This is a genomic window from Streptomyces sp. NPDC058653 (assembly GCF_042716895.1).
Lineage (GTDB): Bacteria > Actinomycetota > Actinomycetes > Streptomycetales > Streptomycetaceae > Streptomyces.
Genome location: NZ_JBHXRM010000018.1, coordinates 1 through 111769 on the forward strand (window position 1 = coordinate 1; position 111769 = coordinate 111769).

Annotated in this window: 113 protein-coding genes and 8 pseudogenes (1 of these 121 cut by a window edge); 31 read left to right on the top strand and 90 right to left on the bottom strand. The window is 69.4% G+C overall.

Annotated elements, in window-relative coordinates; genetic code table 11:
- Positions 1-32: 32 nt before the first annotated feature.
- A complete protein-coding gene (gene kdpF, locus ACFWU9_RS17135) occupies positions 33-122 on the bottom strand; it encodes a K(+)-transporting ATPase subunit F (RefSeq protein ID WP_384319052.1) in 90 nt (29 codons plus the stop codon).
- A gap of 291 nt (positions 123-413) precedes the next feature.
- Between kdpF and ACFWU9_RS17140 the strand changes: the two genes are divergently transcribed.
- Together ACFWU9_RS17140 and ACFWU9_RS17145 are read left to right on the top strand one after the other, a co-directional pair.
- A complete protein-coding gene (locus ACFWU9_RS17140; RefSeq protein WP_384319054.1) occupies positions 414-956 on the top strand; it encodes a DUF1707 domain-containing protein in 543 nt (180 codons plus the stop codon).
- Between the two features lie 142 nt (positions 957-1098).
- Entirely contained in the window at positions 1099-1536 is a 438-nt protein-coding gene (locus tag ACFWU9_RS17145; RefSeq protein ID WP_384319056.1) for an Asp23/Gls24 family envelope stress response protein, read from the top strand.
- Between the two features lie 45 nt (positions 1537-1581).
- Here the strand turns inward: ACFWU9_RS17145 and ACFWU9_RS17150 are convergent, their stop codons facing one another.
- The 10 genes from ACFWU9_RS17150 to ACFWU9_RS17195 form a co-directional block, all read right to left on the bottom strand.
- The gene (locus tag ACFWU9_RS17150; RefSeq protein WP_384319058.1) at positions 1582-1965 is read right to left on the bottom strand and encodes a gas vesicle protein K; all 384 of its coding nucleotides are present in this window, start codon (positions 1963-1965) and stop codon (positions 1582-1584) included.
- An 89-nt stretch (positions 1966-2054) separates the two neighbouring features.
- On the bottom strand, positions 2055-2273 hold the full coding sequence (locus tag ACFWU9_RS17155; protein WP_384319060.1) for a gas vesicle protein: 219 nt from the start codon (positions 2271-2273) through the stop codon (positions 2055-2057).
- On the bottom strand, positions 2270-3100 hold the full coding sequence (locus ACFWU9_RS17160) for a GvpL/GvpF family gas vesicle protein (RefSeq protein ID WP_384319062.1): 831 nt from the start codon (positions 3098-3100) through the stop codon (positions 2270-2272). The genes ACFWU9_RS17155 and ACFWU9_RS17160 overlap by 4 nt, the downstream gene beginning before the upstream one ends.
- A complete protein-coding gene (locus ACFWU9_RS17165; RefSeq protein WP_384319064.1) occupies positions 3097-3516 on the bottom strand; it encodes a gas vesicle protein in 420 nt (139 codons plus the stop codon). The genes ACFWU9_RS17160 and ACFWU9_RS17165 overlap by 4 nt, the downstream gene beginning before the upstream one ends.
- A gap of 61 nt (positions 3517-3577) precedes the next feature.
- Entirely contained in the window at positions 3578-4756 is a 1179-nt protein-coding gene (locus ACFWU9_RS17170) for an SRPBCC family protein (RefSeq protein ID WP_384319066.1), read from the bottom strand.
- Positions 4749-5306: a hypothetical protein gene (locus ACFWU9_RS17175; RefSeq protein WP_384319068.1), complete on the bottom strand. Its 558-nt coding sequence runs from the start codon at positions 5304-5306 to the stop codon at positions 4749-4751. Before ACFWU9_RS17175 ends, ACFWU9_RS17170 begins: the two co-directional genes overlap by 8 nt.
- Positions 5307-5332: 26 nt before the next feature.
- Positions 5333-5590 (bottom strand): gas vesicle protein GvpG, encoded by a 258-nt coding sequence (locus ACFWU9_RS17180; RefSeq protein WP_384319071.1) that lies wholly within the window; start codon positions 5588-5590, stop codon positions 5333-5335.
- A 91-nt stretch (positions 5591-5681) separates the two neighbouring features.
- On the bottom strand, positions 5682-6395 hold the full coding sequence (locus tag ACFWU9_RS17185) for a GvpL/GvpF family gas vesicle protein (RefSeq protein WP_384319073.1): 714 nt from the start codon (positions 6393-6395) through the stop codon (positions 5682-5684).
- A gap of 3 nt (positions 6396-6398) precedes the next feature.
- A complete protein-coding gene (locus tag ACFWU9_RS17190; RefSeq protein WP_384319075.1) occupies positions 6399-6869 on the bottom strand; it encodes a gas vesicle structural protein GvpA in 471 nt (156 codons plus the stop codon).
- Between the two features lie 64 nt (positions 6870-6933).
- A complete protein-coding gene (locus tag ACFWU9_RS17195) occupies positions 6934-7248 on the bottom strand; it encodes a gas vesicle protein (protein ID WP_384319077.1) in 315 nt (104 codons plus the stop codon).
- 337 nt (positions 7249-7585) lie between these two features.
- Between ACFWU9_RS17195 and ACFWU9_RS17200 the strand changes: the two genes are divergently transcribed.
- From ACFWU9_RS17200 to ACFWU9_RS17245, 10 genes are all read left to right on the top strand, one after another.
- Entirely contained in the window at positions 7586-8272 is a 687-nt protein-coding gene (locus ACFWU9_RS17200) for an SDR family NAD(P)-dependent oxidoreductase (RefSeq protein WP_384319079.1), read from the top strand.
- Between the two features lie 580 nt (positions 8273-8852).
- On the top strand, positions 8853-10226 hold the full coding sequence (locus tag ACFWU9_RS17205; protein ID WP_384319081.1) for a sensor histidine kinase: 1374 nt from the start codon (positions 8853-8855) through the stop codon (positions 10224-10226).
- Between the two features lie 2 nt (positions 10227-10228).
- Complete coding sequence (locus ACFWU9_RS17210) at positions 10229-10642, top strand: roadblock/LC7 domain-containing protein (RefSeq protein WP_384319342.1); 414 nt, start codon at positions 10229-10231, stop codon at positions 10640-10642.
- Positions 10639-11016, top strand: coding sequence for a DUF742 domain-containing protein (locus tag ACFWU9_RS17215; protein ID WP_384319083.1), 378 nt, complete (start codon positions 10639-10641; stop codon positions 11014-11016). The genes ACFWU9_RS17210 and ACFWU9_RS17215 overlap by 4 nt, the downstream gene beginning before the upstream one ends.
- Positions 11017-11026: 10 nt before the next feature.
- On the top strand, positions 11027-11608 hold the full coding sequence (locus ACFWU9_RS17220) for an ATP/GTP-binding protein (protein ID WP_384319085.1): 582 nt from the start codon (positions 11027-11029) through the stop codon (positions 11606-11608).
- Between the two features lie 26 nt (positions 11609-11634).
- Positions 11635-12912, top strand: a complete 1278-nt coding sequence (locus ACFWU9_RS17225) for a cytochrome P450 (RefSeq protein ID WP_384319087.1) — start codon at positions 11635-11637, stop codon at positions 12910-12912.
- 148 nt (positions 12913-13060) lie between these two features.
- The gene (locus ACFWU9_RS17230; RefSeq protein ID WP_384319089.1) at positions 13061-14143 is read left to right on the top strand and encodes a polyprenyl synthetase family protein; all 1083 of its coding nucleotides are present in this window, start codon (positions 13061-13063) and stop codon (positions 14141-14143) included.
- An 80-nt stretch (positions 14144-14223) separates the two neighbouring features.
- Entirely contained in the window at positions 14224-15855 is a 1632-nt protein-coding gene (locus ACFWU9_RS17235) for a prenyltransferase/squalene oxidase repeat-containing protein (protein WP_384319091.1), read from the top strand.
- A gap of 9 nt (positions 15856-15864) precedes the next feature.
- Positions 15865-17223, top strand: a complete 1359-nt coding sequence (locus tag ACFWU9_RS17240; protein WP_384319093.1) for a cytochrome P450 — start codon at positions 15865-15867, stop codon at positions 17221-17223.
- Complete coding sequence (locus ACFWU9_RS17245) at positions 17220-18203, top strand: terpene synthase family protein (RefSeq protein WP_384319095.1); 984 nt, start codon at positions 17220-17222, stop codon at positions 18201-18203. The genes ACFWU9_RS17240 and ACFWU9_RS17245 overlap by 4 nt, the downstream gene beginning before the upstream one ends.
- Before the next feature lie 26 nt (positions 18204-18229).
- Here ACFWU9_RS17245 and ACFWU9_RS17250 read toward each other — a convergent pair whose 3' ends face one another.
- Positions 18230-18712 carry a nitroreductase family deazaflavin-dependent oxidoreductase gene (locus ACFWU9_RS17250; protein WP_384319097.1) on the bottom strand — a complete coding sequence of 161 codons (483 nt, stop codon included), beginning with the start codon at positions 18710-18712 and terminating at the stop codon, positions 18230-18232.
- 171 nt (positions 18713-18883) lie between these two features.
- Here ACFWU9_RS17250 and ACFWU9_RS17255 point away from each other — a divergent pair, with 171 nt between their 5' ends.
- The gene (locus ACFWU9_RS17255; RefSeq protein ID WP_384319099.1) at positions 18884-19858 is read left to right on the top strand and encodes an NAD(P)-dependent alcohol dehydrogenase; all 975 of its coding nucleotides are present in this window, start codon (positions 18884-18886) and stop codon (positions 19856-19858) included.
- Between the two features lie 108 nt (positions 19859-19966).
- On the opposite strand, the gene ACFWU9_RS17260 is transcribed toward ACFWU9_RS17255, so the two are convergent.
- Entirely contained in the window at positions 19967-20896 is a 930-nt protein-coding gene (locus ACFWU9_RS17260; protein ID WP_384319101.1) for a S1 family peptidase, read from the bottom strand.
- 445 nt (positions 20897-21341) lie between these two features.
- On the opposite strand from ACFWU9_RS17260, the gene ACFWU9_RS17265 reads away from it, so the two are divergent.
- Positions 21342-21695 carry a PRC-barrel domain-containing protein gene (locus tag ACFWU9_RS17265; RefSeq protein WP_384319103.1) on the top strand — a complete coding sequence of 118 codons (354 nt, stop codon included), beginning with the start codon at positions 21342-21344 and terminating at the stop codon, positions 21693-21695.
- A gap of 220 nt (positions 21696-21915) precedes the next feature.
- Here ACFWU9_RS17265 and ACFWU9_RS17270 read toward each other — a convergent pair whose 3' ends face one another.
- From ACFWU9_RS17270 to ACFWU9_RS17340, 15 genes are all read right to left on the bottom strand, one after another.
- Positions 21916-22803: an SDR family NAD(P)-dependent oxidoreductase gene (locus tag ACFWU9_RS17270; protein WP_384319105.1), complete on the bottom strand. Its 888-nt coding sequence runs from the start codon at positions 22801-22803 to the stop codon at positions 21916-21918.
- A gap of 184 nt (positions 22804-22987) precedes the next feature.
- Positions 22988-24382, bottom strand: coding sequence for a hypothetical protein (locus ACFWU9_RS17275; RefSeq protein WP_384319107.1), 1395 nt, complete (start codon positions 24380-24382; stop codon positions 22988-22990).
- 204 nt (positions 24383-24586) lie between these two features.
- The gene (locus ACFWU9_RS17280; RefSeq protein WP_384319109.1) at positions 24587-25768 is read right to left on the bottom strand and encodes an acyl-CoA dehydrogenase family protein; all 1182 of its coding nucleotides are present in this window, start codon (positions 25766-25768) and stop codon (positions 24587-24589) included.
- Positions 25768-26016 (bottom strand): acyl carrier protein, encoded by a 249-nt coding sequence (locus ACFWU9_RS17285; protein ID WP_384319111.1) that lies wholly within the window; start codon positions 26014-26016, stop codon positions 25768-25770. The genes ACFWU9_RS17280 and ACFWU9_RS17285 overlap by 1 nt, the downstream gene beginning before the upstream one ends.
- Positions 26013-27086, bottom strand: coding sequence for a beta-ketoacyl-ACP synthase III (locus ACFWU9_RS17290; protein WP_384319113.1), 1074 nt, complete (start codon positions 27084-27086; stop codon positions 26013-26015). Before ACFWU9_RS17290 ends, ACFWU9_RS17285 begins: the two co-directional genes overlap by 4 nt.
- 9 nt (positions 27087-27095) lie before the next feature.
- A complete protein-coding gene (locus ACFWU9_RS17295) occupies positions 27096-28199 on the bottom strand; it encodes a beta-ketoacyl-ACP synthase III (protein WP_384319115.1) in 1104 nt (367 codons plus the stop codon).
- Positions 28196-28348, bottom strand: a complete 153-nt coding sequence (locus ACFWU9_RS17300; RefSeq protein WP_384319117.1) for a hypothetical protein — start codon at positions 28346-28348, stop codon at positions 28196-28198. Before ACFWU9_RS17300 ends, ACFWU9_RS17295 begins: the two co-directional genes overlap by 4 nt.
- Positions 28349-28460: 112 nt before the next feature.
- Positions 28461-30296 (bottom strand): carbamoyltransferase, encoded by a 1836-nt coding sequence (locus ACFWU9_RS17305; protein WP_384319119.1) that lies wholly within the window; start codon positions 30294-30296, stop codon positions 28461-28463.
- Positions 30293-32497 carry an iron-containing redox enzyme family protein gene (locus tag ACFWU9_RS17310; RefSeq protein WP_384319121.1) on the bottom strand — a complete coding sequence of 735 codons (2205 nt, stop codon included), beginning with the start codon at positions 32495-32497 and terminating at the stop codon, positions 30293-30295. Before ACFWU9_RS17310 ends, ACFWU9_RS17305 begins: the two co-directional genes overlap by 4 nt.
- Positions 32498-32671: 174 nt before the next feature.
- A complete protein-coding gene (locus ACFWU9_RS17315) occupies positions 32672-33715 on the bottom strand; it encodes an Inducer of phenazine A (protein ID WP_384319123.1) in 1044 nt (347 codons plus the stop codon).
- The gene (locus tag ACFWU9_RS17320; RefSeq protein WP_384319125.1) at positions 33712-33987 is read right to left on the bottom strand and encodes an acyl carrier protein; all 276 of its coding nucleotides are present in this window, start codon (positions 33985-33987) and stop codon (positions 33712-33714) included. Before ACFWU9_RS17320 ends, ACFWU9_RS17315 begins: the two co-directional genes overlap by 4 nt.
- A complete protein-coding gene (locus ACFWU9_RS17325; RefSeq protein WP_384319127.1) occupies positions 33977-34846 on the bottom strand; it encodes a class I SAM-dependent methyltransferase in 870 nt (289 codons plus the stop codon). Before ACFWU9_RS17325 ends, ACFWU9_RS17320 begins: the two co-directional genes overlap by 11 nt.
- 499 nt (positions 34847-35345) lie before the next feature.
- Positions 35346-37157 carry an acyl-CoA dehydrogenase gene (locus ACFWU9_RS17330; protein ID WP_384319129.1) on the bottom strand — a complete coding sequence of 604 codons (1812 nt, stop codon included), beginning with the start codon at positions 37155-37157 and terminating at the stop codon, positions 35346-35348.
- Positions 37158-38485: 1328 nt separating this feature from the next.
- Complete coding sequence (locus ACFWU9_RS17335; protein WP_384319131.1) at positions 38486-38974, bottom strand: hypothetical protein; 489 nt, start codon at positions 38972-38974, stop codon at positions 38486-38488.
- Between the two features lie 122 nt (positions 38975-39096).
- Positions 39097-39567 (bottom strand): hypothetical protein, encoded by a 471-nt coding sequence (locus ACFWU9_RS17340; RefSeq protein ID WP_384319133.1) that lies wholly within the window; start codon positions 39565-39567, stop codon positions 39097-39099.
- A gap of 634 nt (positions 39568-40201) precedes the next feature.
- Between ACFWU9_RS17340 and ACFWU9_RS17345 the strand changes: the two genes are divergently transcribed.
- Positions 40202-41092 carry a DUF5655 domain-containing protein gene (locus tag ACFWU9_RS17345; RefSeq protein ID WP_384319135.1) on the top strand — a complete coding sequence of 297 codons (891 nt, stop codon included), beginning with the start codon at positions 40202-40204 and terminating at the stop codon, positions 41090-41092.
- A 95-nt stretch (positions 41093-41187) separates the two neighbouring features.
- Here ACFWU9_RS17345 and ACFWU9_RS17350 read toward each other — a convergent pair whose 3' ends face one another.
- From ACFWU9_RS17350 to ACFWU9_RS17370, 5 genes are all read right to left on the bottom strand, one after another.
- Positions 41188-41955, bottom strand: coding sequence for a hypothetical protein (locus ACFWU9_RS17350; RefSeq protein ID WP_384319137.1), 768 nt, complete (start codon positions 41953-41955; stop codon positions 41188-41190).
- Positions 41956-41977: 22 nt separating this feature from the next.
- Complete coding sequence (locus ACFWU9_RS17355; RefSeq protein WP_384319139.1) at positions 41978-43804, bottom strand: hypothetical protein; 1827 nt, start codon at positions 43802-43804, stop codon at positions 41978-41980.
- A 173-nt stretch (positions 43805-43977) separates the two neighbouring features.
- Positions 43978-44706, bottom strand: coding sequence for a hypothetical protein (locus ACFWU9_RS17360; protein ID WP_384319141.1), 729 nt, complete (start codon positions 44704-44706; stop codon positions 43978-43980).
- Between the two features lie 12 nt (positions 44707-44718).
- Positions 44719-46524 carry an Hsp70 family protein gene (locus tag ACFWU9_RS17365; protein ID WP_384319143.1) on the bottom strand — a complete coding sequence of 602 codons (1806 nt, stop codon included), beginning with the start codon at positions 46522-46524 and terminating at the stop codon, positions 44719-44721.
- Positions 46525-48095: 1571 nt separating this feature from the next.
- Positions 48096-48368 carry a helix-turn-helix domain-containing protein gene (locus ACFWU9_RS17370; RefSeq protein ID WP_384319145.1) on the bottom strand — a complete coding sequence of 91 codons (273 nt, stop codon included), beginning with the start codon at positions 48366-48368 and terminating at the stop codon, positions 48096-48098.
- Positions 48369-48933: 565 nt separating this feature from the next.
- On the opposite strand from ACFWU9_RS17370, the gene ACFWU9_RS17375 reads away from it, so the two are divergent.
- Both ACFWU9_RS17375 and ACFWU9_RS17380 read left to right on the top strand, forming a co-directional pair.
- The gene (locus tag ACFWU9_RS17375) at positions 48934-49542 is read left to right on the top strand and encodes a DUF397 domain-containing protein (RefSeq protein ID WP_384319147.1); all 609 of its coding nucleotides are present in this window, start codon (positions 48934-48936) and stop codon (positions 49540-49542) included.
- 276 nt (positions 49543-49818) lie between these two features.
- Positions 49819-50658 carry an SAM-dependent methyltransferase gene (locus ACFWU9_RS17380; protein WP_384319149.1) on the top strand — a complete coding sequence of 280 codons (840 nt, stop codon included), beginning with the start codon at positions 49819-49821 and terminating at the stop codon, positions 50656-50658.
- Between the two features lie 43 nt (positions 50659-50701).
- On the opposite strand, the gene ACFWU9_RS17385 is transcribed toward ACFWU9_RS17380, so the two are convergent.
- Both ACFWU9_RS17385 and ACFWU9_RS17390 read right to left on the bottom strand, forming a co-directional pair.
- Positions 50702-51607: a helix-turn-helix domain-containing protein gene (locus ACFWU9_RS17385; RefSeq protein ID WP_384319151.1), complete on the bottom strand. Its 906-nt coding sequence runs from the start codon at positions 51605-51607 to the stop codon at positions 50702-50704.
- 648 nt (positions 51608-52255) lie between these two features.
- Positions 52256-52612, bottom strand: coding sequence for a hypothetical protein (locus ACFWU9_RS17390; RefSeq protein WP_384319153.1), 357 nt, complete (start codon positions 52610-52612; stop codon positions 52256-52258).
- 73 nt (positions 52613-52685) lie between these two features.
- Here ACFWU9_RS17390 and ACFWU9_RS17395 point away from each other — a divergent pair, with 73 nt between their 5' ends.
- The 3 genes and pseudogenes from ACFWU9_RS17395 to ACFWU9_RS17405 all read left to right on the top strand — a co-directional run.
- On the top strand, positions 52686-53561 hold the full coding sequence (locus tag ACFWU9_RS17395; RefSeq protein WP_384319155.1) for a helix-turn-helix domain-containing protein: 876 nt from the start codon (positions 52686-52688) through the stop codon (positions 53559-53561).
- A gap of 169 nt (positions 53562-53730) precedes the next feature.
- Positions 53731-54349 (top strand): annotated as a pseudogene (locus tag ACFWU9_RS17400) (ABC transporter ATP-binding protein).
- 135 nt (positions 54350-54484) lie between these two features.
- Positions 54485-54685, top strand: a pseudogene (locus tag ACFWU9_RS17405) (Fe3+-hydroxamate ABC transporter); the annotation flags it as partial.
- An 8-nt stretch (positions 54686-54693) separates the two neighbouring features.
- Here ACFWU9_RS17405 and ACFWU9_RS17410 read toward each other — a convergent pair.
- A pseudogene (locus ACFWU9_RS17410) lies at positions 54694-54927 on the bottom strand (ATP-binding cassette domain-containing protein); the annotation flags it as partial.
- Between the two features lies 1 nt (position 54928).
- Here ACFWU9_RS17410 and ACFWU9_RS17415 point away from each other — a divergent pair.
- The 3 genes and pseudogenes from ACFWU9_RS17415 to ACFWU9_RS17425 all read left to right on the top strand — a co-directional run.
- Positions 54929-55798 (top strand): annotated as a pseudogene (locus ACFWU9_RS17415) (ABC transporter substrate-binding protein); the annotation flags it as partial.
- Positions 55795-57810, top strand: a pseudogene (locus tag ACFWU9_RS17420) (iron ABC transporter permease). The pseudogenes ACFWU9_RS17415 and ACFWU9_RS17420, both read left to right, overlap by 4 nt.
- A 53-nt stretch (positions 57811-57863) precedes the next feature.
- The gene (locus tag ACFWU9_RS17425) at positions 57864-58970 is read left to right on the top strand and encodes a peptidase C39 family protein (RefSeq protein WP_384319157.1); all 1107 of its coding nucleotides are present in this window, start codon (positions 57864-57866) and stop codon (positions 58968-58970) included.
- A gap of 234 nt (positions 58971-59204) precedes the next feature.
- Here ACFWU9_RS17425 and ACFWU9_RS17430 read toward each other — a convergent pair whose 3' ends face one another.
- The 9 genes and pseudogenes from ACFWU9_RS17430 to ACFWU9_RS17470 form a co-directional block, all read right to left on the bottom strand.
- Complete coding sequence (locus tag ACFWU9_RS17430) at positions 59205-59561, bottom strand: WhiB family transcriptional regulator (protein ID WP_384319159.1); 357 nt, start codon at positions 59559-59561, stop codon at positions 59205-59207.
- A 179-nt stretch (positions 59562-59740) separates the two neighbouring features.
- Positions 59741-60892, bottom strand: coding sequence for a DUF317 domain-containing protein (locus ACFWU9_RS17435; RefSeq protein ID WP_384319161.1), 1152 nt, complete (start codon positions 60890-60892; stop codon positions 59741-59743).
- 66 nt (positions 60893-60958) lie between these two features.
- The gene (locus ACFWU9_RS17440) at positions 60959-62080 is read right to left on the bottom strand and encodes a DnaB-like helicase N-terminal domain-containing protein (protein WP_384319163.1); all 1122 of its coding nucleotides are present in this window, start codon (positions 62078-62080) and stop codon (positions 60959-60961) included.
- The gene (locus ACFWU9_RS17445; RefSeq protein ID WP_384319165.1) at positions 62080-63342 is read right to left on the bottom strand and encodes a DNA cytosine methyltransferase; all 1263 of its coding nucleotides are present in this window, start codon (positions 63340-63342) and stop codon (positions 62080-62082) included. The genes ACFWU9_RS17440 and ACFWU9_RS17445 overlap by 1 nt, the downstream gene beginning before the upstream one ends.
- The gene (locus ACFWU9_RS17450) at positions 63339-64217 is read right to left on the bottom strand and encodes a hypothetical protein (RefSeq protein WP_384319167.1); all 879 of its coding nucleotides are present in this window, start codon (positions 64215-64217) and stop codon (positions 63339-63341) included. The genes ACFWU9_RS17445 and ACFWU9_RS17450 overlap by 4 nt, the downstream gene beginning before the upstream one ends.
- A gap of 1106 nt (positions 64218-65323) precedes the next feature.
- On the bottom strand, positions 65324-65464 hold the full coding sequence (locus ACFWU9_RS17455; protein ID WP_384319169.1) for a hypothetical protein: 141 nt from the start codon (positions 65462-65464) through the stop codon (positions 65324-65326).
- Between the two features lie 9 nt (positions 65465-65473).
- A pseudogene (locus ACFWU9_RS17460) lies at positions 65474-65836 on the bottom strand (DUF317 domain-containing protein); the annotation flags it as partial.
- Between the two features lie 3 nt (positions 65837-65839).
- Complete coding sequence (locus tag ACFWU9_RS17465; protein ID WP_384319171.1) at positions 65840-66055, bottom strand: hypothetical protein; 216 nt, start codon at positions 66053-66055, stop codon at positions 65840-65842.
- On the bottom strand, positions 66052-66903 hold the full coding sequence (locus tag ACFWU9_RS17470) for a hypothetical protein (protein WP_384319172.1): 852 nt from the start codon (positions 66901-66903) through the stop codon (positions 66052-66054). Before ACFWU9_RS17470 ends, ACFWU9_RS17465 begins: the two co-directional genes overlap by 4 nt.
- Before the next feature lie 330 nt (positions 66904-67233).
- Between ACFWU9_RS17470 and mihF the strand changes: the two genes are divergently transcribed.
- Entirely contained in the window at positions 67234-67548 is a 315-nt protein-coding gene (gene mihF / locus ACFWU9_RS17475; RefSeq protein WP_381977054.1) for an integration host factor, actinobacterial type, read from the top strand.
- 298 nt (positions 67549-67846) lie between these two features.
- Here mihF and ACFWU9_RS17480 read toward each other — a convergent pair whose 3' ends face one another.
- The 16 genes and pseudogenes from ACFWU9_RS17480 to ACFWU9_RS17555 form a co-directional block, all read right to left on the bottom strand.
- The gene (locus ACFWU9_RS17480) at positions 67847-68659 is read right to left on the bottom strand and encodes a hypothetical protein (protein ID WP_384319174.1); all 813 of its coding nucleotides are present in this window, start codon (positions 68657-68659) and stop codon (positions 67847-67849) included.
- 67 nt (positions 68660-68726) lie between these two features.
- Positions 68727-69284, bottom strand: coding sequence for an XF1762 family protein (locus ACFWU9_RS17485; RefSeq protein WP_384319176.1), 558 nt, complete (start codon positions 69282-69284; stop codon positions 68727-68729).
- Positions 69281-71064: pseudogene (locus ACFWU9_RS17490) on the bottom strand (type IV secretory system conjugative DNA transfer family protein). The gene ACFWU9_RS17485 and the pseudogene ACFWU9_RS17490 overlap by 4 nt, the downstream one beginning before the upstream one ends.
- 266 nt (positions 71065-71330) lie before the next feature.
- Positions 71331-71855 carry a DUF317 domain-containing protein gene (locus ACFWU9_RS17495; protein WP_384319178.1) on the bottom strand — a complete coding sequence of 175 codons (525 nt, stop codon included), beginning with the start codon at positions 71853-71855 and terminating at the stop codon, positions 71331-71333.
- Positions 71852-72469: a hypothetical protein gene (locus ACFWU9_RS17500; protein WP_384319180.1), complete on the bottom strand. Its 618-nt coding sequence runs from the start codon at positions 72467-72469 to the stop codon at positions 71852-71854. The genes ACFWU9_RS17495 and ACFWU9_RS17500 overlap by 4 nt, the downstream gene beginning before the upstream one ends.
- 119 nt (positions 72470-72588) lie before the next feature.
- On the bottom strand, positions 72589-73410 hold the full coding sequence (locus tag ACFWU9_RS17505; protein ID WP_384319182.1) for a DUF317 domain-containing protein: 822 nt from the start codon (positions 73408-73410) through the stop codon (positions 72589-72591).
- Positions 73411-73613: 203 nt separating this feature from the next.
- Positions 73614-74438: a DUF317 domain-containing protein gene (locus ACFWU9_RS17510; protein WP_384319184.1), complete on the bottom strand. Its 825-nt coding sequence runs from the start codon at positions 74436-74438 to the stop codon at positions 73614-73616.
- Between the two features lie 103 nt (positions 74439-74541).
- Complete coding sequence (locus tag ACFWU9_RS17515; RefSeq protein WP_384319186.1) at positions 74542-75396, bottom strand: DUF317 domain-containing protein; 855 nt, start codon at positions 75394-75396, stop codon at positions 74542-74544.
- Positions 75393-75782: a hypothetical protein gene (locus ACFWU9_RS17520; protein ID WP_384319188.1), complete on the bottom strand. Its 390-nt coding sequence runs from the start codon at positions 75780-75782 to the stop codon at positions 75393-75395. The genes ACFWU9_RS17515 and ACFWU9_RS17520 overlap by 4 nt, the downstream gene beginning before the upstream one ends.
- A gap of 231 nt (positions 75783-76013) precedes the next feature.
- On the bottom strand, positions 76014-76409 hold the full coding sequence (locus tag ACFWU9_RS17525; protein WP_384319190.1) for a hypothetical protein: 396 nt from the start codon (positions 76407-76409) through the stop codon (positions 76014-76016).
- A gap of 9 nt (positions 76410-76418) precedes the next feature.
- The gene (locus tag ACFWU9_RS17530; protein ID WP_384319192.1) at positions 76419-77078 is read right to left on the bottom strand and encodes a hypothetical protein; all 660 of its coding nucleotides are present in this window, start codon (positions 77076-77078) and stop codon (positions 76419-76421) included.
- Complete coding sequence (locus ACFWU9_RS17535; protein ID WP_384319194.1) at positions 77075-77821, bottom strand: hypothetical protein; 747 nt, start codon at positions 77819-77821, stop codon at positions 77075-77077. Before ACFWU9_RS17535 ends, ACFWU9_RS17530 begins: the two co-directional genes overlap by 4 nt.
- A 23-nt stretch (positions 77822-77844) precedes the next feature.
- On the bottom strand, positions 77845-78582 hold the full coding sequence (locus ACFWU9_RS17540) for a hypothetical protein (protein WP_384319196.1): 738 nt from the start codon (positions 78580-78582) through the stop codon (positions 77845-77847).
- Entirely contained in the window at positions 78572-79438 is an 867-nt protein-coding gene (locus tag ACFWU9_RS17545; RefSeq protein ID WP_384319198.1) for a relaxase/mobilization nuclease, read from the bottom strand. The genes ACFWU9_RS17540 and ACFWU9_RS17545 overlap by 11 nt, the downstream gene beginning before the upstream one ends.
- On the bottom strand, positions 79435-80220 hold the full coding sequence (locus ACFWU9_RS17550; protein WP_384319200.1) for a hypothetical protein: 786 nt from the start codon (positions 80218-80220) through the stop codon (positions 79435-79437). The genes ACFWU9_RS17545 and ACFWU9_RS17550 overlap by 4 nt, the downstream gene beginning before the upstream one ends.
- Positions 80217-80654: a hypothetical protein gene (locus ACFWU9_RS17555; RefSeq protein ID WP_384319202.1), complete on the bottom strand. Its 438-nt coding sequence runs from the start codon at positions 80652-80654 to the stop codon at positions 80217-80219. The genes ACFWU9_RS17550 and ACFWU9_RS17555 overlap by 4 nt, the downstream gene beginning before the upstream one ends.
- A gap of 220 nt (positions 80655-80874) precedes the next feature.
- Here ACFWU9_RS17555 and ACFWU9_RS17560 point away from each other — a divergent pair, with 220 nt between their 5' ends.
- The gene (locus ACFWU9_RS17560) at positions 80875-81753 is read left to right on the top strand and encodes a hypothetical protein (RefSeq protein ID WP_384319204.1); all 879 of its coding nucleotides are present in this window, start codon (positions 80875-80877) and stop codon (positions 81751-81753) included.
- 101 nt (positions 81754-81854) lie between these two features.
- Here ACFWU9_RS17560 and ACFWU9_RS17565 read toward each other — a convergent pair.
- From ACFWU9_RS17565 to ACFWU9_RS17615, 11 genes and pseudogenes are all read right to left on the bottom strand, one after another.
- Positions 81855-83517 (bottom strand): annotated as a pseudogene (locus ACFWU9_RS17565) (serine/threonine-protein kinase).
- Positions 83518-83906: 389 nt separating this feature from the next.
- Positions 83907-84419 carry a hypothetical protein gene (locus tag ACFWU9_RS17570; protein ID WP_384319344.1) on the bottom strand — a complete coding sequence of 171 codons (513 nt, stop codon included), beginning with the start codon at positions 84417-84419 and terminating at the stop codon, positions 83907-83909.
- Between the two features lie 85 nt (positions 84420-84504).
- On the bottom strand, positions 84505-86304 hold the full coding sequence (locus ACFWU9_RS17575; RefSeq protein ID WP_384319206.1) for a hypothetical protein: 1800 nt from the start codon (positions 86302-86304) through the stop codon (positions 84505-84507).
- The gene (locus ACFWU9_RS17580; RefSeq protein WP_384319346.1) at positions 86301-87443 is read right to left on the bottom strand and encodes an AAA family ATPase; all 1143 of its coding nucleotides are present in this window, start codon (positions 87441-87443) and stop codon (positions 86301-86303) included. The genes ACFWU9_RS17575 and ACFWU9_RS17580 overlap by 4 nt, the downstream gene beginning before the upstream one ends.
- Positions 87444-87502: 59 nt before the next feature.
- A complete protein-coding gene (locus ACFWU9_RS17585) occupies positions 87503-87754 on the bottom strand; it encodes a hypothetical protein (protein ID WP_384319348.1) in 252 nt (83 codons plus the stop codon).
- Positions 87755-87791: 37 nt separating this feature from the next.
- Positions 87792-89015, bottom strand: a complete 1224-nt coding sequence (locus ACFWU9_RS17590) for an MFS transporter (protein WP_384319208.1) — start codon at positions 89013-89015, stop codon at positions 87792-87794.
- Between the two features lie 28 nt (positions 89016-89043).
- Positions 89044-90597, bottom strand: a complete 1554-nt coding sequence (locus tag ACFWU9_RS17595; protein WP_384319210.1) for a hypothetical protein — start codon at positions 90595-90597, stop codon at positions 89044-89046.
- Positions 90594-91055 (bottom strand): hypothetical protein, encoded by a 462-nt coding sequence (locus ACFWU9_RS17600; protein WP_384319212.1) that lies wholly within the window; start codon positions 91053-91055, stop codon positions 90594-90596. The genes ACFWU9_RS17595 and ACFWU9_RS17600 overlap by 4 nt, the downstream gene beginning before the upstream one ends.
- A 71-nt stretch (positions 91056-91126) precedes the next feature.
- The gene (locus tag ACFWU9_RS17605) at positions 91127-91714 is read right to left on the bottom strand and encodes a hypothetical protein (protein WP_384319214.1); all 588 of its coding nucleotides are present in this window, start codon (positions 91712-91714) and stop codon (positions 91127-91129) included.
- A 217-nt stretch (positions 91715-91931) separates the two neighbouring features.
- The gene (locus ACFWU9_RS17610; RefSeq protein ID WP_384319216.1) at positions 91932-93113 is read right to left on the bottom strand and encodes a hypothetical protein; all 1182 of its coding nucleotides are present in this window, start codon (positions 93111-93113) and stop codon (positions 91932-91934) included.
- Complete coding sequence (locus ACFWU9_RS17615) at positions 93110-93892, bottom strand: glycosyltransferase family 2 protein (RefSeq protein WP_384319350.1); 783 nt, start codon at positions 93890-93892, stop codon at positions 93110-93112. The genes ACFWU9_RS17610 and ACFWU9_RS17615 overlap by 4 nt, the downstream gene beginning before the upstream one ends.
- A gap of 281 nt (positions 93893-94173) precedes the next feature.
- Here ACFWU9_RS17615 and ACFWU9_RS17620 point away from each other — a divergent pair, with 281 nt between their 5' ends.
- A complete protein-coding gene (locus ACFWU9_RS17620; RefSeq protein WP_384319218.1) occupies positions 94174-94524 on the top strand; it encodes a hypothetical protein in 351 nt (116 codons plus the stop codon).
- Here ACFWU9_RS17620 and ACFWU9_RS17625 read toward each other — a convergent pair.
- The 9 genes from ACFWU9_RS17625 to ACFWU9_RS17665 form a co-directional block, all read right to left on the bottom strand.
- Positions 94495-95019 (bottom strand): hypothetical protein, encoded by a 525-nt coding sequence (locus ACFWU9_RS17625; RefSeq protein ID WP_384319220.1) that lies wholly within the window; start codon positions 95017-95019, stop codon positions 94495-94497. The genes ACFWU9_RS17620 and ACFWU9_RS17625 overlap by 30 nt on opposite strands.
- A 5-nt stretch (positions 95020-95024) precedes the next feature.
- On the bottom strand, positions 95025-95573 hold the full coding sequence (locus tag ACFWU9_RS17630) for an OmpA family protein (RefSeq protein WP_384319222.1): 549 nt from the start codon (positions 95571-95573) through the stop codon (positions 95025-95027).
- Complete coding sequence (locus ACFWU9_RS17635) at positions 95570-96172, bottom strand: hypothetical protein (protein WP_384319224.1); 603 nt, start codon at positions 96170-96172, stop codon at positions 95570-95572. The genes ACFWU9_RS17630 and ACFWU9_RS17635 overlap by 4 nt, the downstream gene beginning before the upstream one ends.
- A 26-nt stretch (positions 96173-96198) precedes the next feature.
- On the bottom strand, positions 96199-96768 hold the full coding sequence (locus ACFWU9_RS17640) for a hypothetical protein (protein ID WP_384319226.1): 570 nt from the start codon (positions 96766-96768) through the stop codon (positions 96199-96201).
- Between the two features lie 28 nt (positions 96769-96796).
- Entirely contained in the window at positions 96797-97318 is a 522-nt protein-coding gene (locus tag ACFWU9_RS17645) for a hypothetical protein (RefSeq protein ID WP_384319228.1), read from the bottom strand.
- 103 nt (positions 97319-97421) lie between these two features.
- Positions 97422-97799: a hypothetical protein gene (locus tag ACFWU9_RS17650; protein ID WP_384319230.1), complete on the bottom strand. Its 378-nt coding sequence runs from the start codon at positions 97797-97799 to the stop codon at positions 97422-97424.
- Positions 97796-98014: a hypothetical protein gene (locus ACFWU9_RS17655; protein ID WP_384319232.1), complete on the bottom strand. Its 219-nt coding sequence runs from the start codon at positions 98012-98014 to the stop codon at positions 97796-97798. The genes ACFWU9_RS17650 and ACFWU9_RS17655 overlap by 4 nt, the downstream gene beginning before the upstream one ends.
- A complete protein-coding gene (locus ACFWU9_RS17660) occupies positions 98015-98299 on the bottom strand; it encodes a hypothetical protein (protein WP_384319234.1) in 285 nt (94 codons plus the stop codon).
- A complete protein-coding gene (locus tag ACFWU9_RS17665; RefSeq protein WP_384319236.1) occupies positions 98296-98694 on the bottom strand; it encodes a hypothetical protein in 399 nt (132 codons plus the stop codon). Before ACFWU9_RS17665 ends, ACFWU9_RS17660 begins: the two co-directional genes overlap by 4 nt.
- Before the next feature lie 257 nt (positions 98695-98951).
- Here ACFWU9_RS17665 and ACFWU9_RS17670 point away from each other — a divergent pair, with 257 nt between their 5' ends.
- The 3 genes from ACFWU9_RS17670 to ACFWU9_RS17680 all read left to right on the top strand — a co-directional run bounded on the left by ACFWU9_RS17670 (position 98952) and on the right by ACFWU9_RS17680 (position 101254).
- A complete protein-coding gene (locus ACFWU9_RS17670; protein WP_384319238.1) occupies positions 98952-100016 on the top strand; it encodes a hypothetical protein in 1065 nt (354 codons plus the stop codon).
- 285 nt (positions 100017-100301) lie between these two features.
- Positions 100302-100553 (top strand): transposase domain-containing protein, encoded by a 252-nt coding sequence (locus ACFWU9_RS17675; RefSeq protein ID WP_384319240.1) that lies wholly within the window; start codon positions 100302-100304, stop codon positions 100551-100553.
- The gene (locus ACFWU9_RS17680) at positions 100514-101254 is read left to right on the top strand and encodes a transposase (protein WP_384319242.1); all 741 of its coding nucleotides are present in this window, start codon (positions 100514-100516) and stop codon (positions 101252-101254) included. Before ACFWU9_RS17675 ends, ACFWU9_RS17680 begins: the two co-directional genes overlap by 40 nt.
- A gap of 706 nt (positions 101255-101960) precedes the next feature.
- Here the strand turns inward: ACFWU9_RS17680 and ACFWU9_RS17685 are convergent.
- The 9 genes from ACFWU9_RS17685 to ACFWU9_RS17725 all read right to left on the bottom strand — a co-directional run bounded on the left by ACFWU9_RS17685 (position 101961) and on the right by ACFWU9_RS17725 (position 110181).
- On the bottom strand, positions 101961-102290 hold the full coding sequence (locus tag ACFWU9_RS17685; protein ID WP_384319352.1) for a ParB N-terminal domain-containing protein: 330 nt from the start codon (positions 102288-102290) through the stop codon (positions 101961-101963).
- 75 nt (positions 102291-102365) lie between these two features.
- Positions 102366-102935 (bottom strand): hypothetical protein, encoded by a 570-nt coding sequence (locus ACFWU9_RS17690; protein WP_384319244.1) that lies wholly within the window; start codon positions 102933-102935, stop codon positions 102366-102368.
- 92 nt (positions 102936-103027) lie between these two features.
- Entirely contained in the window at positions 103028-104533 is a 1506-nt protein-coding gene (locus tag ACFWU9_RS17695; RefSeq protein ID WP_384319246.1) for a VirB4 family type IV secretion system protein, read from the bottom strand.
- A complete protein-coding gene (locus ACFWU9_RS17700) occupies positions 104530-104976 on the bottom strand; it encodes a DUF6238 family protein (protein WP_384319248.1) in 447 nt (148 codons plus the stop codon). The genes ACFWU9_RS17695 and ACFWU9_RS17700 overlap by 4 nt, the downstream gene beginning before the upstream one ends.
- A 59-nt stretch (positions 104977-105035) precedes the next feature.
- A complete protein-coding gene (locus ACFWU9_RS17705; protein ID WP_384319250.1) occupies positions 105036-106508 on the bottom strand; it encodes an SCO6880 family protein in 1473 nt (490 codons plus the stop codon).
- Between the two features lie 77 nt (positions 106509-106585).
- Positions 106586-107926 carry an ATP-binding protein gene (locus tag ACFWU9_RS17710; RefSeq protein WP_384319252.1) on the bottom strand — a complete coding sequence of 447 codons (1341 nt, stop codon included), beginning with the start codon at positions 107924-107926 and terminating at the stop codon, positions 106586-106588.
- Positions 107927-107965: 39 nt separating this feature from the next.
- Entirely contained in the window at positions 107966-108658 is a 693-nt protein-coding gene (locus ACFWU9_RS17715; protein WP_384319254.1) for a hypothetical protein, read from the bottom strand.
- On the bottom strand, positions 108655-108969 hold the full coding sequence (locus tag ACFWU9_RS17720) for a DUF6112 family protein (RefSeq protein WP_364955827.1): 315 nt from the start codon (positions 108967-108969) through the stop codon (positions 108655-108657). The genes ACFWU9_RS17715 and ACFWU9_RS17720 overlap by 4 nt, the downstream gene beginning before the upstream one ends.
- Before the next feature lie 117 nt (positions 108970-109086).
- The gene (locus ACFWU9_RS17725; protein ID WP_384319256.1) at positions 109087-110181 is read right to left on the bottom strand and encodes a C40 family peptidase; all 1095 of its coding nucleotides are present in this window, start codon (positions 110179-110181) and stop codon (positions 109087-109089) included.
- A 403-nt stretch (positions 110182-110584) separates the two neighbouring features.
- Between ACFWU9_RS17725 and ACFWU9_RS17730 the strand changes: the two genes are divergently transcribed.
- On the top strand, positions 110585-111340 hold the full coding sequence (locus tag ACFWU9_RS17730; RefSeq protein WP_384319258.1) for a DNA-methyltransferase: 756 nt from the start codon (positions 110585-110587) through the stop codon (positions 111338-111340).
- A gap of 185 nt (positions 111341-111525) precedes the next feature.
- On the top strand, positions 111526-111769 hold the 5' portion of the coding sequence (locus tag ACFWU9_RS17735; protein ID WP_384319260.1) for a DUF4913 domain-containing protein. Its footprint extends 314 nt past the window's final position; 244 of the gene's 558 nt are visible here — the first part of the coding sequence; its start codon is at positions 111526-111528; the stop codon falls past the right edge of the window.

Here is a 111769-nt window from a genome sequence, read left to right on the forward strand (position 1 = left end):
AGCACACCGGCAAGAACGGGGCTCATCAGGACTCAGAACCTCTCCGGGAACAGAAGGGCGAGAACCAGATAGCCCAGCAGAACAACAGCGATGACGAGACCGACAATGTTCTCCACGGTCACAGCCTCGTCACCCCCCTGGCAACGAAAGCCACCAACGCGAACACCGCGATCGTGGTGACGACGAAGGCCAGATCGGCCATCGTGAGCTCCTGAAAGAGGTCGGGAAATCATGGACCTCTAGAGGAAAGCCCGGGTTTTCGCGGAAACGCCTCTCACTGACGCTTCTCTTACGGCCGTGGGCTCCGCCTTGACGCCTTCCTTACAGTTCCTGGCCGTCTTCAAGGTCCCGGGCCTGGTCCGACCTCGTCGCGGGGCCTCCGACCGGCGTGGCACCGGCATTAGAGTGAACCGGTGACTTCCCTCCCGGAGAACCGGCGGCAACGGATCAGTGAAGCCGACCGCGACACGGCCGTACGGCGCCTGCAGGAGGCCTACGCGGACGGCCACCTCTCGCACGAGGAGATGGACGGACTCCTCAGCCAGGCACTCACCGCGCAGACGCACGGCGCGCTGGAGGAGGCCCTGGTCTCGCTCCCGGCGGAGGAGCCGCCCACCACGTCCACGATCGGCGTCCATACCGGACGGATCCAGCGGGGCGGCGCGTGGCGGGTGCCCCGGACCCTCAAGGTGGAGTCCTCCTTCGGCAACGTCCATCTGGATCTCTCCCGGGCGGTCATCGAGCACCCGGTGATCGACATCGAACTCCAGCTCGGCACCGGCAGGGCCCGGATCACGGTGCCCCGCGACGCGATCGTCGAGTTCGAGAACATGGCCACGGGCTGGAAGGACACCCGCTACAAGCCCCCGCGCCGCTCGGGCACCGGCGGGCCGACCATCCGGATCTCCGGAACCATGGGCTTCGGCCGTCTCAAGATCCGCCACGCGCGCCGCTGAGCGTCCCGCCGCGGCTCACCCGAATGGCGTGACGGGGATGTGCGGAGCACAGTGGATAGGGGGTACGGCCGACCCGGGAAAGCTCCGGCGGCTGTGCAATCACTCGCGACATCGCTCCCTACACCAGGAAGATGAGTCGGTCATGGCAGTCAAAGAAGCCACGTCAACAGCAATGTCGAACGGCCACCACCACGGGGCCGTCAAGGGAACGACGACGATCGCGGACTCGGTCGTCGCCTCCATAGCCGGTATCGCCACCCGTGACGCGACGGGCGTCTACGCGATGGGCGGCGCGATGAGCAGGACCCTGGGGGCCGCGCGGGACAAGATGGGCCGTTCCGACGACGTGACCCGCGGGGTACAGGTCGAGGTCGGTGAGAAGCAGGCCGCGGTGGATGTCGACGTCGTGGTCGAGTACGGCTATCCGATCACCCGGACCACCGAGGACATCCGGTCGGGAATCGCCGACGCCGTCGAGACCATGACCGGCCTCGAGGTCGCCGAGGTGAACATCGACGTCCTCGACGTACACCTGCCGGACTCGGACGACCAGGGCAACGAAGAACCCCGCGCACGCTGACCCTCCCACGGACCCGCTAGCCGCGGAGTCGCAGGCCGCGGAGTCTCAACCGGGATCGCGGGGCAGCAGCGAGCCGAGGGGGCCGAGGTCCAGGTTCAGGTCCTCCATCGTGAGGTCGTAGCGCTCGCAGAGTTCCGCCATGCGGTCCCGGAGGATCATCAGCGTCATACCGATGCGTTCCTCCTGGTCCTCGCGGAGATCGCCCTCGTCCACGCGGTGCAGTGCCGTGCGCTCCATCAGCTGGCGGAGCAGTTCGACGATGGTGAGGACGAGTTTGATCAAGTCACGTTCCACCGTGTCCGGATCCGTCTCCAGGCGCTGGGCGATTCCGCGTCCGGGGGCCGGGTCGTCGGGGCCCGTCGGTACGAGATCGAAGGCGCGGGCCGCGGCCCGCGCGACCTCCCCGAACCTCGCGTCGTCGTCAGCCATGGTGTGCTCCTCGTACGGCGTGGTGCGGGATGTCCCGGCTGCCGTCGGCCGGTTCACGGGCGCGCTCGCCGTTCCATCCACCGGTCCGTTCACCACGGCCCCGGTTCGTCGGCCGTGACGGAGCGGATGACGGCCCTGAGATTGATGTGCACCAGATCCACATCGGCGACGGACAGCACCAGATCGCCGGTGAGGACGGCGCCTCCGGAGAGAAGACGGTCGAGAAGGTCTACGAGCGCCACCTGGCGCCCCGCGAGCGATTCGACGGACCCCTCGTCGGTCGGCGCGATGCCCGGTCCGTCGCTCACCGGGGCACACCGTCCGTACCGTCGCCGCCCGCCGACCGCGGCGGTGTCGCGAAGGAGTACGGCGCCCAGGGGCCGGTGATCTCGACCCGTACGCCCGGCGTCTCCTCGCCGAGCCCCGCCAGCGCCGCGCGGAAGTCGGCGACGCGCGCGGCCGGGACCAGATACGCCTCGTTGGCGATGTTCTCCCCGGCGCCCTGCCCCTGGGCGAGATCGCCCTGCTGGGGCCGGTGCGCCACCCGGCCGCCGACGAGGCCCGCCACACGCGCCGGGATCTCCGCGGCGACCGCTCCCGCCGCGGCGTAGGAGTCGCGGTGGCCCCGCCGCTGTGTCTGGCGCCGGCGCAGATACACGCGCCCCGGGCTCATCTCGGGCTCCTGCTCCGGCTCGGCCGGTACGACGGCCGCGCGCGGGTCCGCGTAGACCTTCACACCGAGTTCGACATGGTCCTCCAGCCGGGACAGGAGCGCGTGGAACTCCTCGCCCCGCTCGTTGAGCATCGCCGTCACCCGCGCGTCGTCCAGATAGACCGTCGCGAGCCGCATGGGCAGGACTGTCGCCTGCTCGTAGGCGGCCTCGACCACGGAGTGGTGCGTGCGGGCCAGCACTTCGAGCTCGGCCAGATCCTCCATCCGCGCCTTGAGGGCGTCCGCGCCGAAGGAGTCGTACGGGACCGACGAGACCAGCGCGACGAGTTCACCGGCACGCACCGTCCGCAGCGGCCCGTCCCCGATACCGCCCCGGCCGGCGAACCCGGTGTCGAGCGGTGTTCCCGCGCGGCCGACCGCGTAGAGGTACACCATCGGGGACGCCTCCGTGACCGGGTTCACCGTCCGTCCCCGTTCTCCCGCTCGCTCTCCGTACGCGAGGCGCCCGCCCCGACACCGGCCCGCAACTCCGCTATCTCGGCCCGCAGCCGCTCGTTCTCCAGCGCCAGCCGATCCGCCGACGGATCGAGGGAGTCGTCGCCGGAGCCGCCCTGGGCGCCGTTCAGCTGCCGCTTGGGGCGGGCCATGGAGGAGAGCGAGGGGTCGTGCTCCCACCAGTCGATGCCCATCTCCTTGGCCTTGTCCACGGAAGCGACCAGCAGCCGGAGTTTGATCGTCAGCAGCTCGATGTCCAGCAGATTGATCTGGATGTCGCCCGCGATGACAACTCCCTTGTCCAGGACGCGCTCAAGGATGTCGGCGAGATTGGCGGAGGAGCCTTGCTGGCTGTACGGGGACGCTCCCGATGAGGTCCCCATACGGCCGGCCAGTGAATCGGACACGTGGAATCAGCCCTGTCTGTGCTGTCGGCGACGCGGGTCAGCGACCCGCCGGGACGGTACGGCGCCGGGTACGCCGGGCCGGCTCCTCTTCCTCTTCTTCCTCGACCTCTTCCTCGACCTCGTCGAGGGGCTCCTCGTCGTCACCGTCGTCCGCGCGGGGCTCGTCCTCGGCGGGAGCCTCGTCGTCGTACTCCTCCCGCTCGTCCTCGGGGAGGTCCTCCTCGTCCACGTACTCGGCGTCGGGATCGATGTCCTCCTCGGCGTCCGCCTCGGGGTCTTCGTCCAGGGAGCCGTCGTCCTCGGCGTTCTCCGCCTCCGCGGGCTCCTCCGACTCCTCCGGCTCCTCGGAATCCGCGGCGTCCTCCGCGCGCGCCTCTTCCTGCTCGACCGCCTCGTCGTGCTCCAGCACGACCTCGCCGTCGCGGATCTCGCCGCGCCAGCCGTCGGTGGCCTCGCCCCGCATCATGATGAACTTCCGGTAGAGCTTGAGGTCGAGCCGGGCCCGGCGGCCCTGGGCGCGCCAGATGTTGCCCGTCTTCTCGAACAGCCCCTTCGGGAAGTATTCGAGGACCAGCAGCACACGCGTCAGGTTGTCCGTGAGGGCGTGGAACGTCACCACACCCTTCACCGTGCCCTTGGCGCCCTCGGTGGTCCAGGTGATCCGCTCGTCCGGCACCTGCTCGGTGACGTTCGCCTTCCAGCTGCGTGTGGACTTGGCGACCTTCACCTTCCAGTTGCTGGTGGTGTCGTCCGCCTTCTCGACGCTGACGACACCCTTGGCGAAGGTGCTGAACTCCTGGAACTGGGTCCACTGGTCGTACGCCTCGCGTACGGGCACGCCGACGTCGATGTCCTCGGTGATGGTGACGCTCTTCGACTTGCCGCCACCGCCCTTGCGCCCCTTGCCGAACAGACCCTTCACCTTGTCCTTGACGGTGTCCTTCAGATGCGAGGTCCCGGCGGCCAGGGCGGCCTGCGCGGGGGACTTGCCCTCGCCGAGTGCCTGACCGCCCTTGGCGAGGCTCTTGACGGCCCCGCCCGGTCCGTCCTTGCCGTCGGCCAGCTTGCCGACACCCTCGCCGAGCCGGTGCCCGAGGTTGGTGACGGCGTGCTGGGCGCGCGCCCGGAGGTACTCCCGGAGTTCTTCCTTGAGGCGGTCGGTGGCCGGGTTCTTCGCCACGTCGTCCTTGAGCCTGCCGAACGCGGTGTCAGCCATTGTCGCCACCCCGCTCACTCCGGCCGGCGGACGAGGCGGTCTTACGCGCCCGGGTTGCCGTCTTCTTGCGCGCGCCGCCGGAGGCGGTCCGGCGGGCGCCGGAGGTGGCCTTGGCCGCGGACCGGCCGGCCGAGCCGGCCGACTTGGCGGGCGCCTTCGCCGCGGACTTACGCCGGGGAGCCGGCTTGTCGTCCGCCTTCTGGTCACGGTCCGCGTCGCGCTCGTCGTCCTCGCGCTCCTCGGCGGGCTCTTCCTTGCCGTCGAGTTCGAGGGTGCGCCGGTGCAGCGAGTCGGCGAGGCCGGACGCCCGGTGGGTCAGGGCGTTGGTGGCCGCGCTCTTCGTGGCGTCCACCAACTCCTTGCGGACCTGGTCGTTCAGCGAGCCGAGCACGGGGGAGTTGGCCACGAGCTTGCCGAGCTGCCTCGGGTCGAAGTTCATCTTCCGGCCGGCCAGGAACATGCCGAAACCGATCGCGAGCTTTGCCTTCTTCGTACGTCCCAACAGATATCCGCCCACCAGGGCGATACCCGTCTTCGCATTGCCTGTCATCTGCGGTACACCTCAATCTCCCGTGGTCAGGAGTTGTTTTCCAGTCGTTTCTGGTAGGACTCGCACTCTTCGAGCCGGTCCAGCAGTTCGTCCTCGCGCCGGTCGAATTCCTCTTCGTCGATGGAACCGCTCAGCAGTTCCCTCTCCAGCGCGGCCAGTTGCCCACGTACGGGCTCCGGGTCGTAAAGCTCACGCTCGGCGGCGAGAACGACCTGATCGATCACCCATGCCGTGCCCCGGACGGGGGCGAGCGGAAAGGTGAGAATGCCGGTGATCAGCCCCATCACGTTCCTCCGATCAGCTTCGGCGCCGGCGTGGAAAGCCGTACCGGCACGGAAAGCCGTAACGGCGTCGAAAGCCGCTTCCGCGGTGACGTCAGACGAAGCTGTACGGCGGCAGCGGCCCGTTGAGCGTGAACTCGTAGTCGTCGCCGAGCCGTTCGGACTCCTCGTACACCGCCTGCGAGAATTTCGCGGCCTCGTCGCGCTTCACCAGGAAGGAGACGTTGAGGAAGTGCGCCTTGGTGGGCTCGGCAGCCGACACACGCTCCGCCTCGGCGGTCAGCGTGGCGGTGATCTCGTTTCCCGCCGTGCCCTGTCGCGCCTGGATCTCCTGCGAGACGAGTTCGCCGAGAGCCATCTTCTCTTTCTGTGCCCCGGGATTCTGCCGCGTGAATTCGCTGAGCCGCCGTACCTCCTGCGACGCGGCGAGTATCTCCCGCAGCAGGCTCTCCTCGGCCCGCGAGACCTTCAGGTTGTACTCCAGCCGGCCGTCGAGCTCGCCGAGGCGGGCGGTGTAGTTCTCCCGCTCCTGCTCCAGGGCGGCGATCACCTGGTCGTCGTCGGGACCGACGAGGCCGAACCGCATCGGCAGCGCGGCCCCCTCGGCCATCAGCCGCTCCAGCACGCTCTGGTGGGCGACCAGATCGCGGCGCTTGGCCCGCAGGTCCGCCGGTGTGTCGCTGACGACGGCCCCGAGATGCCTGGTCCTGACGGTCCGCAGGTCCGACGGCGGATCGCCGACGCCCCTGAGGCCGTCCAGCCGCAACGGGTGATCGGCCCCGGTGATCGCGTAGATGTAGGTGGGCATCGGCTACTCCTCCCGGCGCTGCGAGGTACGGCGAGCGCCACTGGACGCGGTGGACTTGCGGGCGGGGCGGCGCTCCTTCTCCTTCTCGTCCGAGTCGTCGTCGTCCGAACTGTCGCGTCCGCTCTTGAAGGAGTCGCTGAAGGCTTCCACCGCGCCCGACAGGGCGCCCTTCGACTTGCCCTTGGCGCCGCTCTCGACCGTGTCCCCGACGATGTCGGTGAGTTGGGCGGGGGCCTTGCGGCCCGATTCGAGGTCCAGCCTGTTACAGGCTTCGGCGAAACGGAGATAGGTGTCGACACTGGCGACGACGATGCGCACATCGATCTTGAGTATCTCGATACCGACGAGGGAGACACGGACGAAGGCATCGATGACGAGCCCCCTGTCGAGAATGAGTTCAAGAACGTCGTAGAGGTTCCCGGATCCACTTCCGCCCGAGCTGTTGTTGGCATTGCTCTGCTGTACGAGACTCATGGTCGGCCTTCCTTCCAATGAGTTGTTTCCCACGGTCCGGCAATGAACGCGGAGGCGGTCCGACTCAGCGGTCGACCTGCCCACGCGAGTACCGGCGAATTCGTTCGTAGCCCATGAGCTGGCCCTGACCGTCGAGGGAGACACGATAGGAAGCCATCACACTCGTGGTGTCCGGGATCTTCTCGATCTCGACGACCTCCACGTCGGCGGTCCAGCCGTCGTCCGTGGCTTTCAGCGCGGAAACGGAACTGGGCTCGCACCCGAGCAACTCCGCGAGCTGGCCGCCCGCCTTTCGCATGGCCGTGGCGACGTCGATACGCCCCTGGCCGCGTTCGGCGCTCTTGCCGGTCTCGCTGTCGGTGCTCTTGGTCGTCGCCATGTTCTCCGCCCGTCGTGGGTCGTCGGACTTCCTGTCGGAGTCGTCGGTCGGCCATTCATTCGCGGCCTCAACTGCGAGTGCCCGTGGAGTCCGAACGTATGCATGACCCCCGAATGGGAACCAACCGCCCTCTCGCGGCCACGGAGTCCGGGGTCCTCGGACCTCCGGTGCGGCCACACTCGTTCTGGATTCTGAAATACAGAACGTGGTAGCGTCTCGCGCGTGGACGGGTCCGCACGGCCGAGTTTTGGACTTTTGGATACAGAAAACGGTCTGAGCCGGGTCCGCCACGTCCACCACCGCGCCCGCCCGGGCCACAGGTACGGAGAGGAAACGCATGACCGTCACACTGATCACCGGAGCCAACAAGGGCATCGGCTTCGAAACGGCCCGACAGCTCATGGAGTTGGGCCACGACGTCTACATCGGCGCACGTGACGCCGAGCGGGGCGAGAAGGCCGCGGCCACGCTCGGCGCGCGATTCGTGCAACTCGATGTGACCGACGACGCGTCGGTGAGCGACGCGCTGGCGACGATCGACTCGGCCGAGGGGCGGCTCGACGTCCTGGTGCACAACGCGGGCGTCCTCGGGAGCGAAGCCACCGACGGCCCCACGGCTCTGCGGGTCTTCGACACCAACGCGGTGGGAATCGTGCGCGTCACCGAGGCCGCGCTTCCGCTGCTGCGCAGATCCCCGAATCCCGTCGTGGTCACCGTGTCCAGCAGCGCCGGGTCGTTCTGGGCGGTGACCGACCCCGAGCGGCCGGAGTTCCATCTGCCGCTCGCGCTCTACTCCGCGTCCAAGGCGGCGGCCACCATGCTGACGATCCAGTACGCCAAGTCCCAGCCGGGCATCAAGTTCAACGCCCTGGAGCCCGGCACCACCGCCACCGACATGACCGCGGCCTTCGGGGTCGGACGGTCACCGGAGGAGAGCGCAAGAACCGTCGTCCGTCTGGCGACCCTCGGCGTGGACGGTCCGACGGGGACCTTCCAGGACGAGGCCGGGGAGCTGCGTTGGTGAAGGCCTTCCGGCGGTCGTGAGGACAAACGGTGGGGGTTCCAGGGGGTGGTGGCTGTTCTTGGTCCGGCGGTTGCTCCCCACCTGGCCCAGTTTCTTCCGGCAAGATCATTACGGCCTGGCCGCTCGCGCTGAAGTTTGAAGTCAACTCCCTTAAGCTGGCGACGCTTTGGCGTGATCCCTACCCGAGGTGCGGCTGCACTTGTTGGCGCGGGCAAACTGTGTCGACCTCTGTCCGCCGTGGAGTCTCACTGATGAATCTGGGCAATCACGGCCGGTCCGGGCGTTGCATGACGAAGGCCGGCATCTGTGACGCACGGAAAGGGACGTTTGCTGTGTACCGGACGGATGATCTCCCTCGCACGGTCTCGCGAGGAGCCGCCAGGGGTGAGCAGACACACGTCCCTCCCTCGTGGTCCGGGCAGCCCGGTGACTCCGTTTCCCCGGCTCCCCCGAATCGTCGGTCCCTCGGCACGCCAGGCCCCCGGCACCGCCCGATGTAACCCCCGCCAGGGGCGGGGGAGCGTCGGCAGCGTCGCCACCCCCGCCCATTCCCCCCTCGAACCCCTAGGACCTTTTTTCCGTGACCTCTCCCTCAGAACCCGCCGTCGTGCTCGGCGCCGTGACGCTCGTCATGGCCGTCGTCGCACTGCTGCTGGCTCTCTCACGTCGCAAGCAGGTGCGACGGTGCAGAGAAATGGACGCAGCCCTGAAGAGCGCCGAGGCGCGCACGCGTTCCGCCGAATCCCGCACGGACGACCTGGAGGCCCGTGAGGAGCGGTTCCGCGCCGAGGTGGGTCATCTCGTCTCCACCCGGCTCCCCGCTCTCAAGCTCAATCTGATCAGCTCCCACCACCCCGTCCCCGGGCTGCTCCACGAGACCACGACGGGGCCCGAGGAGGCGGAACTCCTCGACTCCGTACTCGCCAAGGTCTCGGAGATCGTCCTGACCGAGCGTCGCCGCGTCGACGCCGCCGCGAGGGCCGCCCTGCGCGGCGCGAGCCAGGACTCGCAGGCGCTCTCGTACCGGCTCCAGTCGGAACTCGACGCCCTCCAGCGGGAGTTCACGGGATCGCGGCAGCTGACGCACCGTATGCTCGCCGCCGACCACCTCAACGAGCAGAATCTGCGGCTCGTCCAGCGGACCGCGATCGTGTGCGGGGCCTGGCCGGGACACGTCCGCAAGGACACCTACGTGGCCGAGATCGTCACGGGAGCCTCCTCCCGGCTGCGCGGCTTCGACCGGATCAAGATCAACTCGCGAATAGCCACCAACGTCGGGATCGTCGGACGTGCCGCCGAGCCCGTCGCCGTGGCCTGCGCGGAGCTGATGGCGAACGCGCTGGAGCACTCCCGCGACGACCTCGCGGTGGATGTCAGCCTGATCCAGACCGGAAACGGCAACGTCAGCATCACCGTTGACGACGCCGGCAAGGGCATGACCGCGGAAGCGGCGGCCCGGGGTGTGCGGCTGGTGTCGGCCGCCGACCAAGATGTGATGCTCACCGAGTTGGGCGACCCGCCCTCCCAGGGCTTCGTCGCCATCGGCCGGCTCGTCGCCGACTACGGCTTTCACGTCTCCATCGACAATCCCTCTCCCTATGGCGGGGTGCGCGCTGTGGTGACCATTCCCCCGAACCTGCTGGCCTCCATCGACGAGGAGGCCGAGCCGCCGTCCGCGATGGCCCCCCAGCCGACCGTGGCACCGAAGGCGGAGCGGCGGCCCGCCCCGCCCGTCGAAACCGCCCCGAGCGACGAGACGTCGCGCGCCTCCGCGCCCGAGGGCGCGGACGGTCTGCCGCAGCGTCGCCGCCGCGGGCCCGCGGCATCCACGGGCGGTCTCGCCGTCCCCTCGTACCGTGCTCCGGACCCGGAGCGGTCTCGCAAGGCCTGGAGCGAGTTCCAGGACGGCCTCGAAGGCAGCCGAACCGGTTCTGATTCGGAGGAAACCAAGTGACCATGCCCAACGGCGAGAACGAGACCTGGTACCTGGACCCCATCACCGAGATCCCAGGAGTCCACCACGCCCTGCTCATGACCCTCGACGGGATGGTCCAGGCCCGGTCCGAGAACCTGTCGAAGGACGACGCGGACGGTGTGGCCGCCATGACCTCCGCCCTGCACGCCGCCTCCCGCGCCGCGGTCATCCCGGCGCTCGGCGCCGCACCGGACACCCCCATCGAGACCGTCACGGTGAAGATCGCCGAGGGCACCTACATGGTCATGCCGGCCGGTGCCAACACGCTCATCGCGGCCGCGGGCGACGACTCGATGCACATGGGCGTGGTCGTCCACATGATGGCGCGGCAGGCGAAGAAGCTCGGCGAGCAGCACATGTCCGTCTCCGCGCGTAGTCACGACGGCGCGTCATGAGCCGCGGTCATCAGCGGCGCCTGCTTCCGGCGTACCTGGCGACCGGAGCGGGCGGTGCCGCGTTGCCCACCACCCTCGACACGCTGACCGCGCTGCGTGCCAGCGGCGCGCCGCTCGCCGCGTACCACACGCCGGTGCACCGGCGCGTCGTCGAGCTGGTGACCGACGGCTCCCTCACGGCGGTCGAGATCGCCGCCTATCTCGGGCTGCCGGCCAGCGTCGGCCTGATGCTCGCCGAACAACTCGTCAGTGACGGCCTGTTAAAAGCCAGCGTGCCGGTGCCGGACGCGCTGGCACCCTCGCGCGCCGGCCGGCCCTCGATGCAACTCATGGAAGAGGTGCTGAGTGGACTCCAGTCCCTCCGTGTCGCCTAGCCCGCGTCCCGTGTACCTCCCCGAGGAGGACCACCAGAGAGCCAAGATCCTTGTCGCGGGTCCTCTCGGCGTCGGCAAGACGACCGCGATCAAGACGCTGTCCCAGATCCCCACGCTGCACACCGACGAGGTCATGACGGACGCGGCGGCCGGCTCCGACGACCTCAGCTTCGTCGGCCTGCGGGACAAGACGACCACCACGGTCGCCATCGACTTCGGCCGACTGACCCTGCCGGGCGGCCGAGTTGTCCTGTATCTGTACGGAACTCCCGGGCAGCGACGCTTCCTTCCGCTGTGGGAGGGCATCGCCTTCGGAGCGCTCGGCGCGCTGGTCCTGGTCGACACCCGGCGCCTGGACGAATCGTTCGAGGTGATGGATCTCATCGAGGAGCGCGGTTTGCCGTACGCCGTGGCAGTCAATACCTTTCCTGACTCACCTGACTACGACCTGGAGATCGTGCGCAGGAAGCTCGACCTCGCACCAGCCACCCCACTCGTCACCTGTGATGCCCGCGAGATGGACAGCACTCTCAGCGCACTCATCGCACTGACCGCCCATTCCATATCCTCGGCCGGAGTCGGAGCCTCGTGAGCATCACACCACCAGCCCCAACAGTCGTGCCCCTTCACGGGCCCGAGCACGCCGCCGATCCCCAGCGCAGCTATGAACTCCTGCGCCGCCAGGGGCCGGTCGGCGTCGCGGAGATCGACACCGATCTCGTCGTCCATCTCGTCACCGACTACCAGGCCGCGCTCGAACTTCTCCAGGACACGGCCACCTGGACCAAGGACACGCGCAGTTGGCTGTCGAAGGTTCCGGAGAACAGTCCGATCAGGCCCCTGGTGGAGTGGCGGCCCAGCCTCTTCTTCGCCGACGGCGACGAGCACGCGCACCTGCGCAAGGTGATCACCGACAGCTTCCGGCTCCTCGATCCCAACGACGTCCGGACACTGACGTTCCGTTACGCCGACAGGCTGCTCCAGGACTTCGCGGACACCGGGAAGGTCGACCTCGTCAGCCAGTACGCACAGCAGCTGCCGCTGATGATCTTCAACGCCCTGTTCGGAATGGAGGACGAGCACGGTCCCAAGCTGGTGGACGCCCTCGCCGCCATGGTGGACACCGATCCGGAGCGGAAGGCGGCCGGCGCCCAGGCGTTCGGCGCCTACCTGGGGGCCCTCTACCAGACCAAGGCCGCACAGCGCGGCCACGATCTGACCTCCTGGTTCATGGACCACCCCAACGGGCTGAACCAGGAAGAGGTGATGAACCAGGTCATCATCGTCTTCGGCGCCGGGAACGAGACGACGGCCAACCTCATAGCGAACACATGCGTCCGGATGCTCAGCGACGACCGGTACTTCGGCACGCTCACCACCGGAAGTCTGCCCGTCCAGCACGCCATCGACGACGCGCTGTGGCACGACTCGCCGGTGGCCAACTACAGTTTCCACTTCCCCAGGAAGGACGTCACCTTCCACGGCACGCACATCCCCGCCGGCTCCCCGGTGATGGTGTCGTACGCCGCCGCCAACACCTGCCCGCACGCGGGCATACCGGCCGACGGCTACCGCTCGGGCACCAAGGCCCACCTGGCGTTCGCCGCCGGGCCGCACGCCTGCCCGGCCCGTGACCTTGCCCTGCTGATCGCCACCGCCGCGATCGAAAGGCTCGCCAGCTATCTGCCGGACATCGAACTGGCCGTGAAAGCCGATCAGTTGACCTACCGCGACGGGCCCGTCCACCGGACGCTCACGTCGCTGCCCGCCAGGTTCACCCCGCTGACCCCCGACGCCGAAGGCGTCACCCCCTGGAGCCGAGGCTCCTCCGGTCCGAAGACGGACACCGGGTCGCCCTCGACGGCAGGCGACCGCGCGTCGGTGACAACTCCCTAACCTGCCCTCCCATGCCGTGTCGCGGTGGTGCCGTCGGCGAAGGACCCGCACCACCGTGGCACTCCCGGGACGAGCACTGTCCTGGCCCTGTCCTCTGCCCGAACGGAACCGCCCAGACCGGTTCTCGACCGAAAGGGGATCAACCACCATGACTCACACCCGTCCCGGCACCAGCCCGCCGAGCCTCTCGTCCGTACGGCACAAGGTGAGCGCGGCCCTGACCGGATTCCTCGACGCGAAGGACCAGGCCGCGCCGGGAGCCGAGCTGCTCTATCTGACCACCACCCTGCGTACGTTCCTCACCAGCGGGAAACGGCTGAGATCCGTGCTGTGCGTCTACGGATGGCAGGCCGCCAGCGGGGACGGTGAGATGACGGCCGCCCTGCGCGCCGCCGCGAGCCTCGAACTCTTCCAGGTGTTCGCCCTGGTGCACGACGACGTGATGGACAACAGCGACGTCCGGCGCGGGCAGCCGTCCGCGCACCGGGCGCTGGCCGCCGCGTACACCGACAGCGGCGGTCCCCTCGGCCGTGCCGAGGCACACGGCCTGGGCGCGGCCGTCCTCCTCGGCGACCTGGCCCTCGTCTGGTCCGACGAGCTCCTCCACACGGCGGGTCTGGACCCGGACACGCTCGCCCAGGTGCTGCCGCTGGTGGCCGACATGCGCAGCGAGGTCATGTACGGCCAGCTCCTGGACCTCCAGACCACCGGGCGGCTGACCGGCGACCTCGAAACGGCGCTGCACGTCATCCGCTACAAGACCGCCAAGTACACCGTCGAACGCCCCCTGCACATCGGGGCGGCGGTGGCCGGAGCCGCTCCGGCCGTGCTCGACGCCTGCACCGAGTTCGGTATCCCGCTGGGAGAAGCGTTTCAGCTCCGCGACGACCTGCTCGGTGTGTTCGGCGATCCCGCCGAGACCGGCAAACCCGTCCTGGACGACCTGCGCGAGGGCAAGGCCACCGTACTGATGGCCCTCGCCGTCCAACGGGCCTCTCCCGCCGAGCGCGAGACGCTGCGCGGCCTCGTCGGCCGGAGCGACCTCGACGACGACCGGGCCGCCGAGGTCCGGGCCATCCTGGAGTCCACCGACGCCCGGTGGACCGTGGAGGAAATGATCAGCGAACGCCGTGACGAGGCCCTCGCCGCCCTGGACGAGGCGCCCTTCCCGGAAGCCGTCTCCGCCCAGCTGCGCCAGATCGCGCTGGCCGCCACGGACCGGCAGACATGACCGCCGTCCGTGGCCGCCACGGACCGGCACCCGACCACCGTCCCCATGCCGTCACCGCAACCGTGAGGTGGAAACAGCCCATGAGCGACACGGTCGTGCACGCGACCTACTCCGAACAGGCAGCGGATCTGGTGGCGAGGGTCGACCAGGACAGGTGGGGCAGCGTCCGCCCCTCCCTGTACGAGACCGCCCGGGTCGTCTCGGCGGCCCCCTGGCTGCCCGGCGAACCACGCAGGATCGCGTACCTGCTGAACGAGCAGGCCCCCGACGGCAGTTGGGGAGAAGGCCCGGCGCGCTACCGGCTGCTGCCCACGCTCAGCGCCGTGGAGGCCGCCCTGGCCGTCCTGCGACGGGGCGGCGCGTCCACGGAGACGGCCCGCCGGCTCGCCTCGGCGGTGGACGGGGGCCTCGCCGCCCTGCGCGCGCTGCCCACGGCAGGACCCTGGCCCGACACCGCCGCCGCTGAGATCCTCGTCCCGAGCCTGGTCGCGAAGATCAACGAGCAGCTCTCCCTCATCGCCGACGCGAGAACACCCGTCATCGACGGATGGCGTCCCGGGCCCGCGCTCGCGCTGCCCCGGGGTTACGACCAGAGCGTGCCCGAGTACGCGGCGAAGCGTTACGCCTCCACCGGGAGCCTCCCCGTCAAGCTGCATCACACCTTCGAGGGCATAGCCGGGTACATATCGCGGGGCCTCATACCCGACCGACCGGATCTGCTGGGCAGTTCACCGGCCGCGACCGCCGCCCGCGCCACCACGGCCTCGGCGCCACCCGCGCCGGGAACCGTCGCCGTCCTCGAATCCGTCGCACAGCGCTACGCGGGTAGCTTCCCCGAGGCGGCCCCGATCGTCGTCTTCGAGCGCCTGTGGGTCGCCGCCGCACTGGCCCGTGCCAGCCTGCCGGCCGCCAGCCTCCCCACCGTCCGGAGATGGGCCGCCGACATCTACGACCCCCGGGGAGTACGGGGCGCGCCCGGGCTCATGACCGACGCCGACGACACCGCCATGGCCGTGCTGGTGTCCTCACTGGTCGGCCTGCCGCACAGCCCCCAGCCGCTCGACCTGTTCCACAACGGCAGCCACTACGACTGCTACGTCGGCGAGGACACCGGTTCCATCACCGCCAACGCCCACGCCCTCCAGGCGCTCGGCCGCTACCAGCGCCGCCACCCCGCGACAGAGCGGCTCTACGGCCCCCGGACCCAGACGCTGCTCGACTGGCTCGTCGGCCAGCAGAGACCCGACGGAACCTGGCCCGACAAATGGCACGCCTCCCCCTACTACGCCACCGCACGGTGCGTGGCCGCGCTCAAGGAGGCCGCCGTACAGCACGGCGCGGAGCACGCCGCCGCGGCCGTCGAGACCGCCGTGGCCTGGGCACTCGACACCCAGCGCGACGACGGCTCCTGGGGGGTGTGGGGCGGTACCGCCGAGGAGACCGCGTACGGCGCCCAGATCCTCCTGTCCACCGCCCGGCACGGGCCGCGGCACGCCCGCGCGCTGGACCGCGCCGAGACCTACCTCGACGCGGTCGCGGGGACCGGCGACCACCCCGCGCTCTGGCACGACAAGACCCTCTACGCCCCCGGCGCCATGATCGAGGCCGAAGTCCTCGCCGTACGCGAGCTGCTGAGGACCCGTCACGGACGGCCGGGCGGGGAGTCGACCGCGGCCGAAGGCACCGACACGTCCACAGACGCGGAAAGGTAGGACGGACACATGACGAACGGCATCACCCTGCCACCGATCGCGCCCGGGAAACTGCCGCTCATCGGGCACGCCGTACCTCTGATCAAGGACCGTCTCGCCTTCGTCCAGAGCGTGCGCGCGCACGGCCCCGTCGTCCGCGTCACCGTCGGCCCGAAGACGCTGACGGTGGTCAACTCGCCCGAGCTGATCCACACCATGCTCACCAGCAAGGCCGACGAGTTCACCAAAGGGCTGCTCTTCGAGAAGCTCAAACTCTTCGGGAAGGACGCCCTGCCCGTCGCGGAGGGCAAGCCGCACATGCGCCGGCGCCGGCTGATGCAGCCCGCGTTCCACCGCGAGCAGATCGCCTGCTACGTCAAGACGATGCGGGAGACCGTCCACCCGTACATCGCGGCCTGGGACGGCGGAAGCCCCCTGGACCTGAAGACCGAGATGCAGCTCATGACGCAGGGCGTCGTCATGTCGGCCCTCTTCTCGGCGACGCCCCCGCGCGAGCCCGCCCACACGATCCTCGACAGCGTCGACACCGTCTTTCGGACCGCCCTGCAACGGGCCCTGCTGCCCATATCGGCCCTGGAGCGACTGCCCACCCGGCGCAACCGCAGGGTCGAGGCCGCCGGCACCGCGCTCCGCTCCGCGGTCACCGACATCATCGCGGAGCACCGGGCGGACCCCGACGCCTACGACGACGTCGTGTCGCTGCTCCTGACCGCGCGGGACGAGACCGGCGCGACACTGCCCGACGACGAGATCCTCTCGGAGGTCACCGGACTGCTCGCCGCGGGCTCCGAGACCACCGCGGTCGTCCTCGCCTGGCTCTTCCACGAACTGGGCCGGGACCCGGACCTGGAGCGCCGGCTCCACGAGGAGGTCGACGCGGTGCTCGCGGAAGGCCCGCTCACCGCCGACCGCGTGCCCCGCCTCGTCCTCACCCGCAGGCTCGTCAGCGAGACCCTGCGGCTGTACAGCCCGGCGTGGCTGGTGACCCGACAGGCCGTCTCGGACGTCAGACTCGGCGAGTTCACCCTGCCCGCCGGCTCGGACGTGATCTGGAGCGCCTACGCGCTGCACCGCGATCCCGGCCTCTTCCCCGACCCCCTGCGCTTCGACCCCGACCGCTGGCTCCCCGACCGCCCCCAGCCGCCGAAGGGCGCGTTCATCCCCTTCGGTTCCGGCAAACGCATGTGCATGGGGGACGCGTTCGCCTGGACCGAGGCGATCATCATCACCGCGCTGGTGGCGCACCGCTGGCGGCTGCGGCCGACACCCGGACGCGTGCGCCCGGTCGGAGCGATCACCACACACCCCTCGTCCCTGCGCATGGTGCCCGAACTCAGACACCACACCCTCGCGGGGCAGGCCCGATGAGCGACACGGCCCGTGCGGACCCGCGGGTCCTGCCGATGCCCGACCTGAGCGGCTCCTTCCCCGGTCCCTTCCCGGCCAGCGCGTACGCCGACGACATCGAGCGGCACGCCGCCGAGTGGCTGGGGACGTACGCGCTCGTCGGCCCGGAGCGCAGACGGAGCGCCCTGGCCGACATCACCGGCCAAGGGGTGGCCCGTACGTTCCCGACGGCCGACCGGGAGGGCCTCTTCCTCTGCGCCGAACTCTTCGTGTGGCTCGCCGCGTTCGACGACGCGCACGGCGAGGCCGCGGGGGCGCGCGATCCGGCGCGCCTGGCCCGCACGATCGCCGGCTGCGTCCGTCTCATCGCCGGCCACGACGAACCACCGGGCGCCCCGGGCCCCTTCGGCGCCGCGCTCCGTGACCTCCTGGCCCGATTCGGAGCACGGGCCACCCCTCTTCAGTACCTGCGGCTCACCGGGCACCTGCGGGACACCCTCTTCGGCATCCTGTGGGAGGCGCACCACATCGACAGTGCCGAGCACATCACCCTGTCCGACTACCGCGCGATGCGTCCGCACACCGTCTTCGTACGGACCCTCGTCGCGACGGCGGAGGCCGCACTCGGCTACGAACTGCCGGAATCGGACCGGTCGTCGGAGCCGGTCCGAGAACTGGAGTCGGCCGTCGCGGACCTCGCCGGCTGGATCAACGACCTCGCCTCGTACGCGAAGGAGACCGCCCGGGGCGGGCCGAGCGCACTCACTCTGCCCGCGCTGCTGATGCGGGAGCACGGCTGCGACCTCGACGAAGCGTTCCGACGGGCCTCCCGGATGTGCGAACGGCGATCCGCGGTGGCCGCCGCCCGGATCGCCGAACTGTCCGCCGCCGAGGGCCCGCTCTCCGACCACGCGCGGGCCCTCAAGTCCATCGCCTGCTCCTACCTCTGGCACACCGGCCACCCCCGCTACCAGGTGGCGGACGCCTCGTCCGGCCCGTAGGCGCGGCGAGCGGGCGGGTCCGGGGCTCAGTCCGCCGTCGGCGCCAGGGTGTTCGGCGGTCCGGTCAGGTGCGCGGGTTCGAGCACGAAGACGGGGATCACGCGGCTGGTCTTCTCCTGGTACTCGGCGTACGGCGGATACGCGGCGACCGCGCGCCGCCACCACTGGGCCTTCTCGTCCCCGGCGAGCTCACGGGCCGTCATGCCCCGGCGTTCGGGGCCGTCCTGGAGATCCACGCGCGGGTCGGCCCTGAGGTTGAAGCACCAGACCGGGTGGTGCGGGAAGCCGCCCTTCGAGGCCACCGCCGCGTACCGCCCCTCGTGCTCCACGCGCATCAGCGGAATCTTGCGGATCCTGCCGCTCTTGGCACCCCGCATCGTGACGATGACGACCGGCAGGCCGGTGTCCCGGAGCGTGGTGCCCTGGGTGCCGCCCGAACTCTCGTACAGCTCGACCTGTTCGCGTACCCACTGCGCCGGACTCGGCCCGTACTCGCCCTCAAGTGGCATCGCGTTCTCCCGTCGCCGTGGTGCGGACCGCTCCGTCACCTGGACCGCTCCGTCACCTAAGGGTCTGCCCCGATACCCGCGCCGAAGTCGCTCGCCTACTCTCGTGGGAGTACTGAACTACCGGTCAGCCCACCCCTATCGCACCGAACTCATGTGTCACAGGAGGGTCCGATGAAGGCGATCGTCCAGGACCGGTACGGCTCACCCGACGTCCTGGAGCTCAGGGACGTCGAGAAACCGGCCGTCGGGGACCATGACGTGCTGGTGCGGGTCCACGCGGCCTCGCTGAACGCCCGTGACTGGCACGTCATGCGGGGCGACCCGTACGTGGCGCGTCTGGCGTTCGGACTCGGCGGGCCGAAGACGAAGATCCGCGGCACGGACTTCGCGGGCCGGGTGGAAGCCGTGGGCAAGGACGTGAAGCGGTTCCGTCCCGGGGACGACGTGTTCGGGGAGGCCGAGGGGGCGTTCGCCGAATACGTCCGCGCACCGGACCGTGTGGTGGAGGCGAAACCGGACGGCCTGTCGTACGAGCAGGCCGCCGCGCTGCCCCTGGCGGGAAACACCGCCCTGATGGGCCTGCGCGACGCGGGGGAGGTCCGGCCGGGAGAGCACGTACTGGTCAACGGCGCGTCGGGTGGGGTGGGCACCTTCGCCGTACAGATCGCCAAGTCGCTCGGCGCGGAGGTGACCGGTGTCTGCAGTACGCGGAACCTGGAACTGGTCCGGTCGCTGGGCGCGGACCACCTCGTCGACTACACCGTGGAGGACTTCACCCGGAGCGGACGGCACTACGACGTGGTCTTCGACCTGGTGGGGAACCGTTCGCTGGCCGAGTGCCGACGGGCGCTGACACCGGCGGGGAGGCTTGTCCTCTCCGGTGGAGGCGTGTCCGGCGGCGGGAGCCTCTTCGGGCCGATGGGTCTGATCATCAAGGGCCATCTGATGTCGCGCTTCGTCCGCCACCGGCTGCTCGTCCTCACGGCCACGCAGAGCGACGAGAACCTGGCGGCGCTGGGGAGGCTCGCCGAGTCGGGGAAGCTCACCCCGGTCATCGACCGGACCTACCCGTTGAGTGGGACACCCGAAGCCATCGGATACCTCGAAGTGGAGCACGCGCGCGCGAAGGTCGTCATCACCGTGTGACGAACGGCTGATTGTGCCCCGCGCGGGTCGGCGCTCGCCCGGCCCGCCGGATGCCGGGCGGGCCGGGCGAGGTGGGATCAGATGACCGGTCGGACCGGTCGGACCGGGTCAGGTGAGGACGGCGCCGTAGGCGGTGAGGATCTCGTTGATGGGCTGGACGAAGGAAGTGCCGCCCGAGGTGCAGTTGCCGGAGCCGCCCGAGAGGATTCCGACGGCCAGTGCCGTGGTGCCGTCCCCGGTCAGGGTGAACACCGGGGCGCCGCTGTCGCCGGGCTCGCAGCAGAGGGTGGTGCGGATGAGTCCGCTGACGATGTCCCTCCCGCCGTAGTTGACGGTGACGTTGAGGCCGGTGACGCCGCCGCCGTGGCAGCCGGTGGTGCTGCCGGCCACCGAGACGCTTTGGCCGACAACGGGGTTCGCCGGGCCGGTGATGTCGATGATCGTGCCGCCGCAGTTGACCGTGCCGGGCCGGGGCAGCGCGGCATTGGCGTACCGGACGATGCCGTAGTCGTTGCCCGGGAAGCTGGTCCCCGCGGTCGGGCCGACAAGCGTGGTGCGTGTCGAGTTCGCGTACCAGGTGGGGACGATCGCGGTGCAGTGGCCCGCGGTCACGAAGTAATCGGCGCTGCCGGCCCGTACGTTGAAACCGGCGGTGCAGCGGCTGGAACTGCCCCAGACCGGCTCGCCGCCCTGGAGATGCGGCCGGAAGGTGCCGGCGGTGCGCTCGAAGGTGAGGGCGCCGGCGTGCGGGCCCGCGCTCCTGCGCAGCTCGGCGATCTCGTCGGCCGATACGCGCTTGTCGACCGTGACCAGGACGGTGCCGGTCGCCCGGTCGACGCCCCAGGCCGTTCCGGCGATGTCGGCGGCGAGGACGGCGTCGCCCGCGGCTGCGAGCTCGGTGGCGCTGAACGTCCGCGGCTGGGCCTGCGCCGCCTGGGGGCCGGCCAGCCCCAGCGAAGCCGGCAGGACGAGCACGGCGAGGGCGGTCACGGACCGCCGGAAGAGCCGGGCGGTGCGTCTGAGGGGGTTGGTGCTCACGTCTTCCTCCTACGAGGAGTCGGGAACAGGGAGGGACCTACCACTCAATAACGGCATGTCCCTGACAAGCGGTCATTCTCTCATCGCACCGGGCGCCGCCAAGGCCTGCTTCAGGCCACCCGTGGGCCGCCCCAGGTGCTCGCGCGATCTTCTCCGTCCGGACCGGTGGATCCCTCCGATCCGCATCCGGTCCGACAGTTGCCGCAGGGAAATATTTTTCGGCATGCCGCCCGCGCGGACGTGCGCAGGTGGGGATGGGTGCGGGCCGCCTGTCGCGGCCGAGTTCGGAATTCATCGGGGGCGGCCGGGTGTGTGAGGCCCGAATAGCCGGGCACGCGATGAGTCAGGGAAAGCATTCGCCGTTGAACGGACAGGGCGCGAATTCCGCCCGGCCGTCAGCTTTTCAACGCTGGGAAAGCATTTCTATGTGTGAGGGAGACGTTTCATGAGTGACAGCATCTGGGGTTACCAGCCGACCGCCGGCCACACCGCGGGCACCGACCTGATCGGTTACAAGGTCGAGGCGAGCGACGGCGGCATCGGCAAGGTCGACAAGCACTCCGACGACGTCAGCTCCTCGTACCTCGTGGTCGACACGGGCGTCTGGATCTTCGGCAAGCACGTTCTGCTGCCGGCCGGCGTCGTGAGCGCGGTGGACCAGGCCACGCGCACGGTTTTCGTCGATCTCACCAAGGACCAGATCAAGGGCTCCCCGGAGTTCGACAAGGACAAGCACGTCGGCGACGCGGGATATCACGAGCAGGTCGGTGGCTACTACGAGGGTCACCGCCCCCGCTGACGCGGAGCGCACACGCCGCGTGGGGCGGACCGGATATTTTCCGGTCCGCCCCACGCGCATGCCGCAGAAAGAAAGCGCGCGTTTTCGTATCGGCGCCGAAACGGGGATTCGGTCATTCTCTTGAATTCGACCGGAAATGCTCTCCGGTTGGCCGGAATCGAAGGGGAACGAGGCTCTCCAAGTCGGCCGTGACTCTGTCCGCCGAGGGGGAGACGGTCGTCTAGGAACCGGCGCGGGCCCTCAGCGTTTCGTGGTACGTCCCTCCGCGGCCCAACCCAAGTACGCGCACGACGGGGCGGCGGGCGAGAGCCGAGGCGATCAGATCGCCTACGCGGGGCGAGAGGGCCTCACCGAGCAGAAGCATGTTGGCCATGCGCGGCAGGACGACCCGGCGTTTTCCGTACCGGACCGCGTCCACCACCTCGCGCGCGACGCCCTCCGCCGAGAGGGGAGTCATGTACCGGAACGGCGGGGGCATCTCGGCCTCCTCGGCGTCCTTCAGCAGGTCGGTGGCGGTGAGGGCGGGGTACATCACGGTGACCCGGATGTTCCTGCCGGCCACCTCCTGGCGGAGGCTGTCCGAGAAGGCGGAGACGGAGTGCATCACGATCGCGTACGAGCCGAACCGGGCGAACGCCTTGCGCCCCATCACCGACGACATGTTCACGATGGCTCCCCCTCGCTGCCGGCTCATGACGGGAACGACCCGCTGCGTCACGCTGATGGTCCCGAAGAGGCTTGCCTGAAGGGTGTGCCGGACGTCGTCCGCGAACGCGGGCGACTCGACCTCACCGACCCTTCCGACACCGGCGTTGTTGACCAGCACGTCGATCCGCCCGAACCGGTCCGTGGCGGCCTCCACCAGCGCGGCGACGGCACTCGGGGAGGTCACGTCCGTCGGTACCGTCAGCACCTGCGAGCCGAGGGCGCGGACCTCGTCCGCCACCTGGGCGAGCCCGTCGGCGGAGCGGGCCGCCAGGACGAGTCGCGCGCCCTGCCGGGCGAAGGCGAGCGCCACAGCGCGGCCGATTCCTCGGGACGCTCCGGTGACCAGTACGACTCGGCCGGAGAAGACCGCTTTCATGGTGCTGCCCCCTTCGTTGCGCATACGACGTCCGCCCCGGCATGAGGTACGGCCGCCCGCCCGACCACTCACGTTTTCGGCGGGTACCTCATACTTCCGGCAATCCCCCTGCCCGCGCCGACGCCACTCGGGCACGACGGTCCCGACCTTCGCCCGGCCCGCCGCGGGCAGTGCGAGCCCTCGTCGCGGGGCTCACCCGCGCGGAGTGTCAGCGAGGGGGCCCGGTACGGCGGCCCTTCGAGGAGGCCGGCGCCGTACGGGTGAGGGAGCGCGCGCGGTGGAGGACCGCCGCGGCGTGGGGCTGGTCGCGGTACCGGTACAGCGATCTGCGCAGATATGTCAGGGCATCGTCCGCGAGGACCAGGCGCAGACTCAGGTACTGGTCCAGGAAGGCGTTCCAGTGGACGCACGACTCTTCGAGACGGCCCAGCGACAGCAGCGTGGCGGCGAGCCGGGCATGGGTCAGGGCACCGGATCTTCGTTGGTGGTCGCCCCGCGCCGCCGCGGAGGTCGCGAGGGACCGTGCGGCCTGTTCGGCGTCCCCGAGAGCCAGCAGGGTCCTGCCGCTCTGGTAGTCGAGACCTGCCCGGGGGTACGCGTCGAACGGCCCGGCCTTCCGCGTCGCGCGGTCGAACTGGCTTTCCGCGGCGGCGAGGTCGGCGACCGCTCTGCGGCGTTGCCCTGCGTGGGCGTGGGTGACGGCACTCTGGCTCAGCAGGAAGGCGCGGGTGGCGGGGTCGGCGTGCCGTCCCGCGTCGATCGCGGTGTCGGCGAGTTGCGAGGCCTTCTCGTGGAATCCCAGCTGGAGCGCCTGGAGGCTCATGGCCCGCAGGGTGATGGCGTACATCCGGCGGTCGTCGGCCTCCGACGCGAGGCCGAGCGCGGTGGTGAAGTAGCCCTGCGCCAGGCCGGGATGCCCGGCGTCCATGGTCATCCTCGCCAGTACATGGGTGAGTTGAGCGGCGAGGGTGAACAACTCGCGCCGGAGGGCGGATTCCGCCGGGGCGGCCAGCAGCCGTGCCGTGTCGTCGGTGAGGTAGCTGGCCAGGGCCGCGCGGGCGTGCGCGCCGCCGTGCCGTTCCATGAGGTCCGCGAAGATCTGGCACATCTCCCGCAGCGCCCCCACCTCCTCGGCGGAGACGCGGCTGTGGGAGGAGCGCGGCCGGCGTGGAGCGGGCCGCTCGGAGTCCCAGGCCGGTGATTCGACGGCGCGCAGGCTGTAGACGCCCCTGGTGAGCTGTGACCGCCGGGCGGGGTCGGCGTCGGTGCGGGCCAGGATGGTCAGTCTGTGCGCGGCGTCGTCGTCCCCGGCCCCGGACGCCAGGGGCAGGTCGTCGGCCGCCTGCCCGGGACGGCTGAGGCCGGTCTCCTGGGCGGTGACCAGGCGCTCGGTGCGGCGGCTGAAGGCCGCGGCGACCAGGTCGGGGACGGGCGGCCGGGGACGGGAGCCGGTCAGCCAGTGGGCGACCGACGTGCGGTCGTACCGCAGGCGCAGACCCTGCGCCTTGCCCAGCGCGTTGACCGCTCTGGCCAGTTCGGCGGGATTCCACTCGGCCTCGTCGAGCAGCAGGGCGAGTTGGCGGTTCGGCTGATGACGTGCCACGGCCGGGTCTCCTCGAAGTGGTGTGCACGTCGCGGCGCGTGGGCGTGGAGCGGGTGCGCGTGACGGGCGAGGAGAGCGCGTTCGAGGCTGTACCGGCGGATACCGAACGGACCTGCCCCTGTATCCCCCTCTCTCATTGTCGCGGTGTCGTCGTCGACCGAAAAGGCCTCGTCCGGACAGAACGGCCGGGAATCGGCGAAGTTGTCAGGTCGCGATCCAGTTCTCGTAGAGCCCGTGGTCCGGGCGGAAGCCGGCCGCCACCAGTTCCCACATCATCTCGTCGCTGCCACCGCCGAGACGGCCCACCTTGAAGTCCCGCCAGAGACGCGCCAGGGGGGTCTGGTCCTCGACGTAGCCGCGCCCGCCGAAGATGTGCGCGCACTCGCTCGTCACCCGCTCGCCGAGGCGTGCGACGGTCACCTTCAGGGCGGCCGTGTCGGACACGGATGCCGCGCCCCCGGCGGAGACCTCGACGACCGTGGCGTACAGCCCCCGGCGTGCGACGAGTATCTGGGAGCAGAGGTCCGCCATGCGCAGACGGAGCGCCTGGTGCCGGTAGAGAGGGGAGCCGAACTGCTTCCTGCGCTTGAGATGGGTGATGGCCAGGACCGAGGCGAGGTCCAGTGCGCCGAGCACCTGGGCCGCGAGGGCGAGCCGTTCGTACATGAGCCCCTGGCCCACCGCGGCGAGCCCCGCACCCGGCCGGGCGAGCACCGCGTCGTCGGTGACGCGCGCGTCGACGCGCAGGCGCACGGTCTCCAGACTCCGCATGCCGGTGGTCTCCCATCGCTGGACGGGTGTCAGGCCGCTACGGGGCACCAGCACGAGGGCCGGCCCCTGGTCTCCCCGGCAGAGCACGATCGCGTGGTCCGCGGCGGCGCCGGGGGAGACGAACCACTTCTCGCCCCGTACCCGCCAGTGGTCGCCCTCCCTGGTGAGCGCGGTCGCCACGGCGGACAGGTCCGAGCCGACGTGCTGTTCGGACGTGGCCACGCAGCAGACGCTCTCGCCGGCCAGTGCCTGTTCGAGGACCTCCTTCGTGTACGCGGTGGTGCCGAAGCCGCGCAGGAGGGATGTCGCGGCCTCCAGGTGGAGGCCCACCCCGATGCCGATGCCGCCGAGTCCGGCCCGTCCCATCTCCTCGGACAGCAGGACAGACCGTCCGAGATCGCCGTGCGGGCCGCCGGACCACCGTTCGTGGAACAGTCCGGCGGCGCCGAAGGCGGTGACGGCCTCGCGGGGAAAGCGCCTCTCCCGCTCGCAGGCCGGAAGCAGCGGGGATATCCGGTCCCCGACGAGCGCGCGCACGCGCTCCCTGAAATCGGTGACGGGGCGGCTCGCCGTTCCGAGGGCCAGCTGTGTCCCGAGATCCGTGTGCCCGCCCATCACGGGTTCAGCGGGGGTGCCTCGCCCGCGATGGCCAGGAGTTGGGACAGGGTTGTCTCGGGGGGCGTCTCGGCGTCGTCGAGACTGATGCCCCAGTCGTCCTGGAGGGTCATGGTCAGCTCGACGACGGCCAGCGAGTCCATCTCCAGGGCGGCGAGAGTCGCCCCGGGATGAATCTCGGCCGGGTCGATCAGGAACTTGTGGACGAGCCGGTGGGACAGCTGCTCGTAGCGTGTGGTGGTGGTCATCGAAGTGCCTCGCCGTTGTCGTGGTGGGTGTGCGGGGGATACGAGTGTGGGCGGGCCTCGGGGAAGCGCAGGGTCTGAGCACCCCAGGCGAGTCCTCCGCCGAAGCCGGTGATCAGGGTGCGCGCGCCCGGGTCGACGCGCCGTCGCAGTGCCGTGTCGGCGAGCGCCAGGGGGATGGACGCGGCGGCGGTGTTGCCCAGCTGCCGCAGATTGCCGTGCCGGCAGGAGGGAGCGATTCCGAGGCGGTCGCCGACGGCGTCGATGATGCGCTGGTTCGCCTGGTGGCTGATGAAGGCGTCGACGTCGTCCGGGCTCCAGCCGGTGTTCTTCAGCGCGTGCCGGGCCGAGTCGGTCATGCGGCGCACGGCATGGGCGTACACCGCACGGCCGTTCATCCGGAAGTAGTGGTCGCGGGGTTCGGTGCCCGGGGTACCCCGGGGCAGCCGCGAGCCGCCCGCCGGCACCTGGATGAGCCCGGCGCGGGAGCCGTCGCTGCCCAGGTGCTGGGCGATCAGCGCACCGGGCTCGTCGGGCGTTCCGGCACGGACGAGCACCGCCCCCGCCCCGTCGCCGAACAGGATCGCGGTGTCGCGGTCCCGGGGGTCGATCAGGGTGGTGCTGTACGTCTCCGCGCCGACGACCAGGGGGCGTTCGTAGAGCCCGGACGTGACAAGGCCCTGCGCGAACGCCGTCGCGTAGACGAATCCGGCGCACGCGGCGGACAGGTCGAGGGCGGGTACGCCGTCGAGGCCGAGGCGGTGGGCGACCTGGGGGGCTGTCGCCGGGCAGTGGTGGTCGGGGGTGGTGGTGGCGAGCAGGACCAGGTCGGGCCGGACGGGGGCTCCGGCCAGCTCGGCGGCCGAGTCGAGTGCCGCCTGTCCCGCGGCCCGGGCGAGGTCGCCGGTGCTGGTGCGGGAGTCGGCGAGGCGGCGGGCGGCGATTCCCGTACGTTCCAGGATCCACCGCTCGTCGGAGTCGAGGTCGCGCTCCTCGATGAGGCGGGCGTTGGAGACGGATCGTTCGGGGAGGCTGGTGCCCAGTCCGCACAGGACGGCGGCGGGGGTGCGCATGACGGCTCCTCACGGCCGGACGGGTTCGGGGACGGTCGGCAGCCGCGGCCAGACGAAGGTGGTGGCCGCCCAGGTGAGTCCCGCGCCGAACGCGGTGGCCAGGACCCGGTCGCCGGGCTTGATCCCGCCGTCGGCCGCCTCCTGCGCCAGCAGGATGGGGACGGACGCGGCGGACGTGTTCCCCACGGTGGCGATGTTGGTCGCCATCCGGCCGGGGGGAACGGCGAGTTTGCGGGCGACGGCGGCCAGGATGTGCGCGTTGGCCTGATGGGCCACCACCCGGTCCACGTCCTCGATCTCCCAGCCCCTGGCTTCGGCGGCCTCGCGCGACACGGCCGCCATGCGTGTCACCGCCTTGCGGAAGACGTCGGGACCCGACACCGAGAGGAAGCGTTCACCTCCGCCGCATTCCGCCGGTGTCTGAGAGGGGCACAGGGATCCGCCCGCGGGCACCTCGATCAGGTTGGCCCGGGAGCCGTCGCTGCCGAGGATCACGGGCCCGACGGCGCCCGGTTCGCCGGGTTCTCCGGCTCGTAGCACCACGGCTCCCGCGCCGTCCGCGAAGATGGCGGAGGTGGCCGGGTCCGAGGGGTCGACGAGGGAGGTCATCGTCTCGGAGCCGATCAGCAGGACCCGCCGGGCGGTGCCCGTCGCGATCAGACCTCCCGCGACCGCGAGCCCGTAGAGGAAGCCGCTGCAGGCCGCGCCCACGTCGAACGCGGCGATCCCCGGCTGTGCCAGCCTGGCGGCGACCTCGGGGGCGGAGGGCGGACAGAGCCGGTCCGGGGTCACCGTGGCGACGAGCAGCGCGTCGACCTGTTCGACACCCGCGCAGTCCATCGCCCGCCGCCCCGCCTCCACCGCGAGGGCCACGGTCGCCGTGCCCGGAGCGACGACATGCCGGCTCCTGATGCCCGTACGGCTGCTCAGCCAGTCGGCCGGGGTGCCGAGGCGGTCTCCGAGTACGTCGTTGGTGAGGACCGTCGGCGGGAGCCAGTGGCCGATGCCGGCGATCACGGGTACGGGAGAGCGGGCGGCGCCGTCGCGATCGGGGTCGCGGTCCCTCCACGCCGTGGCGGGCGCTCGCCTCCGCTCCGACGGGTCCCTGTTCATCGCTCGCCTCCCGGAGGCCGGTGGTAGTGCCAGTAGTGGGCCGCCGAGGGGTCCCATCGACGGCGCAGCGGGTCGTGGAAGAGCCGGACCAGCAGGCTCAGCGGTGAGAAGACCAGGAAGTAGAGGAGCCACAGCGACGAATTGCGCATGTGTGTGTCGACCTCGCCCATTCGGTTCGGAAGAAATCAGAAGAAAACTGACGAAAGCTGATGAAAACTGAGGCAATCGGAGGGAAGACGCTCGTACAGCGGTGCGCGCGCGTCAGTCCAGGGGGATCCCCTCGCGCCAGTCGGCCGCTTCCCGCCACTCCGGCTGCTGTTCCTTGCTCAGGAGGTGGCCTCCGAGCGCGAGCACGTCGATGTCGGTGCGCATGAAGCACGCGTACGCCTCCCGCGGTGTGCGCACGATCGGTTCACCGCGCACGTTGAAGGAGGTGTTGACCAGCACCGGACAGCCGGTTCGCCGCCGGAAGGCCGTGAGCAGATCGTGGAAGAGCGGATGGGAGTGCGCGTGCACGGTCTGCACGCGTGCGGAGGAGTCGACATGGGTGACGGCGGGGACCGTGGACCGGGGCACCTTGAGGAGGTCCAGACCCTTCAGCCCCGTGGTGCCCGGGTCCGGCACCCGCTGACCGTCGGCGATCTCGGCCACCATGAGCATGTACGGGCTGTCCTGCCGCAGGTCGAAGTAGTCCCCGGCGTCCTGGGCGAGCACGGCGGGGGCGAACGGGCGGAACGACTCCCGGAACTTGATCTTGAGGTTCATGGTGGACCGCATGCGCGGGTCTCTCGGGTCACCGAGGATCGAGCGTGAGCCCAGCGCGCGCGGACCGAATTCCATCCGGCCCTGGAACCAGCCCACCACCTTGCCCTCCGCCAGAGCGGCGGCCACCTCCTCCACCAGCCCGTCCCGGCCGGGACGGCTGTGCGGTATCGCCTGGCCATCGAGGTACGCGCCGATCTCGTCGTCGTCGAAACCCGGCCCGAGCAGGGCACCTGACATGGCGTCACCTCCCCCGGCCAGGTGGGAGCGTTCCGCGCCGCGCCGTGCGGCGGCCGACAGGGCGGCGCCCAGCGCGCCGCCGGCGTCCCCCGCGGCCGGCTGGACCCACAGGCTGTCGAAGATCCCCGCACGCGAGATCCTGCCGTTGGAGACGCAGTTGAGGGCGACACCGCCGGCGAGGCAGAGGTTCCTCTCACCCGTGAGGTCCCGGGCGGTCCCGGCCAGCAGGAGGAGTACCTCCTCCACGACTTCCTGCACGGACGCCGCGAGGTCGAACTCGCGCTGGGTCAGCGGCTGTTCGGGCAGTCGGCGCGCTCCGTCGAACAGCTTCTCGAAGCCGGGGCCCGTCATCGTCCGGCCGCGCAGATACGCGAAGTGCCGCAGGTTCAGCCGGAAGGAGCCGTCCGGCTTGATGTCGATCAGCTCGCGCCGGATGAGATCGGCCCAGCGCGGTGTCCCGTACGGCGCCAGGCCCATCAGTTTGTACTCCCCCGAGTCCACCTTGAAGCCGCAGAAATAGGTGAAGGCGGAGTAGAGGAGGCCGAGCGAGTGCGGGAAGCGGATCTCCGCGCGCTTGCTCAGGGTGGTGCCGCGCCCGTGCCAGATCGTGGTGGTGGCCCAGTCACCGACGCCGTCCACCGACAGCACCGCCGCCGACTCGTAGGGGCCCGGCAGGAACGCGGACGCCGCGTGGGACTCGTGATGCTCCTGGCACTCGACCTCCGGCACCGGGCCCGGGCCGATCCGCTCCAGCTGCTCGCGCACGGTGTCGGCGGCCCGCAGCCTCCAGGTGGACCACTCGGGGAGCCGGTCCCGGAAGACCTGGTACCCGCGCGGGGCCGTGCTCATGAACGTGGCCATGACGCGCCGGAACTTCCTTACCGGGTCCTCGTAGTAGGCGACCGTCGAGATGTCGCCCAGTCCGGCGCCCGCCTCGCCCAGGCAGTAGCGGATCGCCTGAGCGGGGAAGGACGGATCGTGGCGTCGGCGGCTGAAACGTTCCTCCTGTGCGGCGGCCACCGGGACACCGTCGGCCACCAGGGCCGCCGCGCTGTCGTGGTAGAAGGCCGAGACTCCCAGGATCAGATCGGTCATGTCCCATTCACCCCGTCGGGGCGGAAGGCCTCCGTGTGACGTCGCGAGGCCGCCTTCCGCGCGCGCCGGGCGGCCCTCCGGGCCCCCCACCCGTCCGGCGGGTCCAGCGACCGGAACCCCACCCGCACCCGCCCCCAGGCGGCGGACTGCGCGTCGGTCCCGTGGGTCTTCAGGACGGAGGACATGTAGGCGTCGACCGCGTCGGCCGCCCACGCGGAGTGGCCGGTGGCGACGTTGTCGATGGTGTTGTGGATGTCGACGAACCGGGTGCTGAAGCCGTACGTCCGCAGCGCCGTGTGCGCCCGCCGGTAGCCGCCTCCCACGCCGGAGAGCTCCATGGCCAGATTGAGCCCGAGCACCTCCGGCAGATACGTCTGCGGATACCGTCCGACGCAGAGCCAGTACACCGGCAGGGCGAAGGAGCGTTCGTCGAACCCCGGCCACCTCGCGAACTCCTCCGAGGCCGTCGGGGGCAGCTCGACACCCATGCCGTCGAGGACCTGACGGTAGATCAGGGGGTGGTTCAGACCGGGCACCCCGTTGCCGAGCTCGTCCCAGTACGTCTCGAACAGGAAGTAGCCGTGCTCGGAGGAGGCCAACTCGTAGTCGGTGAAACCCTGGAGCCAGGCGCCGTCGATCAGCGTCAGCGGCGCGAGCTGCACGGTCGAGTCGATCAGCTCCTCACGGGAGGGCGGCGGAGCGTCCAGGTTCGACTCGAATTCGCCGTGGTGGCGGTCGTGCTGGTCCAGGAGCCAGGGCCGCAGCCCGTCCGCCGGCCACACCTCCGGCATCGCGCGGGGATCCCGGTCGATGCCGTGGCGCGCGCGACCGAGCCAGCCGGCGACGTACTCGTCCGTGTAGCGCCGCAGCGCGGGCGTCTGCGGGCGGCGCTGCAACAGGTGGTAGGCGGACCTGAGATCCGTGGGGACGGTGCCCCCGGCGGCGCGCCTCCTCCCGCCGGGCAGCAGGGTGGACGGCACCGGGCAGGACGGGGCCGGAGCCGCTCCCGGCGCCCCGGCGGCCGGAGCGCCCCCCGCCGGAAGGGAGTCGATCCAGCGCCGTATCACCGCCAGGTCGTCGGGCGAGAAGACCCGGAACATCGGCCCCCGCTGGAGCACGAGCGCGTTGACGAGACGGCTCCTCTCCGAGTGCCCGGGCCGTACCAGATCACTGGCGGCGAGCACCTTCAGGAAGGCCGAGGGATCGTGGCGGCACTCCGTCAGCCAGGAGGACAGGGAGCGCCCGGCGAGAACGTAGCGGTGGTGGTAGACGGCGCCTTCCCTCGCGCGTGCCCGCAGCAGTTCGGCCATGGTGTGGGCGGGGTCCCGGGCCAGCCCGAGATCCTCGTACAGGTCACGGCTCCAGCGGCGCAGCGCGCTCCACGCCCAGGTGAAACCGTCGGCCACCCGGCGGCTGTCCAGCTCGTACGAGTCGAGACAGGACCGCACCGTGTTCCAGCGGTGGTCGGCGTCCGAGGTCTCCCTCCCGCCCTTCCCGCCGGGGGCCGGCGGCTCCGTTGCCGGGCCGCCTTCCCCGGACGGCGTCACCGCCGCCAGCGGCGGCAGGGTGCCCACCGCCCGCAGGCAGAGGTCGGCGCCGAGGATCTCCGGAAGGAAGTCGCCGGGCATACGGCTCATCGCCAGCAGCAGGGCGGGAAGGTAGAAGTCCCGGTCGGCGATCCTGCGGTCGAGGGCGAGGCGCGAGGCGGGCACCGCGTACTCGGCGAGTCCCGCCTCCCGCAGCAGGGAGACGTAACCACTGCCGCGGGAGGCCCGCGGCCGGCCCACTCCGACATCGGACGCGAACAGTGCCAGGAGGGCGAGGGCGGACGGGTCGTCGGCGCTGCCCGGTGAGATCAGCCACTGCAACCACGCCCCGTCCTGCGTGGCGAGCGGGGCGCAGGCCAGCGAGGCCCGCGCGGACAGGACGGCGTCCGTCCCGTCGTCCCCGCCCAACAGGGCCGCATACCGGGGCCGTTCACCGTCGGCCCAGGCGGTGACGCGGGAGCGCAGCGCGTCCAGATCCGCGGGTGCGGAGCCCGGCTCGCGCAGCCGGCGTATCTCGGCCCGGACCCCCTGGGCCCAGGACTCGTCCGGGAAGACCCCTTCGGGATCGGTGGCCAGCCGGTAGAGCGACCGGTACGCCGAGTCGTCCGTCACCGCCTCCTTCTCCTGGGGCGTCTGCACCACATGGGCGGACATGTGTTTCCTCTCCTTCGCTGGATTCAGAACATCGGATAGATGGAACCGTCCTGCTGCTTCTTCTTCCTGCGGCCGAACAACCGGGCGATGATGTCGCGGAACAGGCGCACGGGAGACTCACCTCCTTTCGAAAGAGTTCGCGGAGGGGCTTTTTTGGGGGCTTCGCGCGTGATCTCAGGAGAGCGAGAACTGGTCCGCCAGAATTCTGGCGAAGAGGTCGCTGCCCTGGTCGGTGAAGTGGCCCCGGTCGACGAAGAGCCAGTCCTTGGGGCCGGCCGCCTCCGCGATGAGCGGAGCGATCTCCAGGAATCGCACGTCCTGCTTGTGGCAGACCTCGCGCAGTGCCCGCGCGTACTGCCGGCCGGCGTCGATGGTGGCGATCTCCCCGAACATCTCGTCCAGGGGGACCCCGAACCCCGACAGCCTGTCCAACTCCTCGAAGAGGGTGGCCTCTTCCTCCGCCGGCTCCTGCCGGACCCACGGTGCCAGGGGCGTCAGTACGTAGGAGACACGGGCACCGGTCGCGGCGGCGAGTGCGCGCCATCCGTCCAGATGATGTTCCGTGAGCGAGGTGGCGTGGGAGATCAGCTCGGAGAGTTCGGGCACCGGGGCCTTCGCCCCGGTTTCCGGCGCCGGGCCCTGGGTGCGGGCCGCACGGCCCCACAGCTTCCGGTTCGGCCTGCGGTGGTGCGCCCGGAGCTGCTCCATGTGCTCGAAGTACTCGTTGCAGTAGAAGAACGCCCCGTGATCGCCGTGCTGCCAGTCGGGGAGCCTGCTGAGCAGGAGGTTGTTCACCCCGGAGAGGATGACGATCTCCTCGATCCCCGGCAGCAGATGCCGGTACAGCAGCATCAGGATCAGCTCCTGGACGGAGTTGTAGCTCCGGCCGCTGAAGTTGAGCCAGGGGGTGGAGGGCGCGTAGCGGGACCACAGACGGGACGGAATCGTCGTCGCGTCGCTCGTCGCGCCGATCCCGAGCGCCACGGAGCTGCCGACGAACAGACGCACCGGCCCGCGCGCCACATCTCCGTCCAGAGCCGCGCGGCCGGCCGCGCCGTGGGTGTAGCGAAAGCCGAAACGGTCGGTGTTCAGCACGTCCGAGCGGTAGTCCGCGTGGTTGAAGTACATCAGATACGGCAGGTAGCGGGTGTGCCCGCGGTTGTCGAAATCGTCGTACTGCCGCATCTGCGGCGTCAGTTCGTACCGTTGGAGTTTCATCCCGCCCCCTGTTCGGCGAGTGCCCGCACATAGGTGTCGACGAGGTCGTCCACGGTCCTTTGGTCGGCCTCCCGACCCGGGTGTTCCTTGAAGGGGTCGATCCCCAGCTCGTCCTCCAATTCGATGGCCACCCGCGCGAACACCAGGGAACTCACTCCCAGGTCGGAGAGGGCGGCCTCACCGGATATCCCGGGAGGAGTGTCTCCGTCCTCTTCGAGGATCTCCGTGATCGCCTTGACGGCCACGGCTTCGACCTCGGACCTACTGAGCACTGTTCTCTCCCTCCGAGGCGCGCCGTTCCGGTGACCCGCTCACCGATTCGGTCCTGGTGGCGACGGCACGCACCGTGCCGACGTTGATCTCGGTGACCCGGTGTTCCGCGATCCACTCCTCGCACCTTCGCCTGACCCGCGCCTCGGCGACGGTGCCCAACTCCGCCTCCAGGCTCCGCAGTCCGCTGCCGTGGACGACGGGCCACCAGGCCTCGGGGGTGGCGAGGGGCATCGGAGTGTCCCGGGTGCTGACCACGGCACCGCTCACACCGGCTTCGTCCAGGAGCGAGCCCAGAACGTCGGGGTCCTCGGTACGGGTCCAGGGCAGGTAGGTGCCGATGCCCGGCCGTTCGGCCTCGCACGCCTCGAAGAAGACGGGGAGGACCGGTTCGAAGAGCCTGCGGCCGATGGTGGTGATCGCCAGCTGCCCGCCGGGCCGGACGTACGACCAGAACGAGGAGAGCGTGCTGACCATGTCCTTGGCGAAGTAGATGCCGAGCGAGCAGTTCACGACGTCGAAGGAGCCGTCCCCCGGCGGGAGGGTGTCGATGTCCCCGTGCCTGACCGTCACCTGGCGCAGACCGCGTTCGGCGGCCCGCCGCCGTGTGATGTCGAGCATCTCGTCGAGGATGTCCACGCTCTCCACGTAGCCGGTGGGGCCCACGCGTTCGGCGGTCCGGATCGTCATGGGCCCCGGTCCGCAGCAGAAGTCCAGGACACGGTTGCCGGGCCGCAGATGGAGCTGCGACATCGTGTCGTCCGAGACGAAACCCCAGAACTCCTCCGCGGCCACCAGGTAGTCGGACGACGCCGAACTGTACGTCGTCAGGGTGTCGAAGCCTTCCAGGTCCTTGCTCATACAACCTCCGGTCTGTGCGTGCCAGAAATCTCCAGGAATGGACGGTGACCGCAGGCCGGGGAAACGCGAACCGGGGCCGGAACGAATACCGGTGCTGTCCCGGATGCCCGCGTCGTGTCGTCGGCGGGCACATACCTCTGCCCTGCCACAGCGGCGACGGAAGGGGCGTACGTCGGACGGTCGAAATGGATTCGCCCCGTCACGAGGGTGCGGCGGCAGAATCCTTGTCCGTCGAACTCGGCGTCACCTTCCCCGGTACGGAACCGGGGAATGCGCGTGACCACATGGATCACCGTTGCCGCCTATACAAACCGGCTGAGGGCATCAGCGGAACAGGGGAACCATGATCGAGGCGTTCACGCGTTGAACGCTTACGTGTGCACGGATCTCGCCGGGCCGACGAGCGGTGCGGTCGCGGCGGCCCGGGAGCGGCCCGTGTCGCCTGGTGGCAGGGATACCGCGAGTGGCCGCCGCAGGGCGGTGCTTTGCCGGGCCGGGCTCAGAAGCCGGTCAGCATGGGCAGGGAGGCCAGATGCTCCTCCGGGACCGTGAACGCGTCGGTCAGCGCGGGCAGGTGGGGAAAGAGCCGGCCGGTGAGGACACGGACGGTTTCGGGCAGTTCCCGGACCTGCGCCGGCGTCAGGGCCTCGTCGGCGAGCAGTTGTCCGGAGCGCGGCTGGAGCTGTGCCAGCAGGAACAGCGCGCACAACTCGCCGAGCACGGTGCGCGTCGGCGGGTGGTCGACGGCCCGGCAGGCGGCGATGAAGGCGTCGGCGGCGGAGCCGACCGCCGAGGTCTCGACCAACTCCAGGGCGGCGGCGGAGGCGTTGTTCCAGCGGCCCAGCGTGTCGCGCTGGGGGGAACCGCGCAGGAGGCCCCGGGCGCTGGAGTGCCAGTGGCGTTCGGCGGCGGCGACGAGGGCCCGGAGGAAGACCGGGTCGGTGAGGTCTTCGGTGCCGGTGGCCGGTGGGGTGGTGGGGGCCAGATCCCTGCCGAAGATCATTTCCGATCCGGCCTTGCACCAGATCGCCAGGTTGTCACCTTCGGCGGTGATCGCGCCCTCCGCGTTCCCGGGGAACTCGGCCAGGCCGTTGACGGCGAACAGCCCGCGGGCACCGCACCGTTCCCGGCTGGCAACGGTGATGTCGCGGGCCTGCCAGGTGATCCATCCCTTGGCCACGGCGGCAAACCGTTCCGCCGCGGCCCGGTCTTCGGGAGTACGGGTCACCCACCGATCGGTGACGGCGCGGTGCAGGAACGTCATCGCGTAGGCGGTGGCGACGTGCCGCAGCAGCGGGGCGTGGTGGCTGCGGTGCGCGGCGATCGGGATGCGCTGCCCGGCGACGGGGGAGGAGACCGTACGACGGTAGGCGTAACGCACGGCAATGGCGAGGGCGGCCCGGCTGCCGCCGAGGGTGGCGGCGCTCATGCAGAGCTTGCCGACGGTGACGCGGCGGATGGAGTGCAGGACACGTTTGCGGGTGCTGTTGACCTCGCTGATCCACGCGCCCCCGTCGGTCAACTGCCCGTGCGGTCCCTGGATCAGGGCCGTACGGGGAAGGCGTACGTGGTCGAAGCCGGTGACGCAGTGGTCGAGAGGGCTGCCGATCCGCCCGGGCATCGGTTCGACGCTGATCCCCGGCAGGGGGCCTTCGTGGTCGGTCAGCGGGGTGAGGAAGAGGAAGACACCCTGGTCCTGGCCGTCCAGCATGAGGCGTGCGGCGACGACTCCGCTCTTGGGCCCGCCGGCCGCACCGGCGTTGGGCATGAACTTCCGCGCGCTCTCGTCGGGCGTGTGGAGGACGAACTCCTCGCGACGCCGGTCGTAACAGGCGGTGGTCTGGAGAGCCGCGACATCATTGCCGTGTGCCCGCTCGGTGCACAGGAAGATCCCCACCCGCTTCAGGGCGGTGAACTCCTCCAGCGGCCGGGCCGGGGAGAGGGTGTCGTCGAGAACGCTGCCCAGGAACAGGTTGTAGTGGATGCCGGCCACCGTGGTCGTCGCGCCGTCGACCAACGCGGTCCACTCGTGCAGCGCGGCCAGCGCCCGCGGATCGCGTGCCAGCTCCTCGGGAGCGAGCAACTCCTCGTTGACGGCGCGCAGCCGCTCGTAGGCGAGCTGCTGGCGCTCCTCGTCCGACGCGTGCGGCGGGTGGCGGAACAGATCGGAGCAGATGAGCTTGCGCCAGCGCGCGTGATCACCTTCCGGACCGTCGGGGAAAAGAACGTCCTCCAGCTCCCGGACACGGATTGAACTCTCGTGTGTGGAAGCGGTGTTGATCGGGTTCGTCATACCCTTGGCAACGATCATGCTCCCGGCACGTCACCGTCGGCCTGGCGAGCGCCGGGTTCGACGGGCGCGACTTCGACGGAGCGGTCGTCGGTGAGGCCGAGGCGCTGTTCGCCGGAGAACACCGAGGTCCCCCGCCGTGTCTGTGCCCGACCCGCCGAACAGCGGGTCGGGCACAGACGCGGCGACACTCGCGTATCAGATGTCGCGGAAGAGACCAGCGAGCGCCGTGACCTGCTGTGATGGGCGTGCGATGGCCGCTGACCTGTGCGAATGACCTTTCGGTTCTTTCACGCTCGTGCTGGTTGATGAGGCTGGAAGTCCCAGAAAAGTCCCAGGGGACTCCCACGGCTGACGGGCGCCTTTCGGCTCTATACGGCGCTACGGGCTTCCAGCGCGGGCGTTGGAGCGTAGATGTCGAGTGGCTGGCGCTCGGCCGATACCTTGCGGGAGGGTGGGACGTCGACTCTGCGGTCGCTGATGGTAGTGGGCCGGCAGGGCCCGCCGACCCTCGAACGCCACACAGTGAGAGGCCCGTCGCGCGAGCCCGGCGGGAGAAGGCTCATGAGCTGATCGAACGGCTCGTGGCCGAGGGCCGCGTTCGGATCACCGACCCTGGTGACGACGAGGTCACGGAGTGGCGGTGTGTCGTCAGTGTCGTCAACTGCGCGAAAGGGCACGCCTGGAACCAGCGGGCAAGCGCATCGAGAAGGTCCCGTACGGTCTGCCGAGGCTGAAGCTGCCTTTTGTGGATGGCCCGCATCCCAATGCGCGGAGTAAACGGCCGAAGGAGAAAGGAGATCCGGATCCCGTTCCCTCACGACTGGGGAACCTCCATCCGATCGTGTCGGCGCTCAAGGACGACGAGCGCCGACAGGTCATGGCGTCTGGGCTCCGCCGAAGGTCACGCTGGCTGACGGAGGAACTGCCCGTCACACCGTACGAGCGGCTGCACAACCCCCACCTAGCCACGTGCTAGCCGCCCGAGCCCGAGGTGGAGCTGACCCGGTGCCTCGGTCTGATCGATCTCGCCGAGGCGCGCGAGCAGCGGGACGGCCGCCCATGGACCCTGGCCCCCTGCCCCCGCTCGGCCGGTGCGCTCTGTGCGGCCATGCCTGGCACCTCAGCGCGCACCGGTCGACGAGGTACGGACTCATGCGCAACGTCTGCACCCTTGCTACCCCGGAGCGGCCCTCCGCGACGAGGTCGGTTTCCCGTCGACTGGAACCATGCCCTCGGCCTCGCCGTTGACAACGACCTTCGCTGGTGGCTAGACGGCGAACGGTGCCCCGGGCCCGGACACGCGAAAGGAGGGGGCACACGGCCGCCCTCCCCTCCAAAACAGGCCGTCACTTGGTTGCGGGCTCCACGTCTGCGCGAGCCGCATCGACCTCGTTCCGCATCTGCCGCTCGATCACCTCGACGGGCTCAGCGAGCCATTCGGCGACCTCGTCAACGTCGGCCTTCTCCTCAAGCCACTGGACCAATGCCTCGGCCAAACTTTCGGGAAGGCCGTCCGCTGCTCCCGGGTCAGGAAGCTCGGTCTCCTCCGACAGGCGGTCGAGGAACCTGAACCGCTGCTCCGGGTCGACCTGTGCAAGTACTTCATCCATCCCGTCGAAGGTGCTATGCCCGGACGCCAAAACCTCGCCTGTGCGCCAGTTCCTGATCTCCCAGTCAGCACGATCATCCTCGTCGTAACTGCCGATCTGGCCACCGTCGACGATGAGCAGACCGGACGCTTCCAGATCCCGGACCTTCGCTCGGAACGATTCCTGGACGGCGGCATTGGCAGCCAGCCACTTACGGACGTGCGCCTTGACGTATTCGTCGGACATGCGGGTGCCTCTCATGGACGTATCGGACTTGGGCAGGACAGCGGGGAACAGCGCCCCGGACGTGGACACGCGAGGAGAAGTCGGGCCGCCTTCCCGCTCAGCGTGATCGACTGGGTGCGAGGTCAACCGTTGAGACATTTCGCATCCGGGTCGCGCATCTGCTCGTCGATCACGTCGACGGGCTCCCCTAGCCAAGCGGCAAAGTCCTGGGCGTCGGCATCGCCCTCTAGCCAATCGATCAGCACATCAGCCAGTGCCTGTGGCAGGCCGGGTGTTGGAGCGACCCGGGCAATACCGAAGCCCTGCTTCACGCTGTCAACGAAGAACCACTTGTTGCCGGGGTCCAGCGCCGACAGCCGCGCTTCGAACTCCTTGACCGTTCCCTTGCCAGTGTCCAGAACGTCATCAGTGCGCCAGTCGGTGACGGTCCAAGACCACTCGTTTCCGCCGGAGAAGGCTCCTCTCTGACCGCCGTAGATCATCCGATGTCCTGCAGCCTCCAGCTTGGCAATCTCTGCGGCGAACGCATCCTGAGCCTTGACGTTGGCGGCAAGCCACTTACGGATGTGTGTCTTAACGAGCTCATTAGACATTCGCAGAACTCCGCTACTGAGACGGACTGTTGGCAAACGGGTCTACAGGTAGGCAACGAGATCACGCAAGCTGGAGCAATTGTCAAGACCTGGGATCGGGTGCGGGCCTGGCGGCTTCCACGGTCAACGATCGCATGCTCGTAGTGGCCGCCATGCTGGAGGCGGCCGTAGTCGACAAACAGATCCCGGCCAACCCCGATATCCCGAGCGAGGCCGGCAGCAGCGGATGAAGACGAAATGCCGATGCCGGCTGAGGTCGACCTCCGCCGCCGTGGGGCAGATCACGACTTTCGTTCGTTGCCCATCGGCGACCCCGGCACAGAGTGTCGAAGCGCTGTCTGGAGAGCGGTCTGTGCCGCCCCGATCACTAAAGGCGGAAGGAGCAGGTGCTTAGAAGGCGCTTGGTGCATTTACTGGGCAGTATCTCTGACCTGCGAGTCTGCGCTTTCCTGACGGGGTGTCGGGGGTTTTGTGGTACGTATGTGGGATCAGGTGCCCCTGGGAGAGTGTGGGACGCGGGTGCCCTCAGTAGCTGGACGTGGCTTTCCGCATCACCTTCATAATGTAGAAGCCCTTTGCGGAAATAATCCGGCCCCCGCTCGGCGTTGACTCTTTCCCAGCCGAGGAGGGGAAGGTGTCGGGCCTGAAGCTGTTCCATACGACGACGAGCGGTGTGACCGAGGTTGTGCCGCGTCTTGCTGAGGTCGAGGCGGATGTGCAGGGCCTTGTCGAGGCGCACATGGAGACGCTGCTGGGCGTCCGTTTCCTGGCGAGTGAGTACGGCACGGGGCCGGTCCACGGGGGCCGGATCGACTCGCTCGGTCTGGACGAGAACGGGTCGCCGGTCATCGTGGAGTACAAGCGGGGCATCGACGCGGGCGTCATCAACCAGGGCTTGTTCTACCTCTCCTGGCTGACGGACCACCGAGCGGAGTTCGAGCACCTGGTCCGAGACCAGCTCGGGTCCACGGCCGCGTCCCAGGTGCTCTGGAGCGGACCACGCCTGATCTGCATCGCCGGCGACTTCACCCGCTACGACGCCCACGCCGTATGCGAGCACCGGAGATCGATCGACCTGGTCCGCTACCGGTTCTTCGGCACCGACCTGATCGGCCTTGAGACCGTTGCCTCCGTCAGCGGCGGCATCCGGGTGATCCGCCGGGCTCGCCGGCAGAAGGTCGCACGGGCGGCAGCCGCCGTGCAGGGTGCATCGATGGCCCAGCTGGCGGACACGGTCGACGAGGCACTGCTCGGTCTCGGGGACGGCGTGAACCGGGTCGAGCACAAGCAGTACCGGGCGTATCAGCGGCTGCGGAACTTCGCCTGCCTGTGTTCTCCTCAGCGGAGCAAGCTCCTGGTCTACCTGAAGCTCGATCCGAGGGACGTCGACCTCGTTCTGGGGTTCACCCGGGATGTGTCAGGTCTCGGCCATCACGGAACGGGCGACTTGGAGGTGCAGCTCCGCACGCCGAAAGACGTGGAGCGTGCCCAGGATCTGTTCCGCGCGAGCTACGCGGCAGGGTGATCGCATGTCGACGCCTTGGCCGTGAGCGTCCGCAGTTGGTCTGTGGTCGTCGGCTGGTTCCCTTCGACGTATGGGCGGGGCGTGGCGGTGGACTGTCAATGATGCGCGGGATCGCCGGTTTGGCTAACCAGCGATCCCGCGCTATGTTCCCCCGCTCTGATCTGGGTGGTGATCTGTGCGATGTCGCTGCCCCAGCCGGTGGTGCTGGGGCGAAAAGTGACGCGCCAGCGGTTGGAATGGATGTCCGTGTACTGGGAGTGCACGGTTGCTTTGAGGGTTGTGAGACCTGGATCGAGGATCCACACTCCGTCGCGGTACGGGGTGAAGCCCAGTTGTGCCCATGCCTTTCCGAGGCGGAGACAAGCCGTCTCGTACGGGGTGGCGGTGTCGCGTTCGAGCGGCCCGGGGAACAGAGCGATCACTCCGGATCCGTGGCTGAGGTAGTCCAAAGCCATACCGGTGAGCAGAACTCCCAAGCCACGGCCGCGCAGACGGGCATCGAGTTCGACCGTGTCGACGATGACTGTCTTGCCGGGAACGGCGAGGTCCTCCCACAGGTCGTGTCGCAGGTTGCCGGTGGAATCGTAGAGTGCTGTGCCGACGGTGAGCAGATCGTGGCCGAGTCCGTTGAGTGCCTCGACGGGCTGTGGACAGGTGTGGTGGTCCATGACCACGATCTGGATGCTGCCGAACCTGGGGCCGGGCCCCTCTTCCGCGAAGTGCATCCCGACGTCCCACCGTTGTACCGCACCGTCGTTGTGTCGGATCCACTGCTCGCTGTTGTAGGTGAGGATCATGTCGTCGATGCCCAGGACCTCGACGATTTCGTCGGACGGTTCGGCGGCGTTGCGGGGAAGGTACATGGTCAGTCGGATCCTCGCTCAGTCATGCCTCGTCGGACGCGGTCGGGGGGTGGGGCACGACCGGGTGGTGGCTGTCGTGGACGGTGACTTCGGCGCCAGGGGTGGCGGGAAGTTCTTGTGGTGTTGCGATAATGATCTGGGCGTCGTCCGTGACGACGCTGGTGATGACGTCCAGAGCCTGGGCGACGAGGCGCTCGCCTTCCGGTCCGCCGCCTACACCGTCGAGTGGAGCATCCAGCCACTGCGTGGCGGGCAGACGCCAGTTGGGCAGGAACCGGGCCGCTTCCAGGAAGGTCAGGTGGAGTCCTACCTGTGCGATGTTGATCAGCCCGTGCGAGCGGGAAAGCTGTCGCACGGACTGTCCGTTGATCTTCGGCAAGAATGTCTTGGGGTCGATGCTGGCCTCGTGGATCTTGTCGGGAGCCATGGGGATGACCTTCTCCGCGAAGATCACCGACAGGGCTTTAGCTGTCTGGTCACGGACATGTTGTGCGTCGCCTTCAGCCAGCGCCCAAGCTTCCTGCGCTCGTTCGGCAGCCTCGGAGCCCAACTGGGCGAGGCGTTCGAGCTCGACGATGCGGGCGAGTTCTTTGCGGCGTTCACGTACGGCGGCGATGTTCGTCTGTGCCTCCGCCAGCGCGGCGCCTGCCAGCGCCTTGGCCTGCTCGCGCGGCGTGACCTCTGCGGCCCGGTAGGCATCGGCGCGGCCCGAAGCCAGATGAACGGCTTCCTGAGCCTTGCGCCGCTTGTCCACGGCTTGCTGCGCGGCGACCTGAGCGGCAGCCAGGCTGCGCTCCACGGCGTCGAGCGCCGTCTTGGCGGTTTGCACCGCAGCAGCCTTACGGGCGGTGCGCTCGTCGAATCCGGGGTCCGGCTGCCGGCACAGCACGCAGAGCGGCCCGGGACCGGTTCGCTGCGCGAGAGGCTGCGCGCACTCGTCGCAATGCGTGCGCGGCTCTGCCGCCTTCTCGGCTGCGGCGAGAGCCGCACGGGACTGCCCGCGAGCCTCGTAGAGAGAGGGAAGGGCCTGGTGAGCCCGGTCAGTCTCGGCCGCCACCGCAGCAGCCCGCTGGAGGGCGAGGGTCGTGTCGTTGGCGCGAGCCGTCAGCACCCCGAAATGGATCTCCAGCTCGCCGGCCAGACGCAGCAGGTCGGCGTGCGCCGCGTCCGCCGCCTTGGCGAGGGCGATCTCCCGGGCATCCAGGTCGATCCTGGTGGGCAGGCCGTCGGCCTCGCGCTGCTCCATCGCCTTCTTGAGCGCGGTCGCGGCCTTGGTGGCCTTGCTCTTGGCCGCGGTGGCCGCCCCTTTCAGTCGGGCGACTTTTTCGTCGAGAAGACCGAAACAGATCTCGATCGTAACCGCCAAGTCCTGCAGTTTGACGTCTCCGTAGACCTTGATCCCAGCGTGGGCCTGCTGCAGGTACAGCAGGGCCATGACGCTGTTCAGGGTGACCGAGCCCCGCGCGGTCTCCACCGCATCAATACCCATCAGCCCGAGGGTGAAAGAGCCGGCACTCTGCTCCCCAGCTTCGGGATGGACAGATAGGGTCTGCAGCTCTCCGGTAGTGGTGTTGGCGAACGTAACGTTCTGGTCGTGCAGTTCCAGGGTGATCGTCCAGATACCCGACTCGACCTCAACCGTGGCTCGCATGGCCTCGACCTGGCCCAGGAGGAATTCCATCAGCTGCGGGGACAGGGCGCCCATGGTGGCCCACGCGGCTTGGGCCAGCGTGCTGCAGCCGGCGCCGATCCCGGCCTGGAACTGCCTGAACGGTGCCCCGAGTTCCGGCCCCTTCCAGACCTTGCCGACTAGAAACTCCTGCTTGAGCCACCTGAACCTGGCAGACATCGAGACCTCGCTGGCAGTATCGGCCGCCACGTGAGTACGCGGCGTCTCGATAGCCGCTAACGACGTTGAAAGCCAATGTGGGCACAGGATCAACGAATCCCAGCCCATCGGGTGATGCGCCCTGACTCCGCTTGGCCATCGCCCCCTTCAGTTAACAGGGGCCCATCGATGGGTCAGGAGGCGGTGTACACGTACTGGCGGCAGTACACACGGTTGTTGACGATATATGCGGGTGAGATGACGAACCGGACGAGTCCGTTGGCATCGCAGGATGGCCAGGCTTCCTGTTTCGTTGAGGTGACTATTACTCCTGCCGAGCCGGAGAAGTCCCAGGTGTGGTTAAGCCCCGCGCGGTGAATGTTTGCCGTCAGATCGGAACAGTGTCCCCTGAGAGCTGTGAGAGCGGATTCGATGTGGCCGTCGGCTTCGGGCAGGTGGAGATTCCTCTGGATTCTCCGGGCAGACTGAAGCTGCTCCGCGAAGAATTCTCTGCAGAGCAGGCTGATCAGGAAGGGAACGCGTTCGCGTTCGGGTCGGTTCGCCGCGCTTCCGCACTTGTCGGCGTAACGGCGCGCGAAATTGAGAAACTTCTGTTCGATCAGAGTCCGTGTTTGCCGGGCCAGGCTCTGGTGATCGCTGTGCTTAGCTCCGGCGAGATCGTCACGGCTCGCGGTCTGCGCAGCGAGGACGGCTCCCAACTGTCGTTCCAGCCGGTCGAGGCGACCGCGCAGCTCTGTGTGCTCGTGTTCGCCGGCCTTGACGGTTCTCTCCAGTGCGTCAATCCGATCCAGAGCCTTGTCTAGGTTTTCCTGTGCGTCATTCGGGGCGTCAGCGATCCATTCGAAGTCAGCGTACTCTTCACTCTTGGCCGGCTTGGCGCGGGGTGCGATAAAGAATCCCATGATTGTCCTCAGTCAGTAGTTGGAGTGGAAGCGGACTCGGGTCGCGACGTCCTGTCCGCCCTGTACAAGTTCCGCACGGACCTTGATCTCGGTCTCCCCGAACTTCATGAAGAGCCGGACAGCTCGCTCCTTTAGACTGAAGCGCATGACGGGCCCCAGGTCGACTGTGACGACAGCTAGCTCATCGCAGCCAGAGTCTGTTACGTACCGGGGATTTTCATCGCACGTGGCGAAGATCTTGAAGTCGAGTTCTCTGTAGCTGGCCTCAAGTGGCACGTATTCATGCATCACCTCTTCATCAGTGGAGATCGACTGTCCGGCCTTGGTGAAAATGGAGAATCTGTCGTTGCATGTGACGTCGCCTTCGGAGGTAATGTAGCGCTTGGCCTCGGGATCGACTCCTTCTTCGAACCACTTATTGACGTTGGTTCCGTAGGTGAACCGGCTGCGTCGCGCACGGGTTTGAGGGTCATAGCAGAAGTGCACGGCGCCGTAGAGGACGGCGATGTCCGGGTTGGGAGGAACCATCACCTGTGTTCGCCCGCCGAAGCGTTCCTTGACCGCCTGCTGAAGATAAGGGGAATTGCTGAACCCGCCGACCATGAGGATTACATCGGGGGCCTTGCTTTCACCCCGCGTAGCGTCCATCTCCTTCAGTTGAGACTCGATGAGATCGAGAGTCCCCGGGATGACGGTATCGAACAGTGCATGGATCTGGACGGGATTGAGGACGATGGCGTCGCTGACTTTGTTCTGTCGGCGTGCCAGCCTTTTTCGTACCGCTGCGCCCATGCGCCGGTCGATAGCTGATGGAATGAGCAGGTTGATGTTTTCTTCTTGGTCGAGAGTGACACTGACTTTGGCGCGCTCCCATTGGTCGACGAGGTTGAGGAGTGCGTCGGGGCAGCTTTCCCTGATCTCAGCGAGTGTTGCTTCATCTCCTAGGCACTCCGCAAGGTGCTCACTCTCGAAGGCCCGGTTGAGAAAGTCTGATCCGAAGCGATCACCGATCGAGCGGCCGATCTCGAGCATTTTGCCGTCGGCGTCGTTCTCGTAGGCAGTGATGTCGACGGTGCCGCCTCCGCAGTCCACCACCATGAACCGGGCGCCGGGAGCCATGAGGTCGTGAGGGCTTTCGCCGTCCTCTCCCACCACCCGGACTCCGGAAACGCGAGCGTAATGGGCTGCGGCCTCGGGCTCCAGAGAGAGCAGGACCCGTCCGTCCTCGCTGGGGAGACCGGCGTCCTTGGCGATGTCTCGCAGTGCGGATTTCTGGTGGTCTGCCCAGCAGGCAGGACACGTCACGGTCCAGCGGATGTCGTCTGCGTCATAGCCGCTGGCGGTGATCTGCTTAAGGGTTGTCTCCACGACCTGCCGGAGAAGGATCGTCATCAGTTCCGGGGTGAGCCGGTCGGTAGGGATGCTCGTCCTCCGGAGCGGGCGTTCTTCGCCGCCGAATTCTTCATCCGACGGACCGTCGGCACCTGCGCTGGGAGCGTCAAGTGATCCCGTCCTCGGGCCGGTTCCCAGGTCCATTTTGAAACCCTGATGATAGCGCGCGCCTTTGGCGCGCAATTCGGTGCCCTGGGTGAGCCACAGCCTTCGTGCTTCGTATCCCCAAGCGATCAGTTCCTTGTTGGCGTCCAGGAGGAGCGCTGACAAGTTCTTTGCAGTTGGCGCGGGCTGGGACTCCCACTGGTCCCAGAAGTGGACCGACCGAGTTGACGGGTCGTTACCGTCCCCGGAGATGACAGCCCAGCCACCACCGATGGCGTGCGTGCCCACATCGATGGCGGCGGCGATACGCGGTGAAGACATGATTTCCGTTCGAACGAGCGAGGGTGGCGGGCGCTCCTGACGTCGGAAGCTGCACAATGCCCTTCGCTGGATGGTCTGTTGACGCTCCAGATTTTCCAGACCACGTTCTCTTCCGCAAGCGAAATGCGGTGATTCCGCTCGTTGATCACCCGTATGAAGTAGTGCTTCTGTGCAATTCTGCACAGTGCAAGATTGCACACGCCGTCTCTGTGCAATTCTGCACAGAGGCAGTTTCCGCAGCGTGTGTCGTCGTGTCTTTCGTCGGGACGTGCGCTTAGCCTGCGCTTATGGACATCAGCCGGAACCGCGGTCTCAGCCCCATCAGTAGGGTGATCGAAAGAGCCGCTCCTGCGCCCCCGACCGTGCAACACGACTCGACCGACGTGCGGGAGAAGCTCACTTCGTATCGTCGGATGTGTGCCGAACGGGACGACCTGGTTGTCGAAGCGAAGAAAGCAGGTTTGACCGAGGTGGAGATCGCACAACTCTGTGGGCACTCGCGGAATACCGTACGCAGTATCTTGAAACAGCGTGAGCAGCTCGCTGACCAGCCCAGTTGCCCCGATTCCCAGGAATCACCCGAAGGTTCTCCGGCTAAAGCCGTTGCCTAGAGCTACGAGCTGATGGCTGGCTCCTGAAGAGAAGCACACCCACACACGGAAGGCCCCCTGCGTTGAAGACCAAGCCCGATTCCCTCCCCTCGATGCGGAATCCCCGACCCGGTATCCGCCACTGGCTCGCACGCCGCCGTGCTGCTATGGCTGCGCATGCATTGCGTGGCGCCTGCTATGGGATCGGCGCCGGCGTGGTCGGCCTCGCCTTCTGGTGCGTCGAACAGGCCCTGTGACAGACTGTGTTGGGACCGAGTCACCGCAACGCGCGCCGAATCGCACTCTGTTGGTTAGAACCGGGGCAGCAGGACCGATGGACAGTTCGAGTCGCCTCTAGGGCTCCCTTCCCAGGCATGAGCATCGCGTTGGCTGCGTGCTGCTGCGGCGGCGTGTTGTTTCCCAGACCTTGAGAAGGATCAAGGGGTCGGCGCCGCAGACGCGTGCGAGCCGTTCGGTGAGCAGGCATGAGGGGAATTCTTCGCCGGTGACCAGGGCGGAGGGGTATCGGGGAGAGCGGAGCCCTGGGTGGTGGGGCATGCTGCGGTCAACCTCCTTGACCCTCAGGGCAGTCAGGTGGTGCCCCGCTCTGCCCGCCGACGTACAGCGCCATTCGCTGGTCGACCGTTACCACGGGGCCGGCTGCGGGCGTGGTACCCAGGTTCTTCGTGCGCCGCGGCCCGCAGTCTGCCCCTTGGCGGCTGGCCGGTTCGGTTAGCGAGGTCTCGGGCGTCGTCTTGGTTGCGGTGCCGACGCCGGGGCCGCGAACGCCTCTGATGCCCAAGGCTGGGGGAAGTGCCCGGTGTGTCGACGAAGGCGGTGACGGCCTGGTGGAGGCGCTGGCCGGGCTGGAGTTGCCGATGACCGGTGGTGAATCGTGGAATGGCCTCGTCGCTCGGCATGGTCACTGGGAACCGGGTTCTCGTGGCCGAGTGGTTCTGGTGTGATTGCCGGAGGCGCCCGTCACATGGGCCGGTCGCGACGGCTCCGCTCGTCTTCCCAGACCTTGAGAAGGATCAGCGGGTCGGCTCCGCAGACGCGTGCGAGCCGCTCGGTGAGCAGGCGGGAGGGGAATTCTTCTCCGGTGACCAGGGAGGAGAGGTGCTGTGCTGACAGTCCCAGGGCGGAGGCGGTGTCCGTACCCGCGAGGCTCGCCAGGCGAATGAGCTGGTCAAGGACTTGACCGAGGTGTGATCGGGCTGTCGGCGAGCGCGGGAGACTCGGGTTGCGGGGCATGCTGCGGTGAACCTCCTTGACTCGCATGGTGGTCAGGCGGTGGTCCGTCGGCGGATGGGGGATTGCTGCCCCCGGTCGGCGCTGGTGCCGGCTTGACGTACGGGGCCGGCACCAGCGCGAAGTCGGCGCATCCTGTGCGCCGCTGCGGGGTCTACCTCAGCGGAGGGATGGCTCCGTGGCGCTCGGCCCACAGGACGGCCAGCGAGAGGAGGCTTCCGGCCAGCAGCGCGAGCGGACTGGATGGCGGCAGGAGTCCGAACCCGGCATTCCCGAGATGAGCGGCAGAGGCGAAGGCCAGGCCGACTGCGCAGTTCCTGCACGTAATGCGGCGCATGGGGTTAGCCTTTTTCGTGCGGGCGCGCTTTGGTTTGCCGCCCTTGCGGCGCGGGGATGTCGCCATGGCGAACACTCCTTTGTGTCGTTGGTACGCAGGGCCCTGATCCCTGGGCTCTCCAACCTGTTGTCAGGGTCCTGCGGCTGAACCGGTTCGCTCCGGTCAACAAGCCTGAGAATAGGCACATCTGACGGGGCGCCGCTTCAACGGTGCGGTGCAGTCGATCGTCTTATGCCCGTACGCAGTTTGAATTCTTTTCTGCCCGACAGGGCCCAGTGGGTGCCGTCCCCCGTTCCGGGCGAACGAATCAGCGAATCCTTGCGCATTTCCGCAGGTCAGCGACTGTCTGAAGTGATCGAACGCGCTTTCCTTCCTGGAACCTTCGTTTGCCGCCTCGCGGGAGGTGGCGGCGCGCGGCGGCGTAGAAGAAGAGGCGCCCTGTTGTGCAGTTGCACGCCAGCGCACTCCCGCACTGTCAATGAGGTGCAACTCGCAGGCGTAAGCGCTGTCTGCGCGGGTGATCCTTCAAGTGGCCGCCCTCGATGCAATTGCATTTCGGTGGCAGGAGATGATCAACACACTGGAGGTGTTGTGGTGACACGAGAGAACGAGACGAAGACGAATGCCGTCACGGGTGTGGCGGGCGGAGCTGGTGGGTTGCGGCTGTCCTGGCGGAAGAGTTCGCACAGCAATCAGGACGGAGCGTGCGTGGAGGTGGCTGAACCGGCAGGGGAGGTTGTGCTGTTCCGTGACTCGAAGGTTCCCGACGGCTCTGTTATGCGGGCGGGCAGGGCAGCCGCGGCGGCGTTCGCCCGGGCGGTGAGGCTGGGGCAGCTCTAGGGCCGGCCGCCCGAACGGGCATCGTTCTGTCTGCGTTTGCAATCGCCCGACCTGCAGATACGTATCTGCGCGGAGCGGACGGCCTGGGCCGTCTGTGTCAAGTGGTCGCGAGTCGTCGGCGTGCCCCAGGGCACGCCGATGGGCCACATCCGTTCGACGGGCACTGGACAGAAGGGCATACCGGCCAGTACGCATAACGGTGATGCAAATGCATCTGCCTGTCGGCCACACCATGAACAGGATGGAACCGACAGCAGACAACAGAAGGGGGACACCATGAGTGGAGACGCGCAAGGGCGCTCAGGCGGTGGCGCGACCGAAGGCGAGTTAGGCCAGGACAAACCCCACAGTGCCCGCATGTACGACTACTACCTCGGCGGGAAGACCAACTACATAGTCGACCGGGAAGCCGCGGAACTGGTCATCGCACAATTCCCCTCCATCCCGGTCGTGGCACGGGCCAACCGTGCTTTCATGCACCGCTCGGCCCATTTCCTGGCAGCCGAGCGCGGCATCCGCCAGTTCATCGATATCGGCACAGGCATCCCCACCACCCCCAATCTGCACGAAGTGGCCCAGGAAGCGGCGCCGGACAGCAGAGTCGTCTACGTGGACAACGACCCCATCGTGATGGTCTACGCCGATGAGCTGCTCGACGGTACCCCTGAGGGAGCCACGCTCTATGTGGAAGCCGACGCGAAGCGCCCCCGGGAGATCCTTGAGGCCGTGGCGGACACCCGGCTTCTGGACCTCAGCCGTCCCGTGGGCCTGTCGCTGCACGCACTGCTGCACTTCCTGCCTGATTCCTACGATCCCAACGGACTCGTGCGCACCCTGACCGACGCGTTGGCGCCAGGCTCATATCTCAGTCTCACGCACTGCACCGGCGACTTCGATCCCGAGTCGTGGGAAGCGATCGTGGACGTCTACGTCAGCAGAGGCACCCCCACGCAGGTACGGAGCCGGGAGGAAGTGCTGCGTTTCTTCGACGGGCTTGACCTGGTCGACCCCGGTCTCGTGGTCGCGCACCGCTGGCGGCCCGAACCGGGCAGCGGACCGAGCCTCGTCACCGATGCCCAGGTGTCCCTGTACGGCGGAATAGCGCTGAAAGCCTGAGGCGGCCCTCCAGCGCGGTTCCGACGCCGTAAGGAGCAGTTGCTCAGAAGGACTTGCGCAGATGGCGCAACAGCTGAAGAGACCGTCCGCGATCCAGGGACGCGCTCCTCAAACGAGTCAACGCCTTGTCCCACCGGTCCACTTGCACCTTGTCCTGGATGAGCAGTGCCCCGCCGAAGTGCTCCGAGTAGACGATGTCGGGCAGTACCTGCTCGGCGAAGCGCAGAATGGTCGTCTGCCCGATCATCACCGGCAGGTTGAACTGGCGCAGCTGGGCTATCCGGACGTGATACGTCGGCTGCTGCGCCAGCTCGATCAGACGGTCGAACTGGCGCAGCATGACCCGCTCGTTGCCGAACCCCCTTTTGAGGGTGGCTTCGTCGATGACGCAGATCAACTTCTTGGCCGGGGCCGACTGGCTGAACCGCTCAGCCCGCTGCAGGCGCAGTTCTACCAGCCGGTCCACCTCGTGGGAGGGGATGCTGCGAGGACCCTTCTCGATCACTGCACGGGCATAGTCGGGGGTCTGCATGAGGCCCGGCAGCTGATGAGGTTCGTAGATCCGGATCCGCTCGGCCGCCTGCTCGAAACTCATGAACGCCTGGAGGTGCTTGCCGGCGACATCAGTCCAGTCCTGGTACCACGGCCGGAGGCTGGCGTGGGCCGCCAGGTCCAGAAGGCGCTTGCGCTCGTCCGGATCCCCGATCCGGTACACGTCGCATAAGCCAACGACATCCCGGGGCTTGAACTTGTGATGGCCCGTTTCCATGCGGCTCAATTTCGACGCGGAGAAGTTGAGAGTGGCTGCCGCCTCTTCCAGGGTCAACTTCAGTCTGATGCGGTGCTCGCGCAGCTCCCCGCCCACGATCATGAGCTGCGCGCTGGGGACCGCCTTGTCGCGGAGGTTGATCACGCCTCCGCGCTGTGCCCTGCTCTCCTGTGCCGCCATGACTACTCCTGGTTCCTGGGTCGATACCGTTCGCGTTTACGCGGAAACCATCGTGCAGCATCCCGGCGACTGGTACAGGCGGAGTCGGATAAGTGAGCCTTGCCTGTATATCTGTTCGCTTTGCGGTATGTGTGCCATCGTGTTGCCTGAGGGAATGAGCTCTTTGTCGCTCCGGTTTCGGTCCGGGCCTGCTATTCCGGTCATCATCGACGATGGTGGTCCAGCCCGCGTCGATACTGCAGTTCATGGTGCCGGGGTGTTCTTCTCTGTGGCTGCGGGGGCTCAAGTCAGCTGCCGCCCGTACGGTGTCACTCGCGCTCCAGTCATGATCCGCCCCGCACGGGTGGGCATGGGATCATCAACTCTCATCGGTTGTACGAGGCTTCGGCAAGTTCAACACGCCAGCAGAACCTGTGCCTTGGGGCGGGTGACGACGGCGAGCCGGCGGAGAGGCCCGGAGTTCGCCGACGTAACCTGCCGCACGGCGGAGGTAACGGAAGGCTGACGTCCCACGTCTCGCCTTCGGGTCTGAAGTGTCCCTGGGAAACGCCGTGTTCGCGCCCTACTGCCGTACCTACCCAGTCCATCTTGACCGCTCGCGGGTTCTGACCGCTCCGACATCCCGCAGAGAAGAGCGGGCCACGCGGGTCAGGGCGATCTCGGCGACGTGCGGTTGACGCACGTGACGGCGGGAGGCTGTGACGGCTTCGCCGACAGGCAGGTGCTGCTCCTGGCCGAGTCGAGTTCGACGCCGAGGCGGTCCTGGAATGGCGCAAGCAGTCTCGGCAGTGGTCGGCGAGAGTGCGGGGCGGGGGCTCCCGGGATCGCCGGCGCGACGATGGCCAGCGCGACGATGGCCAGCGCGATGACCATCCATGGGTGGACGGGGAGAAGTACGCCGAGCACCAGCGGGAGGGCTGCTCCGACAAAGCTGCGGACGCAGGCGACGAGCATGGCCTGCGGTGAGCGTCCCGGGGCGAGACGACCCAGGCGTGTGCAGGCCATCCGGCCGCTCGCGGCTCTGATCGGCGGGGCAGGACAGCCGGCGCCGGTGCGAGCACTGGCTAGACTCGTCCGCATGGTCCGACCGTCCCGTGCTGAGGCGAGCGCTGGGATGTGGCGGCGCGAGGCGGGCACCGTGGTACGCAGGGCCGCGCCGTTTCCGGAGCAGGCGGTAGCCCCGTTCGTTATCGTCGCCGGGTTTCAGGTCCCCCCTGTTCCTACCGAGTGGGCGCCGCACTCGCATCCCTTGCATGAGCTTGTGTGGGTACACGGGGGAACGCTGACATCCCGGGTGGGAGATCGTGTCTTCACCGTGTTCGAAGAGCAGGGGCTGTGGATGCCCGCCGGAGTGGTGCACGGGGGCCGGGCGACAGCGGGTGCGACATTCCACGACGCCTTCTTCGCCCCTGACCGCACGCCGTTCGCGTTCGGGGGGCCGAAAGCGATCGCGATGACGCCGCTGCTGGAGTCACTTCTGACTCATCTGTCCCGTACGGATCTCGATCCGGCGGCCAGGGAGCGCGCGGAGTCGGTCGTCTTCGACGTGCTCCAGCCGGCGAAACGCCAGTTTGCCTTGCAGCTGCCCGGCGACCGGCGGATCGACGCGATCGCAGAAACTCTGCTGGACGATCCTGCCGACGGCCGCTCGCTTGAGGAGTGGGCACAGCGGCTGGGGATCAGCGACCGCACCATCACCCGTGCGTTCCGTCACGCGACAGGTCTCTCCTTCGCGCAGTGGCGGCAGATGCTGCGTGTGCACCGGGCGCTGATGCTCCTCTCCGACGGCTTCGATGTGATGGCGGTGTCTGAGGCGCTCGGCTACGCGCAGCCCAGTTCCTTCATCGCCGCCTTCCGGCGGATCATGGGAACCACACCGGGCGCGTTCTTCGACGCGGCCGACGCCCTGGCCGGGAATGTCCGGAATCCCGTATCGGGTGTCCAGAACTCCTGATTGTCGACATGGCAAGCGGAATGTAGCCTTCTTCGAGTTAGGTAACCCTTAGTTGGTGCTCGCCGTGAACGGTGCTGTCTGCCGTGCGCCGGAGAGTTCGCGGCCCGGCCGGTGAAGGCCGGACGGAGGGTGCCGCAGTCCGTGCCCCTCCGACGGTCCGGATCCATCGATGTTCACAAGTCCCTTCCGGCATGCCGACCGCCCTCTGGGCGGCCCGGCCGTGCCGGTGGCCGCACTCAACGGGCGCGATCTGGTGCTGCGTTACGGCGGTGAGCCGGTCGTCTACGGCGTGTCGCTCGCCCTGGAACCCGGCCGCGCCACCGCGCTGGTGGGGCCGAACGGCAGCGGGAAATCCACGCTGCTGCGTGCCCTCTCCCGGCTGCACCGGATGGACGGGGGCCACCTCACGGTCGGCGGCCCCGACGGGGCGCCCGAGCGGGACGCCACCCTGCTCAGCGCCCGCCAGTTCGCCCGCGAGGTCACGCTGTTCTCTCAGTCGAGGCCCGCGCCACAGGGGCTGACGGTCATGGAGGTCGTGACCTTCGGACGCCACCCCTACCGCCGCAGCTTCGCCGGACCGACCCCCGAGGACCGGACCGCCGTCGACCACGCCATGGGCGTCACCGGCGTACGGGACATGGCCAGGCCGCGTACACGCGGCGGGCGCACCGGCCGATGTACTCACCGCCGAGAACATCGGTCAGGTCTATGACATCCGGGTCGAGGTCGCCGTCGATCCCCGCACGGGCCGTCTCCGTATCGACCCGCTCGGGCGCCACCCTTCCTGAAGCGGCGCATCCGCCGCCTCGACCCCTCACCCCCGCTCCCACCTCCATCCACCGCTGCACGCGTCCCGGCGCGCCACGATGCGTCGCGGCGCGCCACGCATCTCAGAATGAATCGCAAGAAAGAGGACACCCTTCATGAACCGTGCCCGTCGCCTGGTGGCGTCCGCCTCCACCGGGCTCGTCGTCCTCGCCGCAACGGCCTGCGGTACGACGGACGTCGACAAGGCCGAAGCCGGCGCGGCCGGCGCCGCCACCGCGTCGCCCGAGTCGAAGAGCTGCGCCGATGACACCACGACCGCCTCCACCGGGCCGGTCTCCTTCAAGGACGGCGTCGGCCAGGCGCTCATCAGGACCAGCGTGTCCGCGACACGTGATGCCTGGTCGAGGTCGTGCAGCACGATCCCGACCGCGATGCCGTGCTCCTCCACGAGATCGCGCACCAGGTCGAGCGTCTCGATCTGGTAGCGCAGGTCCAGATGGTTGGTCGGTTCGTCCAGAAGTACGACGCCGGTGTCCTGGGCCAGACAGGCCGCGAGCCAGACACGCTGCACCTCCCCGCCGGACAACTCCCCACCGGCCAGGCAGGTGAAGCTCGACAAGCCCGCCCAGCGGATCGCCGTCCTGGAATGGCAGCAGATCGAGGACGCGCTCACCCTGTGCGTCACCCCCACCGCAGTCTCCGACGCGAAGGGGTACCGCACCTGGACCAGCGCCGAGAAGCTGCCCGACGGGGTGACGGACATCGGCACCCGTGAGGAGCCCGACCTCGACACCCTCTACGCGGCCAAGCCCGACCTCATCGTCGTCGAGGCGTTCGACGCCGACGACGAGACCATCGCGAAGCTGGAGAAGCGCGGCGTCCCCGTGATGGCCACCCGGGGGGCCAACCCGGCCGACCCGATCGGGAACATGCGGGAGGTGTTCAGCATGATCGGTGAGGCGACGGGACGCACCGAGCGTGCCGACCAGGTGCTCGGGGAGTTCGACCAGCACCTCGCGACGGCGAAGAAGAAGGTCACCAACGCCGATCTCCCGACGAAGGACTTCCTGTTCTTCGACGGATGGCTCCAGGGCGGTAACCTCACCGTCCGCCCCTACGGCGAGGGCGCCCTGTTCACCGAGATAGGTGAAGAGCTGAGCATGACCCCCGTATGGACCGACGACGTCAACAAGGCCCACGGCGACGGCGGTGTCGACCCGGACTACAGCCTCGCCCAGACCGACGTCGAGGGACTCACCGCGGTGGGCGACGCCAACCTCTTCTACGCCAACGACGAAGGTGCCGGCGGGTACGTAGCCGAACTGCGCAAGAACCCGATCTGGAAGACCATCCCGGCCGTCAAGGAGGACCGCACGCACGCGTTCCCGGCACGGGTTTGGGGCGCCGGCGGGCCGCGCTCCTGCGCGCAGGCCATCGACGCGTACGTCGACGCGCTCACCAAGAAGTGAACACACCTCAACTGCCGGTACCCGGAGGGGGACCGCTGCCGCGCGCCGAGCGCGGCGACGGCCCCACCGGGGTCGCCGTCCTCACCCTCCTCGCCGCCGCGACCGCGCTTGTGGGCATGTGGCACCTGACGCAGGGGACGTCCGGCGTCGGCGTCGGTGACCTCGTGCGCCATCTCGCCGGGGCACGCGAGCACACCGGTGGGATGCCGGTCGGGGAGATCCTCACCGGCTCGCGCCTGCCCCGTCTGCTCGCGGGCGTGGCGGTCGGCCTCGCACTCGGCTGCGCCGGCGCGCTCCTCCAGTCCGTCACGCACAACGCGCTCGCCTCACCCGACACCCTCTCGGTCACGGCCGGCGCCTACTTCTCGCTCACGCTCGTCGCCGCATTCGGCCTCGCCGTCCCGCTGTGGGCGTCGGGCGCCGTCGCCTTCGTCGGCGGGCTGCTGGCAGCGGCCCTCGTACTGCTCCTCGCGGGCCGCGCGGCGGGCACCGCCGGGACCCGGCTGATCCTCGCGGGATCGGCGATGGCGTTGGCCCTGGACGCGGCGACCGGGATGCTCCTCATCCTGTTCGACCAGAACACGACCGGACTCTTCGCCTGGGGGAGCGGATCGCTCGCCCAGCTGAACATCGACGCCTCCGTACGGGCCTTCCCGCTCGTGGCCGTGGTGCTGTGCGTCGCCCTGGGGCTGTCCCGGCGGCTGGACGTGATGAACCTCGGCGACGACGCCGCGTTCCACCCTCGGCGTGCCGATCCGCGCCACCCGCGTGACCGCCGTGATCTGCGCGGTGCTCCTGAGCAGTACGGCGGTGACACTCGCCGGCCCCATCGCCTTCGTCGGACTCGCCGCCCCCGTCCTTGCCCGCCTGCTCGCAGGACGGGGGCGGGCACTGCGCCGGCACCTCCTGCTGGTACCCACGGCCGGACTGCTCGGTGCGCTGCTCATCCTGCTCGCGGACGCGTCCCTGCGCGCGGTCCAGGGTGCGGAAGGCGCCGCCTCCATACCCACCGGCGTACCGACCGCACTGCTCGGCTCCGTCGTGATCGTGGTGCTCGCGCTGCGCCTACGCGACACGGGCCGGCTCCGGCAACCACCGCACGTCCGTGTCGCCGCACGATCGCATCGCGCGTTCCTCCTCGTCGTTGCCTGCGCGCTGACCCTGCTGGCCGGCACGGTTCTCGTGGCGGTCCTGGCGGGGAGCCTCTGGCTGCGGATCGGGGACATCACGCTCTGGATCCAGGGGACCGCCCCGGACCTGATCGGCCAGGCCCTCGACGACCGGATCCCGCGCATGATCGCCGCCGTCCTCGCCGGCGCGGCGCTCGCACTGGCCGGCTGCGTCGTGCAGGGCGCCGTACGCAACCCGCTGGCCGAGCCGGGTGTGCTCGGCATCACGGCGGGCGCCGGGCTGGGCGCGGCGAGCGTCGTCACGTCGGGCCTGTCCGGCGGACGCCCGGTGCTGATCGCGGTCGCGGTCGCGGCGGGGCTCGCCACGTTCGCCCTGATCGCCTGGCGCGGCGGTTTCCTGCCCGACCGGTTCGTACTGATCGGCATCGGCTGCGGGTATGGGCTCAGCTCTGTCACCACCTTCCTGCTGCTGGGCGCCGACCCGTACAACACGCCCCGGATCTTCACCTGGCTCTCCGGTACGACCTACGGCCGTACGCTGCCCGACGTCGTACCGGTCGCGGTGGCCCTGGCGCTCGCGCTTCCCGTGCTGCTCGCCATGCGCTCCGGCTCGATCTGCTCGCCGTCGACGAGGACACCCCGCGCATCGTCGGCGTCGTCGGCTTCGTGGGGCTCGTCGCCCCGCACCTCGCCCGGTCCCTGGTGGGCGCCCGGCACGGCCGCGCGATCCCGGTCGCAGTGCTACTCGGCGCACTGCTGGTGTGCGTGGCCAACGCCCTCGGCCGCACGCTCGTGGCACCCGCCCAGATACCGGCGGGCCTCGTGATCGCGCTGGTCGGCGCCCCGTACTTCGTCTGGGTGCTCCGACAGTCCCGCGCCTGACGCGGGCGGCGCCGCCCCCGCCCCTCGCCCTCCCACTCCTCAGGAGCACCGCAATGCAGCCCCAGCGGGAAACGCCCGTGACCAGCGTCGTCGTCCCGTTCGAGCCGGACACCCCACCGACCCCGCTGACGCGGCTCGGACATCACGGGGTGCTCGAGCACTGGTACACGGACGACCGTTCCACCCACGCCCCTCACCTCGTCGCCGTCGCGGGTGACGACGGTGCGCACTGGGTCGCCGCCGCGCTCGTGACGGCTCGTCCGCACACGGCCTATCTGAAGATCGTCGACGTCGTGGGCGACGTTCCGAAGGCCGTCGCGGCGGTCGTCGCCCACGCGCGCCGCCGGAAACTCGCACAGGTCAAGTGGGAAGGCTGGACGGCAAGCCCCGAGGACGCCGCCACCGCTGGCTTCACCGCGTTGCGTCCCCCGCTCACCCGCCCGCAGGACACGGCCGGACCCGCCACCGGCTATGTGCGCTGGCTGGATGACGAACCGCCGGCCGCACCCCCGTACTACGCGCAGACCACCCACTTCACCTGCGGCGCCGTCACCGCCCTGGTCGCGCAGGCGCGGGCGGGGACGCTGCCACGGGAAGCACTCGACCGCCGGGCCGAACTGACGCTGTGGCGGGACGCGACCAACTTTCCCGCCTGCGAGCCGGTCGGACTGGCCGTCGCGGTACGCCGGGCCTGGCCGTCGACCCCCGTCACGGTCCACCTCGACGCGACGGGGCCCGTCATGCTCGACCACCTCCCGGAGAACGAACGGGAGTGGCGTGCCCACCTCCAGCACATGTCGCGCGCGGACGCCGACCGGATCGGCGTCCCGATCGACCCGCACCCTCTCTCCGCCCCTGCGATCCGAAGCGCGCTCGCCCGCCGGGACCAGGTGCTGCTCCTGCTCTCACTTGCCGGGATGCAAGGGTTCGACGTTCCCCACTGGGTGCTCTGCCACGGCACCGTACCCGGCAATGTCGTGATTGAGGATTCGTGGGCGAACACGGCAACAGGGAATACCTGGGTGGATGCCCACCTGCTGCCCGTCCCCGACCCGTTGCTCGACGCGATGTCGCACATCTCCGCAGACCGCTTCCGCGGTGCCGTGGTCATCGGCCACCCGCGTGATGCGGCGGGTCCTCCTTTTGCTTCGGCCGCCTGATGCTGGAACATCCTCAGAGAGGAGGTAAGCCCCGGAGGAGACGTCAGCCTGGCAGTGCGAACGTCTTTCGACCGCTACGGCTACAGGCCGAACGCCCGCCAGATCTGCCAAACTTCGGATTCCTTGGTCCGCACAACTCCCGACCGAACTCTTCAGGACGCCGACGTGTCAACACCCGCCGGCCGTAACTACCCGCCTTTGACGACCGGTGCGACTTGCGGAGCAGTCGCGGTGTCACGCGGTCTGCCGATGATCGCTGTCAGCGTCGATCTGCTCGTGTGCAGTACGGGCGGTTTCCAGCAGGCGTCGCCAGGATGTGACGGTTGGCCGTCGTCGGAGCAGCGCGCGGCGGTCCCGTTCGGTCATGCCTCCCCAGATGCCGAATTCCTCGCGGTTGTCGAGCGCATACGCCAGGCATTCGGTACGCACGTGGCAGCCGAGGCAGACGGATTTGGCCCGGTTCTGTTCCTGTCCCTGGACGAAGAGTGCGTCGGGGGCGAGGGTTCGGCAGGCTCCCCGCCCGGTCCATTTCGACGGCGCGTTCACAGTGGTTCCTTCCTCGGGGGAGTCCGACGCTACAAAACGTTCCATCGTTGTAACAGACCGCTGTGCGACCGTCACCCATTCGGGTGGCGGTCGCAAGAGTTCACGCCGCGTCGGCCATCAACAGGTCGCACTGGCAACGTTTTTGAGATTGGTGCTGGGTGGGTGGCCGGGCTCCTTGTGCGGTGCGGAGTTCCGTGCTGCGGCCTCTTCCCAGCGGTCCGGTTTTACCTGCTGCGAGCCGCTCGGCCTGGCACTGGTGGAGTTGGTGTGGCGGGCGCCGTGGAGCGGGCGCCTTTGTGTCCGTGGCCTGGCACCTTCTGCGGGTGGGCTGTCCTCGCAGAATGGGTGAGGGCGAGGTTGTAGGTGAGGTCCTGGAGGACGGCGGCCGGGGTGTGTGGGGAGAACTCGATGGTCCAGGCTGGCTGTTCGGCACTTTTACCGCCCCAGAGGGTCCAGGCGGGTTCGGAGTGGGCGGTGGTGGCGCCGACGGCGGCGGCGACGTCAAGGCGGAGGCCGGTTGCGCCGTTGGGGGCGGGCCAGTTGATGTGGTGCCCGTTGATGGTCTGGGTCCAGCCGAATTCGGTCAGCGGACCGGTGACCGTGTTCAGCGTGCGTTCGGTGAGGGGTGCGCTGGTCCGTTCGGTCCATGCGGTGTCGGTGTCGAGGCTTGTGAGGAGCGTTTCGATCATGTCGGTGGGGGTGTTGGCGGTGGCGGTGTCTGCTCCCGTGCTGGGAGGTTCGGGCGCCGTGGTCGGTGTGCCGGGTGAGGTCCGGGCGTCGGCGGTGTCGCGTTCGGTGTCGGTCATCCGGGCGGGGCCGGGGCGCATGGTGTCGGCGTGCATGTCCTCGAAGGCGGTCAGGGCGCGTGCGGGGGAGTCGAAGGAGTTCGCGATCTGCCGCAGGTGGTTCTCGCCGTGGAGGTAGACGCTCTTGCCGGTGTCGAGGTAGGTCCCGACCGCGACGGTGGTGTGGGCGTCCTGGGCGTGGGCGTGGATGAGGAGGCGCCCGTGGCGGATGTCGTCGTGGATCTTCTGGGCTGCGTCGGAGACCTCGCGGATTTCTGCGCGACTGCACCAGGGCATGGGGTAGTTGGCCCAGGTCCATTCCTCGTCGATCGCTTCCCGTAGTTCGGGTGTGATCTCGACGGTGATGCCGTCGGCTCTCAGCTGCCGGGCCGCTTTCTCGGCCCAGTAGGGCTCCTCGTGGTCGATACGGGCTAGGACCAGCATGTTCGTGGCCGCGACGTGCCAGCCAGCAGCTTCCAGACCCACGTGGGCGATGTGGGCCTGGGTTCCGGTGAGGGTGGCGGTCACGGCGCTGGGGTGCGCGGGGTGGGTGTCGAGGCGGACGCGCGCATCGACGGACGGTGTGCTCACGAAGGTGGTGTCTCTTCTAACTCGTGGCCGGACCAACGTGGCCCGGCCACCCGTGGCTTGAAGGGGTCAGCGGGGGATGCGTACGGCGGGCGGTGCCGTGGTCGGCAGCGGGCCGGCGCGGGGCGGGGCCGAGATCCGGTTGCTTACGCGGGCGTTGGCCGGTGGGGGTGTGGTGGCGTGCTGCCAGCGCACCCGCACGGCGGACAGGTCGGCGAGGGCGCGGCGGGCGCCGACAACCAGCTGGTACGTGGTGGTGGCCGGGTCGCCGGTGAGCTTCTCGATACGCCGGCCCGAGCGATGGGCGGTGGTGAGGAGGGAGCGCAGGAGAATCTGCTCGCCCCAGTACTCCGGGGGGCATCCGTCAGCCTCGGAGAGGAAACCCAGCAGTTCTCTCGGCTCGGCGGTCCCGGTGGCGACAAGGCCGCGGTGCTGCGCTCCCCACAGGACGGTGACCGGATCGATGGGGGTTCCGCGCCGGGTCAGGGTGATCAGGCACTGCCACAGCCCCGCGTGCAGGGGGTCGGTGAAGTCGCCGGGGATGAGCCACCGCATCCGTTCGACACTGCCGGGTCGGGCGGTGGCGGTCGCGAGCAGCAGCCGCTCTTCCTCGCCCGCCTCCTCGTCGTGCGCGGTGACCGGCGTGCTGGCGGGGGTGCGGGACAGAGAGCCGGAGCGGGTTGGGAACCGGGTCGCGATGTCGTCGACCACGGTGGTGAGGGCGCCGGCTTCGGCGAGGGTGGTGGCCACGCGGTGGGGGAGCGAAGTGTCGAGGGTGGTCTGGATGAGGCGGTGCGCGGCGGCGCGCAGCAGTCGCCGGGAGTGCTCCTCTTCGATGATCCGCGCGTAGGCGGGCGCATGTTGGGGCTCGGGGCAGCACTGGATCAGGTGATGCAGGTAGGTGGTGGTCAGCCCGCGCGTCTGCTCCCCGGCTGCGGCGAGCACCTGGTTGAGCCAGGCCGTGTTCCTGCTGTGCTGGGCCGGTTCGGGGGCCGGCAGCGAGCGGATAGCGGTCAACAGCGCGGCGTGTCCGGCGGTGGAGAACGCCTCGGCGGGGATGCCGGTCAGGCTAGCGGCACGGTGGGGTTCGAGGAGGAGGGCGCCGAGGAGGGCCTGCTCGACGTGGAACACCGGCGGTGGAGGTGGGAGCGAGTCGAGGTCGTCCTCGATGGGGTCAGGAGTTGGGGGCATCAGGCGGCGAGGGTGAAGTCGTCGGGGTCGAGGGGTAGTTCGAGGTGGGGGGCGAGGAGGTGGGCCGCGAGCAGCGGGGGAACGGCGTTGCCGATCTGCGAGAACCGTTGGCCCTTGTTGCCGGCCCAGGGGTAGTCGGCGGGGAAGGTCTGCAGGAGTCCGGCTTCCTGGGCGGTGATCCGGATCGACTCCGGCATCACCAGCTGCCCGCCGTCTGCCCGACGGGGTTCCGTGGGCTCGGGCATCCAGACGCATTCGTTGGCGCGGTGTCCGAAGAACAGCGTCCCCGCCGGCTCGGAGAGCGACCGGATGGTCGCGTTGGCCTGGTTGTTGCTGCGCAGAGACCACGACCAGCGGGGCGCGCCGACCGCCACTGCTTCCTCGACGGGACGGCCGTCCCGTGCGCTGGGCGGTGCGGGCCGACCAGTGTCTTCCCGTTGAGGCGGCGGCAGACTCCCGGTCGCCCGTGGTGTCCAGCTGCCGCGGTCGCGGGCGTCGGTGAGGGTCTTGCGTGATCCGGAGGGGAACGGTTCGGGGCCGCCACCGGGTCCGCCGCCGGCGCAGACGGTGGGCACGGGGCGGTCGGTGGCTCCCCAGCCGAGCGCGGCGGCCATCGACACCCACTGCTCGCGGCCGGGTCCGAACAATGTGTCGGGCTCGGCGGCTTGGGCGTGTGTCGGCGCGGGAGGCTCGGCCGTCCGTACGCGCGACGCGATCAGGATCGCCCGCCGTCTCGTCTGCGGTACCCCGTAGTCGGCGGCGTTCAGGATCCCCGTCCACACGGAGAATCCCCACCGGCGCAGGATCGCGGCGTACTGCTTCCACAGGGGCAGGACATCCGGTACTTCCTCCATGGCGACCCAGTCCGGCTCGCCCACGGTGTTCAGGGCGTGGAGGTAGCGCATCGGCTCGGCCGCGAGCAGGGACCGTGTGTCCTGGCAGGAGGCGAGAAGCCGTTCACGGCTGTCACGGCCGGCGGCGAGGTCGGTCACCGCCTGGTGGACGAGCGGCTGGTCGAGCAGTCCGAGGCGTTTGCCCGCCATCGACCATGCCTGGCACGGCGGAGAGGCGATCAGCCCGTACGTCCGGCCGACCCATGGCCAGGTGGGGTACATCGCGACGTCGGTGCGGATCGTCAACTGCCCGGCCGCGGAACGCGTTCTGCATGCCCACTGGTCCCATTCCAGTCCGATGTCCCGTACGCCGAGGACGGTCAGGGCATGGCTCCAGCCGCCGGGACCCGCGAAGAGGTCCAGGATCAAGAAGCCAGCCCGAAGTCACCCTGCACCGGCTCGACTTCACCTCTGCAGGCCCACGGCGAGCAGCCGTCGGCCACTCCGTGCTCCGCCTCGTCCGTGTCGGATGTTTCACCGTCGCCGAGTTCGCGCTGGAGGGCGGCCCATTCGGCGGCCGTGACGTGGTCGATCGGCGCGTCGGAGAGCGGGACGCGGGAGCGGTGGAGGAACGCCTGGCCGAGCAGCTGGTTGCCGGAGGCGGTGGCGCGGGCGTTTCCCTGTCGGATCGCGGCGTCGAACTCCACCACGTCCTGCCACTCTTCGGGGCTCGTGTCACGGATGTGCCGCCACTGGGCGTTGCCGTGGAACGGGCACCCGAGGCAGCTCGACTTGGGTGTGTCGGCCAGCCCCCGGGATGTGAGGTAGCGAATACAGTCGGACCGGGACCAGTTCATATCGGTGATGAGCGGGTGCCGGTTGCGCATGTATTTCACGTCGGCATCCTTGGCGCGGTGGAATTCGTCGGTGGATATGCCGACCCACTGCTCGACGAACACGCCCTTGGGGATACGGGCCGGATAGGGGTAGCCGAGGAGTTCGCGCACCTTCTTCTTGATCGGTTTTATTTTGTATTCACCGGTGCATTGCCGTCGGGTCATCCCGGCCCTGCCGTCCTTGTTCAGGATGTGAAGCGGCATGGAGGCGAACCGGTGACCAGGGTCGAGTGCGTCGGCACGGATGTTGCCGGAGGAGACGCGGAAGATTGGTATGCCTGCCGGCCCGGCTATTTCCTGTTCCAGGCGGTCGAGGTGATCGTAGACGGCTTTCGGTTCCCATCCGGTGTCGGCAAATATTGCGTAGTCGACCTTTGGGAGTGTCCCTTCGGCGGAAAGGGCGAGCATAGCGCTGGATTGGATTCCGGCGCCGAGCGAGATGGATCTGAATTCGGGAGCAGGGGAAATGGTGCGTCCTTGCGGCGGGTGATGTCGTGATCGCGTGGCCACCGGATTTGTCCGGTGCGGGGGTCCGGCGGGAACAGGTGGATAGAGCCACGGAGGCAGGCCATCCCGGTCACGGGAGTCCCTGTGGTGGGGGGGGATCGGTGACTGTTCGGGTGTGGGCTCGTTGGTCCCTGTGGCAGATGTATGCCGGGGTGTTTCGGGCCTTGGCCCCGGCGGGCTGTCTGTCGGCCCCGCACGCTGGGCTTCCCCTCCTTGGGGCTTGCGTGCGGGGCTTTCGCATGTCCGGTGGTGGAGCACGGGTGCCGCCGGGCGACGGTTCGGCGTGCCGTGGTCGGGACCAGTGCGACGGTGAGGAGGGTTCAGCCGTCGGCGCGTTAGCGGCGGAGGTCAGCGACGCCGTACGGCCGGTGGCACAGGGACGGTCGTTGGAGCGACAGCCCCATTGTGTGGTTCGCATGGGGGCCTTGGGCCGGGTGTGGTGTCCGTGGTGGGTGGGCTGTTGAAGGCGGGTGCGACGCGGTCGAGGGTCTCGGCTACTTGCCGGGTTTGGTCGTGGGCGTGGCAGAGTTGTGCGGCGACGTCGTCGGGGAGCCGGTCCCACTGGGCCTCGTACTGGTGGCGCTGGATGATCTCGGTGGCGTTGCGCAGTTGGTCGGCGAGCTGGTGCAGGATCGCGGTCCGCTGCTCGGGACTGGTCGCGGTGTGGGTGGCTTGCAGGAGTGCGTCGAGGGGCGGTGGGGAGTGGTGCTTCGTCCTCGGGGAGGCCGAATAGGTGGGCGTGCAGTTCCTGGGCGACGCCGGTGACGGGGCCGCCGCGCCCGCGGTGGCGGAATTCGATGGGTGCCTGGGTCCGGGCGCTGAAGCTGACGGTCACGTCGCGCGGGGCGGCGTCGGGGTGGAGGTGGGCGGCGAGGGCGCGGGCGAGGTCGTGCGCGGTCGGGGTATCGGAAGACGTGGTGGACTCCAGGCAGATCTGGTCAACGTGTCATTGGGCGCGCGTCGGTCACGGCCGGAAGGCCGGCCGGGTGGTCGTGAGTGCGGCGGTGTCAGCGCGGCCGTACGGCGCGGTCGATCTGGGCGCCGGCGTGGTGGACATGCGGGTTCACGGCGGCTCCGCGGACGGGCGTGATCAGCGCGTCGTCCAGGCCCTGCACGAGGTGGGGGACGTCGCGGAAGGCGCGCTCCACCGGTGCGGTCGTCGACAGGTGGGCGAAGAGCTGGGCGACGAGCCGTTCGGGGGTGTCCCGTGTGAAGGAGGCGTGCCAGTGGGTGTCGAAGCCGTTGTGGACGTGGTGCTGGAACCGCCACGGCCTCTCGTCGCCGGGGGTGTGCCGCAGGAGGCAGTGCCGGTCGGGTGAGGTGAGCGTGCCGTTCTCCTCTCCGGCCGCCGAGTGGTTCAGGTGGGCGATCTCGGTGAGGGCGAGAGCGGTGAGCGGGATCCGCTCGGTGTGGCGGCGGTCGCCGAGCAGTTGGGGCAGGGCCTGGGTGACGGCGGCGATGGCTTCGATGGGGGTCTGCCGGGTGAACTCCGCCTCCCAGTAGGGCTCGTGGTGGGCGATGGTCTACCAGATGCCGTCGTACCGGCCGGGTTCGAAGTCGATACGAAGACTGTGGTCGGGGCTGTTGACGGCGATGTGTCCGGTCGTGGCGTCGTGCTGCGTGGGCCAGCGGAAGAGGTGGATCAGCGGGCCGAGCGCGTCGGCGAGCTGGTCGGGGCCGGCTCCCGCCAGATGACGCGGCGAGACGAGTACCCGGTCCTCGGGCGCGAAGCGGTTCAACGCCGTGCCTTCTGAGCGAGGGACGGTGCCGTCGAGACGGGAGCTGCGACAGCCGCAGGCGCGGCTGCGGGGCGGTGTTGTGCCAGAGCCCGCTGCCCATCGCCGGTGACGGTGATCTTCTGTCCGTGCCACAGCGACGTGCTGGTGTCGGCGGTGACGAACCTGCCTTTGACCAGGGCCCGGAAGGTGGCGATGGAGACGCGGTTTCCGTCGTGGGTGATGACGCGGGTTACCCCCAGCCCCCGGCGCGGACTTTCGTACAGCTTTCCTTCTCCGGCGCTCAGAGCCTTGAGGGCGTCGTACTGGGCGGGGCTGAGCGCGGGAGCGGCAGTCTGCCGCTCGGACTTCGCCTGGTCGTGTGTGTCGGCGAGGTCGCTGGTGATGCCGGTGGCGACATAGTGGCAGCCGGTGGCGCTCAGGTCGAGCTGGTGGGCTTCGTCGTTCAGGTGGCCGTTCATGCGCGGTATGGCCGTGGCGTGGCGGGCCACACGATCCGAGGCGTTCTCTGCCCGATAGCCGGGGAAGGGCGCGCCTTCGAGGGGGTTGGCGTGCAGGGCGCGGGCGAGGTCGTTGCCGGCGAGGGTGGAGGCGAGTACGAGTGAGGACAGGCATTCCAGGCTGGCGTGGCTGCCGGGGGTACGGGTGTAGGGGCTGTTGGCGAGGGCGCCCAGGCGGACGAGGAGCGTGGCGGTCAGGTCCTGCGTCGTGAGCAGGAGCAGGCCGATCTGGCGCAGTGCGTCGGTGCCGGGGGTGTAGGAGACCCCCCGCACGCGGTCGTGCAGGGCTTCGAATTCGTGGGCCAGATTGCGGAGTTCCTGCGCTTGCTCTGTGAGGTTGAGGGGGGACATGGGGCGGGTGCGGCTCCGGGGAAAGGGGGCTTGGGTTTCAGGGGGCTGCCTGCGGGGTGGATACGGGCTGGTGCGGCAGCGGCGCCAGCTAGGTTGGGGCGGTACCGGTAGTTCGACTACGCCCTGAACGACACCGTCCTGGACGCGGCCGGGATCGACGTGAGGGGCCATGGCCCGGACGCCGGTGCGATGCCACTTCGTGAGCGAATGGCGGGGCGACTGCCCCCAATACATGTCAATCCCCACAATTGACGCGACCGTTGTGGGTGGTTGGTCCTGTAGTGGGAGGATGGTGACGCCTCAGTCGTAGAGCAAGGGATGGCGATACCCATGGCACTGCCCCCACTGACCCTGTCGCAGAGGGCCGCGGCGCTGGAGAAGGCATTGGCCGTCCGCCGGGAACGCGCAGATCTGATGGCCGCTCTCAAATCAGGAGCCCTGACCCTCCCGGCCCTGCTCGCCCGTGAGGACGACGTGGTCGGCAAGCTCCGGGTGCGCCGGCTCCTTGAATCACTCCCCGGCATCGGCACCATCCGCGCCGGCCAGCTGCTCACCGATCTGGAGATCTCCGAGAAGCGTCGCGTCCAGGGCCTCGGCGCCAAGCAACGTGCCCGGCTTCTCACGCTGTTCAGGACCACGGACTGACCGGACCCGGGCGTTCTGGGGCTTACACGCACTGGGTGAACTGGCTGGTCCGGTCGGCCAGGTGAAGGCGCAGGCCAGCCTCTCCGGCTGGGCTGGTCGAGATGGTCCCGGGTCTACAGCGGATAGCGCCGATTGCCTCGTTTCTTTCGGTTGCCGGCGTCGTTGGTAGAGATGCGACAGATTCCTGCCGGGCCATCCGCCCCCTTTATCCCGGTAGTTGTCCGTCGTCCCCGCACGTTGAGCTATCCATCCCGGTGCTCGCAGCAGGCGTGCGGGGCTTCAGCGCGCCCACGCGAGGTCAGCGGGTCCGCCGCCGTGGCGGTGCTGATGCGGGAGTTGTGCGGCTGGGAGCGGTGGTTCTCAGCACGATTGCGGGCAGGGCGCGTTGTCCGGCGGGGGTGAGGAGGAGTTCCTGGCCGTCCTCGGGGCCGGTGCGGGTGTCGCGGGTGACGAGTCCTTTGCGTTCCAGTGCGGCGACGGTGGCGGTGATGATCGGTGCGGGAACGCTCGTGGCGAGGAACGGCGGTTGGCCTTCACGCTGGCGGATGCGGACGGCACGCTGGGAGATCAGTCGGAAAGCGGCCCGTTGCGGGTCCGTCAGTCGCGGCAGCACGATCCCGGAGTCGGGAGCCGAGGTGGTGAGGGTGGCGGTGACGAGCGCGGCGGCGTCGAGACACATGACGGGCGTGTCCCGCAGGAGGGCGGTGGCGGCGCTGAAGTGCCGCCGCAGCGCGAGGTGGTTGGCCGATGTACGCGGTGTCCGGGGTGGCCGCGGCGCGCTGCGCGGTGTGTGGTGGAGCGCGGTCGCCGCGGGAATGGCCGCGAGCAGATGCCCGCCGGCGTCGTTGCCCTGACACGCGGCGCCGGTCAGATGCTCAATGGCGCCGCGCCCCGCGGCGGTTGACCCGATGGCGGCGTCGCCGGTGGCCAGGGCGAGAGTGATCGCCTTGTTGGTGAGGCTCTGCGTGGTACGGACCCGGGCGATGAGCGGCATCAGAATGTCTGTGTCGTCGAGGAGACCGGTGCAGAGGGTGAGGTGATGATCATCAGCGAACTCCTCGGCCAGCGAACGCAGTTGCCGGATCAGGTCTTCGGAGCGGGTGTCGGGCAAGGTCGGGGGATCTTTCTGGTGGCGGCGTGGAAGGCGGTCGGCGGCCCCGGAGGCAGGGGCGGTCTGTTCACGTGACGGTGCCGGTGTCGGCCATGACGGGGGTCACCGCTTCACAGCGGCCCATGATTGGTTCCGGGTCAGCTGGCTCGAAGTTCCAGGGTCCTGGTTCAGGGGGGCTTCCCACAGGAATCGGGCCGTGTGGTCGTTGCCGTGGCCCGCGCGGGGGGAAAGGGGTGTGCCATCCGGCCCGGGGTGGGCGGCTGGCGATCAAGTACCAGCCCGCGCCGCGCAAGGACGCGCCGCTCTCACCCTGTTGCGTGTACGTGATCAGGCGCCGGTATCCGAGGGCCTTCGTCGCCCGCCAGGACGCCCCGTACAACAAGGAGTTGGCGTTGCGGGTGCCGTCGCTGGCGGTTCGGGTGACTTCGAGGGTCGCGCCGTCATCGAGGTGGCGGGCCACTGGCCGGCCGACGATGGCGACGGCGTGCAGCGTACCGGTCTCGTCGGCGGCGCCGACGGCGAAGATCTGCCCCGCCGGCGGCGGATGGTGACGGTGCCAGGCGCGCACGAAGTCCTTCGCCTCCCGGGAGCGGACCGGCACCAAGTGCAGAAGGGAATCACTCACGCTGTCTTCCCGAGGTCGGGCCGGGTCGGTGCGTGTTGTCGACGGCGCGGGTGGTGATGGCCTTCGACGCACGGGCCGAAGCTGCGGTCAATTCCTCCGCGTCGGGTTCCTCGTACCACGGCCGGAGGTCGAGCATCGCGACGCGCATGCCGGTCGCGAAGCACAGAGCGGTGCCCTTGGGCAGGGCGCGGATCGCGTCGGCGGGCAGGATCCTCTCCTGTCGCATCGACACCGACGTGGACTTGCCGGAATCGGAGTGCGAGGTCGACGTCGTCTGGACGTCGTGGTCGCCGATGAGGCGGGACAGCTTGTCGGCGAAGTCGGGGTCGTCGATGCCGGAGCCGATGACCTTGATCGTGGAGGCGGACCACATGGCGTCCATGCCCGCGTCTCCCCAGACTTTCTGGCCCTGGCGGTAGGACTGAAGGATCGTGATCGGGATGATTCCGCGCGAGCCCAGGTGGGAGTACAGGTCGGGCAGGTCGCTGATCTTGCACACGTTCGCGGCCTCGTCGAGGATCGCGAGGAGCGGCGGGTCGAGGCGCCCGCCGGCGCGCTCGGCCTGGGCGGTCGCGGCCCGCATCACGGAGTCGGCGCACGCGGCGATCAGCGCGGAGGCTCCGCCGCCGCCGTCCTTCGACAGCAGGTAGAGGGTGTCGGTGGAGGTGACGAAGTCGGCCGGCCGGAACTCGGGAACATCTTGCTGCGGGGTGACCCAGGCGGCGATCTCGGAGTTGAGGAGGGCGGCGGCGTACTGGCGGGCGGTCTCGTAGATGCCGTCGCGGGTTTCGGGCGGGCCTTCGACGGTGCCTTTCAGCTGGGCGGCGACGGCCCGCAGATCGTGGTCGCGCAGGATGTCGAGCGGGGTGCGGTCGGCGGGGAACGCGAGCCAGTTCATGAGGTCGGTGATGGGACGCTCGTCCAGTGCGGCGGCGAGCAGGAGCTGGCTGAGGATGTTGGATCCGGCCTTGGACCAGAAGTCCCCCTGTTGGGAGGCGTCCACGGAGGCGGCGAGGAAGTGCTCGGCCAGCCGGTTCGCACCGTCCAGCGTGGTCGCGCTGGCGAGGGGGTTCCACCACATGGTCCGGTCGGCGTGCGCGATCTGCTGCGGGTCCATCGACCACGTCCGGCCCACCTTCGTACGGGCGTCGAGGGTGGCGGTGTAGGCGTCGCCGCCGGCCTTGTTGGAGGTGAGCAGCACCGGGCCGGGAGCGGCGAGGATGGAGGGGACCGCCAGAGAGGTGGTCTTCCCGGAGCGCGGCGCCATGATCGCGACGGCGACGTCCTCGTAGCCCATGCGCACTTCGTGCCGGGTGCCCTGGAGGTTGCCGAGGAGAACACCGGCATCGGCCGCGACGATGCGCTTGGCGTCCTTGAGACTCGGCCGCAGCGAACGCGCCTTGGCGGTGATGGCTTTCGCCATCAGGGGCTGGATGTCCCGGGCCTTGGCCATACCGGTGATCTTCTTCCGGCCGCCGCCGCTCTTGTGCCGGGACCACAGGACACCGGCCAGAGCGCCGAGGGTGAGCAGCACCACGACCGGCACGATCCGTGTGCCGAGCAGGAGAGCGGTGCCGCTGATCTCCGGCCAGAGTTGGTCGGGGTGGAGCAGGGCGGTGGTGGGCTGGTACGGCGCCCAGTCGCCGCCGGCCAGCCGGGCGGTGAGGTTGCCGCCCAGCCAGGCCAGGTTGGACAGGGGCACAGCTATGGCGAGGACTCCGAGGAGGAGACGGAAGGCCAGGTCGTAGCCGTCGCTGGAGGTATTGGGGGAAGGGGGCAAAGGGCGGTGTCCTTCCGGGTGGGGGCGGAGGAGTCAGCGGGTGTGGCCGGGGGTGGCCGGCGGCCGGTGCGGGATGCTCGGACTCGCCGGTGGGCCGGCGAGGCGAGCCGCGAGGGAGTGGACGCGTTCTTCGAGGGCCAAGGCGATGCCCGCAGCGGGAACACGACGGGTGTTCACGCTCATGCGGTCACGCGCGAAGCCGGGGATCCGGCTCGGGTCGCGGGCGACAGGGGCTCGGTCGGCGAGGGATCGTGTCGCGGCGGTGATCAGGTGGGTCGGTGTGCCGGGGTGAAGTAGGCGCGCCAGGTCGTCGGTTGCTGGGTTACCGCAGTCTCGATGAGCCACTGGTCGCCCTCGTCCTCGACGTGTGCGATGCCGTCGGGTGAGGCCAGCCCGTAGAGGTGCCGCGAGGTGTCCCGCTTGGGCTCCCGCAGCGGGGCGTACGGGTCCGCTCCGGTATCGGCCGGGGGCGACGGATCGGTGCGGGCGTCGGTGAACGCGGCGATGATCTCGACTGGGGTGCGGGCGTCGAACGTGGCCGTCCATCCGGGCCGGTGGGCGTCACGAGCGTGTCGGATGGTCCACCACGGATCGTCCGGGCCGGGGTCGATGCGCAGCTGGGTGAGTTGGTCGGGGCTGGTGAGGATGACGCGGGGCATCAGCGGGTCGTGCCCGTAGCTCCAGCCCGCCGCCCGGTGAAGCGGCACGGTGACCCAGCCCGGGTCACCGCCACCGGCCAGGTAGCGGGGAGCGGCGAGCGCCTGTTCGACGGTTCCGGCCGTGCTCCTCACCGCCGGGCCCGAGGTGTTGTGGGGGCGGCATCCGGAGGCGGCGGTGCCTTCACGGGAGCCTCCGGCGAACGATGCTGCCGGGCCTGCTTCTGGGCCTCGGTGTTGATGTCGATGAGGGCCTGGCCGTAGATGCCCCACTGGTCGAGGTGATGCCAGGCTTCAGCGCGGCTTTCGGCGAGCGGCTCGTCGTACGCCGCGGTGCCGGGCACGGCGTCCGTGGGCAGGTTGCGGCGTAGGTCGAGCCACTGGCGGTGCAGCTCGTACAGCTTCTGGGTGCTGGTGCGGAGTTCGCCGATCTGCCACGCGTGGGCCCGCGTGGCGGAGGAAGCGGGCAGGCGGGCGAGCTGGTGTTCGGCGGTGTCCACCAGTACGTCGGTGTGGAAGTAGACACGGCCGAAGGCGTTCAGGGTGTCGGTGTCACGCTGCCGCTGACGGATGCCGTACGCGGCTTCGTCGAGAGGCTCGAACGTCTCCGGGTCGCAGTGTTTGTCGGAGTAGGCGTCCCACGCGTCGAGGATCTGCCTGCTTTCCCGCAGAAATGTTGCCAGTTGCCGCAGGTAGAGCTGGTGGGCGTCGTACGAGGGCAGGCTCGGGGGAGGGGAGGAAGTGGTCAAGGAAGGGCTCTCAGAAGGATCTTGGGCAGCGGAGGCCGGATCGGACGGATGGCCGGGCACCCCCCTGTCGGGCCGAGGCGGTCCCTGCTGGGGCGAGTTCACCGCGCGGTGACCGGTGGTCAGGGGCTGCCGCTCGGCACAGCCGCAGTTGTGGGTGGGCCCGGTGGCTTCTGCGCCGCGAGCGTGCTCCGGCGGGTCTTGCGTGCGGTGGCGCGTACGGTCTTCAGCCGGGCCTCGTGTGCGGCGGCGAGTTGCTCGCCGCGTGGTCCGCGTTCCTGGGTGACGAGGTGGTAGTGCGGGACGTCGGAGTGGCGGCGCTGGACCGGTTCGTCGAGGGCCAGTGCCTGGGCGAAAGCGGCGAAGAGATGCGGTGGCATGCGCTGGTCGAGGTAGGTGTGCCAGATCCGCTCGTGTCCGCCGAGACCGGTGGGCAGAGTGGCTTCCGCCTTCCAGAAGTGGCCCTTCCCATCGGGGAGGACGTCGTGGCGCAGGCTCAGAAGGTTGTCGGGATGGGTGGCGGTTTCGTTGCCGTGCTCGTCGCGTTCGTAGCTCCAGCCCGCCCAGGCCAGCGTCGGCCAGATCTCCGGCGCCGTCTCGGGGACCGGCTTGAGGAGGGCGTCGGTGAGGCCGGCGAGAATCTCGACGGGTGTGTTGCCGCCGAACGTCGCGTACCAGCCGTCTCGATAGCCATGGGCCTGGATCCGCCACCACGCCCCGTACGCACTCGTCTCGGGTTCCAGGACCACGGTGTGCCGGTGGTCGGGGCTGGCGAGGACGACGTGGGGGTAGTCCAGGTCGGAACGGTTCTTCCAGTCGGCGGCCCGCAGTGCCTGGGTGATGTGCCGGGGATCGCCGCCCCCGGCGAGATGGCGGGGCCGGGTCTCGAACCAGAGGGTGTGCTCCGGGCCGTCGGCCCGGGTGGAGATGTACGGGTGGGTCATTGAGCGGCTGCCGAACGGTAGTCGGATGGGTCCGCAGAGTGGAAGGGAAGTCGGCCAGGGCGGTGAGCGGTCTCGGATGCCGGGTGGGTGTCGGCGTCTCGCCGGTTTGTGCGCAGACCGTAGGCGTGGCCGTCCGTCGAGGTGATGTGAGGAGTCGCGGCCAGGGGTGTGGTCGGTGGAGATGCGGAGGTGTCCTGTCGGGGTCAGGGGCGAGCGGCCGGACGGGCGGTGGAGGTCGGAGCCGGTATCGCCGCGGTTGTCGCCATCCGTCGGTGGGCGGAGCGTGCCTGAGTGCGGAGCGACTTGATACGGGTGATGTGCGCGTCGACGGTCTGCTGCGGGGTGAGCGGGCTCGGCCGTTGCACGACGCTGTAGTGCGCTGTGCGGTCGAACATGCCCCGCTGGAGCGGGGCCGGGTCGGCGAGCGCGGTGACGAAGGCGCTCACGAGATGCGGGGGCACGTGGTTGTTGAACCACGCGTGCCAGACCCGGGGGCCAACGGGGGTTCCGTGTCCCGGGTGACGGGTCTCGACGTGCCAGTGCGCGGCGCCGTGGTCCTGGCCGGCCTGTCGTTCCACGTGGCACATGCCGTCCGGCGAGATACCGCTGTCCGGTGTGCTGATCACCCAGCCGGCGGATTCCAGCACCTGGAGCGGCGCCTCCAGCCGGACCGGGGGCATAGGGGTGACGAGCGCGTCGGCGAGAGAGGCGAGAATCTCGGCGGGGAGGAGTTCGCCGAACTCCGCGTACCAGCCGGGCTCGGTGTCGGTGTACTCGGCGCGCAGCCGCCACCACGCGGAGGTTGTGGATTGCGGGTCGAACTGGATTCGGTGCCGGTGGTCGCGGCTGCGCATGGTGATCTCAGCACTCAGCGGGTCGGAGATCAGGGTCCACCCGGCGGCGGCCAGGCCGTGGGTGACGTGGCGCGCGTCTCCGGGACCGGCGAGGTGACGGGGGCCGGTGTCGAACGGTATCTGCCAGGCGTACGTGTCGGCGAAGGCGGCGAGCTGCTGTTCGGTTACCGGCACCAGCCAGATCCCGTCGGGGTCGAGGGTGCTTTCTCGGGTCCGTCACGCAGGTCATCCTTCAGGAAGATCTGTTCTGTCGGTGCGTTGCGGTGCGGGTCGGGCATCAACGTCCTTGATACGTCGGGGAGCTGGGGATGTTCAGCGTCGCGCGTACGAGCCGGCGGCGGTCTGGCGTGGTCCGGGGGGGTGTGGTGCCGGGGCGGCGGCGGGTGGTGTTGCGGGCCCAGGTGGTGGCGCGGGCGGCGGTGAGGCGGGTCTGCTGCCATGCGCTGAGCTGGGAGGGCAGGACGGACACCGACCGGGTGCGGATGTGCCGGCTGGGCGGTACGTGGCCGCGGGGTCGCATGACCGGATCGGGGTGGGTGAGTGCGGTGTTGAACGCGGCGATGAGGTGCATCGGGGTGGTGGGGGTGAAGGTGGCGTGCCAGGCGGTGCCGTACTCGGTGGCTGCGCGGGCCCACCACATCGCCTGGCCCGGGCCGGACTGGTGGAACTGCAGGAAGGCGCTGCCGTCGGGGCTCGACGCCCGGCCGTGCGGCGCGTGGTTGGTGGTTGTCCAGCCCCGGGCGCGCAGGGGTTCCCACACGTTGGGGGCGTGGGCGGTCCGGGGCTGTGTCAGGGCGTCGGTGAATCCGGCGACGATCTCCACGGGAAGGCGTGGGCCGAACGTCGCGTACCAGGCGTCCTGTCCGGGTGCGGGTTTGGCGGAGATGGTCCACCCGCCGGGCTGGACGAAGGGGTCGTAGCCGACGCGGATACTGCGGTCGGGACTGTCGAACACCAGCGGACCGCCGGTCTTGGATCTGTCCTTCCAGCCGGAGGCGCGCAGGTACTCGGTGACGTGCCGCAGGTCTCCGCCGCCCGCGAGATGGCGGGGGGCCACGAGGTAGTGCTGCTCGGGCCGCTCGCCCTGCCCCCAGCCCGCCCACTGTTGTTGCTGCTTGTTCTTCCGTGTCATCGGTGCTGCCCGGCGGGCCGATCCGAGACCGCCGGTTTCGGCACCGTCATGGTCGCGGCGGGCGGGGGTGCGGCGGGGGCGGTGATCGTGCCGGTGTGCTCGTCGAGGTCCAGGCCGATGTCGTGGAGTTCGTTCGCGGCCCGCCCCAGGGCGAGCGGTATCTCCGGCGGCAGGAGGCCGCGGGTGGAGAGGTCTTTGGCGAAGTGGGATCCGGTGGCCATGAGCCCGGTCATCCGGCCAAGGACCCCGTTTTCGCCGTCGAGAACCGTCGCCAGGATCTGGGCGGCCTCCCGCGGCGTGGCCTGGATGAGGTGCTCGTTGAGCGTGTGGAGAAGGCCGGTGATGTCGTCGGCGAGTCGTACGGGGTAGGAAGTGGTGTCGGTCATGGCCCTCCAGGTCGGGGGTGGTCAGCCGGTGCCCGATTCAGCGCGGCCCGCAGACCTCGGCCGGCCGGGGGAAGACGGTGGGGGCCGGTGGGAAGGCAGGCCCGCAGGTAGGGGCGGAAGTTGGCGGTCGCGAGGCGGGGCGTGAGGTGGCGGCTGATCGGTGGTGGCGTACGGGGTGTTACAGGTCTCTCCGGTGGGTCGGCCTACGCGGTGCCCCCGGCTCGGCGGGTCTTACGGGGCGCGCCGGGGCGGCGCGGGCGATGTGGGAGGGGCCGGGTGCGCGGCGGGGGTGGGTTTGCCTGCGCGGATCTCGCGTACGGCCTGCTGGTAGGCGGCTTCGTCGAAGATGTCGGGGGTGCAGTTGACGTCGTATCCGGCCTGCAGGAGCGCGGGGATCGCCCGGCTCACCAGATGTTTCTGCTCCCCGGGGGCGAGATCCTCCGGCACCACGTGCCACGTGTAGACGGGCCCGGCGGTGCGGATCTCCCGGCGTTTGAGGCCGAGTTGGTCGAGCAGGTCGAGCAACTGACCGGGGGCGCCGGTGGGTGTGTCGGCGTGGATAGTGGTGGTGAGGGCTTTGACGTAGATCTCGACGTCGGTGCCGTACTCGTCAGCCAGATTTGCCATCGACGGTCCTCAGGTTTTGCGGCGCTGTGGCACCGGTGCTGTCATCGGCTGTACCGGGCGTGGCGGAGTCTTGGTGGATGCCGGCTGCTCCGGGGCGCGGGCGGCGTGGTTGCGGGCGAAGAGGATCCGGTGGGCGGTGCGCAACAGCACTTCCGTCGTGTCTCCGAGCTGCGCGACCGGTTCCGCTTCGCCGTCGGCGCTGTCCGCCTCGTGGGAGAGGGCGATCCGGGCGCGGAGGACGACTTCCCGTACGAGTGGCAGCAGGCCCGTGGTGGGTGCGGCGACCGCGGTGAGGACCTCGGCGACCTCGGTGTCGCTGGTGGATTGGCCGGCTTGCTCGGCGAGTTGGGCGAGGTAGCGCAGGGCGGCCTCGCGGTCGCCGTCCGCCGTGGCAAAGGCATTCAGGGCGGGGGCGAGATAGACGCTGTGGCCGGCGGACATCAGCGCGTGCGAGGCGGCCGTGGCCTTCAGGCGCTGCTCGCGGACGGGCAGGCCGTGAGGCAGACGGTGGTAGGGGCCGCGCGGCCCGTCGGTGTCGAGGAAGCCACTGCGCTGGAGGATGTCCGCCACCTGCTTGGTGCCGCCGATGGCGACGACCAGCCCCGTGCGGGGATCCTTGGTGAGGGTGACGTACTCCAGCACCCGGAAGTCGGGTTCCCCGTGCGTCATCGAGCCCTGCTGGCCTGGCCCGGGGTGCCGGCCGGGGAGGGCGGTGCGGTGCCCGGAGCGGTCCGGGTTGCGGGGTGCCGGAGGCTGATGCTGATGCCCAGCGCGTCGAGCTGCGGGCCGATCTCACGTACGGCACGGGCCTGCGCGGCGGTGTCGTCGCCGTTGAGGCGGTAGATACCGGTCTGCTCGTCCTGGACGAAGCCGTTGGCGACCAGAACGGCGCCGGCCGTGTCACCGACGGGCGCGGTCGCGACACTGCCGTCCGGCTGCCAGGTCATCACGACCCGGTCCGGCTGCGACGGATGGACACCGCCGACGGCGTGATGGCGGACCTGGGCGAGCGCGGTGTCGTAGCGGACCAGCAGGTCGGAGGCGACCTGTTCCGCGCTGACGAAGGGGTCGTCGGTGACCGCGATGCCGTCCGGTTCCCGCACGGTGCGGTATGCCTCGTCGGGCAGTGCGCGGGGGGCGAGGGCGGCGACGAGGAACCCGTCGTGTCCGTCGTACCGGTCGAGGACGGTGAGCTGGGCGCCGTCGGTGCGGGTCAGGACGGCCGCCTGCCGCAGCGGGTGAGTGGCGAGGGAGGCGGCGACGAGGTCCAGGTCCCAGATCCGGTCGGTGAGTTCGGCGAGGTCGTCCTTGTCCTCGGGCGGATGGCAGGTACTGGTCCATGCACCGGGGAGTTCACCGGCGAGGAGGTCGGCGTAGGAGGCGAGGTGTTCGGAGGTGTCGTGGTCGTCCATGGTGTCCTTGGAAGGGGTGGGGGTCAGCGGCGCGGGGCGGCGGCCACCGGGGGCGGTAGGGCCGCAACCGTCCGCGGCGGGGGTGGGCAGGCGCACACGGCGGACCGCTCGTGTTCGGTGGCGGGGACCTCTTCGGTACAGGTGCTGCGGCCGGGGTGCGGGGCGTGCCGGTCGGCGAGTTCGTTACGGCTGTGTGCCAGGTCGGCGCGTACACCGGCGAGGCGTTCGACGGCGAGGTGGCGGAGCCTGGTCGCCGCGTGCGGGTCGGCCGGCTGCCCGAGGCCGGTGTAGAAGTCGGCGGTCGCCTCCAGGACTTCGTCGATCGCGGCGAGGATGCCGTCACCTGGTGCGGTCAGTTCGGTCAGGACCTCGGCGACTTCCCCAGTGGTGGTGGCCGCGCGGATGCGTTCGGCGAGGTGTGCGACCTGAGCGCCGAGCGGGAGGTGGTGCGGTTCGCGCAGGTCGGTGTCGAAGTCCCCGTCGCAGTCGACGTGGTAGCCCACGCTGCGCAGCCGGGCGACGGCACGGGTGGCAAGGCGGGTCTCCTCCGCGGTATCGAGGCCGGTGGGGAGGCGGTGATAGTGCTCGTGGAGACGGATCACGGGCACCCAGTCGGTGCGCTCAAGGATGCTGTGCGCCTCCGGGTCCCCGCCGCGGGCGAGGACTTCACCGGAATGCGAATCACGCCGCAAGGTGAGCAGGCGGTCGGTCAGGGTCAAACGGCGAGCCTTTCTGCCGGTGATGGTCAGGTCATCGGGCACGGGACGCTCCATGCGCAGGTGAGGGGGCAGGGGCGAGGGGGACGGCCCTGGTCCGGTCGGCGGGTGGTTGGCGCAGGGCCGTGGCGGTGTGGTCGATGTCCTGCTGGAGAGCGAAGAGCCGGCGGGCGGCCCATTCCAGGCGATGCGCCACCTCCGCAGTGCTGCTGCCAGGGACGGCGTCGAGGCGGTGGGCGGTGTGCTCGATGAGTTGGCGTGCCGCGGCCAGCGGCCCGGACGGTTCGTCGGCCAGTTTGGCGAGAACCGCGGCGGATTGAGTCGCGGGAGTCGGAACCGCCTGACCACTGTTCGGCTGTGAGGAGCCCTCTCGTACGCGAGCCAGGCGAAGGTCGTGCTCGATACGCCGGGCCTCGCCTGCGAGCCGTTGAGGGAGGTCGGCGGGCCGGGGCTGCCAGGCGCCGTCGAGCCGGATGAGGTTGGCGATCAGGTCGAGGCGTCCCGGTCTGCCCTGGACGGCTATCCAGTGGCAGCCGTTGGTGCCGCCCGGTATCTCGATGCCGGCGGCACGGGACAGGCGGTGGGCGGTTTCGGCCCACTCCGCACGGGACAGGTCACGGTCCTCATGGTGAAGGCGGACGTCGAGGTGGAAGATGGCCCGCCGGTCGTCCTTCGGACCGGTGGCGAACGGATGCTCCAGCAGCGGTTCTTCGAGGTGCTGCGCCCACTGGGCGGCGGTCCACGACGCCTGCTCGTCGTCCAGGGTGTAGTCGTCCAGGCCCGGCCAGTAAGCGATCACGGTGTCCTCGGCAAGGCCGCCCTCGAACGGCACCGGGCGCCCCAGCGCTTCGGCGAGTGGATCGTGCGGGGTGTGCGTGCGCTCGTTGACACGGGGGATCATGCTGCTGTGCCGCCCTCGGCACGAGCCTGCAGGCTCTGGTGGAGGTCGCGGGCGGCGGCGATCAGGGAGCGTTCACGAACGAGGTCGGCGTGGACCGTGATGTCGCCCGGCGGCAGAAGATCCAGGGCCCGGTCGATGGCCGTGAGCCCTTCGTCGTAGCGGCCGAGCCGGCGCAGGGCGCCCGCCATGCGGAAGAGCGCGATCGGGTCCCTGCCGGGGTCGAACGGAGGACCGGAACTCAGGGCCAGGAGCCGCTCCGCGCCCCCGTCCAGGTCCTGGCCCAGCCACAGGCCGTGCAGCAGAACGTGCCGTGTCTTTGCGTGATCGCCGACGTCCGCGAGGACCTCGTCCATGAGGGCCAGGCCGTCGTGGTGGGACTGGCCCAGCAGCGCGAACGCGTACAGGGCGCGGCTGTAGCAGTCCAGGGAGGACCGTACGGCGGAGGGGAGTTGCTCGACGAACGCTTGGAGGGCGCGGGTGCGGAAGTCGTAGCGCAGCGCGCTCAAGTACAGGTGCCGGTAGGCGCGTTCGGTGACCGGATCAAGGCCAGCGGCACGCACCTGCTGCGGGCCGAGCAGACCCAGCACACTGTGCCCGGCGGCACGCGCCGCCCAGGCCGTGTCCGCGCACACCTGCGCCGACTCCCGCCAGTCGGCTCCGAGTTCACGAAGATCCTCCGCCAGGCGTATGGGCCAGGACGGGTCGGTCGGCCGGCCGGTGGCCCGGGCCTGGGCTTCGAGGAGTGCGAGAGCGCGGCTGGGGCCACGGGTGGGGAGGTTCACCGGCCGCTCCGCGCGTCCGCGATGTGCACGAGCTGATTGAGGGCGGTGGTGGTGTACCAGCCGCAGTCGATCAGCGCGTCGTGTCCGGCGTACTTCGGCAGGAGGTGGTCCTCCATGGCCCGCAGGTGGATCAGGCAGTCCGGGCAGCGGCGCGAGAGGTGCACCAGGTAGCGAGGGTGCGCGGTGACGTACGTCTGTGCGCCGCCGGTGGCGTCGCGCAGACGCCAGCCGTCCTCGTCGGTCGGGGTGTGCCAGGACGGCGCGACCACACGCATCGCATCCCCCCACAACTCCCCTGCGGCGACACCCTTGATGAGGACGACCTGGTCGCCCCGCTGGAAGTGCCGGTGGGTGACGTCACGGGCCGGGGTAAGCGGATCGTGGGTCGGCGCGAACGCCGGGGGCGTCGGGGGAGGTGTCCAGGACGGTGGCATCAGGGCAGGTCCTTCCGGAGCGGGATGGCGGCGGGAGGATCAATGGTCCGGAGGATCGCCGGTTTGGCTAACCGGCGATCCCCGGCTATGTTCCGGCCGCTTCGCGGGGGACCCGGCCCAGAGGCGACATGGGCCTGTATGGCGCCCACATGAGACATACGCGCAGCTCAGGGACTTGCGACCACTGCTCTGTCAGTGCTGGCAGATAGCGTTCGGATTCATGACTACCAACACCTCTCCCGCCGTCGACTGGACCCATCTGGGCCGGTCATTCGCCGAGTCCCACGCGGAACTTGACGCCAACGATTACCTGGGCGTTGGCGATCAGAAGGTGGACGAGCCCGCCCCTGCCCCCGAGCCTGCGGTGGTCGACGCCGAAGAACCGGAAGGGACCGACAAGCATCGTCAGATATGGCTCCGCCCTGTCGACAACATGCGCCGTTTCTTCCCCCACGAGGCAACAGATCTCACTCCGTGGCTAGCCAAACGCCTGCACATGATCAAGAAGGCGGCGTGGTTCGAGAATCCGCTCACCCTGGTCGGCACGGAGCAGAAGATCGCTGGATACCGCATCGACATTCTTGCCAAAACCTTGGTGGGCGATCGTGAGCGGTTCGTCGTTATCGAGAATCAGTTGGAACGGACCGACGCCGATCATCTGGGCCGGCTCATTACATGCGCTGCTGAGGTGGAAGCAAGCCACGCAGTATGGATCACAACTGAGTTCAGAGACGACCATCTGAAGGTGATGGAGGCACTTCAACGAAATCACCGGGCCTGCTCGTTCGTGCCCCTCCTCATCGAGGGTGCATACATGAGCGCTGAGGGGACAGCCAACTTCAACCTGGTGACTCCCCCGACATACTCAAGCCCGGACGATCTCCTGCGGGAGAAATTGCATGAAGCACTCCGCAAGGCACACGAGGTGAATAACACCATGAATCTACTTCATGCCTTGCTGGCCAGTTACCCCGGCGTGGACTTCTCTCGCTACCGGCATATCGTTGAAGAAGCCGGTCTGTGGAGCTACTACACGGACGAAAAGGTCGACGCGCTTCTTGAACGGATTCCGGAAGAGCGACGGAAACGAGCCGTGTAAGGTCCGGAAGGGGATGGCGTCGCTCCAGGCTCTCAGCGGTACGGATTCTTCAGGTCTGCCACCGGGGGGGCGACCCAATCGCCCGTCAGGTTGTAAGAGACTCAACTGGATTTCTGCCAGACCGCACTTGGTCCGGCGCCGGTCATTCGGTTCAGCTCAGTCGACGATCGCAGTATGAGTCTGCCAGCTTCCTCCGCCGAGCAGTCGTCAGTCGAATCATTGGCGGAATAGGGGTGGGCCCGACTGACACGCACCGATTTGTCGAGTTCCTTCACGCTCTCCAGGCTGCTCTTGAAATAACAGAGGTAGGTGTCTCCGTCCTCCCTAGTCCCGCTGTACCGAAGGAAGAAGACCGTGTCGCCCACGTTTCCCTCTAGGATGTTCATCCGTCGATCGTGGTCTTTGCCGTTGTTGAAGGTCCATGTGCCCACGAACTCCATCGGTATCGCATCGCCCTTGGAACGGTTTGCTGCCGGAGACGTTGGGGAGTCGGAGGGCTCACCGCTGTCGCGGTGGTCGTCGTTTCCCGTCAGGGTGTAGATCACGCTTCCTGCGCTCAGAGCCACGACTAGGGCGATGATCAGCATCGTCATGTGCCTGCGCTTGTGGGAGTGCGGGGGCTGAGGGAATGGGTTCTGGTTCCTGGCGTCGGAGGTGGGTTGGTGGGTTGGGGCGGCGTCGGCGGCCGGGCTCGCTCTCTGCGGTTCACGCTCCGGCAGGCGGGGCAGCGGCATGGGGGCCGGGGCTGCTGCCGGGGTCGAGAGCGCCTCCGCGACCGAGGCCGTCTCCGGGGCCGGCGCCCTCACTGGGGGTGTGCCACGAGGGTGCGCAGGCGCCAGGGGCTCCGGGTTCTCCGTGTCCAGAAGGCTTACCGCGTGTCGGCCCAGCTGGGCCACCAGGGGGCCGGGCAGCCACGGCTCGTGCGAGTGGCCGTCGGCGACCCTGTCCTGTGCACCTGTTCGCCGCAGAACCTCGTCGAGACTCGGACGCGCTGCGGGATTCTTCTCCAAGCAGTCCCGGATGAGGTCCATGCCTCCCGCCGGCACACCGTCCAGGTTGGGTTCCTCGTGCGCGATGCGGTACATGAGCACGTGCGCTCCGGTCTGGGCGGTGCCGAAGGGCATCTTGCAGGTGGCGGCGTAGGCGAGGACCGAGCCGAGGCAGAAGATGTCGCTAGGCGGGCGTGATCCGGTCGCTGCGCACTTGCTCGGGCGCCATGAACCCGGGCGAGCCGATGAGCGCGCCTGTCCGGGTGAGGTGGCCATCGGTCACGGTCTCCAGGGCCCGTGCGATTCCGAAGTCGATGACGCGAGGTCCGTCGATGGTGACCAGGACGTTGGACGGCTTGAGGTCACGGTGGACGATCCCGGCGCCGTGGATGTCCCGCAGGGCATGGGCGAGGCCGGCGGCGAGCGTGCGTACCGAGTGTTCGGGCAGAGGGCCGTGGTCGCGCCCCACGATCTGCCGGAGGCTGGGACCGTCGACGTAGCCGGTGGCAACCCACGGCACGGCGGCCTCGGTGTCGGCGTCCAGCACCGGCGCCGTCCAGTGGCCGCCGACCCGCCGCGCCGCCTCCACCTCGTACCGAAACCGTTTCCGGAACTCCTCCTGCGCGGCCAGTTCCTCGTGCACCAGCTTGATGGCGACCATACGCCCCCGGTCCGAGCGGGCGAGATACACGTCGCCCATGCCGCCCGCGCCCAGCCGCCCCAGTAATCGGTACCTGCCGATCTGCCTCGGCTCTCCGTCCCCCAGCCCCCGCATGTCGCGCCGCCTTCCATGCCCGTGAGTCCGTGTGAACAACACAGCGAGGATACCGAGGCACCGTCACGCCGTGGTGCAGACAACTCCACGGCTAGCAACAGAGGCGTCCTCCTTCCGCAGTGGCAGCCCTCCTGCTCGATGCGCCCACGCGTCGAAGTCCCCTTGCATGGGCTGCAGCACCACCCGAATCACCTCCGTCGTAAGCCCCCAACACACGAGCTGATCACGTTGGAAAGGGCTCATCGCCTGTGTAAGCGGCGCGGTGGGGAAGCCCGGCCCTGGGTACGGTCACCCGACCGAGGTACTACGAGCGGCCAGATGGTGCGGGACGACGAGCATGTTCACCCGTTCGGGTGAGGCCATAACGCTTCGCGCTGGCCGGCTGGCCGTCACCGGTACGGGTTCTCCGTCCCCCGGTCCGTCTCACCAGCCGCTTCCAGGAGTTCGAGCAGGTCAGAGCCTTCTGTGTCCCGCTGGTCGATCCACCATCCGGCCCGGGTGACCGTGCGGGCCCTCTCCTCCAGTACTGCCCAGTCCTCCTCCGCCCAGGTGCCCTCGGTGACCAGTGCGGTGTGCGCGGCCGTCATCAGTTGGTGGCGGGAGCGTTCGCCCCAGTTGAGGGCTTTCTCCGGGCCTTCCAGCGGCGGCATGTCGAACTTCGTCGCCCACTCGGCGGCGGTCTGCTGCTCCTGGGCGCGCTTGGTGGCGAGCCACTGCTCCGTGGACTCGGTGTCCGTGTCACGGGCTTGCTTCCAGCAGTCGGTGCAGTCCCGGGTGGTGAGCCAGCGGGCGAAGCCCGCGCGCCGGTCGGCGGGACGCCCGGACAGGTCGTGGACGACCGAGTGACCACAGGGGTGCTCGACAGCCCATTGCGTACGGACCCCCGGGGAATTCCGTTTGATGGGCGTTACGTTCGAGGACAGGCGGTTGGTCTGGGGCTTCAAATCGAGTGCCTTACGTTGGCGGTTGGGGTGTGCCTGCGTCGTTTCAGCGTGTCCTGCGGATGGCGTCTGTGGCCGCCGTGGCGATGGCGGCGGGAGCGCTGGAGGGCTGGGGCAGGTGCAGCAGGGTGGTCCCGGGCAAGTGGTGGGACTGTTCGGTGAGGGTGAGCTGGAGTACGGCGCAGCCGGTGGTGGTGAGCTGCTTGACGCGGGTGACGGCTTGAGTGGTTTCGTCGTTGCTGTACCGGGCGTCGGTGACGATCACGAGGAGGCGGCCGGCGCCGGGGCGGCTGAGTTCGAGGCCGTGGTCGAGTGCGTCGATGGCGTTGCCGAGGTTGTGGTGGCCGCCGTTGGCAGTGAACGTCGTCACGCGCTGTGGTGCCCGGTGGGTGGGTCGGGTCAAGGCGGTCAGGTGCATGTCGTAGGCGATGGTGGCGGTGAGGGAGTCGGGGTCGGTCTGGGCTGCTGCGCGTGCCACGATCCAGGCGGCGGAGGCGACGGGCGCGCAGGCGGCACGCATGGAGCCGGAGACGTCGACGGCGATGCCCACACGCAGCGGTGGGGTGGGGGTGTTCCGGCGGCGGGTGTGGGTGAACGGTTCCGCGGTGGGGACCGACCCGGCCGCGCGCTGGGCGTCGCGGGCGAGGGCCGCGCGCATGTTGAGGCGGCCGGGCGGGGTGGGGCTGGTGGTCCGCTCCTCGGTCCGCTCGCGGTAGGCGGCGGCGCGCAGGGCGCGGCTCAGGCGCGCGGCGGCTTTCTGCTCGGCGGCGGTGGGCCTGCGGGTGCCGGTGACCGGGTTGCTGCGGGGCGCCGGTGTGCCGTCGGGGGTGACGGTGGTGCCGCGGGCGTTGAAGACCGACGTGGCGGTGGCGGCGGCTTTGCGTCGCTGGCCGGCCCGCTGGGCGCGGTCCTGTGCTTGCGCCTTGGACTGCGCGGCCATGGCGTTGGTCGCTGTGGCCTGTGCCGCGAGGTCGGCGGCGTCGGTGGCTGCCGTGCTGTCTATGACGACCCCCACGGCGCCGGACAGCAGATCGGTGAGGTTCTCCGGCACGGGCAGGGCGGGGGCCGCGGTGTCCAGAGCGTCGCACCATTCTCTCGCGTGGTCGAGCATGGTCGTGGCGTCGTGGTCGGCGCACCGGTGGGCTGCGGTCCAGATGCGGGTGAGGGTGGCCAGCAGGTCTGCGCCCAGCACCTTTTCGCACAGATCGGCGACGGCCCGGGTCTCGCCGGCGTCCAGGATGCCGACGTCACGGCGGCCGAGGACCAGGGCCGCCACGGCGGCGGCGTGCTCGATGCCCTGGAGGGTGGGGTGGGCGATGTCGGGCATGACCAGGGTTCGGGCACTGGCGCGCAGGTACGTGCGGTCCGTGGGCCGGCTGGTCAGGTGTGCGCCTTCGACGCGGCTCTCCTCCAGCAGGAGCGCGGCCTCGACGACACGGGGGTCCGCTCCGGCAGGCTGTGTCCAGACGGAGTGGGCCGCGTGCGCGGCCTCGTGGACGAACACTCCCCAGGCGGCGGGATACCGCTCCTCGTCGCCCACGATCCGCGGATGGATCTCGTGGGGCTTAAGCGGGGCGAACAGGCGGGCGTCGAACTCGACCTCGCCCAGAGTGGGGAAGAACGCGGCCGGTGCGCCGCTGCGCGTGCCGGGGCGGCAGGTGACGAGGAGGTCCTGGCGGCCGGAGAGGGCGACCAGCCGGTCGCCGAGTTCGGCTCCCACGCGCAGCCACAAGTGCGGGGAGGAACGGGGTTGCGCGGGCGGGGCGCCGTCGTCGTCCCATCGCGCGAGGTCGGCGTCGTCGTCCCGGGTGGTGGCGGGGGACTGGACGTGATGGTGGGCGCTCATCGCGAGCGGCCCCGGTGCACGGAGCCGGTGCTGCCCGGGGGCTGCCGGACGGCCGAGGCAGGGAGCTGCTTGCCGAGGGTGAGGGGCGCGATCTTCTTGACGCCGGCAGCCTTGATGACGGCGGCGGCGACGGCGTCGCGATCCTCCACCGGAGCGATGCCGACGAGGTTCGCGAGCGCGGCTTTGGTGCCGAGGACGGCCTCGGTCTTCTGATAGCTGAGCAGTTCCCGCAGTTGGGGGGCCCAGCCCAGCTCGCCGAGTTCGACCTGGTGGGCGAGGTGTCGGGCGACCCGGACCACCCGGGCGTCGATCCTCAAGGCCAGGGCGAGGTCATAGTCCGTGCCGATCTGGATCTGCACGCTGAACCGGCTCGCGAGCGCCTCCGTCAAAACCGCGCCGTGGACGCCGGGATTGTGGCCCGCCACCACGTAGAAGCCCGGCTCGGCCTTGATGGTCTCGCCCTTGTGGGCCTTGACCTGGATCTGCCTGCGCCCGTCCATCGCGGGATACAGCGCCGCCAGGACCTTCGGTGAGATCAAGGTGGCATCGTCGATCAGCAGGGCGCGGCCCTCAGTCATCGCGGTGACCAGCGGACCGTACTGGAAGACGTAGGCTCCCGCGTCGTCCTGTGTGTACTCGCCGATCAAGTCGCCGACCGTGGTGTCGCCGTCACCGGCGACGGTGAGCAGGTCCTCGAACGCCGCCTCCACCAACGACGTTTTGCCGGTGCCCGGAGGGCCGTAGAGCAGCACCGGCACGTCGGCGTCGCGCAGCCGGTTCAACGCCTCGACGTCGGGCAGATCGGCCAGCTCCCGGGGGTGGTAGACCTGGCCCCCGGCGCGGCGGATCGGGCCGGTCTGCTTCGGCATGGTTGCGGCGGGAATGGTCGTGCGGGCCGTGGCTGCCTGGGTGCGGGGAGCGTGGGTGCCTGGTGGGCTGATCACAGCGGTCTGCGCGGCTGCGGCGGTTTTCGCGTTTGCGCGGAACTCCGGTTGTCCACTTCCGCTTTGGTCGGCCTCGCCGCGCCGCACCAGGGTGAGGGCGGCGTTGCGGACGGCGCCGTGGGAGTGGCCCAGCTGCCGGGCCATGTCCCCGATGGTGAGCGTGTCCGCCGGCCGGTCGGCCAGCAGTCGGGCCACCTTGGCCCGTAGTTCGCCGCCCTTGGTGCGCGCTGGACTGGCAGGCGTCCCGGGTGTGGTCAAAACGAGGGTCCTTCAACAGGTGCGGGTGCGGGAGGGGTTGGCGTCGCGCAGTGCACGGCGGGTGTGGTCGGCGACGAGCAGCTCGCCGGCTGCCGGGCAGGCCCGTGTGTCCGCTCCGTACCGGGTTCCGTCGCTCGGCAGGCGCAGCCCGGCGTCTCCTCGAAGCCGGACTGGAGCAGGATCCGCCGGGCGGCGGCGTTGTAACCGGTGGTGGTGATCTCACCGGTGATGGCGTGCCGGATCGTCACGAACAGCTCTGCCGGTGCTTCGGGCAAGGCGGATCTCCTATTGGTGGTGTCGGTGCCGGCCAGGGCAGGCGGGGGATCGGCCGGGGCGGGCGAGGAGCAGGACGGCCAGGGCGAGGGCGGCGCCTCCGGCGGGGAGCGCGGCGAGGGTGTGGGGGTGGTCGGCGAGGCGTCCGGCCAGCGCGGCGCCGGCGGCCTGTCCGACGCCGATCGAGAGGATCAGCCACGCGTATGCCTCGGTCGTACGCCTCGGCGGTGCGAGCGCGTCGGTGATGGTGAAGGCGCGGGCGACGATCAGGGTGAGGAACGCCCCGGGAACGATGGCGGCGGCGGTTGCCGGTGCCGGGGTGGGCAGGGTGAGCAGCGGCAGCCATCCGAGCGCGAACCCGACTGTGCCGGTGAGGAGTTGGCGGGTCGGTGTGCCGGGCCAGGTGCGGTGTCCGTAGAGGAGTCCGCCGATGCAGCTGCCGGTGGAGAATGCGGCGGGCAGCACCCCGGCCAGCAGGTCCGCGTCGTGGCGTTCGGCCATGGCGACCGACCACACGTTCATGCCACCGATCGCGACACCGACTCCCACCAGCGCGGCGAACAGGGCCACGAGCCGACTGCTGAAGAGTCGATCAGAGGTCCTGCTCGGCCCTCTGGAGACGGGTTTCCAGGCCCGTGACGGTGGCGCTGTCAGTATCAGGGCGGTGCCGGCCAGGCCGAGGGCGGCGGTGACGGCGAGCGCGAGGGCGGGGCTGTGGGCGGTGGTGAGGGCGGCGACGAGGAGGGGGCCGGTGATGTAGAGGAGGCCCTGGGTGCCGGTGTCGAGGGCGAGTGCCGTGTGGCGCCGGACGGGGTCCGGCAGCACGCTCGGCCACAGGGCCCGCAGCCCCGCCTCCAGCGGCGGAGCGGCCAGCCCGCCGAGGACCACGATCATCACGGCGACGGCGGGGGAGCTGGTGGTCGGGAGGGCGAGCAGGGCTCCGGAGTTGAGGATCGCGGCGGTGCCGGATACCCGGGTCTGGCCGTGGCGGTCCATCAGCTGGCCCTTGACCGGCTGGGACAGGGCGCTCGCGAGGCCGTAGAGGGCGCTCAGCAGTCCGCCGAAGGCGAGGGTGCCGCCGTCCGTGGTGACGAGCAGGACGATCGCGACCGGCGCCATGCCGTTGGGGAGGCGCCCGACAAGTGTTCCGCCGAGCAGGCGGGTGACGTGAGGGCTGCCCAGTACCGCGCCGTACGTCGTACGGGCGGACGAAGTTGGGGAATCTGTGAGGGTCAACGAAACGGGGAGGCTTCCGGGGCGAGGGCTAGCGGTGGCGTACCGGAGCCGCAGGTGCGGCCGGTGCGGCAGTTGACGGGGGCGTGGTGGTCGGTGCCGCCGGGGTGGTCGGAGGCGGTGTGGTGAGGAGGCGCGGGCGGGGTGCCCGGTGCGGGGGCAGCACGCCGACGGCGGCCGACAACTCCTCGGCGGTCTGCTGGAGTTCGCGCGTCAGGGAGCCGAGCTGCTCGGCGAGGAGATTCAGACGGACGGCGCTGCGCCCGCCCTGCCGGGTCTCCAGCGCGTCCGCGAACTGCCCGGCCGTACGGATGAGTGAGTCCAGGTGGGCCAGTGGCCCGGTGGCGTGCGGGCCGTTGTCGGTGGCGGTGAACAGGGCCTCGGCGACGTCCCCGCTGTGCCCGGCGACGTTCACGTCGTGGATCAGCTCCTGCAACGGGACTTCGGGAGTGGTGACACCGTGCTGGTAGCGGGAGACCCGGGGGCGCAGCACGCCGGGGGGCACCGGCGGCGGGGCCGACTGGCCGGCCTGGTACTCGTTGTCGTGTCGTCCCAGGACCTGCCAGTCCCGTTGGTCCAGATCGCCGGCGAGGACAAGAATGGTGGAAGTGTCGTCCTCGATCAGGTAGGCCAGGGTGATGAGACGGCCCTGGGCGTCGTACCACGACTCGAACGGCTCCAACTCGCCGCGCTCGCGGGCGGCTTGTCCGCGCTCGGTCCACGCGGCCTGCTGCTGACCGGTGAACTCCGCTGCCGGGGTGCGGTGCTGGCCTACGAGGTTGGTGAGCACCAAGCTTTGTTCGGCCCACGCGGTCAGGTAGGGCCAGAGCGCGCGGTGCTGTTCGCGGGCCGCGCCGCTGCCGGGCGGAGTTGTGTCGGTGAGGATGCGGTGGATGTGGGTGGCGGCGTGGTCGAGGTCGTCCAGCAGGAGGAGCCACGCACCGTGGTGGCGGGCGGGCGGCATGCTGTCGATCGCGGACCGTGCCGTTGCCAGCAGCGTCTGTGTATGGGGGAGCAGGTGCTCGGTGAAGGCGGCTGCGGCGTCACGGTTGCGCTCGGTACGGGCACTGACGGCAGTGGTGGTGTCGGTGATGGTCCCGTGCCGGCTGCGCAGGGTGTCCAGCGCGGTCTCGCACTTCAGGTGGATGACCGAGAAGCGCACGGCGTAGCCGCGGACTCGGGCGGCGAGGTCGGTGGGGGACGGGGCGGTGGTGTCGGGGATGGTTCTCTCCGAAAGCGGGGGTGGGGTCAGTGGTGGCGGACCGCAGACGCTGCTGAGGCCGGGGGTGGGGCCGGGCCGCGTGTTGTCGGGGGCGGCGCACTGCGGGGCCGCGCGCAGGGTGGGGTCGAGGGTGAGCGGGTAACGGGCGGCGGTGAGCATGTCGGCGGCCCAGGAGGCGTGTTCGTTCTCCCACTCGCCGCCCATGTCGAACGGCAGCCGGACCCACCTGTCCGACAGGATGGGGAAGGTCAGGAACCCGGCCCGCCGGAGCAGCGAGGCGGCGAGCGGGTCGAGAGGACCGGTGGCTTCGACCTGACCGCCGCGCCCGCGTGTGATGCGGATTTGCTCGGCGCCGGGCGTCACCGCGACCGACCGGTCGTGGGGGAGCGCAGGCGGACCGTGGGCGTGTCGTCCGGCACCGGCAAGACCGTACGCACGGACGGCGCCGAGGTGATGGGGACCGTACGCCCCTGCGAAGGACGGCCGGCGGCCTGCGCGATGCGGCTGCGACGCTCGGAAAGCCCGTTCGGCAGGGCGGGAGTCGGCGGGCCTTCTGACTGGGCGGGGTCGAGGGCGATGTCGGCGTGGATGGTGTATCCGTGGCGGCGCAGGTCGGTCACGGCCTGCCGGGTGCGGCGACGGCCGTCCTTCTCGGGGTCGGTGAGCTGGTAGAGGCCCGGCTCATCCGGGACGGGCTCGAACTGGACGCGGGTGAGGAACCAGTCGGCGAGGTGCGCGGGCAGGGCCGGAGTGGTGTGGGCCGTGGCGACGAAGCCGTGGTCGGGGTGGGTGCCGAAGACGAAGTGGAGGGACGGAACCACAGGCGGACGGGGACCTTTCTGCCGGGAATGGAGGGGAACAACTGACGGGTGCCGTACGGCAGTCCGCAAGGTCAGCGGCGCCGGCCGGGCTCCGGCGGTCGCGGAGGGAGAACACCGGGCGCCCGGGCGCTCGGCGAAGGCGGCGGTCCGTTGGAGACGATGGCGGTGTCGACCGCGATCCAGATGCGGGTGCGGGCCTGGTCGACGGCCCGGCCGATGCGGTGGAGCGCGGGGAGAAGGCTCTGGACGGGGAGTTGCCCCCAGGTGCGGGAGGGGCCGTCGAGGGTGGACGTGCTGGCCACCGGCTCGTCGAGGATGAACTGCAGTGCGGGGCCGTCCTCCTGGCCGATGAGGGCATGACACAGGGAGATCGCGGTGTGCCTGATGTCACTGCGCCGTACGGGTGCCCCTGGAGGAAGCGGCCCGAGATGGGTGTCGATGCGCCGGTACGGCGCCCGCTGTTGTGGCTGAAGGGTGGCCTGGTAGGTGTGATCGGCGGCCGAGAGGACCAGGCGGTGGATCGCGCGTACGCACTGGGCGAAGTCGTCGCGGTTGAGGTCGGCCCAGCCGAGCGGCTGCCGTCCGCGGGTGCTGGGGATCACCAGGCCGTCCAGGCTCTCCGCTGTGCCGGAGGGATGGTCCAGGGAGCACAGGGCCATGGCGCACACGTGGGCGGCGGCACGGGCGACGTCTTCCTCGGTGAACGCGCCATCCAGTGGGCGCGGGCCGACACGAGGCCCGTCCGCACGCTCCCGGCGGATCATGACGTCACCGGGGAAGCACCCGGGGACGAGCCCTCGTGGTGAGAAGTGAGCTGTCCCGGCGGCGACGGGCCGAGACGGACATGGTCAGGCAGGGGAAGCTCCTTCTAGGGCGTCAGAGGTGCGCGTTCGCCGGCCGGGGCGGGGAGGGCTGGATGGTGGTGAACAGCCGTGGGCTGGGCGCGGAGAGGGCGACGTGCCCGCCGGGGACGGCGGCGCGGGCCTGTCGCTCGAACGTCTCGCTGTCGGCGAGCCATGTCCGGATCGCTGGCAGGACCGCGGTGCCGAGCGTGCTGCGCACCTGCGACCACTCCTGCGCCGACAGGTCTGCGGGGATCGAATACAGCTCCGCGCGCAGGGCGTTGAACTCGTCCCAGGCGTTCTGGCTCTCGGCGAGTGCGTCGCGCAGCCGGGACAGTGCACCGGCGTCCTGCGGCCACGGACTGGCCGTGGGCCGGCACCGGGCGAGCAGGAGCGGCGCGTGCTGGAGGACGTCGCGGAAGGAGAGCCAGGCGTGGTCGGCGAACGCCCGCTCCATCTGGGCGTGGAGCCGTGAGCCGGCGTGCGGTGTGCCGTCACCGGGCCGGTGGGACGCCTTGATCGTCTGAAGTGTTTCGTGCTCCGGACGGATCCGGTTCAGTGCGCTCATGACCGTGTCGAGCCGCCGCTGGTACAGGGCCCGGCGGTAGTTCCGCAGGGAGGTATGGGCGACGGCTCGTGCGGCACGGTCCACCTCGGCGAGCAGCACGATGCTGCGCGGCGCGTTCGGCTCCTCCCAGTTGGCGTCGTAGTCCTTGGTGGCGAAGGCGCCCACGAGATAGCCGGTGGCGTGTCTGGGACGCTCGATCAGCAGCAGCTCGGTACCGGCGTGGTTGCTCAGCTCGACCGCGCAGGGAACGTGGTCGTGGAGCATGGCCTTCAGGAGGTCGCCGCTGTCCCACAGCGAGCCGATGAGGTCCTCCTGCCAGTGCCGGCGGTGGTAGGTCTTCACCGTGGCGCTCCACTCGCCGGGCAGCCGGGCGGCGATGTCCGAGCCGATGTCGCCGAGGTAGGGGCGGCTGCTGATGGTGATGCTCGCGCCGTGCTCGTAGGCGTGGTGCACCAGGGCGTTGGCGGTGGCGCGGGCTGCCCGCGTCTGATGCAGCAGGGCGGCGAAGGCGCCGCCGGGCAGGGGGCTGAACCCGGCTTCCCGCAGGGCATCTTGGGCCTGAGGGAACCGTGCCCCGGACGGGACGCCGACGAGGCCGTGGGTGCGGCTGGTCGAGAGGATGATGTCCGCGATGGCCGGGTTGTTCATACCAGCACTCCTGCGCCAGTCTCCAGCCGCCGGTCACCGAATACGGGCTGGGACGGGTGGTCGCGCAGGGCGGAGCGCAGACTGCGGCCGTACTGCCAGGCGTGCTCCCGGGCCGCCGACTCCAGCTCGTCGTACCCGGGCTGGGTAGTCATCTGGCCTGGGTGTTTGCGGTACCGGTACACGGGGACCGGCAGCAGGATCCCAGGAGCGAGATTCGATATGCCGATGGCCGTCATATAGTCCTCGCCCTGGACGAGGCCGCCCATCGGGGCCGCGCGCACCAGATCGGTGCGGGCGAGGATGGTGGTCGGCCCGATCGGGATGGTGTCCGCCGGGGTCTTCCAGTACGTCCACACGTCGCCGGCCTCGTGCTGTCCCGGCGGGGCGGGGCATTCCCAGAGGGTGGTCGAACCGTCGGGGTGGAGGTCCTGACTCCAGCCCGCGCACCAGCCCACCCCGGCCGATTCCAGGGCGGTCAGCCGCACGGACATGGCGTCGTCGGTGAACTCGTCATCGTCATCAGCCCAGTTGACGTACTCGGTGCGGACGTCGTTGAGGGCGAGGTTGCGGGCGCAGGCGGCGCCGACGGGGCGGGGCAGGGCGAGGATGCGCATGCGCGGATCGGCCGCGAGCGGCGCGGGCAGACGCTGAGGGGCGGCACCGTCGATCGCGATCACCGCCTCCCACGGGACGGTCTGCCGGGTGAGGCTTGTGTGCATGGCGGTCAGATAGTCGAGGCGGTCCTCACGCAGACGGGTGGCGATGACGACCGTGATCAGGGGCGTGGGCAGGAGAGCACTCCGGTGCTGTGGAAGGGGGTTACCGGCTGGGCGCAGGGCCTGCGGGCGGGGAGTTCGGCGGGGCCGGGGGAAGATCGGACGCCGCCTTGGGCCGGTCGTGCGGAGGGGTGTCCGGTGACGGGGCGGGGTCGTACTTGGCGCGCAGGGCCTTGAGGTCGGCTTCGTTGGCGAGGCCGAGTACGGACAGGCTGCGGCTGGCCGCTTCCAGCAGCTTTTCGGGGCGGGGTTCCGGGCTCTGGGTAACTGCGGGGGTTGCGCCAGTGGGCGATGTTCGTGAGGAGGTCGCTCATCGTGCTCAGGGCGGGTTGGGCGGCGTCGATGAGGTGTTGGGTGATGGCGCTGACCTCGGCGGGTGTTTCGGCGGCGGCGAGCGCGGCGAGGTACGGGGCGGGGTCGGGTGTCGGGAGGGGCTCGGCGGGGAGCGGGTGTTTTTCGAGGAACTGCTCGGCGTCCCGGCGTGCCCAGCGCAGCAGGTCGCCACTGGTGGCGAGGCCGAAGTGGGCGGCGGCGATCTGCTCGGCGTCGCGGCCGGCGTTGTCGTACAGCTCGAAGTCGGGATGAGTCAGGGGAACTTCCTTTTCTCAGTGGAGGTACGGTGCGTGCCCGGATGAGGGGCGCGTAGGGAGGCCGTCGGCAAGGGGGAGAGTGTTGCGTGTGCTGGGTGCCGGTTGTCCTGTCCTGGCAGTGGGGCTGTTGCGGCGTACGGCGGCCAGGGCGTGCTGGTAGCGGGGGAGCAGGCGGCGGGCCACGGCTGCGGCGGCGCGGGCCGGGTCGCCGGGTACGGCGATGCCGTTGGGTTCGTCCACATCGTCGAAGTAGTCGATCTCGACACTGGGTTGAAGTGGTGTGACGAGGAACTGGCCACGTTTGAGGGGGCGTTCGATGATGTACAGCCGTTGCCCGTGGGAGCCGTTCAGTTCGGCGTCGTGGCGGAGGACGAATTCGCTGACGGCCCAGTGGACGTGCCCCAGGTCCCACACCGGGCTGCCGAGCGTGAACTGGTCCCGGTAGGTGGCGTGCTGGTGGTAGTGGCTGGTCCAGGTGCCGGGCAGGCGCGCGGCGAGGGCGGCGGCGAAGCCGGACAGTTCCGTCGGGTGGCGGGTCACTCCGGTCACCTGCCGCGGTGGAAGGTGAGCGTCACCCGCCGGTTCCGCTTCCGCCCGGCCTCGTGGTCGTTGTCCGCGACGGGCCTGGCTTCGCCGTATCCGCGGGCGGTGAGCCGCACCTTGTTCGGCAGGTGCCGTTGCAGTACGCGTGTGACGGCGTCGGCGCGCTGCTTGGACAGGGTGAGCCCGTGGGCGGCGGAGCCGAGGTTGTCGGTGTGTCCGGCCACAGCAACGGCGCTCGATCCGGCTTCCCGGATCGACCGGGCCGCTTCGGCGATCCGGCGCTCGGCGCTCGCGGAGAGACGCGCGCTGTCCTTACCGAAGAGGATTCCGGCGGAGAGCGCGACCTCCACCCGGTCGCCGGTTTCCTCCCGGCGGACCTCGGAACTCCCGGTCACCGTCGAGATCTTGTGCACCACGCTGATGACCCGGTGGGAGGGCGCGGTCGCGGCAGGATCCGCGCCGGCCGCGTGCGCCGGGCCTCCCGCCACTGAGGTGAGGAGTACCAGGCCCAGTCCCACCGGAGTTCGCTGCCTGGGAACGAGATTGCTCATCGGGCCGCGCCGAGGGGGATGGTGGCGTTGGGGAACGTCGGCAGCTGGAAGTCGACGCTGCGCACGTTGTCGGGCGGGGCGGGGAACTGCGCGAACACGGGCACCATTTCACCCGCGTCGAGGGCGCGCAGGGCGGTGGAGCACAGGCACCCCCCGGCGGTGTCGCGCAGGACGTAGTACCGCAGGGAGTTCGCCGTATCGGTGAGGGTCGCGCCGGCCAGGCTGTGCATCCGGCCCGTGATCGAGGCGTCGGTTCCGCCGTACGCGCTGATCCCGAAGAACCCCTTGGTCCCGGTGTTCTTCAGCGTCGCGGAGACGGTGACGCTCTTGCCCGACGCGGAGCGCTCGACCCCGGTGATGGTCAGGACGATGCTGTCCCGCCCGGTCACCTGGGCCAGGACACGGTCACCGACGTCGTCCGGACCTGTCGTCCGATCGGGGGCGGATGGCTGCTCGGGTTCCGGGGCGGTGGTACGGGACTCCGATGCCCGGTCCTTCTGCGGTGCGGAGGTGTCGTCGGCGGAGCAGGCGGTCAAGGCCAGGGCAAGGGTGCTGGTGGCGAGGACGCCAGCGGTGCGGAGGCTGTTTCGTATGGTCACGGTGGGTGTGGTTCTCCGGTGGCTGGTCAGCGGGCCGGGGTCGGCCCGGACGGTGTAAGCGGTACTTGCGGCAGCGTGGTGGCCGTCGCGTGAGCGGCTATCTCCGACGGCCTCGGCGGACGACGGGGACGGTCGTTGAGCAGGTCGGCGTCGTGGCTCATGCCCTCGGCGGCGACGTCCAGTTGGGCGCTCGCAGCGTGGAGGGTCTTCTCCAGGCACTGGAGGGTGTGCTGGACTGCGGCCTGCTGTTCGTCGGTCGGTTCGTACGCGTCGAGGGTGTGCAGGGCGCCGAGCTGGGCGACGGCCTGCCCGAGGCCGGCGAGGGCGAGGCCGACGGGAATCGCGGCGCGTGCCACCGCGGCGGTGCCACGGCGCAGTTCCGGCGTGTGCTGGTGAGGGTGTCGGGCGGTTTCGTCGAGCTGCCACGTCACCGCGTAGGTCAAGTCGTCGAGCAGTTCCGCGAGGTTGGACGTCTCGTCGCCGAGTCTGCTCTGCAGGTGCCCGGCGGGTGTGGAGGCCGCAGCGGCGACAGCACGGGCACGGTCCCTGAGGCGGGTGGCCAGGATCCGCAGGTGGGCGGGATTGTCGAGATCCAACGGGAAGACACTCCAGGACACGAAGGGGTCAGCGGCCGTGCCCCCGGTTCGAGGAGGACGCCGCCGGGACGGGAAGCGTGGTGAGAGCCGAAGGCGCGGCCGGTGCCTGCGCGGTGAGCAGACGGTGTGCGTCCGCGCGGAGTTGCCGGGCGGCGGCGAACAGGTGGGCACGCGCCTGGGTGACGTGGACGCCCAGTACCTCGATGGTGTGCTGGAGGTCCTCCGCGTGCCTGGGGCCCGGTGGGCTGTGGGCGAGGTGGTGCAGGTGCCCGGTGGCGGTGACCGCTTCGCCGAGCGCGGCAAGGGCACGGCCGGTGGGTGTGGCGGCGTGGGCCAGGGCGATGGTGCCTTCCCGCAACTGTGCTGTGTAGCGGCCGGGGTACCGGCGGGCTTGGCGGTCGCGGGTGGCGACGGTGTGGGCGAGGTAGGTGAAGTGGCGGGCCAGGTCCCGGATCGCGTCCTCCAGGTCCTCGGTCGTACTTGACCGTGAGGTCGGGTGGATCTGGGTGACGAGCGGGAGGCGGTCGGCGATGCCCGCCAGTTCGTTCATGACCATGTGCAGGTGGCCGGCCTCGTCGAAGTCGACGGCCAGGGTGACCTTCTTCGGTTCTAGGGAACTCCTCGCGTCCGGTGAGCACGCTCGGCGTCGGCCTCTAGCGACGTCGGCCGGATACGTTCGTCGTCGGCGCAGGCGTCGGCAGGGCGCAGGCCGACGAGTGCGTGACCCGGACGGAGCGTTCGGGGGGAGGTGTGGTGAGGGCGCGCATCCGGTCGACGGCGAGGTGCAGGTCCTCGTTGAGCCGGCGGATGTCGACGGCGGCTTCCTCGAAGTCCTGGGCGAGGTCGAACCCGTCGTCAGCGTCGGACTCCTTGGCCTTCTCGCCGGCGGCTTCGAAGAAGTCCGCGAGGCGTTCGAGGGCGCCGTCGACCCGGTCAAGAATCTGGTTGACCAGTTCGGCGGCCTGGGTGTAGGACTCGGTTCCGTTGAGCCGGTCGGTCAGGGCAAGGATGTGCCGTCCGTGCTCGCTCACAGGCCGGGGAGGTGGGCCTGGCCGTCGGCTTCGGTCCAGCCGAAGGCGACGCGCTCCAGTTCGCCGAGGTACTTGATGCCGGTGTGGACGCGGAAGGCGTCCACGCGCAGGTCGGCGTACTCCTGGATCTCGGAGTCGGCTTCGTCGACCCGTGCACGGTTGCGCCGGGACAGGCGGCTCCACTGCAGGACGTCGGAGTCGGTGGCGCGGTCCATCTACACCCAGATCCCGTTGCCGAGCTTCAGGATGTCCTGCGGGTGGAAGAGGGACCCGTTGCGTCTGCGGCGGGGGTTGCGGTGTTCACCGAAGCCGGTGACCAGGCTCTGGGCGAGGGTGTCCAGGGCGGCGGCCCTGATACCCGGATCGAGATCATCACGGGCGAGCTGCTCACGTACCGCGTCGGTGAGCTGGTTCTTGTGGAACCGCCCGTCGGCGTCGGTGAGAGCGACCGCGCTCTGCTCGACGATGCCCCGCAACTGGATGAGAGCGGGGGCTGTCACGGCAGGTCACGCTCCTGCCAGACCTGGTCCATCTCCGTCAGCGCGGTCATGGCGTGCGCGATCGTCTCCCGGGTGATGGGCCCGGACCCGGCGTACGCGGGGTCGTACCGGGCGAACGTACGGGTGCCACGCGCCTGGGCGAGCGGGGGCACCAGCTCATCCAGCAGGCGGGTGGCGACCCGGCGCTGCCGCTTGTCCTCCTCCACGCGCTCGTTGCGCTCCGCCCACGCCCCGGCCAAGGTCAGCGTGCCTTCGACGACACGTTCGGCCAGCTCCGGGTCTTCTTCCCGCAGCCGGTTGAGCTGGACCTCGGCGGAGTTGGCCTTGGCCTTGTTCTCCCGCGCGACGGTGTACGCCTCGTCCAGGCCCATGGAACCGCTGATGACCGGGTCCACGAGATCGGGGGCGTGCCGCAGGACGGTGCCGGCCCGCCCGATCAGGGCGAGCGATATGCCTGTTTCTTCTCCCAGGGAGCGCGCGGTCTGTTCCGTTTCGGAACGCGTGGTCTGTTCCGACTCGGAACGGTCAATGCCGCGTAGTTAAGCTTTCTGGTCGCAGGTCAAGCCGTTTTCTGCGAGCGGTTGGGGTGAGCGGCCGGGGAGGTGCACAAAATGCTGTGAGGGGGCTTCTCGCGGGGGTCTAAGATCCTGGTATGTCACATCCCGCCAACCCCTCTGCAAGCGTTCCGCCTCCCGACGAATCGATCATGAAGCGCCTCGGCTACATACGGCTGCTTCATCGGCAAGCAATAACGCAGTCGTACGCGCCCGCGCCTCTTAACTTCTCAAGCGTCCTTCTGTTCCACGACGTAATGGAATATTTCTTCATCGTGGCTGTTGCGCATCTCGGCGACGAAGGTATCGATCTCGACATACCGTTCTCGAAGAATGTCAAAAAGCTTCGAGCGGCAGACGGTAATCGTCTGTCATATATCGATGCCGTAAGGAGAGTTGGCGACTATCGCAACGGATTTAAGCACGGTGGATCTATCCCGGGGGTCGATCAAGTTGAGGAAACACGTCGTGACGTGACCTTGTTCCTCGAAAACAATTGCCCTCGGCTTTTTGATATCGATTTCGCCGATATCTCCATGTTGCATATCGTGCCTCAGCAAGTAGTGCGCGGCCATTTGAAGACCGGGCGTTCAGCGGTTGATGGTGGTGATATCCAGGCGGGCATGGCTAAAGTGGCACTGGCGTTTGATCACCTAATGTCTGAGTGGGGTAATGGAAAGTATCTACCAGGCTCAGCCTTTGGCACCCAACGGTTCGACTTTAGTGGGGGTTACCACAGCTCGGGCCGGCGTGTCGAGGTATTTCCCACCCCGTCGAACTCAGACGTTCGGAGTGCAACGAACAGCCTCGCTTCCTCTGCGAACAAGGCGATGGATGATTTTGACGTACAGCTCGAAACGCTGCGCCACGTGTTGCGCCTGCAAATCGCCGGTATAGACATGGCAGGCTATGCGCGCTTCGCAATGATCACCCCACACATTTCGATGTCCATGAACGGTCAGCGCGATACCGTCGATGGGGAAGGGCAGCTCCACTACACGCCCGAGAACTACGACTTCTGCGAGATGTTCGTTGTCAAGTCTGCGCTACAGCTCGGCGAGAGCGACTTCGCGATCTGGATGCCGCAGACGTACGGCGACTGGGATCGGGCAAGAGAGGCAATGGATGCCAACGGCGGTCGTCTGCCTGACGACATGCAGTAGTGCATCGCATTCGCTCCCGACATGATCTTGTGGGGTGCGCTGGTCGAGCGTCGCCGGTATGACGCTCAATGCTATGTAGGTTGAGGACTGCCGAGTCGGGTCAAGCCAGTTGCGGTGTATGGCAGTTGTCGTGGGCGGGGCGACGGGGCCTCTGGTAGTCAGGGGTGATCCGTCAAGATCAGTCCGAGCTCCGAGGTTCCGTTGCGCCGCCAGGCTGCCACCAGCACTCTCTCCCGATCTACGATCGTCGCTGAGGGGATCTTCGCCCCGGGGCATCTGGGTGAGTTGACGAAGTACCTTCCATTCGAGCTTGTCGATGATGCGCTCACCGAGACCGGGAAACTGCAGCGTCGGCTGCGAGCCCTGCCCTCGCGGGTGGGCGTGTACTTCCTGCTGGCGCTGAGGCTGTTCCCGCATCTGGGCTACGCCAATGTCTGGGCAAAGCTCGTCGCCGGCCTGGACGGAGGCCGCCGGGTGTCGCGCCCTCGGAGAAGGCGTTGCGTGACCTCCGCAGACGGCTGGGCGCGGCGCCGTTGAAGGCGCTGTTCGAGGTGGTCGCCGGGCCGCTGGCGCAACCGCGCACGCCCGGGACGTGCTACAGGATCTGGCGCACGGTCGCGTTCGACGGCTGCAGCTCGATCAAGGTGCCGGATCTGGAGCGCAACCGCGGCTGGCTGGGCCGGGCCAAGGTCCACCTAGGGTGGGCCGGCTACCCAACGCTGCGGCTGATGACGCTGGTCGAGACGGGCAGCCGTGGCCTGCTCGGTGCCGCCTTCGGCCCCAAGTCCCCGGGCGAGGCGCACTACACGCGACGGCTGCTGCACCTGCTCCGACCGGACCTGCTGGTACTCGCCGACCGCGGGTTCGACGACGGCAAGCTGCTGGCGCAGTTCGCCGACAGCGGCGCGCAGTTCCTTGTCCGCCTCACCTCCCAGCGCCGCCTGCCAACCACCCACCGGCTGGCCGACGGCTCCTACCTGGCGCGGATCCGCTCCGTCACGGTCCGGATCATCGAGGCCGACGTCACCGCGTCCTGCACCGACGGCAGCCGCATACACGACGGATACCGCCTCGTCACCACCCTGCTGGACCCCGACCTCGACCCCGCCCCCACGCTGGTACGCCTCTACCACGAACGCTGGGAGATCGAATCCGCCTACTACGCGCTGCGCCACACCCTGATGCAAGGCCGGGTCCTGCGCTCCGGCGACCCGCACGGCATCGAACAAGAACTCTGAGCACTGCTGACGCTCTACCAACTCCTGCGCACCGCCATGGTCGACGCCGTCGAATCGGCGCCCGGCATCGACCCGGACCGCGCCAGCTTCACGGTCGCCCTGGAGGCAGCCCGCGACCAGGTCGTGGCCGCCAACAACATCCCCGGTGACGGTGGCAACCTCGTCGGCCGCATCGGCCACGCCGTCCTGTCCCACCTGCTCCCCGCCCGACGCCCGCGCATCAGCTCCCGCAAGGTGAAGTCCCCCATGTCGCGCTACGCCAGAACCGACGACGGGCGACCCCTGACCAGCACGAACATCGACTCCCTCACCATCAACGTCCACACATCGCAACCGACCACCCGCCCCTTCATCTCCCGCCGCCACCCCTTTCCACCACCGCCACCCCGCCCACGCGCCCCACAATCACCAACCCTCATCGACCGCGCTGTCGGCTTCCTCAACGACGCTCCCGCACGTCGATCCCACGCTCTCCCGGTTCGACGGCACTCTCACCGTCCTGCGATCCGCACCGGAACACTCCTGGACCGCCCGAGAGATCGCGCCCGCACTCGGCATCACCAACATCAATGCCTTCGCCTCCCAACTGAACTTATGGACACGAACCCGCCGGATCAGCAGAACCCGCAGAGGCGCATACACCCTCGTGGTGCGCCCACCTCAACCACCCACAGAAAGCCGCTTGACCTGCGACGAAAAGCCTTAACTACGCGGCATTGTCGGAACGGTCGTCGTGTTCCGAAACGGAACGGGCCTTGACGGTGATCATCGCGGCTTGGCCTCTGGTCAGGCTGCGGCGTAGGAGGTTGAGGGAAAGGATGTAGGCATCGGGGGTGCTGCCCTGGTAGGTGATGAAGTCCGGTTCGACGGAGGCGAGTTCACACGCTTTGAGCCGTCCGCGTCCGTCGAGGAGGAGTCCTTGGCGGTCGAGGACGATGGGCTGGTGAAGTCCGTTCTCCCGGATGTCGTGAACGAGGGCGTTGAGGTCGTCCTCGTCGAGTACGGGGAAAAGGGCGATGGTCGGGTGGAATTCGATGGTGGCGCTCCAGGTGTTGCGGGGAAGGGGTTTTCGGCTCGCCGTTGGTGCGGGTCGGCGGGAGGAACATGGTGGTCAGCGGTGGCGGGTGTCCGAACCGGGCGCCGGGGGCGCCGGGGTCTGCCGCCGGGAGGGTGCGGGGAAGAACTGGTGGAGGTCGAGGTGGTTGTTGATTTCTTTCGCCGAGGCGCCCAGTGATTCCGAGGTGCGCCGCAGGTAGGCGCGGGCGGTGGCGTGGTCGATGACCATGCGGTGTGCCCTGTAGTGCCGGTTGGTAGTCCCCGCGGGCAGGGGCAGGGAGAGCGCGGTCTCGGCGGTCTCGGCGAAGTGCGCCGCTGAGTGGCTCGACATGGTGGCCGCTGTGGCGAGGTGGGTGAGGACCGCTGGGTCGGCGCGGGTGGTGCTGTGAGGACTTTGGGCGAAGTCGGCAGCCAGCCGCACCACGTCGCGGGTAAGGTCCTGTGCGGCGGCGGCGTGCTGGATCAGGTCGGCGTACGCCGGGGTGTTCGGGACGTGACCGGTGTCGTCCAGCAGCTGCCACTGCTCGGCGGCGTCGAGGAGCTTGGACTTCATCCCGTCGAGCACGCCGATAAGGCGCAGCGCTTCGCCGCGGGGTATCAGCTGGCGCTGGACATCAGAGTTCATCAACGTGCGGACCTTTGTTTACGGGCCGCCGAGTTCGTTCAGGGCCCGGTGCATGGGGGTAGGGCTTCAGTTTTCGTGAACTCGGCGCTTTTTCAGTGCATGCGGGCGTCGGTGTCGAAGAGCGCCAGTTCGTGGGGGTGGAGCTGGTGTTGGACGATGAAGGACCGGCCGGCGACTTTCCACAGGCCCCTGCCTCGGTTGAGGTGGGCGATGGCGTCCATCTCGACGCCGGTGAGGCCCAGGAGGGAGGCGGCGGCGTGGAGCTGGTCGGTTTCCTGGCGGTAGATGATGCGGGTGGAGCAGTCCGCGAGGAGCCCTTCGGCCAGCGCGCGGCCCTGTGATCCGGCGTCACCCGCGGTGAGGAGGTCGGACAGCCGGTGGATGACCATGAGGTTGGCGATGCCGAGGCCGCGGGAGAGTTTCCACTGGGCCTGCATGCGCTGGAGCAGGCCGGGGTGGCGCATGAGGCGCCACGCTTCGTCGTAGACGATCCAGCGTCTGCCGCCGCCGGGGTCGGTGAGGGCGGATTCCATCCAGGCGCTCGCGCAGGTCATGGCGAGGACGAGGGCGGTGTCGTCGCCGGAGCCGCCGAGCCGGGACAGGTCGATGGTGAGCATCGGCGCGGCGGGGTCGAACACCACGGTGGAGGGGGCGTCGAACATGCCGGCCAGGTCACCGTGGACCAAGCGGCGCAGGGCGTGGGCCAGGTCGCGGGCCGCGTCGCCGAGGTGCCCGGACATCATCCCGGCGGCCTCGTCCAGCCCGGTCGGGTTGTTGAGGGCGGTGGCGATGTCGCCGAGCACCGGGACCCGGTTGCCGCAGGCGGCGTGGGTGACGACGGTGTCCAGCGCGACGTCGAGCGCGGTGTGCTCCATCGGCAGCAGGTCCCGCCCGAGGACGGTCCGGGCCAGCGAACCGAGCAGCAGCAGACGCCGCTTGCGGATCTCCTCCGCCCAGTCCGCCTCCGCGACGGTAGCGGGTCGCGGGGCCGCGTCCAGCGGGTTCAGCTTGCCGGGCAGACCGGGGCCGAGGGCGACGGACGTGCCGCCCAGTGCGCTTGCGACGGGTGTCCATTCGCCTTTGGGGTCGCACGGGACGTAGACCCGGTAGCCGAACGCCACGCTGCGCAGCGCGAAGGACTTGGCCAGGGCGCTCTTGCCCTGCCCGATCACCCCCGCAAGCAGCACGTTGGGGTTGGTGAAGCCCTCGATCTTCCCGTAGAGGGCGAACGGGTCGAACACGAAGCTCGCTTCGGCGTGGACGTCGCGGCCGACGTAGATGCCTTCCGCTCCGAGTCCGCCCTCGGCGAGAAAGGAGTATGCCCCGGCGGCGACGGCGGTGGTCATCCGGTGGGCCGGCAGGCGCAGCCGGTTCCCGCGAGCAGAGCTGGGTCCGGGGCGTCCGCCCGGCGGATACAGGGGTGCGGGGTTCTCGTTCTCCGCCGACGCGGTGCCCGCCGCGTTGGCGGTGGCTTCGGTACGGGCTTTGGCGGTGGCTTCGGCGAGCCGGCGCCGGGCTGCTTTGCGGGTGGCGCGGTCGGTGCCGTGGGGGGTGAACAGCGGTGAAGCGGAGGCGCGTCGGGCGCGGCGGTGGTTCATCGGGCGCAGGTGGAGGTGTGGCCGTGGAGCGGGGTGTTGAGGTCGGCGGGGGTGATCTTGCGGCGGATCGTATGCCCTGCGGCGAGGTGTCGCTGGCAGATGGTCAGCACCGGAGGGCCTTCCGGCAGCCGCTCCGGATGGCACTCGGTGTTGTGGGGGAGGAGGTGGAAGGCATCGTGGACGGCGGTCGTTGCCTGCCACAACCGTGTGTGGGCGGTGGCCAGTTGACGGCCTGCGGCCGGGTGGGGCGGACGCGTTGTCTCCGCGAGTTGGTTGAGGAGTCGGTGCAGCGCGGTGAGATGGGCGTGCAGGACGTCCAGATGCGCGCGCCCAACTGGTTGCGACGGCACGGCTCGTTCCTGGGCGCGGGTGTGGTGGCGGATGCCGGAGGTCGCGGCCCGCAGGTAGGGATGCGCGTCGTCAGCACGCGGGGGAGAGGTCAACGGGGTTCCTTCCTGCCGGAGGGCAGGGATATCGGCGCTGGCGGACCGGTGCCGGGTCGTCAGAGGGCGGTGCGGGCCAGGGGGAGGGCGGCGAGGGTGAAGGCGTCGGGCTGCTGGAAGTTGAGCCGTCTCAGGTCGACGCCGGCGGTGACGGCGGCTGTCTCGATCTGCGCGCACGCCGCGTCGAGAAGGGCGTCGGTGTCGGCGGTGACGGTGACCAGACCGGTCAGGGCGACATCCGCGTGTCCGGCGATGAGTTGGCGTTCGCGCTGTTTGACGTCCGCGTATTCGACGGAGTCCTCTTCGCTGTCGACCTGCCCGCGGCGGGTGCGTTCGTTGGCGTCGGCGATGATCGCTGACTTCTTCCGCTGGACGTCTCGCAGCGCGGATTCGAGTCCCTGGGGCACGTAGATGAGGGACAAGGTGCGGCGGATTCCGGCGGTGAACATCAGCCCGTGGAGGAATCCGGCGCCCATTTCGGTGCGGGGCCAGTTCTCCACCCAGTACGTCGTGTGGCGGGCGCTGTCGGTGGTCAGCCGGTCGTACTCCTCCACCTGAACGACCGGGCCGGAGGCTGCCGGGTCAGCCTCCGCGCGGCCGGACTGCGACCACTGCTGCAAGGCGGACAGGGCTGTGGGGTCGTAGGCGGTGCGGATGACGGCCGCGATCTCCCGCGCGCTCAGCCACCCGGTGACCATGAGTCCGGCGTTGCGGGCGGCCTGCGCGATCGAGGAGGTGGTCTGCTCCATCACGGTGAACGCGCCGGGAAGTCCGCCGCCGGCCTGCGAGATCAGGCGCCGGGCGGCCTTGAGGCCGAGGCTGATGGCGAGGTAGGTCTCGTGCGGGGCGGCGGCCGGACCGGCGGCGCCGACGAGTTCGGCGTATACCTGCCTGGCGACCGGTGCTCCGGCCTGGCCGTGCTGGGTCCAGTGGCGGGTCAGGGTGTCGCCGGAGTCGGGGACGGTCCGCTCCAGGACCTGCACGGTGGCGACGTGCCCCGTGCGGGCGATACCGGCCAGGGTCCGTCCCCAGCCGTTGACCTGGTGATTCTGGGTGGCCGGGTCGAGCAGGACGAACGCACGAGATGAGACGCGGGCAATCGCGGTCAGGGTCTCTGCGTGCGGGTCGTGGACGGCGGCGGCGCCGTTCGCGGAGTCGCCCGGGGTGACCACCCGCAGCGAGGCGGTGGTGCCCGGCAGATGAAGGACGCCGTCCCGGCGGGGGCGTGTGACGGGGCGGGCGAGCCACAGAATCTGGCCGGTGTGGCGGCGGTACGCGTAGCGGGCGACGACCGGCGCCCAGTCAATGAGCGGGCGGCCGTGCCGGCGGATCATGACGAGTGCGGCGACCGTGGCCCACAGGGGTGTCAGGACCAGGGCGCCGAGGAGCCCGGTGGAGACCACCGTCACCAGCAGCAGCGCCAGCGCGGTCGAGGCGAGGACGAGTTGGGGCAGGGAGAGGCCGAGAAGAATCCCGCGGCGGGAGCGGTGCGGAAACTTCACCGTGACCGGAGCGACGGAGGGAACAGACACGTGGCAGGTCCTGGGGCAGGGATCGGGCCTGGGGGCGGGACGCGCTCAGCACGTCCCGCCCTCCGAAGCGGGGATGGTCAGGGGCCGGCCGGAGGCGGTACGGCGGTACCGGTGTTCCCGACGGACTGTGACCCGGGGGACGGCGGTGCACCCTGGGGCGGCGGGGTCGTAGTCGGCGCCGCGTCTGGCCAACGGGGCGTGGCGCCTGCTCCCGAACCGCTGCCCAGTCCGCCGCTGCTGTCGTCGGCAGGGCTGGTCGGCGGGGGCTGAACGGCCTTCTCCAGGCCGGACTTGAGCGCGTCACCGCCCGGCGAGAGCCCCGTCCCGCCGCTGTCCTGACCACCGTTGCTGCTGGTGGAGTTGGTGGCGATGTCGCCGGGGAATCCCCCACCACTGCTGGAGGGGTCGGGTCCCTGGGCGGCACCCGCTTCGGCTCCGGCTGCCGCGCCGCCGGTCGCGGCGGTCGTGGCCAGCGAGGCGGCCTTCCGCGCGGCCTTCTCGGCGTGCTGTTTGGCGAGCTGGGCTCCGGCTCCGCCGGCGCGGTGGATCGACTCGCTGTCGGCGCCTTCGGCCGCCCAGTGCACGAACTTGAACGTCGCGTACGGGCAGAGCAGGACCAGGATCATGATGACGATGCCGGACATGACGTCCGCAAACGCGGCCATGCCGTCCGTGGAGTCGGTGTTGCCCATCGCGGCGATACCGAGCACGAAGATCACGGTCATCAGGAGCTTGGAGACGACGAGGGTGGCGGTGGCCTCGATCCAGCCCCGGCGCCAGCGGCGTGCGGCTTCCCAGCCGCCGCCGGCCCCGGCGAATACGGCGAGGGTGACCATGACGAGAATGCCGACCTTGCGGACCATCATCACGCACCAGTACAGAAGTGCGCCGATCGCGGCTCCCAGGGCGGTGATGCTGGGGATCATCCAGCCCAGCCCGGACAGCGCTCCGAGCTGGCTCACCTTGACGATGCGCCGTACGGCGGTCTCGATCGACAGGTTCGCGGCCTTGAACAGGCCGTCGGAGAGGGCGTCGACCACCTCGATCGCGACCGTCGTGAGAGAGATGGCGCAGAACGCGAACAGCACCCCGCCGGCCGTGCCGGTGACGGCCTGGGCCAGGGCCTGGCCGTCACGTTTGATGGCCGCACGCACGAGCTGGGCGCAGAACGTGGCGACCAGGACGGTCAGGCCGATCGGCAGCAGCATCGCGTAGTTGTCGCGGAACCAGCCCGCGTTGAGATCGGGGGTGGTGGTGGCGTTGACCGCGGTCGCGGCGAGGTCGGCCGCAGCGGCGGCGAGTTCACCGGAACTCTTCGCGACCCAGTCGCCGATCGCCTTGCCTGGATCGGAAGCGAAAGTGGCCGCGTCCCCTACGGCGCACAGCGTGTCCGTCAGCGGAAGGTCACAGAAACCCACGATCGCTGTCCCTCCTTCCTACGTGTTGGCTGGGCGGGGTCACTGGGTGACGGTGGGAGCGAGGGCGGCCAGGGTGCAGTCGTGGTCGGGCCGGCATTGCACGGCGAGCGTCACCGCGCGCTCCTCCGCCCCCGCACCGCCCTTCGACCACCCGATCCGCTGGGTACCGTTGACGGTAACGACGTAGATGTACGCCTCGGTGATCGCCGACGGATCATCCGCGAGGGCCTGCTTGAACGCGGACGGGAAGTGGCCCTCGGCAACCGTGGAGGTCGCGTACTGGTCCTGATCCTCCAGGCGCGACCACAGCAGCGGATCGGGCACCTGCCCGGCAACGGACGCCCAGTCGGCGTACTCCGTCTCCTCGGTCATCCACTTCCGCATACCGGCGAGTTGCTGATCACGGCTGGTCGTGCGGGTGTCGTAGGACCAGAGCATCAGGGCTGCGGCTTTCGCGTATGCGATGGGCTCAGCGATCTGTGCAGGCGCGGGCACCGAACCCGGTCCCGTTCCCTTGCCGTCCGGCTTCGGTGTTTCCGGCGAGGCCAGGGCACTGCTTGTCGCGGTAGAAGAGCGAGGGGTGTTGTGCTGGTCGGCGCGGCCCGTGAACCACGCGACAGTCCCGGCGACGGCCAGCAGCACGGTGATGACGAGCGCCGCGACGAGGATGCGCCGGTTGGCCGACCAGCTCACGCCGTATCGGTCGAGTGCGGGGAAGCGATTCAGTTTCACTGGACCTGCTCCCCCAGCGCGGAGAAGAACTCCACGACCCCGTTGGCCGCGCCGAGCCCCAGCGCGGCGCCGGCCGCGACGACCGCGCCCTTCTTGCCGTTGGCCTCGGCCTGATGGCCGCCGGAATGATGGCCCCAAGCCCACACACCGAGCGAGACGGCGAGCGCGCCGACGACGGCGACGATCCCGAACAGGTTGATCGAGTTGACGACGTTCTTCAATACCGCCAGGCCCGGCAGACCACCGTCCGACGGGGTGATGCCCGGGTCGTACGCCAGATGCCGCAGACGATCAGCGAGGAACAGGGGAATGGCGAACTCCTTGCATACGCGGGCCAAATGAGACCGGTGGAGGGGAAAAGGCGAGGGCGGTCGCCGGGGGGGGGAAAAAGGGGCCCCGCTAGAGCAGTGCCCGGATGGAGTACGGCGTCAGAGGACGCGGCGGACGGCGAGGATCGTCCAGTTCTTCAGCGGTGTGATCCGTACCGGCTTGCCGGTCCTGGGCGCTTCGATGACGAGTCCCTCGCCCATGTACAGGCCGACGTGCTCGGGCCGCGAAGCGGTGCCGCGGCTGAAGATCAGGTCACCGGGCTCCAGGGCCTTCGCCGGGACGGCTTTGCCTTCGTTGACCTGGGTGTAAGTGGTGCGGGTGAGGGTGACGCCGGCGTGCTTGTACGCCTGCTGCATCAGGGAGCTGCAGTCGCAGCGGCCCATCGGATCGGGTCCGTGCGCATAGGTGCAGGTGCCGCCCCACTGGTAGAGCGTCCCGAGCCGGCCCATCGCCCACCGGATCGCCTCGCGGGCCTCGGCCCGGGCGTCCCGGGGGATCGTGTATCCCTTCGGCACGCTGCCCTCGGGGATCCGCCCGTACCCGGAGCCGTCCTCGCCCGGCTCACACCTAGAGACGTCCGTCTCCCCGGTCCCGTTCTTGTCGGTGTTGGGGAAGGTGTCGGCGATGGCCTTCTGCAGGGCGGTCGCGAGATCCTCCCACTGCGCGTACGCGTCCGGGTGTCCGGACTGCTGCACGGCCTGGGCGGCCTGGGTGACGGTCAGCTGCTCCCAACCCTTCACCTTGAGCAGGCGTTGGTAGAACTTCTCGCTGGCGTGGACCGGGTCACGGATCTGCTGTGCGGTGCCCCAGCCCTTGGACGGGCGTTGCTGGAACAGGCCGAGCGAATCGCGGTCGCCGGAGGCGAGGTTGCGCAGGCGGGATTCCTGTATCGCGGTGGCGAGCGCGACGATCTGCCCGTGCTTCGGCACCTTGAGGCCGATGCCGGTGGCGACGATCTTCTGGGCGTTGGGGACCTGCTCGGCGGGCAGGTCCAGGCCCGGGATTTGCACGGTGTCGCTGTTCGCGCCGTCGAGGAGCTCGGTGATCTTGCCGGTGTCGATGGTGTCGGCGCATCCGGTGAACTGGCCGCCCTCTTGCGCGGCTTCGCCGGCGGAGGCCGCCATCAGGGCGGCGCCGGTTAGGAGGAGAGGGGAAAGGCAGAGGACGCCGATACCGGCGGCTACTCCCTTCAACCCGGCCCGTTCTGCGAGGCGTTCGGCAGGAGGGTGGTCGGGGGCGGGCAGCGAGACGTCACGAGACCGTCCTTGAGTGGTGTGCGTTGGCGGGGGGATTGGGTGGCCGGGCGCACGGGGGCGTCGGGCGAGAAGGGCCATCGGCAGGGTTCCTGTGCCGGGCGGTTCAAAAACTGTAGGCCCGGATCGCCGGTCGACCAAAAAGTCGACGTGAGGGGCCGGAATCCGGCCCCTCAGTGACGCACTTTTTGGTCGACCGGCGTTTCGCCTCTACAGTTTTTGGATTCCCCTCGCCCTTCCTGTCTGCCGCCGCGAGCTATCGCGTTCCCCTTTCGGCCTGCCGGTCTGCCCTTGTGCGACGGGAATCCTCACCCCACCTTCCCACCCGAATCGAGGTTCCTCTTTGCCTTTTTCCCTGCACCAGGGGGACGCGCTGAGCGTCCTCGCCACCTTGCCGGAGGACTGCGTCGACTCCGTGATCACCGACCCGCCGTACAACTCCGGTGGCCGGACGGCGAAGGAGCGCACGACGCGTTCCGCGAAGCAGAAGTACACCTCCGCCGACGCCCAACACACCCTGCCGGACTTCACCGGCGAGAACATGGACCAACGCTCTTACGGGTTCTGGCTGACGCAGATCATGACCGAGGCCCACCGGCTGACGAAGAGTGGCGGGACGGCGCTTCTGTTCACCGACTGGCGCCAGCTCCCCGTCACCACCGATGCGATCCAGGCGGCCGGCTGGCTGTGGCGCGGGGTGCTGGTCTGGCACAAGCCCCAGGCCAGACCGCAAAAGGGCCGCTTCACCCAGAACTGCGAGTTCATCGTCTGGGCCTCGAAGGGGCCGATCGACGCCGCCCGCAACCCGGTCTACCTCCCCGGCCTCTACAGCGCCTCGCAGCCCTCCGGCGCGAAACGGCAGCACATCACGCAGAAGCCCGTAGAGGTCATGCGCGAGCTGGTGAAGATCTGCCCCGAGAAGGGCACGGTGCTCGACTTCTGCGCCGGCTCCGGCTCCACCGGTGTCGCCTCCCTGCTCGAAGGCCGCGACTTCATCGGCGTGGAGAAGACCGAGACCTACGCGTCCGTCGCCGCAGACCGGCTCACCGACACCGTCCGCCAGACCCTCGGTCAGGACGACGTCGTCCTCGCTGTCTGACACCCATCGGCATTCCGCCGGACTTCGATCCGCGCATGTCGCTTTTGGTTCCTCATTTCCACGCCCCATAGGAGATCACTCTATTCATGTCTGAATCTGTAGATCCTGCGGCCGGCGGTGAGTTGGACCCTGTCCGTGTTCCGGACACTGAATTGGAGGGAGTTGAGGCAAGTGTCCGGCGGCTTATGGAGCGCTCGGCGCAGCAGGCCCGACAACTCGACCACCTCGACTCCGCTCCTGATGGTGGTGCGTCGCCGTTCGCGGCGTTCGGTCTGCCGGGATTCAACGGGCAGGGTCCGGCTCCCGCGCCGGAGCCGCGTCCGATTCTGGAGCTGGAGGGCGAGGAGTACGAGGACGAACTCGACGGTCTCGGCGACTGGGTGGACGACTTCCTGCTCCCCGTCTACGGGGCTGAGGTCACGACGGCGG

Excerpts from the sequence above, each read along its gene's own strand:
- ACFWU9_RS17560 (WP_384319204.1), top strand. The coding sequence starts at position 80,875 with ATGACTACCAACACCTCTCCCGCCGTCGACTGGACCCATCTGGGCCGG.
- ACFWU9_RS17470 (WP_384319172.1), bottom strand. The coding sequence starts at position 66,903 with ATGTCCCCCCTCAACCTCACAGAGCAAGCGCAGGAACTCCGCAATCTG.
- ACFWU9_RS17295 (WP_384319115.1), bottom strand. The coding sequence starts at position 28,199 with ATGAACAGGGACCCGTCGGAGCGGAGGCGAGCGCCCGCCACGGCGTGG.
- ACFWU9_RS17285 (WP_384319111.1), bottom strand. The coding sequence starts at position 26,016 with ATGACCACCACCACACGCTACGAGCAGCTGTCCCACCGGCTCGTCCAC.
- ACFWU9_RS17380 (WP_384319149.1), top strand. The coding sequence starts at position 49,819 with ATGAGTGGAGACGCGCAAGGGCGCTCAGGCGGTGGCGCGACCGAAGGC.
- ACFWU9_RS17375 (WP_384319147.1), top strand. The coding sequence starts at position 48,934 with ATGCCCGTACGCAGTTTGAATTCTTTTCTGCCCGACAGGGCCCAGTGG.
- ACFWU9_RS17430 (WP_384319159.1), bottom strand. The coding sequence starts at position 59,561 with ATGGAACGTTTTGTAGCGTCGGACTCCCCCGAGGAAGGAACCACTGTG.
- ACFWU9_RS17315 (WP_384319123.1), bottom strand. The coding sequence starts at position 33,715 with ATGAAACTCCAACGGTACGAACTGACGCCGCAGATGCGGCAGTACGAC.
- ACFWU9_RS17545 (WP_384319198.1), bottom strand. The coding sequence starts at position 79,438 with ATGATCCCCCGTGTCAACGAGCGCACGCACACCCCGCACGATCCACTC.
- ACFWU9_RS17265 (WP_384319103.1), top strand. The coding sequence starts at position 21,342 with ATGAGTGACAGCATCTGGGGTTACCAGCCGACCGCCGGCCACACCGCG.
- ACFWU9_RS17645 (WP_384319228.1), bottom strand. The coding sequence starts at position 97,318 with ATGAACGAACTGGCGGGCATCGCCGACCGCCTCCCGCTCGTCACCCAG.
- ACFWU9_RS17505 (WP_384319182.1), bottom strand. The coding sequence starts at position 73,410 with ATGACCCACCCGTACATCTCCACCCGGGCCGACGGCCCGGAGCACACC.
- ACFWU9_RS17290 (WP_384319113.1), bottom strand. The coding sequence starts at position 27,086 with ATGCGCACCCCCGCCGCCGTCCTGTGCGGACTGGGCACCAGCCTCCCC.
- ACFWU9_RS17310 (WP_384319121.1), bottom strand. The coding sequence starts at position 32,497 with ATGTCCGCCCATGTGGTGCAGACGCCCCAGGAGAAGGAGGCGGTGACG.
- ACFWU9_RS17255 (WP_384319099.1), top strand. The coding sequence starts at position 18,884 with ATGAAGGCGATCGTCCAGGACCGGTACGGCTCACCCGACGTCCTGGAG.
- ACFWU9_RS17190 (WP_384319075.1), bottom strand. The coding sequence starts at position 6,869 with ATGAGTCTCGTACAGCAGAGCAATGCCAACAACAGCTCGGGCGGAAGT.
- ACFWU9_RS17250 (WP_384319097.1), bottom strand. The coding sequence starts at position 18,712 with ATGCCACTTGAGGGCGAGTACGGGCCGAGTCCGGCGCAGTGGGTACGC.
- ACFWU9_RS17335 (WP_384319131.1), bottom strand. The coding sequence starts at position 38,974 with ATGTCCGACGAATACGTCAAGGCGCACGTCCGTAAGTGGCTGGCTGCC.
- ACFWU9_RS17305 (WP_384319119.1), bottom strand. The coding sequence starts at position 30,296 with ATGACCGATCTGATCCTGGGAGTCTCGGCCTTCTACCACGACAGCGCG.
- ACFWU9_RS17395 (WP_384319155.1), top strand. The coding sequence starts at position 52,686 with ATGGTCCGACCGTCCCGTGCTGAGGCGAGCGCTGGGATGTGGCGGCGC.
- ACFWU9_RS17340 (WP_384319133.1), bottom strand. The coding sequence starts at position 39,567 with ATGTCTAATGAGCTCGTTAAGACACACATCCGTAAGTGGCTTGCCGCC.
- ACFWU9_RS17360 (WP_384319141.1), bottom strand. The coding sequence starts at position 44,706 with ATGGGATTCTTTATCGCACCCCGCGCCAAGCCGGCCAAGAGTGAAGAG.
- ACFWU9_RS17525 (WP_384319190.1), bottom strand. The coding sequence starts at position 76,409 with ATGGCAAATCTGGCTGACGAGTACGGCACCGACGTCGAGATCTACGTC.
- ACFWU9_RS17370 (WP_384319145.1), bottom strand. The coding sequence starts at position 48,368 with ATGCCCCGCAACCCGAGTCTCCCGCGCTCGCCGACAGCCCGATCACAC.
- ACFWU9_RS17670 (WP_384319238.1), top strand. The coding sequence starts at position 98,952 with ATGTCACATCCCGCCAACCCCTCTGCAAGCGTTCCGCCTCCCGACGAA.
- ACFWU9_RS17365 (WP_384319143.1), bottom strand. The coding sequence starts at position 46,524 with ATGTCTTCACCGCGTATCGCCGCCGCCATCGATGTGGGCACGCACGCC.
- ACFWU9_RS17170 (WP_384319066.1), bottom strand. The coding sequence starts at position 4,756 with ATGGCTGACACCGCGTTCGGCAGGCTCAAGGACGACGTGGCGAAGAAC.
- ACFWU9_RS17450 (WP_384319167.1), bottom strand. The coding sequence starts at position 64,217 with ATGCTCGCCCTTTCCGCCGAAGGGACACTCCCAAAGGTCGACTACGCA.
- ACFWU9_RS17270 (WP_384319105.1), bottom strand. The coding sequence starts at position 22,803 with ATGCGCAACGAAGGGGGCAGCACCATGAAAGCGGTCTTCTCCGGCCGA.
- ACFWU9_RS17215 (WP_384319083.1), top strand. The coding sequence starts at position 10,639 with ATGAGCCGCGGTCATCAGCGGCGCCTGCTTCCGGCGTACCTGGCGACC.
- ACFWU9_RS17150 (WP_384319058.1), bottom strand. The coding sequence starts at position 1,965 with ATGGCTGACGACGACGCGAGGTTCGGGGAGGTCGCGCGGGCCGCGGCC.
- ACFWU9_RS17390 (WP_384319153.1), bottom strand. The coding sequence starts at position 52,612 with ATGGCCTGCACACGCCTGGGTCGTCTCGCCCCGGGACGCTCACCGCAG.
- ACFWU9_RS17180 (WP_384319071.1), bottom strand. The coding sequence starts at position 5,590 with ATGGGGCTGATCACCGGCATTCTCACCTTTCCGCTCGCCCCCGTCCGG.
- ACFWU9_RS17530 (WP_384319192.1), bottom strand. The coding sequence starts at position 77,078 with ATGACGCACGGGGAACCCGACTTCCGGGTGCTGGAGTACGTCACCCTC.
- ACFWU9_RS17145 (WP_384319056.1), top strand. The coding sequence starts at position 1,099 with ATGGCAGTCAAAGAAGCCACGTCAACAGCAATGTCGAACGGCCACCAC.
- ACFWU9_RS17300 (WP_384319117.1), bottom strand. The coding sequence starts at position 28,348 with ATGCGCAATTCGTCGCTGTGGCTCCTCTACTTCCTGGTCTTCTCACCG.
- ACFWU9_RS17175 (WP_384319068.1), bottom strand. The coding sequence starts at position 5,306 with ATGACAGGCAATGCGAAGACGGGTATCGCCCTGGTGGGCGGATATCTG.
- ACFWU9_RS17425 (WP_384319157.1), top strand. The coding sequence starts at position 57,864 with ATGCAGCCCCAGCGGGAAACGCCCGTGACCAGCGTCGTCGTCCCGTTC.
- ACFWU9_RS17575 (WP_384319206.1), bottom strand. The coding sequence starts at position 86,304 with ATGAGCGCCCACCATCACGTCCAGTCCCCCGCCACCACCCGGGACGAC.
- ACFWU9_RS17535 (WP_384319194.1), bottom strand. The coding sequence starts at position 77,821 with ATGGACGACCACGACACCTCCGAACACCTCGCCTCCTACGCCGACCTC.
- ACFWU9_RS17325 (WP_384319127.1), bottom strand. The coding sequence starts at position 34,846 with ATGAGCAAGGACCTGGAAGGCTTCGACACCCTGACGACGTACAGTTCG.
- ACFWU9_RS17385 (WP_384319151.1), bottom strand. The coding sequence starts at position 51,607 with ATGGCGGCACAGGAGAGCAGGGCACAGCGCGGAGGCGTGATCAACCTC.
- ACFWU9_RS17185 (WP_384319073.1), bottom strand. The coding sequence starts at position 6,395 with ATGCCCACCTACATCTACGCGATCACCGGGGCCGATCACCCGTTGCGG.
- ACFWU9_RS17350 (WP_384319137.1), bottom strand. The coding sequence starts at position 41,955 with ATGTACCTTCCCCGCAACGCCGCCGAACCGTCCGACGAAATCGTCGAG.
- ACFWU9_RS17240 (WP_384319093.1), top strand. The coding sequence starts at position 15,865 with ATGACGAACGGCATCACCCTGCCACCGATCGCGCCCGGGAAACTGCCG.
- ACFWU9_RS17440 (WP_384319163.1), bottom strand. The coding sequence starts at position 62,080 with ATGCCCCCAACTCCTGACCCCATCGAGGACGACCTCGACTCGCTCCCA.
- ACFWU9_RS17605 (WP_384319214.1), bottom strand. The coding sequence starts at position 91,714 with ATGGCCCTGTGCTCCCTGGACCATCCCTCCGGCACAGCGGAGAGCCTG.
- ACFWU9_RS17195 (WP_384319077.1), bottom strand. The coding sequence starts at position 7,248 with ATGGCGACGACCAAGAGCACCGACAGCGAGACCGGCAAGAGCGCCGAA.
- ACFWU9_RS17355 (WP_384319139.1), bottom strand. The coding sequence starts at position 43,804 with ATGTCTGCCAGGTTCAGGTGGCTCAAGCAGGAGTTTCTAGTCGGCAAG.
- ACFWU9_RS17210 (WP_384319342.1), top strand. The coding sequence starts at position 10,229 with ATGCCCAACGGCGAGAACGAGACCTGGTACCTGGACCCCATCACCGAG.
- ACFWU9_RS17280 (WP_384319109.1), bottom strand. The coding sequence starts at position 25,768 with ATGGGCGGGCACACGGATCTCGGGACACAGCTGGCCCTCGGAACGGCG.
- ACFWU9_RS17200 (WP_384319079.1), top strand. The coding sequence starts at position 7,586 with ATGACCGTCACACTGATCACCGGAGCCAACAAGGGCATCGGCTTCGAA.
- ACFWU9_RS17655 (WP_384319232.1), bottom strand. The coding sequence starts at position 98,014 with ATGGACCGCGCCACCGACTCCGACGTCCTGCAGTGGAGCCGCCTGTCC.
- ACFWU9_RS17515 (WP_384319186.1), bottom strand. The coding sequence starts at position 75,396 with ATGACACGGAAGAACAAGCAGCAACAACAGTGGGCGGGCTGGGGGCAG.
- ACFWU9_RS17610 (WP_384319216.1), bottom strand. The coding sequence starts at position 93,113 with ATGAACAACCCGGCCATCGCGGACATCATCCTCTCGACCAGCCGCACC.
- ACFWU9_RS17330 (WP_384319129.1), bottom strand. The coding sequence starts at position 37,157 with ATGATCGTTGCCAAGGGTATGACGAACCCGATCAACACCGCTTCCACA.
- ACFWU9_RS17165 (WP_384319064.1), bottom strand. The coding sequence starts at position 3,516 with ATGGGGACCTCATCGGGAGCGTCCCCGTACAGCCAGCAAGGCTCCTCC.
- ACFWU9_RS17230 (WP_384319089.1), top strand. The coding sequence starts at position 13,061 with ATGACTCACACCCGTCCCGGCACCAGCCCGCCGAGCCTCTCGTCCGTA.
- ACFWU9_RS17555 (WP_384319202.1), bottom strand. The coding sequence starts at position 80,654 with ATGCCACCGTCCTGGACACCTCCCCCGACGCCCCCGGCGTTCGCGCCG.
- mihF (WP_381977054.1), top strand. The coding sequence starts at position 67,234 with ATGGCACTGCCCCCACTGACCCTGTCGCAGAGGGCCGCGGCGCTGGAG.
- ACFWU9_RS17690 (WP_384319244.1), bottom strand. The coding sequence starts at position 102,935 with ATGAACTCTGATGTCCAGCGCCAGCTGATACCCCGCGGCGAAGCGCTG.
- ACFWU9_RS17245 (WP_384319095.1), top strand. The coding sequence starts at position 17,220 with ATGAGCGACACGGCCCGTGCGGACCCGCGGGTCCTGCCGATGCCCGAC.
- ACFWU9_RS17520 (WP_384319188.1), bottom strand. The coding sequence starts at position 75,782 with ATGACCGACACCACTTCCTACCCCGTACGACTCGCCGACGACATCACC.
- ACFWU9_RS17695 (WP_384319246.1), bottom strand. The coding sequence starts at position 104,533 with ATGAACCACCGCCGCGCCCGACGCGCCTCCGCTTCACCGCTGTTCACC.
- ACFWU9_RS17235 (WP_384319091.1), top strand. The coding sequence starts at position 14,224 with ATGAGCGACACGGTCGTGCACGCGACCTACTCCGAACAGGCAGCGGAT.
- ACFWU9_RS17630 (WP_384319222.1), bottom strand. The coding sequence starts at position 95,573 with ATGAGCAATCTCGTTCCCAGGCAGCGAACTCCGGTGGGACTGGGCCTG.